Annotated in this window: 106 protein-coding genes and 1 tRNA gene (2 of these 107 running past the window's edge); 50 read left to right on the top strand and 57 right to left on the bottom strand. The window is 38.8% G+C overall.

All coding sequences use genetic code 11. The annotated features are described in order from the left end of the window. The 5 genes from A33Q_RS04950 to A33Q_RS22115 all read right to left on the bottom strand — a co-directional run. Positions 1 to 650: the beginning of a DUF5686 family protein gene (locus tag A33Q_RS04950; protein ID WP_009032406.1), read on the bottom strand. It extends 1,813 nt beyond the left edge of the window; 650 of the gene's 2,463 nt are visible here — the first part of the coding sequence; it begins with the start codon at positions 648 to 650; the stop codon falls past the left edge of the window. Positions 651 to 702: 52 nt separating this feature from the next. Next, the gene (locus A33Q_RS04955) at positions 703 to 4,236 is read right to left on the bottom strand and encodes a M1 family aminopeptidase (RefSeq protein ID WP_009032407.1); all 3,534 of its coding nucleotides are present in this window, start codon (positions 4,234 to 4,236) and stop codon (positions 703 to 705) included. Positions 4,237 to 4,300: 64 nt separating this feature from the next. Beyond that, positions 4,301 to 5,173, bottom strand: coding sequence for an ABC transporter ATP-binding protein (locus tag A33Q_RS04960; protein ID WP_009032408.1), 873 nt, complete (start codon positions 5,171 to 5,173; stop codon positions 4,301 to 4,303). 100 nt (positions 5,174 to 5,273) lie between these two features. Further along, positions 5,274 to 5,390: a TraB/GumN family protein gene (locus A33Q_RS22570; protein WP_016254696.1), complete on the bottom strand. Its 117-nt coding sequence runs from the start codon at positions 5,388 to 5,390 to the stop codon at positions 5,274 to 5,276. Between the two features lie 9 nt (positions 5,391 to 5,399). After that, the gene (locus tag A33Q_RS22115) at positions 5,400 to 5,543 is read right to left on the bottom strand and encodes a hypothetical protein (RefSeq protein ID WP_016254697.1); all 144 of its coding nucleotides are present in this window, start codon (positions 5,541 to 5,543) and stop codon (positions 5,400 to 5,402) included. Positions 5,544 to 5,869: 326 nt separating this feature from the next. Here A33Q_RS22115 and A33Q_RS04970 point away from each other — a divergent pair, with 326 nt between their 5' ends. The 4 genes from A33Q_RS04970 (at position 5,870) to A33Q_RS04985 (ending at position 11,125) form a co-directional block, all read left to right on the top strand. Further along, positions 5,870 to 6,166 (top strand): hypothetical protein, encoded by a 297-nt coding sequence (locus A33Q_RS04970; protein WP_009032409.1) that lies wholly within the window; start codon positions 5,870 to 5,872, stop codon positions 6,164 to 6,166. Positions 6,167 to 6,349: 183 nt separating this feature from the next. Continuing rightward, a complete protein-coding gene (locus A33Q_RS04975) occupies positions 6,350 to 8,617 on the top strand; it encodes an outer membrane protein assembly factor BamB family protein (protein ID WP_016254698.1) in 2,268 nt (755 codons plus the stop codon). Between the two features lie 76 nt (positions 8,618 to 8,693). Beyond that, positions 8,694 to 9,908, top strand: coding sequence for a cupin domain-containing protein (locus A33Q_RS04980; protein WP_009032411.1), 1,215 nt, complete (start codon positions 8,694 to 8,696; stop codon positions 9,906 to 9,908). Between the two features lie 44 nt (positions 9,909 to 9,952). Continuing rightward, positions 9,953 to 11,125, top strand: a complete 1,173-nt coding sequence (locus A33Q_RS04985; RefSeq protein WP_009032412.1) for an alpha/beta hydrolase-fold protein — start codon at positions 9,953 to 9,955, stop codon at positions 11,123 to 11,125. A 110-nt stretch (positions 11,126 to 11,235) separates the two neighbouring features. Here the strand turns inward: A33Q_RS04985 and A33Q_RS04990 are convergent, their stop codons facing one another. From A33Q_RS04990 to A33Q_RS05010, 5 genes are all read right to left on the bottom strand, one after another. After that, positions 11,236 to 12,129 carry a ThuA domain-containing protein gene (locus tag A33Q_RS04990; protein WP_160169336.1) on the bottom strand — a complete coding sequence of 298 codons (894 nt, stop codon included), beginning with the start codon at positions 12,127 to 12,129 and terminating at the stop codon, positions 11,236 to 11,238. A gap of 109 nt (positions 12,130 to 12,238) precedes the next feature. After that, a complete protein-coding gene (locus A33Q_RS04995) occupies positions 12,239 to 14,170 on the bottom strand; it encodes an SMP-30/gluconolactonase/LRE family protein (RefSeq protein WP_009032414.1) in 1,932 nt (643 codons plus the stop codon). A 111-nt stretch (positions 14,171 to 14,281) separates the two neighbouring features. Then, on the bottom strand, positions 14,282 to 15,391 hold the full coding sequence (locus tag A33Q_RS05000) for an alpha/beta hydrolase (protein ID WP_016254702.1): 1,110 nt from the start codon (positions 15,389 to 15,391) through the stop codon (positions 14,282 to 14,284). Positions 15,392 to 15,471: 80 nt separating this feature from the next. Continuing rightward, positions 15,472 to 16,935: an aldehyde dehydrogenase (NADP(+)) gene (locus A33Q_RS05005; protein ID WP_323749293.1), complete on the bottom strand. Its 1,464-nt coding sequence runs from the start codon at positions 16,933 to 16,935 to the stop codon at positions 15,472 to 15,474. A gap of 73 nt (positions 16,936 to 17,008) precedes the next feature. Then, positions 17,009 to 17,842, bottom strand: coding sequence for a fumarylacetoacetate hydrolase family protein (locus A33Q_RS05010; protein WP_009032417.1), 834 nt, complete (start codon positions 17,840 to 17,842; stop codon positions 17,009 to 17,011). Between the two features lie 177 nt (positions 17,843 to 18,019). On the opposite strand from A33Q_RS05010, the gene A33Q_RS22120 reads away from it, so the two are divergent. The 11 genes from A33Q_RS22120 to A33Q_RS05065 all read left to right on the top strand — a co-directional run bounded on the left by A33Q_RS22120 (position 18,020) and on the right by A33Q_RS05065 (position 32,105). After that, a complete protein-coding gene (locus A33Q_RS22120) occupies positions 18,020 to 18,214 on the top strand; it encodes a hypothetical protein (protein ID WP_009032418.1) in 195 nt (64 codons plus the stop codon). A gap of 198 nt (positions 18,215 to 18,412) precedes the next feature. Continuing rightward, positions 18,413 to 19,018 carry an RNA polymerase sigma factor gene (locus A33Q_RS05020; protein WP_009032419.1) on the top strand — a complete coding sequence of 202 codons (606 nt, stop codon included), beginning with the start codon at positions 18,413 to 18,415 and terminating at the stop codon, positions 19,016 to 19,018. Positions 19,019 to 19,203: 185 nt separating this feature from the next. Next, complete coding sequence (locus A33Q_RS05025; RefSeq protein ID WP_152527378.1) at positions 19,204 to 20,217, top strand: FecR family protein; 1,014 nt, start codon at positions 19,204 to 19,206, stop codon at positions 20,215 to 20,217. A 130-nt stretch (positions 20,218 to 20,347) separates the two neighbouring features. Beyond that, the gene (locus tag A33Q_RS05030) at positions 20,348 to 23,830 is read left to right on the top strand and encodes a SusC/RagA family TonB-linked outer membrane protein (protein WP_009032421.1); all 3,483 of its coding nucleotides are present in this window, start codon (positions 20,348 to 20,350) and stop codon (positions 23,828 to 23,830) included. Positions 23,831 to 23,842: 12 nt separating this feature from the next. After that, a complete protein-coding gene (locus A33Q_RS05035) occupies positions 23,843 to 25,369 on the top strand; it encodes a SusD/RagB family nutrient-binding outer membrane lipoprotein (protein WP_009032422.1) in 1,527 nt (508 codons plus the stop codon). A gap of 78 nt (positions 25,370 to 25,447) precedes the next feature. Continuing rightward, positions 25,448 to 26,380, top strand: coding sequence for an RraA family protein (locus tag A33Q_RS05040; protein ID WP_051394819.1), 933 nt, complete (start codon positions 25,448 to 25,450; stop codon positions 26,378 to 26,380). Positions 26,381 to 26,406: 26 nt separating this feature from the next. Further along, on the top strand, positions 26,407 to 27,687 hold the full coding sequence (locus tag A33Q_RS05045) for a mandelate racemase/muconate lactonizing enzyme family protein (protein ID WP_009032424.1): 1,281 nt from the start codon (positions 26,407 to 26,409) through the stop codon (positions 27,685 to 27,687). Between the two features lie 201 nt (positions 27,688 to 27,888). After that, a complete protein-coding gene (locus A33Q_RS05050) occupies positions 27,889 to 28,815 on the top strand; it encodes an RraA family protein (protein ID WP_051394820.1) in 927 nt (308 codons plus the stop codon). 55 nt (positions 28,816 to 28,870) lie between these two features. After that, positions 28,871 to 30,355, top strand: coding sequence for a mandelate racemase/muconate lactonizing enzyme family protein (locus A33Q_RS05055; RefSeq protein WP_009032426.1), 1,485 nt, complete (start codon positions 28,871 to 28,873; stop codon positions 30,353 to 30,355). 103 nt (positions 30,356 to 30,458) lie between these two features. Further along, a complete protein-coding gene (locus tag A33Q_RS05060; protein WP_009032427.1) occupies positions 30,459 to 31,568 on the top strand; it encodes a bile acid:sodium symporter family protein in 1,110 nt (369 codons plus the stop codon). 99 nt (positions 31,569 to 31,667) lie between these two features. Further along, entirely contained in the window at positions 31,668 to 32,105 is a 438-nt protein-coding gene (locus A33Q_RS05065; protein WP_009032428.1) for a nuclear transport factor 2 family protein, read from the top strand. A gap of 14 nt (positions 32,106 to 32,119) precedes the next feature. Here A33Q_RS05065 and A33Q_RS05070 read toward each other — a convergent pair whose 3' ends face one another. Then, on the bottom strand, positions 32,120 to 32,584 hold the full coding sequence (locus A33Q_RS05070) for a DUF1572 family protein (RefSeq protein WP_009032429.1): 465 nt from the start codon (positions 32,582 to 32,584) through the stop codon (positions 32,120 to 32,122). A gap of 186 nt (positions 32,585 to 32,770) precedes the next feature. On the opposite strand from A33Q_RS05070, the gene A33Q_RS05075 reads away from it, so the two are divergent. Continuing rightward, positions 32,771 to 34,924 (top strand): glycoside hydrolase family 20 zincin-like fold domain-containing protein, encoded by a 2,154-nt coding sequence (locus A33Q_RS05075; protein WP_009032430.1) that lies wholly within the window; start codon positions 32,771 to 32,773, stop codon positions 34,922 to 34,924. A gap of 242 nt (positions 34,925 to 35,166) precedes the next feature. On the opposite strand, the gene A33Q_RS05080 is transcribed toward A33Q_RS05075, so the two are convergent. Continuing rightward, positions 35,167 to 35,550: a hypothetical protein gene (locus tag A33Q_RS05080; protein ID WP_009032431.1), complete on the bottom strand. Its 384-nt coding sequence runs from the start codon at positions 35,548 to 35,550 to the stop codon at positions 35,167 to 35,169. A 380-nt stretch (positions 35,551 to 35,930) separates the two neighbouring features. Here A33Q_RS05080 and A33Q_RS05085 point away from each other — a divergent pair, with 380 nt between their 5' ends. Together A33Q_RS05085 and A33Q_RS05090 are read left to right on the top strand one after the other, a co-directional pair. Beyond that, positions 35,931 to 36,209, top strand: a complete 279-nt coding sequence (locus A33Q_RS05085) for a hypothetical protein (RefSeq protein WP_009032432.1) — start codon at positions 35,931 to 35,933, stop codon at positions 36,207 to 36,209. Between the two features lie 237 nt (positions 36,210 to 36,446). Then, on the top strand, positions 36,447 to 37,763 hold the full coding sequence (locus A33Q_RS05090) for a PAS domain-containing protein (RefSeq protein ID WP_040490057.1): 1,317 nt from the start codon (positions 36,447 to 36,449) through the stop codon (positions 37,761 to 37,763). Here the strand turns inward: A33Q_RS05090 and A33Q_RS21480 are convergent. Continuing rightward, positions 37,760 to 39,322 carry a hypothetical protein gene (locus tag A33Q_RS21480; RefSeq protein ID WP_009032434.1) on the bottom strand — a complete coding sequence of 521 codons (1,563 nt, stop codon included), beginning with the start codon at positions 39,320 to 39,322 and terminating at the stop codon, positions 37,760 to 37,762. The two genes, A33Q_RS05090 and A33Q_RS21480, sit on opposite strands and share 4 nt — an antisense overlap. Before the next feature lie 165 nt (positions 39,323 to 39,487). On the opposite strand from A33Q_RS21480, the gene A33Q_RS05100 reads away from it, so the two are divergent. After that, positions 39,488 to 39,907: a LytR/AlgR family response regulator transcription factor gene (locus A33Q_RS05100; RefSeq protein ID WP_009032435.1), complete on the top strand. Its 420-nt coding sequence runs from the start codon at positions 39,488 to 39,490 to the stop codon at positions 39,905 to 39,907. A 2-nt stretch (positions 39,908 to 39,909) separates the two neighbouring features. Here the strand turns inward: A33Q_RS05100 and A33Q_RS05105 are convergent, their stop codons facing one another. Further along, positions 39,910 to 41,130 carry an S-adenosylmethionine:tRNA ribosyltransferase-isomerase gene (locus A33Q_RS05105; protein ID WP_040489964.1) on the bottom strand — a complete coding sequence of 407 codons (1,221 nt, stop codon included), beginning with the start codon at positions 41,128 to 41,130 and terminating at the stop codon, positions 39,910 to 39,912. A 47-nt stretch (positions 41,131 to 41,177) separates the two neighbouring features. On the opposite strand from A33Q_RS05105, the gene menC reads away from it, so the two are divergent. Next, positions 41,178 to 42,287 carry an o-succinylbenzoate synthase gene (gene menC, locus A33Q_RS05110; protein WP_009032437.1) on the top strand — a complete coding sequence of 370 codons (1,110 nt, stop codon included), beginning with the start codon at positions 41,178 to 41,180 and terminating at the stop codon, positions 42,285 to 42,287. A 72-nt stretch (positions 42,288 to 42,359) separates the two neighbouring features. On the opposite strand, the gene A33Q_RS05115 is transcribed toward menC, so the two are convergent. The 9 genes from A33Q_RS05115 to mbhE form a co-directional block, all read right to left on the bottom strand. Continuing rightward, entirely contained in the window at positions 42,360 to 42,551 is a 192-nt protein-coding gene (locus A33Q_RS05115) for a cold-shock protein (protein WP_009032438.1), read from the bottom strand. Positions 42,552 to 42,708: 157 nt separating this feature from the next. Continuing rightward, positions 42,709 to 43,854: a lactonase family protein gene (locus A33Q_RS05120; RefSeq protein ID WP_009032439.1), complete on the bottom strand. Its 1,146-nt coding sequence runs from the start codon at positions 43,852 to 43,854 to the stop codon at positions 42,709 to 42,711. Positions 43,855 to 43,857: 3 nt separating this feature from the next. Beyond that, on the bottom strand, positions 43,858 to 44,253 hold the full coding sequence (mnhG, locus tag A33Q_RS05125) for a monovalent cation/H(+) antiporter subunit G (RefSeq protein WP_009032440.1): 396 nt from the start codon (positions 44,251 to 44,253) through the stop codon (positions 43,858 to 43,860). After that, the gene (locus tag A33Q_RS05130; RefSeq protein WP_009032441.1) at positions 44,246 to 44,524 is read right to left on the bottom strand and encodes a cation:proton antiporter; all 279 of its coding nucleotides are present in this window, start codon (positions 44,522 to 44,524) and stop codon (positions 44,246 to 44,248) included. The genes mnhG and A33Q_RS05130 overlap by 8 nt, the downstream gene beginning before the upstream one ends. Beyond that, the gene (locus tag A33Q_RS05135) at positions 44,521 to 45,000 is read right to left on the bottom strand and encodes a Na+/H+ antiporter subunit E (protein ID WP_009032442.1); all 480 of its coding nucleotides are present in this window, start codon (positions 44,998 to 45,000) and stop codon (positions 44,521 to 44,523) included. The genes A33Q_RS05130 and A33Q_RS05135 overlap by 4 nt, the downstream gene beginning before the upstream one ends. After that, positions 44,997 to 46,520 carry a proton-conducting transporter transmembrane domain-containing protein gene (locus tag A33Q_RS05140; protein WP_009032443.1) on the bottom strand — a complete coding sequence of 508 codons (1,524 nt, stop codon included), beginning with the start codon at positions 46,518 to 46,520 and terminating at the stop codon, positions 44,997 to 44,999. Before A33Q_RS05140 ends, A33Q_RS05135 begins: the two co-directional genes overlap by 4 nt. After that, positions 46,517 to 46,870 (bottom strand): Na+/H+ antiporter subunit C, encoded by a 354-nt coding sequence (locus A33Q_RS05145; protein ID WP_009032444.1) that lies wholly within the window; start codon positions 46,868 to 46,870, stop codon positions 46,517 to 46,519. Before A33Q_RS05145 ends, A33Q_RS05140 begins: the two co-directional genes overlap by 4 nt. A gap of 1 nt (position 46,871) precedes the next feature. Beyond that, positions 46,872 to 47,282, bottom strand: coding sequence for a Na+/H+ antiporter subunit B (locus tag A33Q_RS05150; RefSeq protein WP_009032445.1), 411 nt, complete (start codon positions 47,280 to 47,282; stop codon positions 46,872 to 46,874). A gap of 1 nt (position 47,283) precedes the next feature. Further along, a complete protein-coding gene (gene mbhE, locus A33Q_RS05155) occupies positions 47,284 to 49,587 on the bottom strand; it encodes a hydrogen gas-evolving membrane-bound hydrogenase subunit E (protein ID WP_009032446.1) in 2,304 nt (767 codons plus the stop codon). Positions 49,588 to 49,822: 235 nt separating this feature from the next. Between mbhE and A33Q_RS05160 the strand changes: the two genes are divergently transcribed. The 4 genes from A33Q_RS05160 (at position 49,823) to A33Q_RS21485 (ending at position 58,705) form a co-directional block, all read left to right on the top strand. Further along, positions 49,823 to 52,378 carry a phosphoenolpyruvate carboxylase gene (locus A33Q_RS05160; protein WP_009032447.1) on the top strand — a complete coding sequence of 852 codons (2,556 nt, stop codon included), beginning with the start codon at positions 49,823 to 49,825 and terminating at the stop codon, positions 52,376 to 52,378. Positions 52,379 to 52,511: 133 nt separating this feature from the next. After that, positions 52,512 to 53,327 carry a universal stress protein gene (locus tag A33Q_RS05165; protein ID WP_009032448.1) on the top strand — a complete coding sequence of 272 codons (816 nt, stop codon included), beginning with the start codon at positions 52,512 to 52,514 and terminating at the stop codon, positions 53,325 to 53,327. Further along, on the top strand, positions 53,324 to 54,988 hold the full coding sequence (locus A33Q_RS05170; protein WP_009032449.1) for a cation:proton antiporter: 1,665 nt from the start codon (positions 53,324 to 53,326) through the stop codon (positions 54,986 to 54,988). The genes A33Q_RS05165 and A33Q_RS05170 overlap by 4 nt, the downstream gene beginning before the upstream one ends. A gap of 243 nt (positions 54,989 to 55,231) precedes the next feature. Continuing rightward, entirely contained in the window at positions 55,232 to 58,705 is a 3,474-nt protein-coding gene (locus A33Q_RS21485) for a PAS domain S-box protein (RefSeq protein WP_009032450.1), read from the top strand. Positions 58,706 to 58,776: 71 nt separating this feature from the next. On the opposite strand, the gene A33Q_RS05180 is transcribed toward A33Q_RS21485, so the two are convergent. Together A33Q_RS05180 and A33Q_RS05185 are read right to left on the bottom strand one after the other, a co-directional pair. Further along, a complete protein-coding gene (locus A33Q_RS05180) occupies positions 58,777 to 59,190 on the bottom strand; it encodes an OsmC family protein (protein ID WP_009032451.1) in 414 nt (137 codons plus the stop codon). A gap of 114 nt (positions 59,191 to 59,304) precedes the next feature. Further along, positions 59,305 to 61,788 carry a S9 family peptidase gene (locus A33Q_RS05185; RefSeq protein WP_016254712.1) on the bottom strand — a complete coding sequence of 828 codons (2,484 nt, stop codon included), beginning with the start codon at positions 61,786 to 61,788 and terminating at the stop codon, positions 59,305 to 59,307. Positions 61,789 to 62,052: 264 nt separating this feature from the next. Here A33Q_RS05185 and A33Q_RS05190 point away from each other — a divergent pair, with 264 nt between their 5' ends. Further along, on the top strand, positions 62,053 to 63,537 hold the full coding sequence (locus A33Q_RS05190) for a S10 family peptidase (protein WP_009032454.1): 1,485 nt from the start codon (positions 62,053 to 62,055) through the stop codon (positions 63,535 to 63,537). Between the two features lie 71 nt (positions 63,538 to 63,608). Here A33Q_RS05190 and A33Q_RS05195 read toward each other — a convergent pair whose 3' ends face one another. Beyond that, on the bottom strand, positions 63,609 to 64,487 hold the full coding sequence (locus A33Q_RS05195) for a glutamate--tRNA ligase family protein (RefSeq protein WP_009032455.1): 879 nt from the start codon (positions 64,485 to 64,487) through the stop codon (positions 63,609 to 63,611). A 148-nt stretch (positions 64,488 to 64,635) separates the two neighbouring features. Between A33Q_RS05195 and A33Q_RS05200 the strand changes: the two genes are divergently transcribed. Next, complete coding sequence (locus A33Q_RS05200) at positions 64,636 to 65,442, top strand: hypothetical protein (RefSeq protein ID WP_009032456.1); 807 nt, start codon at positions 64,636 to 64,638, stop codon at positions 65,440 to 65,442. Here the strand turns inward: A33Q_RS05200 and A33Q_RS05205 are convergent. Further along, the gene (locus A33Q_RS05205; protein ID WP_009032457.1) at positions 65,439 to 65,918 is read right to left on the bottom strand and encodes a DUF4442 domain-containing protein; all 480 of its coding nucleotides are present in this window, start codon (positions 65,916 to 65,918) and stop codon (positions 65,439 to 65,441) included. The two genes, A33Q_RS05200 and A33Q_RS05205, sit on opposite strands and share 4 nt — an antisense overlap. A 99-nt stretch (positions 65,919 to 66,017) precedes the next feature. On the opposite strand from A33Q_RS05205, the gene A33Q_RS05210 reads away from it, so the two are divergent. Continuing rightward, complete coding sequence (locus A33Q_RS05210; RefSeq protein ID WP_040490065.1) at positions 66,018 to 66,824, top strand: M48 family metallopeptidase; 807 nt, start codon at positions 66,018 to 66,020, stop codon at positions 66,822 to 66,824. Between the two features lie 45 nt (positions 66,825 to 66,869). On the opposite strand, the gene A33Q_RS05215 is transcribed toward A33Q_RS05210, so the two are convergent. Both A33Q_RS05215 and A33Q_RS05220 read right to left on the bottom strand, forming a co-directional pair. After that, positions 66,870 to 67,676: a 3'-5' exonuclease gene (locus A33Q_RS05215; protein WP_016254713.1), complete on the bottom strand. Its 807-nt coding sequence runs from the start codon at positions 67,674 to 67,676 to the stop codon at positions 66,870 to 66,872. Then, on the bottom strand, positions 67,676 to 69,049 hold the full coding sequence (locus A33Q_RS05220; protein ID WP_009032459.1) for a UDP-N-acetylmuramate--L-alanine ligase: 1,374 nt from the start codon (positions 69,047 to 69,049) through the stop codon (positions 67,676 to 67,678). Before A33Q_RS05220 ends, A33Q_RS05215 begins: the two co-directional genes overlap by 1 nt. Before the next feature lie 246 nt (positions 69,050 to 69,295). Here A33Q_RS05220 and dnaB point away from each other — a divergent pair, with 246 nt between their 5' ends. Both dnaB and A33Q_RS05230 read left to right on the top strand, forming a co-directional pair. Further along, the gene (dnaB, locus tag A33Q_RS05225; protein WP_009032460.1) at positions 69,296 to 70,876 is read left to right on the top strand and encodes a replicative DNA helicase; all 1,581 of its coding nucleotides are present in this window, start codon (positions 69,296 to 69,298) and stop codon (positions 70,874 to 70,876) included. 119 nt (positions 70,877 to 70,995) lie between these two features. Further along, positions 70,996 to 71,997 (top strand): quinone oxidoreductase family protein, encoded by a 1,002-nt coding sequence (locus tag A33Q_RS05230; RefSeq protein ID WP_040490067.1) that lies wholly within the window; start codon positions 70,996 to 70,998, stop codon positions 71,995 to 71,997. Here A33Q_RS05230 and A33Q_RS05235 read toward each other — a convergent pair. Then, complete coding sequence (locus A33Q_RS05235; protein ID WP_316929404.1) at positions 71,994 to 72,320, bottom strand: tetratricopeptide repeat protein; 327 nt, start codon at positions 72,318 to 72,320, stop codon at positions 71,994 to 71,996. The genes A33Q_RS05230 and A33Q_RS05235 overlap by 4 nt on opposite strands. Positions 72,321 to 72,402: 82 nt before the next feature. Here A33Q_RS05235 and A33Q_RS05240 point away from each other — a divergent pair, with 82 nt between their 5' ends. From A33Q_RS05240 to A33Q_RS05255, 4 genes are all read left to right on the top strand, one after another. After that, complete coding sequence (locus A33Q_RS05240) at positions 72,403 to 73,140, top strand: electron transfer flavoprotein subunit beta/FixA family protein (protein WP_009032463.1); 738 nt, start codon at positions 72,403 to 72,405, stop codon at positions 73,138 to 73,140. 35 nt (positions 73,141 to 73,175) lie between these two features. Further along, entirely contained in the window at positions 73,176 to 74,144 is a 969-nt protein-coding gene (locus A33Q_RS05245) for an electron transfer flavoprotein subunit alpha/FixB family protein (RefSeq protein WP_009032464.1), read from the top strand. 5 nt (positions 74,145 to 74,149) lie between these two features. Then, the gene (locus A33Q_RS05250; protein WP_009032465.1) at positions 74,150 to 74,758 is read left to right on the top strand and encodes a bifunctional nuclease family protein; all 609 of its coding nucleotides are present in this window, start codon (positions 74,150 to 74,152) and stop codon (positions 74,756 to 74,758) included. A gap of 103 nt (positions 74,759 to 74,861) precedes the next feature. Beyond that, a complete protein-coding gene (locus A33Q_RS05255; protein WP_009032466.1) occupies positions 74,862 to 76,148 on the top strand; it encodes a NupC/NupG family nucleoside CNT transporter in 1,287 nt (428 codons plus the stop codon). Between the two features lie 59 nt (positions 76,149 to 76,207). On the opposite strand, the gene A33Q_RS05260 is transcribed toward A33Q_RS05255, so the two are convergent. Then, the gene (locus tag A33Q_RS05260; protein ID WP_009032467.1) at positions 76,208 to 76,645 is read right to left on the bottom strand and encodes a peptidylprolyl isomerase; all 438 of its coding nucleotides are present in this window, start codon (positions 76,643 to 76,645) and stop codon (positions 76,208 to 76,210) included. Between the two features lie 116 nt (positions 76,646 to 76,761). Continuing rightward, positions 76,762 to 78,369, bottom strand: a complete 1,608-nt coding sequence (gene pckA, locus A33Q_RS05265) for a phosphoenolpyruvate carboxykinase (ATP) (protein ID WP_009032468.1) — start codon at positions 78,367 to 78,369, stop codon at positions 76,762 to 76,764. A gap of 376 nt (positions 78,370 to 78,745) precedes the next feature. Between pckA and A33Q_RS05270 the strand changes: the two genes are divergently transcribed. Beyond that, positions 78,746 to 80,242 carry a peptide MFS transporter gene (locus tag A33Q_RS05270; protein WP_235062778.1) on the top strand — a complete coding sequence of 499 codons (1,497 nt, stop codon included), beginning with the start codon at positions 78,746 to 78,748 and terminating at the stop codon, positions 80,240 to 80,242. A gap of 83 nt (positions 80,243 to 80,325) precedes the next feature. On the opposite strand, the gene A33Q_RS22285 is transcribed toward A33Q_RS05270, so the two are convergent. The 6 genes from A33Q_RS22285 to A33Q_RS05300 all read right to left on the bottom strand — a co-directional run bounded on the left by A33Q_RS22285 (position 80,326) and on the right by A33Q_RS05300 (position 82,800). Beyond that, positions 80,326 to 80,466 carry a hypothetical protein gene (locus tag A33Q_RS22285; RefSeq protein ID WP_016254716.1) on the bottom strand — a complete coding sequence of 47 codons (141 nt, stop codon included), beginning with the start codon at positions 80,464 to 80,466 and terminating at the stop codon, positions 80,326 to 80,328. A 124-nt stretch (positions 80,467 to 80,590) separates the two neighbouring features. Further along, positions 80,591 to 80,794 (bottom strand): hypothetical protein, encoded by a 204-nt coding sequence (locus A33Q_RS22290; RefSeq protein WP_009032470.1) that lies wholly within the window; start codon positions 80,792 to 80,794, stop codon positions 80,591 to 80,593. 77 nt (positions 80,795 to 80,871) lie between these two features. Further along, a complete protein-coding gene (locus tag A33Q_RS05285) occupies positions 80,872 to 81,345 on the bottom strand; it encodes a hypothetical protein (protein WP_009032471.1) in 474 nt (157 codons plus the stop codon). A 92-nt stretch (positions 81,346 to 81,437) separates the two neighbouring features. Beyond that, positions 81,438 to 81,794 (bottom strand): response regulator, encoded by a 357-nt coding sequence (locus tag A33Q_RS05290; protein WP_009032472.1) that lies wholly within the window; start codon positions 81,792 to 81,794, stop codon positions 81,438 to 81,440. Between the two features lie 108 nt (positions 81,795 to 81,902). Further along, entirely contained in the window at positions 81,903 to 82,214 is a 312-nt protein-coding gene (locus tag A33Q_RS05295) for a DUF962 domain-containing protein (protein WP_009032473.1), read from the bottom strand. 13 nt (positions 82,215 to 82,227) lie between these two features. Continuing rightward, entirely contained in the window at positions 82,228 to 82,800 is a 573-nt protein-coding gene (locus tag A33Q_RS05300) for a DUF4136 domain-containing protein (RefSeq protein ID WP_009032474.1), read from the bottom strand. Positions 82,801 to 82,938: 138 nt separating this feature from the next. Here A33Q_RS05300 and A33Q_RS05305 point away from each other — a divergent pair, with 138 nt between their 5' ends. Continuing rightward, entirely contained in the window at positions 82,939 to 83,847 is a 909-nt protein-coding gene (locus A33Q_RS05305) for a DUF3078 domain-containing protein (protein ID WP_009032475.1), read from the top strand. A 197-nt stretch (positions 83,848 to 84,044) separates the two neighbouring features. Here A33Q_RS05305 and A33Q_RS05310 read toward each other — a convergent pair whose 3' ends face one another. The 3 genes from A33Q_RS05310 to sucC form a co-directional block, all read right to left on the bottom strand. Further along, on the bottom strand, positions 84,045 to 84,881 hold the full coding sequence (locus tag A33Q_RS05310) for a universal stress protein (RefSeq protein ID WP_009032476.1): 837 nt from the start codon (positions 84,879 to 84,881) through the stop codon (positions 84,045 to 84,047). A 134-nt stretch (positions 84,882 to 85,015) separates the two neighbouring features. Then, a tRNA-Arg gene (locus A33Q_RS05315) sits at positions 85,016 to 85,089 on the bottom strand. A gap of 31 nt (positions 85,090 to 85,120) precedes the next feature. Next, a complete protein-coding gene (sucC, locus tag A33Q_RS05320; protein ID WP_009032477.1) occupies positions 85,121 to 86,332 on the bottom strand; it encodes an ADP-forming succinate--CoA ligase subunit beta in 1,212 nt (403 codons plus the stop codon). A gap of 139 nt (positions 86,333 to 86,471) precedes the next feature. On the opposite strand from sucC, the gene A33Q_RS05325 reads away from it, so the two are divergent. Then, positions 86,472 to 87,149, top strand: coding sequence for an ABC transporter ATP-binding protein (locus A33Q_RS05325; RefSeq protein WP_009032478.1), 678 nt, complete (start codon positions 86,472 to 86,474; stop codon positions 87,147 to 87,149). A gap of 10 nt (positions 87,150 to 87,159) precedes the next feature. Here the strand turns inward: A33Q_RS05325 and A33Q_RS05330 are convergent, their stop codons facing one another. Beyond that, a complete protein-coding gene (locus A33Q_RS05330; protein WP_009032479.1) occupies positions 87,160 to 87,609 on the bottom strand; it encodes a DUF6252 family protein in 450 nt (149 codons plus the stop codon). A 93-nt stretch (positions 87,610 to 87,702) separates the two neighbouring features. Then, positions 87,703 to 88,149, bottom strand: a complete 447-nt coding sequence (locus A33Q_RS05335) for a peroxiredoxin (RefSeq protein ID WP_009032480.1) — start codon at positions 88,147 to 88,149, stop codon at positions 87,703 to 87,705. A gap of 141 nt (positions 88,150 to 88,290) precedes the next feature. Here A33Q_RS05335 and A33Q_RS05340 point away from each other — a divergent pair, with 141 nt between their 5' ends. The 5 genes from A33Q_RS05340 (at position 88,291) to A33Q_RS05360 (ending at position 93,026) form a co-directional block, all read left to right on the top strand. Beyond that, positions 88,291 to 89,115 carry a DMT family transporter gene (locus A33Q_RS05340; protein WP_016254720.1) on the top strand — a complete coding sequence of 275 codons (825 nt, stop codon included), beginning with the start codon at positions 88,291 to 88,293 and terminating at the stop codon, positions 89,113 to 89,115. Between the two features lie 44 nt (positions 89,116 to 89,159). Further along, on the top strand, positions 89,160 to 90,644 hold the full coding sequence (locus tag A33Q_RS05345; protein ID WP_009032482.1) for a nicotinate phosphoribosyltransferase: 1,485 nt from the start codon (positions 89,160 to 89,162) through the stop codon (positions 90,642 to 90,644). After that, positions 90,628 to 91,557, top strand: a complete 930-nt coding sequence (locus A33Q_RS05350; RefSeq protein ID WP_407635779.1) for a ribose-phosphate diphosphokinase — start codon at positions 90,628 to 90,630, stop codon at positions 91,555 to 91,557. Before A33Q_RS05345 ends, A33Q_RS05350 begins: the two co-directional genes overlap by 17 nt. A gap of 6 nt (positions 91,558 to 91,563) precedes the next feature. Then, positions 91,564 to 92,175, top strand: coding sequence for a bifunctional nicotinamidase/pyrazinamidase (gene pncA / locus A33Q_RS05355; RefSeq protein ID WP_009032484.1), 612 nt, complete (start codon positions 91,564 to 91,566; stop codon positions 92,173 to 92,175). Between the two features lie 89 nt (positions 92,176 to 92,264). Beyond that, the gene (locus A33Q_RS05360) at positions 92,265 to 93,026 is read left to right on the top strand and encodes a DUF2490 domain-containing protein (protein ID WP_009032485.1); all 762 of its coding nucleotides are present in this window, start codon (positions 92,265 to 92,267) and stop codon (positions 93,024 to 93,026) included. Positions 93,027 to 93,034: 8 nt separating this feature from the next. On the opposite strand, the gene A33Q_RS05365 is transcribed toward A33Q_RS05360, so the two are convergent. Together A33Q_RS05365 and A33Q_RS05370 are read right to left on the bottom strand one after the other, a co-directional pair. Further along, a complete protein-coding gene (locus A33Q_RS05365; protein ID WP_009032486.1) occupies positions 93,035 to 93,493 on the bottom strand; it encodes a hypothetical protein in 459 nt (152 codons plus the stop codon). A 49-nt stretch (positions 93,494 to 93,542) separates the two neighbouring features. Then, complete coding sequence (locus A33Q_RS05370; RefSeq protein ID WP_009032487.1) at positions 93,543 to 94,931, bottom strand: tagaturonate reductase; 1,389 nt, start codon at positions 94,929 to 94,931, stop codon at positions 93,543 to 93,545. 133 nt (positions 94,932 to 95,064) lie between these two features. Between A33Q_RS05370 and A33Q_RS05375 the strand changes: the two genes are divergently transcribed. Then, a complete protein-coding gene (locus A33Q_RS05375; RefSeq protein WP_009032488.1) occupies positions 95,065 to 95,352 on the top strand; it encodes a DUF1330 domain-containing protein in 288 nt (95 codons plus the stop codon). A 128-nt stretch (positions 95,353 to 95,480) separates the two neighbouring features. Here A33Q_RS05375 and A33Q_RS05380 read toward each other — a convergent pair whose 3' ends face one another. Next, positions 95,481 to 97,127 (bottom strand): UxaA family hydrolase, encoded by a 1,647-nt coding sequence (locus A33Q_RS05380; RefSeq protein ID WP_040489973.1) that lies wholly within the window; start codon positions 97,125 to 97,127, stop codon positions 95,481 to 95,483. Positions 97,128 to 97,232: 105 nt separating this feature from the next. Between A33Q_RS05380 and A33Q_RS05385 the strand changes: the two genes are divergently transcribed. Genes A33Q_RS05385 through A33Q_RS05405 form a run of 5 tightly spaced genes read left to right on the top strand, consistent with a single transcriptional unit; the run spans position 97,233 to position 101,701 of the window. Continuing rightward, positions 97,233 to 98,228, top strand: a complete 996-nt coding sequence (locus A33Q_RS05385; RefSeq protein WP_009032490.1) for a sugar kinase — start codon at positions 97,233 to 97,235, stop codon at positions 98,226 to 98,228. Positions 98,229 to 98,247: 19 nt separating this feature from the next. After that, complete coding sequence (locus A33Q_RS05390; RefSeq protein WP_009032491.1) at positions 98,248 to 98,904, top strand: beta/alpha barrel domain-containing protein; 657 nt, start codon at positions 98,248 to 98,250, stop codon at positions 98,902 to 98,904. Further along, on the top strand, positions 98,901 to 99,914 hold the full coding sequence (locus A33Q_RS05395) for a TRAP transporter substrate-binding protein (RefSeq protein ID WP_009032492.1): 1,014 nt from the start codon (positions 98,901 to 98,903) through the stop codon (positions 99,912 to 99,914). The genes A33Q_RS05390 and A33Q_RS05395 overlap by 4 nt, the downstream gene beginning before the upstream one ends. A 6-nt stretch (positions 99,915 to 99,920) precedes the next feature. Further along, complete coding sequence (locus tag A33Q_RS05400; RefSeq protein ID WP_009032493.1) at positions 99,921 to 100,406, top strand: TRAP transporter small permease; 486 nt, start codon at positions 99,921 to 99,923, stop codon at positions 100,404 to 100,406. After that, positions 100,406 to 101,701 (top strand): TRAP transporter large permease, encoded by a 1,296-nt coding sequence (locus A33Q_RS05405; RefSeq protein ID WP_009032494.1) that lies wholly within the window; start codon positions 100,406 to 100,408, stop codon positions 101,699 to 101,701. Before A33Q_RS05400 ends, A33Q_RS05405 begins: the two co-directional genes overlap by 1 nt. Positions 101,702 to 101,704: 3 nt before the next feature. Here the strand turns inward: A33Q_RS05405 and A33Q_RS05410 are convergent, their stop codons facing one another. Beyond that, positions 101,705 to 102,124, bottom strand: coding sequence for a hypothetical protein (locus A33Q_RS05410; RefSeq protein ID WP_152527379.1), 420 nt, complete (start codon positions 102,122 to 102,124; stop codon positions 101,705 to 101,707). A gap of 122 nt (positions 102,125 to 102,246) precedes the next feature. On the opposite strand from A33Q_RS05410, the gene A33Q_RS05415 reads away from it, so the two are divergent. Then, on the top strand, positions 102,247 to 102,999 hold the full coding sequence (locus tag A33Q_RS05415; RefSeq protein ID WP_009032496.1) for a DUF2490 domain-containing protein: 753 nt from the start codon (positions 102,247 to 102,249) through the stop codon (positions 102,997 to 102,999). Positions 103,000 to 103,017: 18 nt separating this feature from the next. Here A33Q_RS05415 and A33Q_RS05420 read toward each other — a convergent pair whose 3' ends face one another. Beyond that, positions 103,018 to 103,479 (bottom strand): copper resistance protein NlpE, encoded by a 462-nt coding sequence (locus A33Q_RS05420; protein ID WP_009032497.1) that lies wholly within the window; start codon positions 103,477 to 103,479, stop codon positions 103,018 to 103,020. Between the two features lie 193 nt (positions 103,480 to 103,672). Between A33Q_RS05420 and A33Q_RS05425 the strand changes: the two genes are divergently transcribed. Continuing rightward, positions 103,673 to 106,216, top strand: coding sequence for a glycogen/starch/alpha-glucan phosphorylase (locus A33Q_RS05425; protein ID WP_009032498.1), 2,544 nt, complete (start codon positions 103,673 to 103,675; stop codon positions 106,214 to 106,216). A 77-nt stretch (positions 106,217 to 106,293) separates the two neighbouring features. On the opposite strand, the gene A33Q_RS05430 is transcribed toward A33Q_RS05425, so the two are convergent. The 6 genes from A33Q_RS05430 to A33Q_RS05455 form a co-directional block, all read right to left on the bottom strand. Beyond that, positions 106,294 to 107,052 carry a hypothetical protein gene (locus A33Q_RS05430; RefSeq protein WP_009032499.1) on the bottom strand — a complete coding sequence of 253 codons (759 nt, stop codon included), beginning with the start codon at positions 107,050 to 107,052 and terminating at the stop codon, positions 106,294 to 106,296. Positions 107,053 to 107,124: 72 nt separating this feature from the next. Further along, entirely contained in the window at positions 107,125 to 108,183 is a 1,059-nt protein-coding gene (locus tag A33Q_RS05435; RefSeq protein WP_009032500.1) for a formylglycine-generating enzyme family protein, read from the bottom strand. Positions 108,184 to 108,239: 56 nt separating this feature from the next. Further along, positions 108,240 to 109,304, bottom strand: coding sequence for a helix-turn-helix domain-containing protein (locus A33Q_RS05440; RefSeq protein ID WP_009032501.1), 1,065 nt, complete (start codon positions 109,302 to 109,304; stop codon positions 108,240 to 108,242). A 194-nt stretch (positions 109,305 to 109,498) separates the two neighbouring features. Continuing rightward, a complete protein-coding gene (locus A33Q_RS05445; protein WP_009032502.1) occupies positions 109,499 to 110,128 on the bottom strand; it encodes a sterol desaturase family protein in 630 nt (209 codons plus the stop codon). Positions 110,129 to 110,467: 339 nt separating this feature from the next. After that, on the bottom strand, positions 110,468 to 110,872 hold the full coding sequence (locus tag A33Q_RS05450; protein WP_009032503.1) for a hypothetical protein: 405 nt from the start codon (positions 110,870 to 110,872) through the stop codon (positions 110,468 to 110,470). A gap of 88 nt (positions 110,873 to 110,960) precedes the next feature. Then, positions 110,961 to 111,506 (bottom strand): ferritin, encoded by a 546-nt coding sequence (locus A33Q_RS05455; protein WP_009032504.1) that lies wholly within the window; start codon positions 111,504 to 111,506, stop codon positions 110,961 to 110,963. Positions 111,507 to 111,732: 226 nt separating this feature from the next. On the opposite strand from A33Q_RS05455, the gene A33Q_RS05460 reads away from it, so the two are divergent. Continuing rightward, on the top strand, positions 111,733 to 113,073 hold the full coding sequence (locus A33Q_RS05460; protein WP_009032505.1) for a Gfo/Idh/MocA family protein: 1,341 nt from the start codon (positions 111,733 to 111,735) through the stop codon (positions 113,071 to 113,073). Here the strand turns inward: A33Q_RS05460 and A33Q_RS05465 are convergent. The 3 genes in view from A33Q_RS05465 to A33Q_RS05475 are tightly spaced (at most 4 nt apart) and all read right to left on the bottom strand, a layout consistent with a single transcriptional unit that may run on beyond the window. Further along, positions 113,070 to 113,717, bottom strand: coding sequence for a hypothetical protein (locus A33Q_RS05465; RefSeq protein ID WP_009032506.1), 648 nt, complete (start codon positions 113,715 to 113,717; stop codon positions 113,070 to 113,072). The two genes, A33Q_RS05460 and A33Q_RS05465, sit on opposite strands and share 4 nt — an antisense overlap. Next, a complete protein-coding gene (locus tag A33Q_RS05470; protein ID WP_009032507.1) occupies positions 113,692 to 114,252 on the bottom strand; it encodes a GNAT family N-acetyltransferase in 561 nt (186 codons plus the stop codon). The genes A33Q_RS05465 and A33Q_RS05470 overlap by 26 nt, the downstream gene beginning before the upstream one ends. A 4-nt stretch (positions 114,253 to 114,256) precedes the next feature. Continuing rightward, a protein-coding gene (locus tag A33Q_RS05475) for a pyridoxal phosphate-dependent aminotransferase (RefSeq protein WP_016254725.1) crosses the window boundary here: on the bottom strand, positions 114,257 to 115,343 show its 3' portion. The gene runs 38 nt beyond the window's last position; 1,087 of the gene's 1,125 nt are visible here — the last part of the coding sequence; the start codon falls outside the window, past its right edge; it ends in the stop codon at positions 114,257 to 114,259.

Below are 115,343 nucleotides of genomic sequence, written 5' to 3' on the forward strand. Positions count from 1 at the left end.
ATACCTGACATTTTAGATGATTTTATGGTTTCGTTTCGGTTACCGGGCTTTTTAAAAGTGATTTCAGAAAAACTTTCGGAGATAAAAATATGACCACCTTTAAGTGCAGAATCAATTTTTACTGAAAGGGTATCGCCTATTTCAGCTTCTTTTAATGTAAAAACCAGTTTATTATAAGCGTTGTATTGATAGGCATTGAGATTTTCAGGGTCATTTATTTTTCTATTGTCTATTGCGGATCTGATGATATTCAAAGCAGGATTTTCCCCGGCAAGAAATATCATTTCAGCCATTTCAATTTGCTTGGGAAAAAGGTATATACTGCCTGATGCATCAATGGAGCTGATTGGAAGCAGCTGGATTTTAAACCCTACATGGGAAATGACCAGGCTGTCAGTTTCTGAATTTGGAATTAACTTGAATTCACCTCTGATATCAGTTACAGTGCCTTGATTTTCAAAACCTTTGAAATATACATGGGCAAATGGTACAGGCTCTTTGGTTTCAGAATTCAAAACCCTTCCTTTGGCAAAATCTGTTCTCTCCTGAGCCAAAATTGGAGAAAGTAATCCAAAAAAGGCTTGAAAAAAGACTGCCAGAAAAATGGGCAGTCTTATATATGTACAGGAAGGATTTGGTTTGAGCACCATACGATTTATTTTCCTGATTTAGGAATCATTTCCCTTTAGGATGTTCAACAATTTAATTAAGGTTGACCTTCTTGATATTGTCACCTGGTACTCTGTCTATTAAGTAATTATAGGGGTCTATGCCTACTACTTGGGGTTTGGATTTGGTACGGAATGTAAAGCTGTTTTCTTCCTGATTGATTTTTAATCTTTCGTAAATCAAAGGCTCACCCAAAAGTTTTTTATTATCTGTATAACCAAATACACCTACATCAATATAGTCTGCAATGGGAACAGCACTTTCTTTACCCAATGAATCTGATCTGAACTTTTTAGATTCTGTGGTAAATTCAACTATATATTCTTCTCCTTCTTGGGTTATGTTAGCTTCAACTACCCGGTTGGAAAATAGTGTGATATTCAGGAACAAATCATCGATGACATATTGTAGACTGTCAGGTGTATTGGCCCGAAATGCCCTGACGGCATCCATGGAAGTGGGGTAGGGGGCTCCTTGATAACCAAACTCAGCTATCAGATTTTTCAATGCCGCATTGACCTGATCTTCTCCTATCATTTCTTTCAGGTAGTACATGGCCACAGAACCTTTTTCATAGTGAATATAGCCCTGCTGCTCAGTTTCAGCCAATGGTCGTTCTGCTTCATACTCACTTCCGCGGCCTCTTAGATAGCCATCCATTTCATATCTGAGGAATTTCCGCATTTTATCTCTGCCATATTCCTGTTCCATGACCATCAGGGCTGAATACTGCGTAATGGCCTCCATCAATAATTCCGCCCCACGCATCTTGGCAGCAATCACCTGATGCGCCCAATACTGATGGGCAGTTTCATGCGCAGTCACATAAAATACCAGATCAATATCGTCCTCTGTGACATTCCTGAGGTCTGTGATAAATCCCAGTCTTTCGCTGTATGGCATGGTTCCAGGAAATGATTGGGCAAAACCTGCATACCTAGGAAATTCAACAATCCTCAGCTGACTGTGGTGATATGGTCCAAAATGCTTTGTATAATAGTCCAAAGATTTTTTCATAGCATTGGCAAAGTTCGGAATGTTGTATTCATGACCCTTGGTGTAATATACTTCGATATCTACATCCTGCCATTGCTGACGTTCGACTTGGTAATCTGCCGAAAGGAAAGAAGTGAAATGAACGGATGGAGCTTCTTGCTGATACTCAAAATACCTTCTCCCATTTTCTTCCCATTCCCTGACAAGCTTGCCTGGACTTATGGCAATCTGACCAGCCTCAGTACCAATTATCGACTTCACCTCAATCCAATCACTGCTGTTGGTGATATAATGGTAATTTCTAGCCTCTAGGTTGTTTTCATCCAAAGAAGGCATACGTTTTCTTTCGGGTAGGTCTTTTTTTCTTCGCTTATTTCTATCCCTTAATTCATTATCAGGCTGGTATCCGATATCAGGAACCATTTCCATGGAATAAAAGAAGCTGCCATTCTCTACAATTCTGGTATTTGAGACCCTGTTTTCAAAGCCTTTTGTACGCTTTTCTCCTTTTATGAGAACCTCGAGTTGATCACCGGGAAGCATTGGGTTAGAAAGCTCATAAATTCTATAGCCCAATTCCATATCATTTTCTTTGATTTCTGCCCCCTCAATGATTAAGTTCAAAGGGTTCTTGGTGTCTGAAATGGAAAAATGCAGTTCTGTGATAGGCACAGCAGATTTATTCTCCAGGATACCTTTGACCTCAAATTCCAAATCCCTCTCAGATGGATAAAGCTCAATTTGGTAATTCATACTGATCCATTTGGGTTGCGGAATACCTTCATAGATCTTGTAAGTATTTTCATAATCCACCTGTTTCCTTTCTACCTGATCACTTGATTCATAGTCATTTAAGACCAGTGTATTGTAATATACATTGAGACCGACCAAAACGAATATGACTAAAATAGAGGTAATCAGAATTTTGCTACTTTTCAATCTGCTGGTAGCTTCTTTTAACCTGCTATTCTGGTCTAATGATTTTCCCCTGGAAAGAAAAAGGTAACTGACATAAATTAATATCATGGCAAATGCTGCCCAGTAGAGTTGAAACCAGAAAGTAGCAGTTTGCCAAGGGCCAAAACCATTTAGGTCAGAGTAAGTTCCTCTCGGTACTGATCCATAACTAACCATCAAGGTTTCTACTTCCAACGCCTGCCAAACAAAGTCTATGGCAATGATAAATACCACAAAAGCAAAATAGGCGATATATCGGTTATTGATCAGATAGTGGAAGAAAACAGCCAATATGGTCAAATAAGTAAAGAACAGAAACTCGTTGACCAAAAGTGATCTGAAATATACTCCAAGCTCAAAATTGAAGTAGCTATAGGAAGCCTGGGCAATCACACCAATCAATATCGTAATGACAAGGATCAGTTGCACACTAAGAAGGAGTGCAGTGATCTTGGAAGAAAGGAAAAGCCCGGTGGCAGTCGGGGTTGCATCTTTGATTTCATCCAGCTTGACATCCCTGTCCCGCCAGACCAATACACCAGAATAGAAAATAACAATACCTATCAGAAATAATGAAAAGGCTCCTTGAATGCTTTCAACTACATCATAGGTTAAAGGATAATTACTGCTCCCATACCTTCCTGTAAATAGTGTCAGGGAGGTGACTAAATTGATGATTCCAATGATCAAAATGATAATAAAAGTCTGGTTTTTGACAATGGCTTTCAGTTCAAAGGCCGTCAACTTTAAAAACACCCTCAAAGAAAATGTTGTGGCAGGTTTTTGTTGGATAGCTGGCATCCTAAGAGAGATAGGATTTTGCAATTCTGGTTGATCAACATTCTTTTTCTTCTTGGCTTTTTCCTTTTTCTGTTGAAAGGAAAACCTACTGTAAAGCACCAGAAGAAAAAGTGTGGCAATTCCCATCCAAAAAAGTCTGTTCCACAAGAAATCTCCCTGCAATCCCGCTGCTGTGGTATTCAATTCTTCTACAGTAGCATATTTGGTAGCCAGATTCAAAGGAGAAAAGCCGAATGGGTCAAGTAGATTTGCGAGCCATTCTTTTTCTATATCGGCAATAAACCTTCCAGATACAGCATACAATACAAGAAGCCCCATGGCTCCGATATAAGAAACCATATTGTTTCTGAAAGTAATTGCTAAAGCAAAAGTAAGAACGCCAATAATGAAAGTATTGGGAATACCAAAAGTCAACATTCCCTGGATATGGCCTTCCCAGTACAAAGGGCCGAAACGATTAGGATCTGCCCATGGCATCAAAGGCCCAATCAATGCACCAGCACTGATGCCCAACAAAGGAATCAGGGCGATCAAATAAGCACCTAAAAACTTCCCGAAGAAATAGGATGATTTTTTGATAGGGTATGAAAATAAAATACCTGAAAAGCCTGAGTCAATATCTCTATTGGCAGTAGCATTCATAAATGCTGTTGTCATTAATAATGCAATCAGGGACATCACCCCATAGTATTGCTGTATCACAGATGGGGCATTCTTCTTGACACTTGTTGTAGCTCCACCGATCTGTATTTCATCACTGCTGACAGCTCCAAATACCAAAAGACCAATGATCAGAAAAAATATCCAGAGCATGGGGCTTTTTAGCCAAGTCTTAATTTCTTTTTTTAGGAAAACGAACATAATCAGGAGTTTAGGATTAAATCAATTGGTTGATCTTAGCAAAAAATACATCTTCCAGATTGGCATCAGCTGGAGTAAAACCTTCCTCGGGTGCTTGCTGGGCAAAAACATGTATCAACGGTTTGCCACCTACTAACTTGTCACTGATCACATCATGCTTTTCTCTGTAATCCGGCAGGCTATTCTTTTCTACACTTTTTTCATAAACTTTCCCCTGGATCAGGTCAAGTGCATCATCCACTGTTCCATTATAGAGCATTTCACCTTGGTTCATAATGGCCATTTGGGTACACAGCTCCCTAACATCCTGTACAATATGGGTAGAAAGGATCAAAATGGCTTCTTCACCGATTTCACTGAGCAGGTTGTAAAAGCGGTTTCGTTCCCCTGGATCCAAACCTGCCGTAGGTTCATCCACAATAATCAACTTTGGATTTCCAATCAGGCATTGTGCAATGCCAAAGCGTTGACGCATACCGCCGGAATAGGATTTAACAGCTTTTTTCCTATGTTCATATAAATTAACTTTTTGTAAAAGGTACGCTACCAACTCTTTTCTCTCCTTACTTACTGTGACTCCTTTGAGTAAAGCTAGATGATCTAATAGCTCCACCGCTGAACTCCTTGGATATACCCCAAATTCCTGGGGAAGATAGCCTAAAATCCCCCTAACCTTATCTTTCTCTTTGAGAACATCTATTTCCCCCAACCTGACCTCACCACTATCGGCTTCTTGTAAGGTTGCCAGTGTTCGCATCAAAGAAGATTTTCCGGCACCATTGGGACCAAGTAGTCCAAACATTCCTTTTCCAATGGTGAGGCTTACATCCTTCAGGGCGTGCACTCCATTTGCATATTGTTTGTTAAGGTTGAGAATTTCAAGTTTCATAGATTGAAGTTTTTGGTTAATGGAAATGTGGAGCAACTTAGATCAAGTTTGATTGCTCACTGTAAAATAGTTGATTTAGTTAATTAAAATGCTAGTAGACTTAGAAAATAATTGGTTCTACCTTATAGCCCTGATCTTTGAGCAATTGAATGACACCTGTTTCGGTCGGAAGATGTGCAGCACCCACAGCTACAAATGTTGAGGCTCGATTGATCAATTCTTCTATCTAAACTATCCAACTCTTGTTTCTTTCAGCCAATAAAAGGTCGGCATACTCTTGAAATAGAGGAGAGTCCTTTCCAAGCCCATACATCCTGTCAATATTCTGGCTGGTGTAAGCATCCATTAATTCAAGGAATTCCTCCGTCATATTTTTTTCAGTAATGGACTTGACAATTTCTTCAAGCTTTATTTCTTCAGGAGATACCCAAAAAGGATATCGTGAATAGTAAAATGAAGAATCTTGATTGCGTTTTAATGATGTTATCTTTTACCACTAAGCAAATATGAAAAACGCTTCTTTCAAAATTAGAATAGACTACACCAATGAAGATATTGAAAGATAGGTGAAGAAAAATGTGAATAAGTATAATACTCTCCAAAATTGAGATCAAAGGTTAAGTAAAAAAACCGTTTAAATTAAACTTTGTGAATAAATAAAAAGACGTAAGATTTTCTCTGAATTCAAGACTCATTATGATTACTTCAGAAAACCTTGAGTTTGTTCTCCGTAAGCTGGATGGGGAGCAGATAAAACCAAGTCAAGACTCTGATAAAGAGTATGTCCTGGTCATCTTCAATAGCTGTAATGCATTTTTTACTATTACACCCCAGTTTACAGATGATTTTGAAGCCTTTGGAGATGAAAAAAAGGAAGGCGATCATTTTTTTAGGAACATATGCTTACTGGCAATTAATACAAGCTTGATTTGCGCTGAAAGTACAAGTTCGAAGTTTTGTAAGATTTTTCAATTAGTGTCAAAAAAACACTAAAAATTTATAAACGGTAGATTATTCATGTAATTACTTTTGCTAAATGGTCTGTTAGTCATAGATTTATAAATTCAAAATACTCTTTAGTTTTATCTTTTATTGTAGCTAAGTCGCAAGTATTGCAAAACCAGCATGCTTATAGGATGATTGAAAATTGGAGTTAAACTTTAACCATGATTGATAATGAACCCTCAAAAAATCAAATTCAAATTTTTCCCTTTTTTATTTTATTCAATTTGCCTTTCGATTCTGTTTTCCTGTGAGCAAAGTTCTCAAAAAAGGTCTCTTTCTAATTGGACGCATTATGGAGGAAGCCCAGAACAGTCGAAATATTTTAATGCAGAGCAGATCACCCCAGAAAATGTAAATAGGTTGGAAGTTTCATGGATCTACCCTACAGAAGATAATACGCCTTATTTTTTTAGTCCTATCATAGTAGACACTCTAATGTATGTCATGGGGAAAAACAATTCTTTGATTGCATTAAATGTGAAAAATGGTCAGGAAGTTTGGATTCACTCCAACCTAAATGGATTAACCAGACGGGGAATTAACTATTGGGAAAATGAGGATAAGAGCGATAGACGTTTGATTTTCACAATAAACAATACCATCCAGGCAATTGATGCCATGACTGGGCAATCCATTGTTAGTTTCGGGAATGATGGCTATGTGGACCTTAGAGCCGGCCTTGACAGGCCTCCTTCATCAATACGGAGGATACAACCCATGATGCCCGGAGTTTTGTATGATGATTTGCTAATCATTGGATCAGCAACAGGTGAGAATTATTTTTCCCCTCCAGGACATGTTCGTGCATATAATGTCATTACAGGTGAAATGGAATGGATTTTTCATACCATACCTTATCCAGGGGAGTTCGGCTATGAAACTTGGCCCAAAGACGCTTATAAATATGTAGGAGGTGTAAATGTCTGGAGCGAAATAACAGTTGATAGTGAAAAGGGAATCGCATTTCTGCCATTGGGATCACCAACCTATGATTATTATGGCGCTGATCGGATCGGAAGTAACCTATTTGGAAACTCACTGGTTGCATTGGATGCCAGGACGGGTAAAAGATTATGGCATTATCAGACAGTTCATCATGACCTTTGGGATTATGATTTATCCCCAGCTCCGCAATTGCTTACATTAAATCGAAATGGGAAAAGGATTGAGGCGATAGCTATTGCCACAAAACACGGTTTTGTTTTTGTTTTTGACAGGGTTACAGGAGAGCCTGTTTTTCCGATTGAAGAGAAACCATTTCCTCCCAGCGAAATGCCAGGAGAGGAAGCTTGGCCAACTCAGCCTATATCTTCTCTTCCAAAGTTTACGAGGAGTGAAGTAAGTCTTGAGACCCTGAATCCATATTTTCCGGATAGCATAAAAGAGGTATGGAATACACGTTTAAGTGAAGCAAAATCAGGTTTGTACATCCCACCATCTGACAAGTATGAAACTGTCATGATGCCAGGAGCACTCGGGGGCTCAAACTATGGAAATACTGCCGCAGATCCTGAAAAGGGCATCATGTACATTCTGACCCAAGAACATGCATCCATTTACAAACTGAATAAAGTAGAACCACCCAAACTGGACATGTCAGTTGGGCAAATCAACCGAGTAAAAACACTTTATAAGGCATCCTGCCAAACCTGCCACGGAGCAGAAATGGAAGGAGGTGTTGGACCACCATTACAGAATATTGGTGAACATCTTTTTTATGATGAATTTAGCAATACAGTGCTGAATGGAAAGGGACAAATGCCCGGTTTTGTTCACGTGGATGAGGAAACCTTAAAGGCATTGTACCGATACCTTGGAGGGAACCCCAGAACGTTTAACTTTAGGAGAAATCTTGAGACTAAGGAAGTAGAGGGGCCAGTAGTAGCTTCTGGTGGGGTGAAAATTTTACCGGATGAAAACCATAGTTTACCCATGGCGGATTATCCTGAAGATGTAGTTCATCCCGATGTCCGGTACACAACGGATTATGGTCTGGATTGGCCTGGCTTAGCAGCCCCACCCTGGTCATCGATCCTGGCATATGATCTGAACCAGGGTATCATCAAATGGAGAAGACCGGTTGGTCAGGACTCCCTATATGCTAAGGGAGACCAAAGTTTGGGTGCTCCAGGGGGAGTATTGAGAAAGGGAATGATTGTGACCTCCACTGGAGTGGTGTTCACCACAGCAAAAGGAGGTAAGCTGTATGCCTTAGATGCAGAAAATGGAGATGTTTTGTGGGAAGAAACGACTAGTCATGAAATAAATGCCCAACCCAGCATGTACACATTGGACGGCAATCAGTATTTGGTGATCAATGCAACCTCTAATTTTACCAAAGACAGTTATAACCATTCTAAGAAGCCAGATGCTATGCCTAGAGGATATGTAGTTTATTCACTTCCCAAAAAGCAGCCTGCCCCCAATGGATTAAGATAAATGGTCTGATTATGTTCTATTGACAAATTAATAATGATAACCATTACACCTTGTTAAACCTAAAACAACCTACCCTATGAAAAATGCAATTTGTCTCATTTTACTATTAATTTCTACGCATCTATCAGCTCAATCCCTGAAAGACAGAATTATCTCAAACGAATCGACAACTTATAGAGACCTTACAGCAGTTCATGAAGGAGCCGGCACAATGGGTTTTACCCAGTTGATAGGAAGGGACGATTTGTTTTCAAACTTCCTCTATTTGCATGCAGGAACTATTCATGCCAAATCAGGAATAGGACATCATTTCCATCATTCAATTGAAGAAATGTTTGTCATTTTGGATGGTGAAGCAGAGTTTACAGTAAATGGGAGAACCAGTACGATTAAAGCACCCGCTGTAGTGCCATGTAAAATGGGGGATTCCCATGCCATCTACAATGCAACAGATAAAAACCTTACCTGGCTTAATTTTGCAGTAAGCAGAGAAAAGGGTAAAACTGATGCATTTGATTTAGGTGATACCCGTGTGGGAGCCGCTAAAGATGATGTGCCTACCTTTGTAAACGGCAGATTGGAAAAGGACAAGCTCAGAGGGAGTCCTTCAACTTTCGATGGAGAAGGAGTCCTGTACCGAAGGATTTTTGGTCCTCAAATCTTTGCTACTGACTGGAATCATGTAGACCATGTTGTCATACAGCCCGGTAAAAAATCCATCAGTAGAAAATTGGACGGTATTGAGGAAGTCTACTATGTCACCAAAGGAACTGGAAGCGTGCAAATAGGTAGTGATTCAGGAGTAATTAAAATGCACGATGCTTTTCATGGGAGGATTGGTGAGACACTGTTGTTCTCAAATGAGGGTAATGAAGATTTAGAGTTGATGGTCATCGGGATCAATCCCTCTAAAAACAAAGCTTCAGCCCTGGGTAAAAACCCAAATGTACCTGCTGCCATGGAACTACAAATGGAATTTGAAGTGGAAAGCCAACACGCAAAAGCTTTTGAGGATATGTATCATTCTATCTATGTGCCCGCAATGACTGTCCAGGAAGGATATCTTAGCTCAAAACTTTTGAAAATATATCCAGAGGAAACTTCTAAGGAGATTGAAGCAGAGCAGACTTCTTACAATTATCAGATTATGATCGTTTTTGATACGGAAGCCAACCGAAGAAAATGGGTTGCCAGTAAGCAACATGATATTGCATGGCCAGCAGCTACTGCTCTTTCCAAAGGGTATAAATGGAAAGGATATGATGTGGTGGGAGATGATAACAGGCATTAAAGACCTCGAAAAAAATCTTTAACATAAAACCCAAACTTTCTGACATGCGCTTAACAAAACTTAGCTTTATATATGTGGTTTTCACATTGGCTTCATTCCAATGGGTCCAAGATTCGGTTGCCCAGGTTGCTGAAGGATCAATTCCGGCTCCAAGCAATATCAATCCCAATGATTGCCCCTGTATTTTTGAAGATTTGACCGTTTTGTTCAAGGTCAATGCACCCAATGCCGGAAAAATGCAAATAGATATCGCCGGAAAAATGTATGACATGCATAAAAATCAACAGGGCATTTGGGAAGTCAGAACAGGTCCATTGGATCCGGGATTCCATTATTATTCATTGGTCATTGAAGGATTAAAGGTTGCTGACCCTGCGAGTGAAACTTTCTATGGTATGGGAAGGATGGCAAGTGCAATAGAAATTCATGAAGCAGGTATTGACTTTTATGAACTGAAGGATATTCCGCATGGAGAGCTCAGATCGGTGAATTATTTCTCGAAAACCACAGGTTCCTGGAGGAAAATCAACATCTATACACCTCCAGGATATGATCAGGATCAAAGTGTCCACTATCCGGTATTGTATATCCAACATGGGGGAGGAGAAGATGAAAGGGGGTGGGCGGAACAGGGAAAAACCAACATTATCCTTGACAACCTGATTGCAGAAGGAAAAGCAAAGCCGATGATAGTTGCTATTCCTAATGGCAATGTCACCAAACCGGGAATGAATGCCATAGGATATACAGATGAAGCCATGGATGCATTCAAAGAGGAACTTTTTGAAAACATTGTCCCCTTTGTGGAACGCAATTACAGGGCAAAACCAAATCAGGAAAACAGGGCATTGGCAGGATTGTCGATGGGTGGGGGACAGGCTTTCTACACCGGTCTTCGAAATAGGGACCAATTTGACTATGTTGGAATATTCAGTACAGGATTGTTTGGAGGGATAAGGGAAGCTGAGGCTGATTTTGATCCTGAAACCATCATTCCGGGAATTCTTTCAGAATCACAGACATTCAATGCTGGCCTGAAGGTTTTTTACATTTCAGTGGGAGAGCAGGACATGAGAATTGCAGCCACAAAAAAACTGATCGACACCTTTCGAACCAAAGGGGTGAAGGTGGAGTTTGCTTCTTTTCCCGGTGACCATGAATGGCAGGTCTGGAGGAAATCCCTGCATGATTTTGCCCAGAAGATTTTTAAGGATTGATATTGGATTTTTGATTGGGTCATCTTCAATTTATCAAGTGTTCTTCCGTCAAGAACTCATCCATAAATTTGAATTTTAAAGCCCTCTGTGGACAAAAGTCATTTCATTGATTATTGAAAAGGAATGTTATTTTCTTGATTCAGAAACGCACGATCATTTCTAAGACTTACATTATCCTTAGTGGGAAAATTTCCAGGTAGTGGGTAGGTGGTTTCTCCCGTTGCCAGCCATTCCGTAACCCGGATGATGGTAGTCTGAAAGCCAATACACCGGAATGCCGGAGGATAGATCTCATCTTTCCAAAGATGGCCCATACTAGAGTTGTACACCCTGCCCTTTCCATAATTGACAACCCATTCCATGGGCCATTTCCTTTGGGTTCCGGTACTGTCATAGGCATAGGACAATACAGTAAGGTTTTCTGCCGGTCCCCGTGGAAAATAATAGACTTCTGTGTTGGCAGTCTTCCATTGATTGGGATAATCCCTGTTGATCGGATGACGGTTAATGATCTGGATCAGCGCATCAAATCTGTCACCATGCCCTGTGTCTTCACCCTCTCCGGGGGCATGACGGATGATTTCGCCATCATTGCTTATTTCCAAAGAGTAGCCATAGGATTTGTTTCTCCAGCCCATTCCGATCATTTGGTTGTAAGCAGGCCAATGGGAAAATGCATTGTTGGCAGAGTGGAGAATAAACAATCCACCTCCATTTTCAACGTAGTCTTCCAGATCCTTTTCCGCTTCCGGTGACCATTTGAGTTTAGGATCCCAGATATTGTTGCTGCTCTGGATAACAACTGCATATTTATCAAAATCAGCACGCCAGGCCAATCTTTGTACACTGTCTGTTGGGATCGTTGACACATCTACCAGGAACATTCCAGTCTCTTCCAAAATCCATTTGGTGACTTTAGTTGTCTGTTTCCAATCGTGATTGCTGAAGCCATCTACGATGAGGACGGGAATTTTATTTGTGTCCTGGACAACTAGGTTCCCCATGTAAGACCCAATTAAGATTCCAGTAATCAACAAGAGCTTTTTCATAGGGGGTGTAAAGTGAAAGTATCAGAATTAGAAAATCTCATTGGGTTTTAAGATATTTTCATGTTTATTCGGCGTAGTTGATGTATCCGCTCTTGTTTGTCTTGATTTTATAAACATTGCTGAAGCTGACTATATAAAGTGTTTGCATGTCTTCACCTCCAAAGCTAAGGCTGATCGGAAATGTGGGCAGATTGACCATCCCTATATATTGCCCAGCTGAATTGAATATTTGTACTCCGTAATAAGTGGCTACGTATAGGTTACCTTCTGTATCTATGGCCATCCCATCTGCTCCTGAAGACCTGCCTTTTCTTTCCAAAACATCTCCTACCAATAAAACTTTTGCAAATTGGCGTCCATTTTGAATGCTACCATCCTCGTTTACATCATAGGCCCATATGTAATTGTCCTTTTCACTCTGGACAGGATACCAGGATTCTTTGTCGTAGGTATTATTGATGTAAAGGGTTTTTCCATCAACAGAGAGCACTATGCCGTTGGGCATGGCAAATCCATTCGGTTCGGTAACACGGGAAATATCTCCCTCAGGGTTCACATAATATACAGCCCGGCCAGGTTGGAATTTCTCTTCCTCCATAGTGAATTGGGGGTCTGTAAAATAAAAGCCTCCCTTACTGTCAGTAACAATGTCATTTGGTCCATCAAGAGGCTTTCCATCATAGGAATCAGCCAAGACCTTGACCACCTGACCGGAAGTGGTCATTTCCACCACACGATGTCCCATCATATCACAAACAATCAGATTGCTGTTTTTATAGGGGTAAAGTCCATTTGCCTGCATTTTCCCCTCGGTAATATTTCTGTAGTTACCGTCTTCATCCATTTCTACGATAGAACTTTTTTTTGGGTCAGCATTGAAATCCTCATCAAAAAACATGTTTGAAAAGTAAAGTTTACCATTCATCCATTTTGGTCCCTCGGTGAAAAACAATTCCGGTTGGGTGGATTTACCGTCAATAACCAAAGTTGGTTCTGACCCTTCTGGAATAATAGATTCAAACAATCCTTTTTGTTCTTTTTCCATTGTCAGGTAATCAGCCCTGGAGGGCCAAAAAACATCCAATCCATCAAAGCCCCTTTCTCCGGCTGAAACTCCGTGAACAAAATTGCCGGGAATCCGGACAAGATCGTTTTCCTCCATGAAGTGCTCTTCGTCCAAAAGCAATTCAGTAGCTGAACCCCGAAGGGCAATTTGAATTTGCTCTTCGGGATGAATATGGTTTTCAAATTCTGAATCCGGATCAAGGTAGATAAAACTTAACAGGACATTTTTTCCTGAAATCAATCTGGAAAATGCTCCAGAGGCCAGCTTGGTCAATTGGATAGAATAAAGATCGTACACTTTGTTTGGTCTGATATTCGGCTCGGCTTGAGCATTTACAGGATTTGCAGAACCGCCTTTGAACTCCTTTCCGGACAGTTTGATATAGTCGGCCCTCTGTGGGCTGTAGACTTCCAGTATTTTAGCCCCCTTGGAGCCAGCCTGAATTGCCTGTTTACTGTCTTTCTCGAGATAAATAAAGTCAACCCTAGGCGTACCCCCATGTATTCCAGTCGGCGCTTCCCTTTCCAATGCCTGCATGGTATGTACTTCTCCATCAGCCAGGAATTCTACATCTCCTTCCAATAGAAAAACAAATTTTTCAGTTGAAACCACTTCATCAGGAATTTCAGCCAGAGGCTCCAATTCAAGAAGCACTACCATTGCCCCGGTTCCCCAAAAAACCTTCGCCTGAACACCCTGTTGTAGCTGATGGTTATCAAGGCTTTTCAGGTTGACAACTGATCCTGCTTCCAAACTGGAATGCGTATCAGCGCCAAGGTTATTTTCAATTGTTCTTTTTTCCAATCCATACTTTTCTATCAATGCTTCATTTTTTTGATGCCAGTGATTGGAAGAAGGGGTACATTTCGAAAAGCAAATCAATGTACAGGAAACGAGTACCGAAAAGACTGTTTTTTGATAGGGTTTCATAATCGAAGGTTGTAGAATTAGGATTAGGGAATAATATCAGATATTTTGGAAACTGCTAGACGCTATCGGTTGTCATAGAGCCTTTCTACCGCTGATTAATCATTTACAAAACTATTGGAAGAGTAAAGGCGCAAGTTGATAAAGGCTTCTTCTCCAGGTATGAAACTCATGAGCAGTGTTTTCCGAGATATATGAAACTGCATTGAAGTTGGCCTCCTGAAGTTTTTGTACCGATTCTTTTACTCTATCAGGACTCTCAGAACTCCCACAGCTGATAAACACCAGTTTTAGGTTATCATGATCTTTCAGCTCCTCAGGTTCATAAATTCCTCCGCTAAATAGCGCATAGTGTGAAAAGACTTCAGGTTTATTCAGGGTAATCAATTTTGTTTCAAAACCACCCATGGACAAACCTGCCATTGCCCGGGATTCCTGGTTGGCTTTGGTTCTGAAATTTGAATCTATATAGGGAATTAGCTCATCCACTAAAACAGTCTGGAAAGGGGTGATGTCAAAATCCCTCAAGCCACCGAATTTTGTTTCATTGGTCATTCCATATGTCATCACAATGATGAAGGGATTGATTTTACCCTCTGCGATTAAATTATCCATGATGAGATTTGCATGACCCTGATTAGTCCAGGCCGTTTCATCTTCACCCCAACCATGTTGCAGGTAAAGCACAGGGTAAGATTTGTCCAACTCATTATGGTACCCTGGAGGGGTATAGACGAAGGCCCTTCTGGAAGTATCCGTAGATTTGGAAGGAAACAGGATCTGGTGGACATGGCCATGGGGCACATCTTTCAGGGCATAAAATTCTTTGTCATGTGCTGGAATTTCAATACCGCTTTCCCATCGGGTGGAGCCAAAGAAATTCAACGCTCCCGGGTCATTAAACTTTCCTCCATCCACAGTGATATTATAGTAATGGAAACCTTCATCCAAAGGCCCTTCTGTAGTCCCCTCCCAAAACCCATCTTCAGTTTTGGAAAGGGTAGTGCCTCCTCTTCCGCCCAATCCCAGGCTGACTTTGACATTTTGGGCTTCAGGAGCTTCTATGCGAAATCTGGCATATCCCTGTGAATTGACTTGAGGATACTCTTTGCCAGGTTGATTGAGACTTGAAGGTCTAAAGTCCTCAATAACTTCCCCGGATTGGGCATAACACAGGTATGCGGCCGAGAAAAAAAAAAGGGTAAAAACAAGGTGCTTTTTCATGGTTATCTTAGGTATAGGTTTAAAGGATAGATTTATTTCTTGCTAATTTCAAATTCTCCAAATCATTATTTATCAGGATTTCATTTTTTAATCTCCCCGTTCACCATCCTCCAAATTCCCAGAGGATTGGAGTCAGCCAAAGCTTCCGGGATCAGACTCTGGGGCATGTCCTGGAAAGAAATAGGTCTGGCAAACCGTTTGATTGCGTATGACCCTACGGAGGTACTCCTGCTGTCTGTGGTAGAAGGGAATGGCCCTCCGTGATGCATCGCGTGGCCTACTTCTACACCTGTTGGCACACCTTTAAAAAGCAATCTCCCGCATTTTTCTTCCAGAAGACTGATCAGGTTAAGTTTGTCCTGAAGTTCTTTTTCTTCTGCCCAAATCGAAATTGTTAATTGGCCATGGAGTTTTTTTGCTATTTGGAAAAGCTCATGCTCATCATTGTAGACGACCATTAAAGCAAATGGCCCAAAGACCTCTTCTTGGAATTTTTTGTCCTTTAGCCAGTCTTTGGCCTTGATTTTGGCCATGGCTGGTTGACTATTTATCAAATCTTTTTTCTCTGAGACTTTAATCCAATCTAATTCCTGTCTTTGCTGGAATTGATCCAAAGCAGCATAATAGCTTTTAGCAATTCCTTCATGTAACATTGGGGCTTCAACAACCTCATTCAATTCTGATTGAACAGCTTGGGAAAATTGTTTTGCATAAGTTTCAGGTATAAAAATAAGTCCTGGATTTGTGCAGAACTGACCTGCTCCCAAAGTCAATGAAGCGGCATAGGATCTGGCAAGGTTGTCCAATTCTATTTCAAGCTTATTTTTGAAAGCAAAAACTGGATTGACTGAGCCCATCTCAGCATATACAGGTATAGGCTCCTCCCTTTGAGATGCCAGTTCAAAGAGGGCCATTCCTCCATAGTAAGAACCTGTAAAGGCAACAGCTTTGGCAGTTGGATGCTTTACCAATTCCTGACCTTCCGGAATTCCACCTTCAACATGTATGAAAATTCCTTCAGGCAAACTTGATACAGATAAAGCCTCTTTGATAACCTCTGCGACTAATTTAGATGTTTTGGGATGGGCGGGATGTGCTTTGTAAATTACTGGACATCCAGCTGCCAAGGCTGAAATTGTATCTCCTCCTGCTGTAGAAAATGCTAAGGGAAAATTACTTGCCCCAAATACAACTACAGGACCTAAAGGGAATAGCATCCTTCTAATATCAGGTTTTGGTGCAGGAGTTCTTTTAGGATTGCCATCGTCTATGGTGGCTTCCACCCAGCTACCCTCTTCAATAAGTTTCTCGAAAAGCCTGATCTGACCTACAGTACGTCCAAGTTCACCTGTAATTCTTCCTTCAGGAAGGTTTGATTCCGAAGATGCCAATGGGATCAACTTGGTTTTGATTCTTTCCAGACCATTGGCAATCTCATTTAAGAATCCAGCTTTTTTCTTTCCCGATAGGTGTTTATAGCTTAAAAAAGCATCTTGAGCCTGTTCAAAAATAGCGTCAAAAGTATTTTTCATGGTGTATTCAATTTTAAAGAAGTAATATATTTATATTTTGATTGATACACTTTATTAAGTGTTGTAATAACAGATAATGCCAGATTTATTTGCGCATCATAGCTACGGTATTAGTCAACTCTCCGATTTCAGGGATTTTGATTTTAACCTGATCATCAACTTGTAAGCTGAAAGTGTCATCAGGGACCAAGCAAGTTCCTGTCATTAAGTAAACTCCATTTGGGAAGTGCATTTCTCTAAATAGGAATTCTATTAATTCGGTATGCTTTCTTTTCATTTGATTGATCGATATTTGCCCCTGAAAAACCTCTTTCTCCTTTCGAATGATCGTCATTGTGATGGTTGTATCTGGGGCTATGGGGGATTCCGGTACATAAAGACATGGGCCTATTGCTGCAGCTCTTTCATAACACTTTGCCTGTGGAAGATAAAGGGGGTTTTCTCCTTCAATGTCTCTGCTGCTCATGTCGTTACCTATGGTGTAACCTACGATTTTACCTGAAGTGCTTGCAAAAAGAGTCAGCTCAGGCTCAGGAACGTTCCACTGGGAGTCTTTTCTTATATAAACAGGTTCGTCAGGACCGGAAGCTCTGAAATAGCTGGATTTGAAAAATAGTTCTGGGCGCTCGGCCTCATATACATGAGAATAAAAGACTGCCGCTCCACTATCTTTGGATTCTTCCATCCTTGCCTCCCTGCTTCTCATATATGTAACCCCTGAGGCCCAAATTTCTTGTGTACCAATTGGAGTTAGAATTTCTTCCCCGAATTCAATTTCATTAAGCTGTGGGATTTCTGCTTTAATTTGTTGATAGAGATTGTCCTTATTTACAAAATTGTCCCAATCTAGGCTGCTTTTGAAATAATATTTCTCATTGAATTCGATTATAATTCCTTTTGCGATTTTGTAAAGTTTCATGGATAAATAAACAGGTTAATAGGTTTGGCTTTTGTTTTATTTTGGAAATCAAATCATAAACTTAATTTTTTTCGGGAATAAAAGTGGCTTTTTTTTAAAAAAAGTGTAATATTCACACTTTATGAAAGTACAAAGCTTTGGAGGAACAACCTAGAATACTATAGATTCTTAAAAGTTATGGCCAACTGTAATTTCCTTACATATTGGCATCAGAAATTTACTTTGAAAGAAATTGAAACAGCTGGGATGCAGACAATATTCAAAGGGGTGTTCTGGATCGGATGGACTGTGAAGCAGTTGTATATGGAGGACGATTGGGAGCGATTTTGTTCATTAATTAAATGGGCATTTATTTGGGAAAGTCTCAGTTAAAATTCAAGAGATCCATGTTTGTTGAATATAGAATGGGTAAATCCAATATAGACATTTAAGTATTTGTAAAAACTAGTTTATGAAACCAAGAAACAGTGTCAGTCTGATTTTGGGTCCAATGATATTTAGTTTCATGGTGAATCAATAATACCTATTAAAAGTCAATGACTTAATTATTAATTTACTTTCATAAAACCTATGAAAAACCTCGACTCCCAAAATATTTCCAAACTTGTTTTCCAGACCAAAACCGGAGACCGAAAGGCCTTTTCAGCTTTGTATGATTTTTTCTCCCCAAAATTGATCCATACCGCCAGACGAATGTTTGTGTCCAAAGAAGATGCTGAAGGTATGGCTCAGGATATTTTTATTTTCATTTGGGAAAAACGTGAAAATCTCAACCCCGAATTGTCCTTTAATGCTTACTTGCTCACGATTTTGAAATCAAAGCTGTATAAAAAAGGGAAAGCAGAAGCTAGAAAAACGGCCTATCAAAAATACGCTATTAAATTTCAGGAATACGAAAACAGTGCCACTGAAAGTGAGGTGATGTATGAAGAGTTAAAAATGTTATCTTCAAAGGCGATCGAGAATTTGCCCAAGCAACAAAAGCAGATTTTTTTATGGAAGGGTTTGGAGAATCTTACATCCGATGAAATAGCCTCTAAGCTGGGGCTTTCAAAAAGAACAGTGGAAAATCATTTTTACCAGGCCAAAAAGAAGCTTCAAACTGAAATTAATAAAGAGTATGCAGTTCCGGTGAAAAAGCTTTCGGTACTTTTTTTGGCATTCATATTAAAATAGAGGGGAAGAATTGTACCTGATTTATTGCTCATTCAGGATGTTCCAATGAAAATTACTTTTAGCCCAAGAACCACATTGATCTATGCTACCAATTACCGTTTAGAACCCATTTTAAAACTGTTTCAGATTAATTTTTCAAAATTTAATTAAATTTTCTTCGATCTACACTGAGTAAATATGCTGGGTTGAGGCTATATACAATAGAACATAGCAGAAGAAATATGCAATTTGATTATCGGGATTATGAAAAGTTCCATAACGGAATGATGGACAGGGCAGAGGCTGCAAAGTTTTTGGAATGGCTAGAATCTCCTGCCGGTGAAAAATCTTTTCAGAAATGGGTTGAAGATAATTGGAATGAACCTTCATCTGTAATTCGTCAAAACTTCTGCTCTACAAAAGGCCGGGAAACCGTGAAGAAAATCCATTTCAGCCTTAATCTGCAAAATGTTGCAGCAGCCCTGCTTTTACTTCTTACAGCTGTTTTTGTCTTTTATTTCAATAAAGACAGCGTTCCGCCTGCCGAATATCAGACAAGTATTCAACCTACAGATATCATCAAATCTGCTCCAAAAGGCAAAAAAACTACAGTGACTCTTTCTGATGGAAGTAAAGTCTACCTTAATTCTGAAAGTGAAATTCAATATCAGTCTAATTTTAAGGATGACAGGACACTAAAATTGACAGGAGAGGCATTTTTTGAAGTGGTTTCTGACAGTCTCAGACCATTTACTGTCATCACCAATGAAATTTCCACCCAGGCATTGGGTACAAGCTTCAATATAAATGCCTATCGAGAGAAGAAAGAGATTTTCATAGGCTTGGTCAGTGGTAAAATTGTGGTAGAATCATCCAAAAACACAAATGATAAATTCTTTGTCCAGCCGGGTGAGGGGATAGGGTACGGATTAGAAAATGAGATGCTTTACAAAAAAGAAATTGATGTAAAAAAAATTGGCCAATGGAAATCCGGAATCATAGAATTTGAAAATATGCCTTTGGATGAAGTGCTCCATTTATTGGAGAGGTGGTATGATGTGGAGATTCATATTGAAAATGGGATGCGTGTTCCAAAGGAACTATGTACAGGAAAGTTTAAGCCTCACGAGTATTTAACCAATGTATTAGAGTCCTTATCTCATGCCATTGATTTTGACTACTCAATCGAAAATAAGAAAGTCATACTGAATTTTAAATAATCAAGCCTATGAAAAAAATCCTTTAAATCAAATATTTTAATCCATTACTCTGTACCCTAAGTTGTCTTAAACAGGCATCTATGGATCAGTACCATAATTATTAGTTTGTAAACCAACAAAAACCCAAGATATGTTACCAAACCTTTACAAAAGAATGATTATGGTCTTCAAATTGGTCATTTCAGTGACCCTTTTCCTGACCATAACCTCCCCCGCTTTATTTGCTGAAAGCAAAATGGACCAGGTCAAAAGTATTGATGAAGTTTTCATCACTCTTGAGATCGAGGAAGGCAATCTAGAAGAAATTCTGAATGCGATAGAAAACAAAACGGAGTATAGTTTTTTTTACACCCAGAAGAATCTTAAAAATAAAAAACTGATCAGCCTTTCTGCAAGGGAAGGCAAAGTCTCGGATTTTTTAATGGACATAGCCAGCCAAAGACGCCTGCATTTTAAACAGGTAAACAACGTGATTAGCGTACGCTCCTTGCCTGAGCCGTCTGATTCCAGGCAGATTGAAATCGAGATCAACAATCTGGAGGTCGAGGTGACCGGAACAGTAACCAATCAGGAAGGAGAATCTCTTCCCGGTGTTGCTATTTCTGTGATGGGAACAACTACAGGTGCGATTACTGATATAGACGGAAAATATCAAATTCTGGCTCCTGATGGTGCTACCCTGGTGTTCTCCTATATTGGCTACAGTACCCAGTTCATTGAAATTGGCAACAGGTCAGTAATTGATGTTGTCATGGAAGAAGATACACAGGGGCTTGAAGAGGTAGTGGTTACTGCTTTAGGTATTCAAAGGTCAGCACGAAGCCTGGGCTATGCAACCTCCAGTGTGAAGTCAGAAGAACTAACTGTCAACCGTACCCCAAATATGATGAATGCCCTGGTTGGGAAAGTGGCTGGAGTCAATATTTCTCCAATGGGCACAGGTCCTGGTGGAACTTCAAAAATCAGGATTCGTGGTCAATCCTCCCTATCAGGCCAGAACAATCCACTTATTGTTATCAATGGTATTCCAATTGATAATACGAATTTTGGTACGAACCCAGGTAATCAGGGTGCTGATGGTGCTATTGGAAATAGAGGAGGGGGTATGACCTCAGATGGTGGAGACGGACTCTCAAGCATTAATCCTGACGATATTGAAGACATGACTGTTTTGAAAGGTGCTGCTGCATCAGCTCTATATGGGAGCAGGGCAAAGGACGGAGTCATTATGATCACCACAAAAAGCGGTGCAAAAACGAAGGGAATTGGTGTTACATACAATGTAAACTACACCAACGAACAACCTCTGGATTTTACAGATTATCAATATGAATATGGACAGGGTGAAGGTGGAATAAGACCGACAAGCCCAAATCCAACTTCAGGACAGTGGTCTTTTGGAGAAAGGTTTCAATCAGGCATGACTCAGGTTTTGTTCGATGGTGTCACTGTTCCCTACGTGCCAAACCGCGGTATGATTAATCAGTTTTTCAGAAACGGACAAAACCTGACCAATACGATTTCTATTTCGGCAGGAGGAGATAATGGAGGACTTACATTTTCTTTTGCAGATATGAATAGCAAGGGGATTGTACCCAATAACTCTTTTAACAGAAAAACTGTCTATCTAGGATTCAACTATGACATAACTCCAAAATTAACTATAAGAGGTAACGTCAATTATTCAGTTGAAGAAAACAGAAATCCACCAAACGTAGCAGAACAGGATAATTCAATTCCAACAGCGCTTTATAACATGGCGAATTCCATGCCTCTCGATGTGCTTAGAGACAATTATTTGGACGCTGATGGTAATGAAGCTGTTTATTCGAGGTTTAGGAATCGTACAAACCCCTATTTTACCCTCAATGAACAATTTCAAAATATCAAACGTGATAGGATCTTCGGAAATGTGTCTTTGAAATATGACATCTTACCATGGCTTTATGTTCAAGGAAGAATCGGACAGGATTTTTGGTCTCGTGATCAGGATTATAACAATTTTCCTCATGGACAAGCTTCACGAGCACCTGCACCTGCGGGTTTTGTAAATGGGATTTACACTCAGGAGTCCAGAAGGTTTAGAGAGGTTAATGCTGATTTTATAGTATCAGCCCAACAGGCCTTTGGCGACTTTGAGGCAAGCCTCAATGTAGGAGGTAATCATATGTATAGATCTTCAGATCGAAACAGTGTTCAAGTTACGGACTTTATTATCAGGGATTTATATACTGTACAAAATGGTAGGGTTAAAGATCCCATTTATAATTTCTCCGAAAGGTCTGTTAACTCCCTATTTGCATTTGCGGAGTTCTCCTATAACAAAACACTATACCTAAACGGTACATTAAGAAATGACTGGTTCTCTACTTTATCGGAAGAAAATCGAAGTATCATGTACCCCTCAGTCGCATTGAGTTATGTGTTCACTGAGAACCTGGTCCCTAACCGGTTTTTAAATTTTGGTAAATTCAGACTCGCTTATGCAGAAGTGGGAAGTGATTCTGATGTGGCTCCCTATTCTGACGTTTTATTTTATGGTGTAAATGCAAATCTTTTTAATGGCCAGCCTGTAGGTTTTCCTCTTGGTTCCACTTTGCCCAATCCCAACCTGCGACCGATGCGGATTTCTGAAGTAGAAGCTGGATTCGAATTGGCGTTTTTGGATGGACGAGTAAACTTGGATATCGCAGCATATAATAAAGTGACTACTGATCAGATTGTAAGTGCTCAAATCTCCGATGCCTCCGGTTTTCAGACAACTGCAATCAACAGTGGTCAAAGTAGAAATAGAGGAGTTGAAGGATTGTTAAGGATTATTCCAATTGAGACAGATAACTTCCTCTGGGAAACATCCATAAACGGAGCCTACAATAAAACCAAGGTTCTGAGCTTGCTTACTGATATTCCAGGTGAAAGGATTACAGTTGGAAACCATGTTTTTAACGGTGAATTGAGACAGATAGTAGGGGAAGAAATGGGTCAGGTTGCAGGTTTTGGATATAGAAGAGATGAAGCCGGTAATATCATCTTTGGTGGAAACGGCTTACCATTAAGGACTGAGGACTTGGTCAATTTTGGTAGTGCACTTCCCAGATGGGTTGGTGGTATCAACAACTCCTTCAACTACAATGGAATATCCTTTTCCTTCTTGGTGGATTTCCGCCTTGGGGGTACCATGCTATCAGGTACTAATTTTAATGCTGTAAGACATGGCCTTCATAAAATGACTTTAGAAGGAAGAGAAGGTGGAGTTGTAGGCCAAGGGGTTACGGAGAGCGGGGAAGTAAATACTGTGGCTGCCCCTGTACAGACCTATTGGGAAGTGGTCAGATCCCAGGGCCTTGTGGAACCTGTGATTTATGACTCGGGCTTCTGGAGGTTACGTCAAATTACACTCGGCTATGATTTGGCCCGCGTATTCCCGCAAAACCGTTATTTCAGTTCAATGCAGTTAAGTTTGGTTGCTAACAATGTATTCCTTCTCAAGAAATGGGTAGATAATATAGACCCTGAATCTTTTGGATACACCTCAGATAACGTTGTAGGGCTGGAATCTACTGGGTTGCCCAGCACCAGAGGGTTAGGCTTCAATCTTAATGTTAAATTTTAAACTGACACTATCATGAAAAAGCGATTATATCATTTAATTATTGCGTTAGTGTTGCTTGTTGTTTCATCATGTGACCAGAACTTTGATGAGTGGAACACCAACAGGGTTGATGCAACAAATATCAATCCGGCATATCAGCTGAATCAGGCTATTATCAATTCGTCAGCATCTTCATTTGGAACGATGGTATACGAACTTGGAATTGTCCAGCAGTTGATTTCACCTAACTCTGGTGTTTTGACTGGAGCTAATTACAATCAGGATAACAGGGCTTCAACTCAAAATAACTGGCAAGTTTATTACAGAGAGGTTGTCAAAAACACCAAAGATATCATTCGGAGAATACAGGATGATCCTACCAGGCAGGATCTTTATCATATGACCCGTATTCTTCAGGCCAATGCCTTTATGGTACTGACAGATACTTATGGTTGGGTACCATATTCCCAGGCAGGTTTGGGATTTTCCGAACAACAGATATTTTTTCCGGAATATGATTCTCCTGAGTTCATATACGGAGAAATTATCAGGGAATTGACTGAAGCATCCACTGCCTTAGGTGCAGCGGGGAGTAACGTAGAGTCAGGAGAAATTTTATATGGTGGAAATGTTGACCAGTGGAGAAGGTTTGCCAATTCCCTATTATTGCGCGCTGGGATGCGTCTGAGCCGAGTTGACCCCTCTAGGGCCAGTCAGGTCGTCCAGACTGCATTTGCTGGAGGTGTCATTTTAAACAATGAGGACAATGCACTGGTCAGGCATGACAATAACTTCCTTAATCCAATAGGAAATACACTGAACGCTACTGAAGCGGCAAATGTGTATATGGCTGAACCTTTTGTCAATTACCTCAAGGAGAATAATGATCCCAGGTTGCAGGCAATTGCAGTAAGGTATGTGGGAGCAACATCAGGAACAGAGCACACTGTAGACCGACAAAACTTTGCTCCAGAAGTCCAGATTGGCATGCCCATGGGATTGGACAATGTAACTGCTGTTGAAAGAGCTGAAAGTCTGGGTTTGGCCAGTTTTTATGACTTTACCCAAATTGACAGAAGAAGAATCACCAAACTCAATGCCCCAAACTTTATTGTCACTGCATCCCAGACAAACCTTCTTTTGGCTGAAGCTGTAATCAGAGGTTGGATAGCTGGCGATGCGGCTAGTTATTATTCTGAAGGAATCCGTCTGCACATGGAACAGATAGGTACCTATGATGAAGATTCTGTTATCCCAGAAGAAGAGATTGCTGCTTATTTGGCAGCCAACCCTTTAGATGATAGTGCTGCTTTGGAATTGATCAATACGCAATACTGGGTTTCTTCCTTATTGAATGGACCAGAGGCTTTTGCAAATTTCAGAAGAAGTGGTTTTCCAGCCCTTGATCCAAACCCTTATCCTGGTAGAGAAGTAGAATTTATCAACAGGCTGACTTATCCTAATTCAGAAATTTCAGTGAATGAAGAAAATGTAAGACAAGCCATAAGTCAGCAAGGGCCTGACAACCTTGAAACAAGAGTATGGTGGCATACACCCTAATTGATTTGCTCGGGCTTGAATCTTCAAGCCCGGGTTCTTTAAAACTATTAATCCAATAACCTGCAAAATATGATTTTAATGTACCGATTATCAATTTTGACTTTGATGTGTCTGTCAATGACATTTCAAAGCTTTTGCCAACAGATTTCTCGTGAAGAAATGATATTCCTAACCCCTCTTTGGGAGGGAGAAAGATATACCGACGGTAGGCCAAAAGTTTCAGATGGTATTTTGGAACGAATGAAAGATGTGACCCATGAAGAAGCATGGGCGGTTATGAAAAATGCCGGATACAAATACCAATATGCAGACGGTTGGGAACTGATCAATCCTGATAGTGTACTGGTAGGTAGGGCCGTAACAGCAACGTTTATGCCCGGAAGGCCAGATATCCATGATGCTATTGATGAGCGAGGGAAAAAGGAAGGTAAACGTGGTCAGAATTCATGGCCTGTGGATATCTTAATAAAGGATGATGTATATGTGGTGGATCATTTCGGAATACACCTGGATGGACCTACTATAGGTGATAATGTTGGTAATGCAATATTTGCCAAAACTGGTAAAGGAATTGTCTATGATGGATCTATCAGGGACATTGTTGGCCTAAGGGAAATTGGAGGATTCACCTCGTTTTTCACCAGCTATCATCCTTCCCATCATAATCAAAAAGATAATCTGAATACTATGTTGATAGGTATCAATAAGCCCACCAAAATAAGACAGGTAACTGTCATGGCAGGCGATGTAGTCCTTGGTCGAGATGGAGCAGTTTCATTTATACCTCCTCATTTGGCAGAAAGAGTTGTAGTAACTTCTGAAGTAGTACGTTTAAGGGACATGTTTGGTCACGAGCGCCTACGTGCCGGAGTCTATACTGCAGGCCAGATTGATACTCGGTGGTCGGATGAAATTGAAAGGGATTTTTCAGCTTGGTTGAATGAGCATATCGATGAGCTTCCTGTTCCTAAAGAACAAATTCAAGAAATTCTTAAAAACCGGACTTGGTAAGTCTATAAACCATAAAAAAAACATCTATGAAAGAAGCAAAAAACGGGAGAAGATCTTTTCTACAGAAAAGCCTTGTTGCAGGCCTTACAGGTGGTGCTATGCTAGGAAGTATGAGTGATAGCTTAGCTAATGCAGTTCAAAGGCAAAATAACTATTCAAACCCTGCTGATCTCAAAATCACAGACTTAAAATGTGGTTATGTTAGAGGTGCACTCTATGTTAAAATCTATACCAATCAGGATATTTGGGGCTGCGGAGAGGCAGTGGATGCCATTCATGGAACATACCATTTGGTAAAACGAATGGGGGCCATGATCAAAGGTCAAAGCCCTTTAAACCCAAACCGTATCGCTGAACAATTGCGTAAGGCAGCATTTTTCGGAGGAGCCCAATCTGGGGTATATGTGGCTGTTTTGACAGCTGTTGAAACAGCCCTATGGGATCTGACTGGTAAGGTTTATGGAGTTCCTGTTTACCAGTTGCTCGGTGGAAAGTTTAGAGATAAAATCAGAGTCTATTGTGATACAGCATTGTATACATCAACAAATCCCCAACCGTCAGATTATGCGGAAGCTGCAAGGGATGCTGTAGCTCTTGGTTATAATGCTGTTAAATTTGACGTAGATGATGGCCGGGACCCAAATAAATACGATAGGTTCAACTGGACTGCAAGTCCAGCCGAAATCGAAAGAATGTATAATGCAATTGCAGCAGTGAGGGAGGAAGTCGGTCCACATATAGATATTTGTGTTGATATGCATGGCCGCTATGATGCTGTCACTGGATTGAAAATGGCTAAACTCTATGAGGACCTTAATTTAATGTGGCTTGAAGAACCAATTCCTGCTGACAATCCCGAAGTTTATAAATCCATTACAAGCCAGACTACAACGCCTATTTGCACTGGAGAAAATATTTACCTTGCTTATGGATTCACCAGATTACTTTCCGAGAGTGCAGTCGATATCATCATGCCAGATCTCCAAAAAGCTGGCGGGCTTGGGGAAGGCCAGAGAATTGCCAACCTTGCGAATCTTTACTATGTTCCTTTTTCTCCTCACATGGTTGCATCTTTTCTAGGGGCAATGGCTTCCTGTCATGTTTGCGCTTCAGTACCCAACTTCCAGATTATGGAATGGCAGATTTACATGGACAAAGATGAGATGTGGAAGGATATAGTTACCTATGATGGACCCCGTACCGAAAACAGTTTTATCACTCTTTCAGAAAAGCCGGGAATTGGAGTGGAAATTAACGAAGAAGGCATGCGGAAGTATGCAGTCAAAGATGTTCCCTTCTTTGAATAACAATTTCTATGATTGATAATTTCAATTCACTTTTGCTTAAATCTAAGCAGGATAGACTGCCCATTTCAGACTGATTGTGAATACTCTCCATTCAAAAAATTAGACAAATATGGGATGAATCATTTTGTCATTATTTCCCAATTGAATGGGAGTCAGGTATGCAGTATTCCAAGTGATCCTAATAACTCAAATGATAAACAAATGAAACATTTCTATTTCACAGGCCTTGCAATTTGTCTTTCATGGCTTGTTCAGGCACAGCAAATTACCCCGACGGAAGGTCAATTGAAAAGTCTATCACCCGAATTTAAGGGAGAACGTTTCCCTGACGGACGGCCCAAGGTTTCCGATGAATTGCTGATGAGACTTGAAAAGGTATCTGTGGAAGAAGCATGGGGTTATTTGAGAAATAAAGGATATCAAAATCAATTTGAAAATGATTGGATAATCATCGATGATGATAGGGTTATGACTGGTCGAGCTGTCACTGCCCAGTATATGCCATTGAGAAACGATTTCAACGATCTGGTCAAAAAGATTGGTAAAGAAGAAGGAAGAGTCCAGACTGGAGGGACCAATTCATGGCCTATCGACATCCTTCAGGAAGGGGATATTTACGTGGCTGACAGCTATGGGAAGATAGTGGATGGAACCCTCATCGGTGATAATTTGGGTAATGCCATTTATGCCAAGTCCAAAAGAGGTGTCGTGTTCTATGGTTCTGTCAGAGATATGGCAGGTCTTTCGGAAATAGAAGGTTTCAACGGATGGATAAAGGGCCACGATCCTTCATATATCCAGCAAATGATGCTGACCACGATCAATTACCCCATCAGAATAGGAAGGGCTACAGTTCTTCCTGGTGATGCCGTTTTGGCAAATCGATACGGTGTAGTATTTATCCCGGCTCACCTATTAGCTGATCTTGTTATCAATGCAGAGTTTATTATGCTCAGAGACCAATTTGGAATACAGAGACTGAAAGAAGGGAAGTATTCAGCAGGAGAAATTGACAGCAAATGGAGTGAGCCTATTGTGAAGGATTTCCTGGAATGGGTAAACAAAAAAGAAGACCTGCCGATGAGAAGAGCTGACCTGGATGAATTCCTGAAAGAAAGAAATTGGTAAACTGTGAAGTCTAACTAATTTATTACAAACCATTAACCCTCAAATTTATAGCATCATGAAAAATAGTCTTCAACAACTCATATCTGACAACAGAAAAAGGGAAAAAGCATATGTGCTCCAGCGCCAAGCTGAGATTGATAATCCCAGCACACTAAACAAAAGAAGAGATTTTTTGAAAAAAACTGCCCTTGGCGGTGTCAGCCTGAGCGCTCTGATGGGCTTGTCTCTAGGTGATACACTTGCCGAGACCTCCCGCGATGTCAACCGGTTTTCCAGTCCTACGGATTTGAAAATTACCGATATGCGCTATTGTGTCACCTCGGTTTTGGGTAGGACTGCAATCATCCGAATAGACACCAACCAGGGAATTTATGGTTTAGGTGAAGTTCGGGACGGTGCAGATCCTCGTTACGCATTAATGCTGAAAAGTCGGATATTGGGAGAGAATCCATGTAATGTTGAAAGGATTTTTAAAATTGTTAAGCAATTTGGGGGGCCTGCCAGACAAGCAGGAGGGGTATGTGCTGTTGAAATGGCTATGTGGGATCTTTGTGGGAAAGCTTACAATATCCCTGCATGGCAACTTCTAGGTGGCCGTTATAGAGATACTGTGAGATTATATGCTGATACCCCCGAAGGTAAAGATTCGGAAGATCAACAGCAAAAAATAAAGTTCAGGACAGAAGATCAAGGATACACTTGGTTGAAAATGGATGTATCCATCAATGAAATTAAAGATATTCCTGGGTGTCTAGTAAACCCAGAAATCTTAAAATCAGGCTCTAGTCAGTGGCAGGGAGGTTACATGTCTTATGCCAACACCATGCATCCTTTTACAGGGATTCAGATTACAGAAAAAGGCTTGGATGAACTTGCGAAAATAGTGGATAACATCCGGAATATGGTTGGCTATGAAATCCCGATTTCCACAGACCATTACGGTCATATTGATTACAATAACTGTATCAGGCTTGGAAAGGCTCTGGAAAAGTACCGGTTAGCATGGTTAGAGGATATGGTGCCATGGCAACATTGGGAAAAACATAAGATGATTACTGATACCCTTCAGACACCGACCACTACAGGTGAAGACATTTATCTTTTGGAAAACTTTAAAAATTTAATAGATAACCAAGCAGTTGATATTGTGCACCCTGACCTGGCATCTTCAGGAGGTTTATTGGAGACCAAAAAAATTGGTGATTATGCAGAAGAAAAAGGAATAGCAATGGCCATGCACCAAGCTGGCACCCCTGTTTCATTTATGGCAAACGTTCATTGTGCGGCAGCAACACAGAATTTTCTAGCATTGGAACACCATTCGGTTGATCTGTCATGGTGGGAAGATATGGTTCATACTGTAGGAGGTTTTAAAATGATAGAAAATGGCTATGCCAATGTTCCCCTAACAGCCCCAGGATTGGGTATAGAGCTCAATGATGAGGTTGTAAAACAACATCTCAATAAATCAGATTCAAGCTATTTTGAGCCTACTCCGGACTGGGATGAGAAGCGATCACACGACCGGACTTACAGTTGATGTTTTTAAATTAAACGCTTGGAATCCTAGGTTAAAGTAGTGTTCCAGCAAGGATTTTGAAAATTTGGAGTTTTAAGCTCTGTTTATTTAAAATGATTTAAGTTTGAAAAAGAAATTATATCAGTTAGCAAGTATTATTACAATTATTTCTTTCGTATTGGGTATTGGTGTTTGGGCTTTAAATAGCTTGGCTGATTCAGGTTATTTTTGGATAATTTCTTTGATGGCCTTGAGTATTGCCATCAGGCAAAAAAGACAATTTAAAGGATACACCTACACGATAATGATATTTGCTTCAGTGACTGCAGCAATGTTTTATCCTGCCATTTTTGTTGAAATCAACGGCTTTCAGATGGGCGGTTTGATTGTTCCTTTATTACAGATCATTATGTTTGGGATGGGAACATCTATGAGTTTTAATGATTTTAAAGGTGTTGTCAAAATGCCAAAAGGAGTCATAATAGGAATTTTATGCCAATTTACAATTATGCCATTTGTTGGTTACGCCCTTGCTAAAAGCAGTGGCTTCCCTCCTGAAATAGCTGCGGGAATAATTCTCATAGGCTGCTCTCCAAGTGGTATGGCATCTAATGTCATGAGTTATTTGGCTAAGGCAAATTTGGCACTTTCCATTACAATTACCGCAGTGACTACATTGCTTGCTCCATTTATAACGCCTGCCCTAATGGGGTTGTTGGCTGGAGAGTTTGTGGAAGTCGAAGTGTGGAAGATGATGATGGATATTATCAAAATAGTGATGATACCAATAGGTTTTGGTTTATTGTTCAATAAATTTTTTCAAGGCAAAGCCAAATGGCTTGATGATGCCATGCCAGTTGTTTCCATGGTCGGGATAGCCTTGATTTTGGTTGTAATCACAGCTGCGGGAAGAGACAGTCTCCTTGATATAGGGCCTCTTTTAATTATATTGGTCACAATTCATAATCTCAGTGGCTATTCATTAGGCTACTGGGCAGGCAGACTGTTCCGAATGGATGAACAGGATTGCAGAACTATTGCACTTGAAGTCGGTATGCAGAACGGCGGACTTGCTTCCGGTATTGCTAAAGAAATGGGTAAAATTGCAACCGTTGGTCTGGGGCCTGCTGTTTTCGGACCACTGATGAATGTTACTGGCTCGATTTTGGCGTCTTATTGGCATAGAAAACCTGTAGAAATACCTGCCAAAAAGGTTGGAAAAACAGTCAGCTGATTTGTTCCAATGTCCACTTGCCTGTAGTTGAATTGGTGTTTTACCTTTCCTTAAAAATTTGGACGCATTATAAATCCTAAACAAATTAAAAACCAAAATATGAAAATATTCATCTCATTATTATTTTTCTTTTTTACAGCAAGCCAAGCTTATTCTCAATCAGTTTTACCTGCCAATGATGTTAAGAAAGCTGTAAATAAACTGTTTGAGGTAATGGAGTCCGGTGATAGGGAAACCTTAAGTCGCTTGCTTTCTGAAGATTTAAGTTACGGGCATTCTTCCGGATTGATCCAGAGTAAGGAAGCATTTGTGGATGAGATTATAAAACGCGAACCCATTCACCTAAAAAATATAAAAGGCCGCGAACAAACTGTTTCCATTGTAGCCAATACAGCAATTGTCCGGCATATTTTTGTAGCAGACGGTGTGATGCCAAACGGAGAAATTGTGCCTGTAAGAATTGGGAATTGTATGGTTTGGATCAATAAAGAAGGTGCTTGGCAACTTTTGGTTCGTCAAGCTTTTAAATTGAATTGATAGGTCTCATTCCGCTATTTCTTTATCAACTTCTTAATCAGAGAGATTTGACCTAAATGGTAATATGCATGTTCAATTTGAGCTTCGATATTTCTTAGATAGCTCCCGTATTCCTCTTTGACAAAAACTTTGTGCAGGAAATCATCATCCATTTTTGACACATGAGAAATGAATTTTTCCGAATTACTTACAAATTCGTCCACCATGCTTTTCCAATCTTCCTCAGACTTGATTTCAGGCATATCAAAACTGTATTTATCCTTGATTTCAAGAGCACCACCTTCAAATACATTCACCAGGCCTTTTAAATAATAGGTGACATGAAATGTTAATTGTGCTATGGTGTTCAGGTTTTCCACCTTTTCAATTGCCTGTACCCAACTTGTCCTCGTTATCTGATCTTTTAAATTGGTATTTGCAACCCATTTCCCATTGAGTAAGACTTCATCTAATCGATTGGCTAAGGTTTGGTTCATCATTATTTTTTATCTGTTAATTCAGTTTTGATTTCATCTCTAAACGCATGTCCTGTTAAAATTTGTCACTCAAAAACCCCCTATCAAAGTAATGCAAGTTCATCAAATTACCTTGTTTTTATTTAAGCAAATAGTTTGCTATACATTTTTTTATTATTATAAATGACCTAAACCTATTACTAGATTCTTATGAGAATATCTTTGATTGTCTTTTTATTTTCCATCCTCTTCGTATCAGAAACCTATTGTCAGTCTGTCTATCTTTTTTTTGATCAAGCGTCCCCGGAGACAAAATATGCCGTAAGCAAATTAAAGCCTGCTTTAATATCACAGGGTTATACCCTGAATACCAGTGGGAAAGATTATCAGTACCTAATTAATTTGGATATAGCATCTTCGCAGGTAGGAGCGGAATCCTACATAATAAAAAAGGAGGACAATAAAATTTCAATATTGGGTGGAGATGAAAGGGGGCTTATCTATGGAGCTATGTCTTTGGTGGAGTCATTGAAAAATGGAGTCACTTTGGAGGAGGTCTCCTACAAAACTGAACGTCCGCATTATCCTTTAAGAGCCATTAAACATAACACATCTTGGTATTCCTACAGGCCAAGTTCGGCCCTTGATCTCCATGAAGAGACCTTAAAGGATGTAAAGTATTGGGAGGCTTTTTTGGACATGATGGTGGAAAACAGGTTCAACTCCCTCTCGATCTGGAACCTGCATCCTTTTGTGTTTATGATCAAGCCCAAGAATTTTCCGGAGGCAAGCCCATTCAATGATAGGGAAATGGAGAAATGGAAAAAGCTCCATCAATCCATTTTCAAGATGGCAAAAGAAAGGGCTATTGACACCTACCTTATTCCTTTTAATATTTTTGTCAGTCATGAGTTTGCCGAAGCACATCAGGTAGCGAAGGAAAATGTATACCCTCATTATTATGTGCCTGGTGACACCTCTGAGATTGTCAAAAGGTACACGAGAGAAAGTATTACCCAAGTGCTTCAGGAATATCCGGAATTGACAGGGTTTGGGTTGACACTTGGAGAAGGTATGGCAGGCATGACTCCGCAACAAAGAGAAAATTGGATCTTTGATACTTACATTGAGGGGATGAGATTGGCGGGAAGACCTTCCAAACTAGTACATAGAATTCCTTTTTCCAGCACTACTGAGTCCCTTGGTGCCACAAGTGTGGAATTGGAAAGGCTGACCAGACAGGCCATAGAAAGGGAAGCAAAGATGGGTTTTATAGATGGTCCCATATATGCGGACCTGAAGTACAACTGGTCGCATGCTCATTCTACACCAAAGTTGGTCAAGGTACATGGCGGAGAGATGTTCGATACCTTTTACAATCCCCTTCCGGAAGGATACAAAATCACCTATACGGCCAGAAATGAGGATTTCTTTGCCCTGAGGTGGGGTGTACCCGATTTTATCAGAGAACATATTGCTGAAAATAGCCAGTCCTATGTTGGAGGTTATTTTATAGGTTCTGAAACCTATATCCCTGCCAAAGACTATTTCACCGCGATCGAAGGATCAGTGGATTGGGATTTTGCATTCGAAAGACAGTGGCTGTTTTACAAACTTTGGGGAAGATTGTTGTATAATCCAGAGACACCGAATGAGGTTTTCAAAGCTTTCTATAAAAGAAAGTATGGTGCTGAAGGCGAGAGTTTGTTGGAGGCTATGTCACTGGCATCCTCCACCCAATTGAAAATCGGTTCTCTTTATGATTCCAGGTGGGATTTTACATTGTATGGGGAAGGCTTTATGGCTTTGATAGGGGATGAAACCCAGTACATTTCTGCCAATAATTTGATCAATCAGCCGACTTTGGATCCCGACTATATTTCAGTCAAAGATTATGTTGACGGTATCAAAGCGAATGAAAGTTTTGGGTCGGGAAAAATTACCCCTCCAATTCTGATAGGATCATTGGAAGAGGACTGCCAAAAGGCCATGGAGTTGGTAAGAGGAATTGCTTTTGAAAACAACCTGTCCTTGCAATATGAAGTGGCGGACATTCAAATCTGGGCCAATTTAGGCCTGCATCTAGCGGAAAAATTAAAGGGTTCCATTGCCCTTCAATCGTACAGAAAAGGTCTGGGAGACAAGCATAAAGCAGAAGCTATTACCTCCTTTACCAAAGCTCTTCACTATTGGGATGAAATCATTACCATTTCCCGACCGCTATACAAAGACATGCCACTAACCCATTCCAATGGCAGCAGCCATGATAGAAATGACGATAACCTATTTCATTGGGCACTTATCAGAGATCAGGTAGCGGAGGACATTGAAATAGCTAAATCAGCGACAATAGGTGCTCTTTAAGAACATGCGATTTTCTGACTTTTGGTAGACTAAAGAAGGGGAGGGGCGATAATGATACGCTTAGGTTCTACGGAATATTACCTTCCAAAATAAGTTTGTCCTTTTCCCCTTTTTTCGCTTTCGGAATTAGGTAAAGAGACTTCGACAAAAACACTTTAGATTTGTATTTTACTTTATTCGATGAAAATGTTCATTTAACTACTGCAATCGCTCGTCGCAAAACTTCTAAATATTAAATGTAATTAAAAAATTGATTCACCCTTCAAGGCCTTGGTTTCCATATTGGAATCAGAAAATTTTACCTCAAGGGAATAATGAATATTACCTTCCCCTTTTTTGTAAAATGATTTTTGGGATTCATAAACAATAGTTTTTCCCGGTTTAATTTCTGATGTAGATTTATCAAAACTTATAGTCTTGCCATTTACTTTAAAAAAGACTTTATAACTGTTTGGAGGGATTGTAGTAGCTCCCACATTTTTTATTGTGTAACTGTAATAAACTCCATTATTCTCGGTTCTTTTTTCAATTACCTCAAATTCTACTAAATCGGGATTTTTAGACTCACCATTCAAACTGTTCATTAGGCAAGAAACCCCAAAAACGAAGATTGCTAACAGATTCATGATTTTAAACTTTAGTAGTGAATAATTGATTTCATTTTAATGCTTCCCACTATTGAGAAAAGCGTGGTATTTAGTTCGTTTTTTCAAAAAAAAAATTATGAAAATATTTTAAGAAAAACAGAATATATAAATGAATCCCTAATGGAGATATCCAAAGATGGAGTTAGCCACGCACTCAGGGTTGCTTTGAAATATCTCTAGAAATTGCTGTGGGGTAATTAAAATGCGTTCGTATTTTCAGGGCTTAAATTGTTTCTATCCCGTACTATGTCAAAAATACCCTGTACAGGGTATTTTTTTTAAACTTTGATATTGATACATTTGGTGTTAAGAATCTGAATAAAAACATTTCTTCTATAGATTATACTATAAATTACATTATGCAGATTATATCCATACATGGTGCATTTTTGATCAATCTGGATCGTACCAATCCTGATAAACTCGTAGTGAAATCTACCTTAAAATCTCCTTTGCAGAGAATTTTTGATGAAAAACGTATTTATCCTTTGGACCAAGAAAAGTTCAAATACGCTGTTTCAGTTTGTAAACAGGAATTGGCTCATGTGCTTATCATGATGATTAAAGAAATAGATTATGCAGATTTTGAACAATTTGTCTCAGAATTAAACCTTAGTTCGGATCAGGCCTTTGCTTGATTTCATTATTATTATTTGCTAGTGCGTCTATATTTTTTTGATAAAATCCATTTATTCAGATTTAAAAGATAAAATACCGTATACAATTTTTTTTAGTCTAAATTTATTTATTAAAAGAATATTATTTCATCGTTTTTTATTCTTCAAAACTTTATTTTAAAGCTCAATTAAGCTAAATTTACATCAGATTTAGGTGTGAATTTGGTTTTGAGATTGAAATTCATAATCCCTTTGGATATGTTAAAAATAGAAGAATTAGATGCTATGATCCCTTCCTTCCTCAAGGAATCGAATTTACTTTACCTATGTGTATTGGATATAGAGGGTCAGATTTATTTTGCAGGTAAAAAATTTCAAAAACTATTTGCTTCAGACCAAATAAAAAATTTTGAAGCCAATTTTACTGATTGCCTCGATAAAGACATTGAGTTTGATCTCCATACTTTTTTGGTAGAAGTCACAGAAAAACCCAATCAGGCTACAAACATAGAGCTCAGTCATAATGGGCAATCAGCTAATTGGGAGTTCACTTCATTGGTAAATGATGAAGGAGATTTTTCCGGTATTTTGGGTATTGGACATCCTAGACAAATGGTAGTGAGTACTGTACCAACTGATTATACCTTCCCCAAAGACGTTAACCCTGCTACTGATATCTTTTTCCAATTGAATTCTTCTTGGCAGATTTTGAATGTCAATGAGCTAGCTGAAAAGTTTTTCACCAAAAAAAGAGAGTTGCTATTAGGCAACACTATTTGGCAGATTTATCCGGACAAGGATATTTACAGGTATGCTCTGGAATTCAAAAAAGCCAAAGAATCCAAAACCCTTAGGGTGTTTGAGGATTTCAGTACAATCAATGGAAGATGGTATAAAGTCTATATTATCCCTAGAAAATCCGGTCTTGATGTGATTTTCAAAGACATTTCTCAAATTCAGAACCTTTCTGAAGAAATCAAACAGCTACAACTCACCTTGCAGTCAGTTCTTGAGAATACTGATGAAAATGTATTTTTGGTAGGTAAAGACCTGAAAATAATTGGCTACAATTCAGCAGCTGAGAAATTGGTCAAAACTAATTTTAAAAGGGATTTGAAGGATGGTGATAAATTTACAAATTTCCTTTTTGATGGTGTTGATGAGGTGTTTCTCAAAGATGTGGAATCAATCATGAGTGGGAACTTCAAGTCATTTGAAATGCCTATAATTCTGAAAAGGCTAAATGAATCCAGAATATACGCCCATAAGTTTTTTCCTTTGATAGATACTTATGAAAATGTAGTGGGATTTGGGTATGCATGTCAGGACATTAATGATGACACATTAAACAGGAAGAAACTCAAAGATCAGAATAAAGTGATGCGGGATATTCTTCACAATCAAAACACCTTGATGAGGTCTCCTTTGTCATCTATTCTAGGTCTGTTGGAATTGATTGACCCAAGCAAGCTTGATGATGAAAATAAAAAGTACCTTTCTTATTTGAGACCTTTGGCGATGGAGTTGGATAAATTGATCAGAAATAACTCTAAAAAAGTATCATCATTGGATTAAAAAAATGACTTGTAGTCAAATGAGAAAAGTTTTCCAGGAACTGTAAAACCTCCCGCAGAAATTTGCTCAGAAGAAATCCAACCTGAATTATCCGGCTTCAGGTAAATGGCTTCTGTCTGTCCCAATACAGCGGGGCTTCCTAAAACAATGCGGTTTCTTTTTCCCTCGAATATATCAAAATCAGAATAGCCTGAAAAAAGCCAAACGAAACACTGAGTTGACAAACCGGCATTTGTGTACCCAACCATGACTATATCTCCTGTAACTTGATTGATGTCTGCCCCGGTGATCAAACCCTGTGTATCAAAATCAGTAACTAACTGAGCTTCATAATTTCCCGGGTCTGAAGGTAGTATATAATATTTAGTTTTGTTATCAAGCCAATTTTTGCTGAAGAGGTGCAAGTTGCCATTGGCAAAAAAAAAGGCTTCACAATCAAAATTGTTATTGTTAATCGCAGATGAAAAGTTGCTCTGATCCGAATAAGTAAAAGTGATTTTCTCAGCTTCGACTTCTTCTTGGTTAAGGATTTTCGTTTTTTCAACCCTGTATATTGTCAAGTCAGTTCTATTTCCGGAGTTGTTACCAAAGTCTCCAATGAAAAGGTATTTGTCATTTTGAGCCAAACTTTCCCAATCTACATTGCTGGCATTGGTAACCCTAACCCTTTTAAGCGTATTGCCTGTATTGATGTCCACCTGATACACCATGTTTTCATTTCCACTGTCATTGATGGTCCAGAGTTGATTATTGAAGTATGCCAGTCCAGAGCTTTCTCTCAATTCAGTATTCAAGTTGGTCACCAAAGTAGGCATCTGAGATGTCGGGACAGCTTCTACATTGACCAACAATTCCTCTTCGATCAATTCAAAATCTTTCATCTGGAGATCTATGACTTCTCCGGTGCCGTCTGAAATCTTGACAATGTAATTGTAATGCTTGTAAGCTTCTACTCGGACCGTTCTCCTGATCGTATTCTGGAATACGTTTTCCACTATTTCCAAAACAGGCTCTCTTCCCGAACGCACATATTTGAAATAATGATTTCCAAGAAAGTTCATACTGACATTTCCTTCATCAACAAGAATTGGTGCGCTTTCAAGGTTATTGTTTTCCACCGTAATGAGTCCATACTCTGTTTCTGCTTGAAGTTTGATATCAAAACTGGAACTGTTTAGCCGAAACTCACCCTCTGCTGAAAATGGGAGAAAGTTTTCATAATTTCCGCCTGACACTTCTGTGTGGTAGATGTAATCTGCGTATGGAAGGGTAATGGAAGCATTTCCGAAATTATTGGGGTCAAAAACCAGTTCAAACTCCTCATTTGATTGTTTGTTTTTGAAAACAATCTTGGCAGAAGAAGGGTAGACGTGGGTCCAAGAAGAACCAGAAGATAATCTAGCTCCCGGATTACCTTGCAAATAAGCCTGGACTTCAATAGAAGTTAGTCTGACCTGACCCTCTTGGAGGGGGATTGGGCTCTCTTTTTTTTCGCAGCTTACAATCAAGACCAGAAAAACCAGATACAGTGTCCTCGAAGATTTGATAAAATTCAACATGGTGAATGATAAGATCAGTTTTTCAAATCTAAAATATTGAAATCATAGTAGCAATCTTTTATTTTTTTCATAAACAGGCTGAATGGTATATGTGGGGGAATTTAGAAGATGAACAAACATTTCCATAAACAAAAAGTTACCAAGACATAAACCAAAAATAGAGTCATGAAAGAGGTCTTGAAAGATTATTCAACAAAGTCCAATGGAAACAATAACGGTAAGAGGACTCTTCAAAAAGAAAACAAATTATTAGTTAAAGATGCCCTTTTTGTCAGAAATAAAGGGAACTTGGTAAAAGTGAAATTTAAAGACATCATGTGGATGAAAGGGGATGGGAATTATACTACCCTTGTAACTAGAGATAGTGTTTACTCTTTAAGAAACATTTTAAAAGAATTTGAATCAGTTTTGCCAGAAGAGGAATTTATCAGAATTCATAAAAGCTATATTGTAAGAATTGAGGAAATTCTGACAATCAATCCGAAAGAATTGACTGTGGGAAAAGATTCAGTTCCTGTGGGACGTACGTATTACCAGAACCTTATCAACGGCATCAATAAACTGGGTTCAGGAGGAGGTGAGTAATATCATTTCCAATACAAATTGCTGTCGCCGTAACTTAGAAACCTATAATCCTTTTCTAGAGCTTCAGTATAGATATCCCTCCAACTTCCATTTGTAAAAGCAGCAATAAGAAGGATCAATGTGGATGAAGGTTGGTGAAAGTTGGTCACTAAGCCTTCGCATACTTTAAAATCGTATCCTGGCATGATAAAAATCTCAGTGGAACCGGTTATTTCGCTGAGATTGTTTTTTTTCATATACTCGCTTATAGCCTGAAAACTTTCTTTTCTTGATGGCAGTGAATCAAATTCCTGATAAGCAAAAAGTTTATCAATAAAGAAAGTATTTCCTAAATTATTGAAAAGCTTCACGCCAAACCAATACAAGCTTTCCAAGGTGCGCATGGAGGTAGTGCCTACAGCGATTATCTTTTCAGACTGAGTTTTGATATTTTCTATGCTTTCGAAGCTCACCACCATCTGCTCGCTATGCATGTTGTGCTCTGTGATCACTTCAGCTTTAATCGGTTGAAATGTTCCTGCACTTACATGAAGTGTTAGAAATTCTTCTTTTACTCCTTTTGCTTTCAGCTTTTCCAAAACCTCATTTGTAAAATGAAGGCCTGCTGTTGGAGCGGCAACAGCTCCTTCTTTTTTGGAATAGACAGTCTGATACCTAGGTTTGTCTTCCTCTGTTGCTTTTCTATTAAGATAGGGTGGGAGTGGGACCTCCCCTGATGCTTCTACAATGGAAACAAAAGGCATATTTTGATCAGACCACAAGAACTTGACACTTCTGGATTCCCTGTTTTCCAGTTCTGCCTGAATTACAACCTCTCTTCCTTGAATCTCTACAAAACCTTTTAAGGTTTCTCCTTCTTTCCACTTCTTCAAGTTACCGATCATGCATTCCCAAGTGACTGATGTTGTGCTGATCATTATTTCATTGATTACAGTGCTAGGAAGTATAGGCTTGAGGAGAAAGATCTCAATTTTAGCTCCTGTTTCTCTTTGAAAGATCAACCTGGCCGGAATTACTTTTGTATTGTTAAAAACCATCAAACTTCCGGATGGAATGAGTTGATCCAGTTCTTTGAAGCTATGATGGCTTATTCCTTTTGGGCCATATTGCAATAGTTTTGACTCATCTCTTTTTTCTAAAGGAAATTTGGCAATTCTGGACTCAGGCAATGTATATTCGTATTCAGTCAAGCGAATATTCTCGATAGATTTCAACAAACTCATCCTTTTCTTGTTCTGTGTATTCAATTTAGCCTGCAAATATAGCCTTAATGACAGAAGTTTTAAATAATATTCAATTCTCCTATTTTCCGCATATTTTAAAATTCAAGTTTGATGCAGGTACTTCCCGCGGAGTACTTCGCTCAAAAAAAACCTATTTTCTAAAAGCCAAGACTAATTCAGCCAAAATAGTTGAGGGCTGGGGTGAAGCTGCACCACTTCCTAAATTAAGCATTGACCATAGATTAGACTTTGAGGATTTTCTAGCCCAGCTTTGTAGCAACCTTTCTGGAGCGAATGTGCCTTCATCAGAAAATGAAGTTCTAAGTTGGGTTCAGGAAAATATCCCTGAAGAATTCCCCAGTATCCGTTTTGCATTTGAAGTTGCACTTTTGGATCTCTTCAACGGCGGCAAAAAAATGATCTTTGACACAGACTTTTACCAAAGTCAAAAAGCTATTCCAATCAACGGTCTTATCTGGATGGGAGAGAAGGATTTTATGCTAAAACAAATCAATGAAAAGCTTGAAGCTGGATTTGATTGTATCAAAATGAAAATTGGAGCGATAGATTTCGATCAGGAATGTGAGCTTTTGGCTTACATCAGAGAAAGATTCGATGACAAAACCATTACCCTTAGAGTGGATGCCAATGGTGCTTTTTCTCCAGATGAGGCTTTGAATAAACTGGAGCGCTTGTCTGCTTATGATTTGCATAGTATAGAACAGCCAATTAGACAGGGGCAATTGGAAGCTATGGCTGAATTATGTAAGTACACCCCAGTTCCAATTGCCTTAGATGAGGAATTGATCGGTAAACACTCTGCTGAAAACATGAAATTTTTATTGCAACATGTAAAGCCTCAATACATAATTTTGAAACCTACCTTGGTAGGAGGGATATTTCAGTCGAATGCTTGGATCAAAACTGCTGAAGAGCAAAATATATCCTGGTGGATGACATCAGCACTTGAAAGTAATATCGGTCTCAACGCAATAGCACAGTTTACCTGCACCTTTGACAATTCTCTGCCTCAAGGCTTGGGTACAGGCCAGTTGTATCACAATAATATCCCATCGCCTTTGGACATTTATAATGGAACACTTAGATATAAAGGAGGAGAAGATTTATGGGACTTGGACGAGATAGGAAAAAATTAGAAGAACCTTAAAAATAGAAAAGCCCCGAAATATTCGGGGCTTATCCATTTTTGATGTCAATGTGTATATAGCTTAGACTACTTTTACATTCACAGCATTTAGGCCTTTTCTTCCTTCTTTAAGGTCGAAAGTAACTTCGTCATCTTCTCTGATTTCGTCGATCAAGCCTGTGATGTGAACGAAATACTCTTTTGATGATTCGTTGTCTACGATAAAACCGAATCCTTTGGACTCATTAAAAAATTTTACTTTTCCTGTGTTCATGATAATGTAATTGAATTTATAATATGCTCAAAGGTACGGATACTTTTCACATTTAAAACCAATACTCTAAAATATTTTAAAAGTATTTGTATTCATTGACCAAAAAAAATTTTCCAGGCATTCCGATTCTACACACATTTTAGATAAAAATTTCATATTAATTCAAACCAAAAAAGTAAACCGGTTTGTGGCTTGAGGTAGAAAGAGATGTTTGCTTCAATTTCCCAGACCTTTGATCCCTTTCAAATACAAAGATATCTGATGACTCCTGATGGGCTGCTAAAAGATATTTTCCATCTCCAGTAATGATGAAATTTCTAGGCATAACTCCACCACTATCTACTCGTTCCTGCAATCTGATTTTTCCGTCTTTTTCAATTTCAAAAACTGAAATCGAATTGGCATCACCTCTGTTTGAAGCATATAGGAATTTTCCGTCCGGAGAAATTCTAATTTCTGCAGCTCCAACTGTCCCAAAAAAATCAGGATCTGTAAGTCCAAGCACCTGCACTTTTGCCATTTGTCCATTTTCATAACTGTACACCCCAACATCTGCGGAGAGTTCATGAATCAAGTAGACCATTTTTCCATTGGGGTGAATTGCCAGGTGTCTTGGACCTGAACCTGCATCTACCTCTAGGTAGGGTTTTTCTGCATGCTGAAAAGGAACTGCATAATTTGGATTGAAATCATACAAATGGATCTTATCAGTCCCAAGATCAGCCACCAAAAGTTGTTTTCCATTGGGATGAAATACAGCCGAATGTACATGAGCTTTTTCCTGCCTGGAGGGATTGATGCTCTGACCTTCGTGTGCTATGGTTTGGATATGTTTCATTTTTCCATTTTCAAGATTGTAAACAGAAAAATTGCCTCCTGAATAATTTCCCACAACAAGAAATTTTTCACTTGGGTCTAGGCTCATGTAGCAAGGGTGGTCACCGTATGTGTCTTGGGTATCCAATAATTTTAAGGATGCATTATCACGATCAAATTCAAAGGATTTGACTTTTCCTCCATTTTCTCCAGAAGTTTCCTCCACGGCAAAAACAAGGTTTTGAGCTTTGTTCGAAATAACAAAAGAAGGATTTTTAATACCTTCAGAGATAACTTTGGAAGTGAGAATTTGATATTCAGGATCAAATTGTAACAAGCCGACTCCTTGGTCTTCACTATCGGTATATGCTCCTAATAAAAATGTGTATGCCGGTTCTATCATTTCTTCTTCTGGTTCATAATCACATGCAAAGTATATCAATGTTGAGATCAACAGGGTTAGGAAAAGGCCTCTATTTTTTATCATTTTTTAGTCTTTTTCGGTTGTTTCAGGAGCAAAACCAGTATTTCTTTTTTCACTGTATAATTTCTTCGTTTTCGGATCATACTGACCTTCCAAATCATCCACCTTCATTCCTTCCCATTTTTTGGTTTTAGTCAGATAGGCTGAGCGCATCAGCATATGCCCACCGATAGGTGCTGTCAAAAAGATAAACAGAATGATAGCAATCACACGTGTGGTGACTGAATAATCCCAAAAATAGATAGCTGAGGACAATAATATAAGCCCCAAGCCAAGTGTAGCCGTTTTGGTGGTAATATTTATTCTCAGGTAGACATCAGGTTTTCTCAACATGGCCACAGCGGTAGACAATATAAAAAGCGAACCTAGGGTCAACATGATCATAATGATTATTTCATTCATCGTTTTGACTTCTTTGGATTAGAAAATAAGCAAATGCAACTGTACCCAAAAAGGCAATCAGGGCAAATAACATGGCAATGTCCAAAAAGGTACTTTGGTCATTTTGCATACTGTAAACGGCTATAATCCCAATGGCAATCAGAATCAACATATCCAGTGCGATTACCCGGTCAGGAATGCTTGGTCCTTTCAAAAACCGGATAAAGACCAGAATAATAGAAAGGCCCAGTATAGGTAATATGACATAATTGTAATATTCTGCTAAGCTCATCGCATCAGATCTAGTAAACGTTGTTCAAATTCAGTCTTTATCTCTTTGATAAATGTATCCCTGTCCTCACAGTGCAAGGAGTGTACGTACATGGCCTTTTTGTCATCAGAAACATCCAATACCATTGTTCCTGGAGTGAGGCAAATCAAATTGGCCAGAAAAGTGATCTCAAGATCGCTTTTTGCGGCCAGTGGAACTTTGATGATGGCAGGGGATAAATCATCTTTTTTGTAGAGGGATTCTTTGACAGTCTGTAGATTAGCTGCAATAATCTTACTCAATACAAAGAGAAAGAACCATAATATTTTAGGAACGAAAGAGAAATATTTGATTTCGGTTCTATTGATTGTAATGAGCCAAAGTATACCGAAGGCGATCAAAAACCCGAATAAAAAGTTTTCTTGAGTGAGCGTACCCGTGGCAAAAACCCAGACCAAGGCCAATAAGATATTGCTTAAGAATAAGGATTTAATCATGGCTCTATTGTTTTTTGGCTTAATACAGTTTCAATATACGAAGCAGGATTCATTAATTCAGATGCGATACGCTGGGAAAGGCTTACGATATGCTCAGCACCAAAACCTATATAAAGGGAAATGATGCTTAGGAAAATGACCGGTAAGACCAAGACCCATTTTCCTGTAGAGCTTAGTTCATGGAAAAAGATTCCTTTGGATTTTTTGGGCAAGTTGACAGCATCCTTCCAGAAAACTTCCGACCAAACTTTCGCAATTACCCAAAGTGTAAGAAATGAACCCAAGATAATAAAGGCTATCAGAAAATATTCCTTGCTTTCCAACCCTCCTTTTATAAAGAAAAGCTTGGCCCAAAAACCTGAAAGGGGAGGTATTCCAACCAAAGAAAACAAAGGTATCGCCATCAACAATGACAAAAGAGGCTTAGACTTGTACATTCCTCCCAACTCCTTGATATCTTGAGTGCCATTGATTTTTAAAATCAATCCGGATACCATAAAGAGGTTTGTCTTTACTATGATATCATGGACCAAATAGAAAACAGTTCCCACTATAGCAAGCTCGGTCATCATACCCACACCAGCCATCATAAAACCGATATGGCAAATGATAAGGTACCCGAATATTTTCCCTAGGTGTCTATGATACATGGCTCCAAGTGCTCCCGAAAGTATAGTCAAAGCTGCCATAACTGATAAAATCAGACTGAGAAAAACATCTCCCGCAAAAATTAAGGTAAAGGTTCTGACCATGGCATACACCCCAACCTTGGTCAGCAACCCCCCAAAAATGGCACCCACCGCCGCAGGAGGGGTGTGATAGGAGGCCGGCAGCCAGAAATAAAGCGGAAAAACTGCTGACTTGATACCAAAAGCAACTAAGAATAAGCTGGCTGTCACGTTGATCAAACCCTTGTTGTCTATTTCCTGAACTTTGGTGGCAAGATCTGCCATGTTCAAGGAGCCTGTTAGCCCATAAAGAAAAGCAATGCCTATGAGGAAGAAAATTGAAGCCAGAAGGTTGAGCGCCACATATTTGATAGCTCCTTCTAATTGTGCTTTTTTACCCCCGATGGTTATAAGCACAAAGGAGGAAATAATGATGACTTCGAACCAAACATACAAGTTGAAAATATCACCTGTAAGAAAAGCTCCTTGCAAGCCCATGATCAAGAAGTGTAACAAAGGGAAAAATCCAAAGCGCAACCTTGCCCGGCTCATACTGCCTGCAGCAAAAATGGAAACAGAAAAACCTGCGATTGATGCTAGGAGCACCATGGTAGAACCAAAGGTGTCCGCTACAAATGTAATCCCAAATGGTGCCGGCCAATTTCCCGACTGAGTGACTTGAATTCCATGGTTATATATCAAAAGAAAAAGCCAAATACCTATACCCAAGCCAATTGCTGAAAGGAGTATACTGACTATTTTTTGAATTTTGATGTTGCCCCATGTAAGTAAAAGTACTACTGCCGAGACCAGTTGAAATAAAATGGGAAGAACTATCCAGCTGTTATTCATATTTCCTCGTCAGTTGAATTTAAATCGTCCAAATCATCCGTTTCGAGCACCTTATATACTCTTTTGATCAAAATAATAGCAAATGATTGTAGTCCAAAGCCAATCACAATAGCGGTCAATATCAAAGCCTGCGGCACAGGGTCAGCATAGATTTCAGTAAATACTTTTGAAGCTTCATCGATAACAGGTGGCTTTCCTTTGACAAGCCTTCCAAGAAGGAAAATCAAAAGATTGACCCCATTGCCAAGCAAAATAAGTCCTATGATCATTTTAAACATACTTCTCCTCAACAGCATGTAAATACCTGCTGCATGCAAGAGACCTATGATGAAAATCAATAATAACTCCATATCAGATAGTTTCGGAAATAGAAAACATGATAGTCAAGGTGGAACCGATTACAACCAGATAAACCCCAATGTCAAAAAAAAGAGAAGAACCTACCATCCCGATGAGTTTTAGCGGCTCATCATACCAAAGTCCTGTCATCACTGGTAAATTCACCAGCCATGGACTGACCGCTGCGAGTATTGAAACTGCTAATCCTACAGGCATCAGGTACCTTGGGTTTAGTTTTACAATCGATTTGGTTTCCTTAAGCCCGAAAGCAAAAGAATATAGGATAAATGCTATAGCTGCCATGAGTCCTCCTACAAAGCCTCCTCCCGGTAAATAATGTCCTCTTAAGAGGATAAAAACCGAAAAGAGTAACAATAAAGGAAGTAGGTATTTAGATGCTGTTTGGAATATTATCGATTTCATATTATTCTTTATTGAAAGGGTTGAGATTAAGTTTGAGCAGACTGAAAACCCCCATCGCAGCAATTACAAGTACCACTGTTTCTACCAGAGTGTCTATGCCTCTAAAATCTACCAAAATCACGTTCACAACATTTTTGCCCTTGGCAAGTAAGTAGGCATTTTCTGCATAGTATTCAGAGACCTCTGTATAGGAAGGGGCTTCAAAAACCTCCAAAGCGAGGATGGATATCAGTACGCCAAACATCAAGGAGAGTGCCCCGTCTCTGACCCTCAATTTTCGGGTTGAAAATGACCTGTTCTTGGGAAGCTGGAACAATACCAACATAAACAGTAAGACTGTCAAGGTATCTATTGAAAATTGGGTCATTGCAAGGTCGGGGGCTGAGTAATAGAGGAAAAACAGACAATTTGCCAATCCGATTATCCCTAAGGCAACGATGACTCCGGTCCTTGTTTTGGTTATCAAGGCAAAGAAAATAGATGTTACCATTAAGACTACTACCAAGAATTCAGAAGGTGTAATATCAGAAATTTGACTCCAATCCAAGTGTATATCCACGCCGTCATAGAGTCTATACCCAGCCAATACGGTAAGGAAAATTAAAATGGAAATTACATAATTCCTCAAATACCCATTTTGAAAAAAGCCTGTCCATGAACCTGCAAAAGACTGGAAAGTTATTCCAATTCTTTCCATCAACTCAATAGGGGCAAACTTGTCGAAAGGTGCAAGTTTACCTTTTAAAGACTGAGAGGGTTTTAAAAATTTGTAAAGTGCAAATCCAAGACCTAAGGTCAATAAACTAAGAACTAAAACCCAATTGAGGCCATGCCAAAGAGCCAGATGAATTACTTCACCCTCAGGACTCATGCTGTTAAAAACAGTTTGCATAAAAGCATCCAAAATACCTGGAAATACACCAAATAAAACACAGAGTCCTGCTAGAAAAACAGGGGGAATCCAAAGTAAGGGGCTTGGCATTTTTGCCTTTGCATGCTCCTGAGGTAAATTACCGGTAAACGGCTTGATACCCACCCAAAATCCGGCTACAAATAGGAAAACTTTGGTTAAGACTATGGAGGCAGTAAGAATGATTGCCCAATTTGAAAAGTGGAAAGTTGATTCATACATGATCTCTTTGCTGATAAAACCTAAAAATAACGGAACCCCTGCACTTGAAAGGGCAGCAAGGTATCCGGCAAGCGCCACAGGTTTCATGACTTTTTGAAGTCCTCCTAGCGAAGTTACTTCACGGGTTCCTGTTTCATGATCTATTATGCCTGTGATCAGGAATAATGTAGCTTTATATAAAGCATGGGTAAGTATGAAAATCCCTGCTGCCAAAAGTGCATCTTCGGTGCCAACTCCAAGAAGAAATACCAATATTCCCAAAGCAGAAATGGTTGAATATGCCAATATACTTTTGAGATCTGTTCTGAAAAGGGAATGGGCAGCAGCATAGAGCATGGTAATTCCACCTACAAGAATCAATGTCCAATTCCAAGAGTCAGTTCCACCCAAAACAGGGGTGAATCTTGCCAAAAGATAAATGCCAGCCTTGACCATAGTCGCTGAGTGGAGATAGGTACTCACAGGAGTGGGCGCTTTCATAGCTCCAGGTAACCAAAAATGAAAAGGAAATTGGGCAGATTTTGTAAATGCACCGATAAACAAAAGACCAATTATCCAAGGGTAAGCTTCATGGCTTTTGATTAATTCAGAAGAATTCACCAGTTCGATAATTGAATAGCTTCCACCAACAAAACCGATCCAGATCAAGCCTGCCAAAAGTACCAGACCACCAAAACCTGTAATTCCCAAAGCCATCAATGCAGATTTGCGGGACGAAGGGTCGTCGTTTTTGTACCCTATCAGAAAAAATGAACTGATACTGGTCAGTTCCCAAAATACAAATAGGCTGATGAGATTGTCTGAAAGCACCAAGCCAAGCATAGCGGCCATAAACATGGAAAGGTAGCCATAAAACCTATCCAGATATTTGTCTTCTTTAAGGTAATAGGAAGAGTAGAAGAATACCAATGTTCCTATTCCTGTGATCAGCATTCCAAAAAGCAAGGCCAGCCCATCCAGCCTGAAATCCAGGTTAACCCCAAAACTTGGTACCCAGTTGTATGACCAATGCATTGGTGCATTTTGGGTAACCTGAGAAAAACAGGTGCCCAAATAAATGAAGATACCCAACGGAAGAAAGGGGTAGATTTTTGGAATCAGGTTTCTGGCAAAGGAAGAAAAAAGAGGTACTAAAGCAGCTAAGATAAACCCTGATATTACTGCAAAAATCATAGACGTTGGTTTGTTTTCTTTTTTAACTATCGGTTGCTAAAATACGAATATAATCTTTAGCCAAAACAAATAAGCATTTGTAAAGAACCAAGCTTTTTGATGATGCATTTCTATTAAAAGAGTCATTTTCTTGAAAAAAATTTAATAGTAAGTTCTTTTTATTGCTAAAGTATAAGAGATTTTAATGATTTATTTATTTTTTACTAAATTCACATTCTTAACCATTAAACCTACTATGTCAATAAACAATTACCAAACCGAAGTAGCCAAAAGGTTTACGATTTACAACAGTCTTTTTTTAGACTTACCATTTAGTGACATTCACCGCACAGGTACACTTTTGCCGATTTTGTCAAGCAAATGTCAGGAAGGATTTCAAAAGGAAAAAACACCTAAAGAAATCATTCAGGGTTTTTTTGAAGAAATGATGCAACAGAACAGTGAAAAGGAGCGGCATGATCTTTTGTTCAAAATGGTGCAGTATGTGGAAAGACAGGTTGTACTCTTTGATTCAATAGAAGATGCGGCTTTTGAAAAAATCCACGACCTAAAGGGCAAAGGAAGTATTTCAGCCTTGATCGCCCGTGCTGACAACGATAGGAAAAGAGAGGCTTTGATTGAAAAGCTGAAAACTTTTTCTGTCAGACTGACACTAACAGCTCATCCTACACAATTTTATCCCGGCAATGTGCTTGGAATCATTACTGATCTGGAAGCGGCTATTAGAGACAATGACTTGGGCAATATCAACCTACTGTTGCAGCAATTGGGGAAAACCGGTTTTATCAACAAGGAAAAGCCAAGCCCTCTGGATGAAGCTGTCAGTTTAATTTGGTTTTTGGTCAATGTGTTTTATAAGAGTATCCCGGATATACTTTCCAAGCTGCTAAAAAACCTCAACATTCCATCCCATGAATGGGATAATCCAGGCTTACTGAAAGTAGGTTTCTGGCCAGGAGGAGATAGAGATGGAAATCCGTTTGTCACTCATGACATTACCGTCAAAGTGGCCGAAAGACTTCAAAAATGGATTCTGCGATGCTATTATAGAGATGTAAGAAAACTGCGTAGAAGACTTACATTCAAAAATGTAGAGCCGATTATGCAGAAAGTGGAAAATGGTCTCTTTAATTCCCTTTTTGAAAATCAAGCACATTATACCAGCAAGGAGTCATTGCTTGAAGACCTCTACGAGGCAAGAAAAGGACTGATTGATTATCATGATGGACTGTTTTTGGATCAGCTGGATGAATTTATCCTTAAAGTGAAAATTTTCGGATTTCACTTTGCCAATATGGATGTAAGACAGGATAGCAGAAAACACGATGGGCTTTGGGATGAACTGATCGAAGTGAAGTCAGGCAAAAAAGAATTGGAAAAGTATCATGCCCTCAATGAAGAAGGAAAAATCAATTACCTTCTTGGCTTAGAGTGTATACCAGAGGCAGAGGATCTATCAGATGAGTTTCATCAGGAAATGATGAAAAGCTTTGATGCAGTACAATCTGTTCAAAAAACCAATGGGGAAGAAGGTCTTCACAGATATATTATTTCTAATTGTCAATCAAGACTACACATCTTAGAGGTCTACCAATTGGCCAAATTGAGATTTGGTAAAGACCAAAATAACCTTCCTTTGGATATAGTTCCGCTATTCGAAACAATCGACGATTTGGCTGAAGCCCCGGGAATCATGAGGAAGCTTTATGAAAACAAGGCTTATTCCCAACATCTCAAGCAGCGTAAGTCAAAACAGACTATCATGCTAGGTTTCTCTGATGGCACCAAAGATGGAGGTTATATACGGGCCAATTGGTCAATTCTCCGTGCTAAGGAAGAACTCACCAAGGTATCTAGGGAGTATGAAGTGGATGTGGTATTCTTTGATGGCAGGGGAGGGCCTCCGGCAAGAGGAGGAGGTAATATGAATAACTTCTATGCCTCCTTGGGAGAACAAGTAGAAAACGAGGAAATACAAGTGACCATTCAGGGGCAGACGATTTCTGCAAATTATGGTAAGCCTGTTTCCTGTACATACAACCTCGAACAACTTCTTAGTGCGGGTCTGGAAAATGAACTTTACCCTTCTTCTGAAAAGAATCTGAATGAAGAGCAAAGAGAACTGATTGAAAGGTTAGCGGAGACTTCTTATCAGTTCTATAAAGACTTCAAAAACCATCCAAAATTTGTCCCCTACTTGGAACATGTCACTCCTCTGAAGTTTTTCGGTCAGGTAAATATAGGTTCCAGACCTTTGAAAAGAGGAAAGTCTTCAGGTTTAAAATTTGAAGACCTCAGAGCTATACCTTTTGTGGGCTCTTGGGCGCAAATGAAACAGAACATTCCAGGTTTTTTTGGTGTAGGAGCAGCTTTAGCCAAGCTCAAGGAAGAGGGGGATTTTGATAAAGCCAAAAAACTTTATCAAGACTCTCTGTTTTTCAGATCTCTTTTGGGAAATTCCATGCAATCATTGGCCAAATCATTTTATCAAGCTACTGCCTATCTGAAAGACAATAAGGAGTATGGTGATTTTTGGAATTTGATGTTTGATGAATATCAAAGAACGATTCAATTACTCTTGGAAGTTTCCGGTATGGATACATTGCTTCAGGATAATTTGACCTCCAAGGAGTCCATAGCCATCAGAGAAAAAATCGTACTGCCGGTCATTACCATTCAGCAATATGCAATTCAGACGATGCTGGAAACAGGCAAAGAGGACAGGAATCTCCAAATGTTGATACTCAGAACAATGTTTGCTATCATCAATGCTGCCAGAAATGCCGCTTAAACAAAGTTTCTAATGATTTGAAAAAGAGGTCTTCAACTTGAAGGCCTCTTTTTATTTGTGCAGGAATTGATGAGGCATTGAAGTATTTTGGAAAAAATGAATTATTTTCAATCGTTTTTCAATAATTTGATTTATGTCTTTAAAACTTATCGTACCCATTGATTTTTCTAAATATTCATTGCAACAGCTCCGCTTAGCGGCTGCATGGAAAGAGAAGTATGGAATAGAAATCATGATTCTTCACAAGGTAGACCTTGTCTTTCCTTCACTTGCCAATGCAGACCTTAGGCTTAAGATGGAGTATAATCTCAAAAGGGAAGCGAAGAATAACATCAATGAATTATTGGAAGAGGTAGGCTTGGATATCAATAACGAAACCCAAATCATCAGTGGAAGCTTGATTGAATTTTTTAAAAATTCTCCAAAGGTATCAAAGGATGATATTATTGTTTTAGGCATCAAAGGATTAGATACATTTTCACGGATATTGATAGGAAGTACTGCAACACAGTTGATCGATAATCTTGAACATGTAATTATAGGAATACCTTTAGACCTGAAAGAGCTTGTTCCTGAAAAATTGATGATAGGAACTCACTACAGAAAAAAAATAGAGCCCCAAGTATTAAGGAAGTTGTTGTCATTATTTGGTTCTACTTTGTCATATGTAGAGTTAGTTTCTATTATCAAATCAGAGGATGATGCAAAAGAGGGGGGGCATTATTTATCAGGTATTAAGAGTCTCATCGAGGACATAGTTCCTTCGCACTTTAAATTGATCGAGGATAAAAACCCTTTAGAAGGTTTGAAAAAAGTATATGAAGAAATGGAACATTCCATGCTTGTCGTTCAGAGAGGTTCCCGATCTTTTTCTGATCAGGTTTCCCGAAAATTCCTGATCAATGAATTGGTTTACAATAGTTTTGCCCCAATAATTATACTTCCATGATTGAGTTTCTCCAAGATCTTGCGGACAATCCATTTATGGAGTTTGCTTTGATATTTCTTTTTGCTGCTATACTAGGTGGTGTTGGTCAGTTTTTGAAGCAGCCTTTGATCGTAATGTTTATATTTTTAGGTATCATATTAGGCCCTTCTTTTTTGGATATAGTTCAATCCAAAGAAAATATCCACCTTTTGGCTGAAATTGGTATTGCAATCCTGCTTTTTATAGTTGGCTTAAAGTTGGATTTGAGATTGATACAATCCACCGGAAAAATCGCATTACTGACTGGACTTGGACAGGTCTTATTTACTTCCCTATTTGGCTATTTGATAGGCTTAGCCTTGGGTTTTGGTAACTTGGAAAGCTTTTATATAGCTGTTGCCCTTACATTTTCGAGTACCATTATAATCGTAAAACTCCTTTCCGACAAAAAAGAAATTGACTCTCTGCACGGTCAGATTGCTATAGGTTTTCTAATAGTCCAGGACCTGGTAGTTATTTTGGTGATGATTGTACTTGCTACTATAGGTAGGGAAGGTGACGGGTCGGTGATAGAGGAAGTAGGAAAAACATTGCTCTACAGTGTTATTTTTGTTGGTTTTACCTTTCTGATGATGCGCTATCTCATCCCAAGGGTGAGTCATTTTCTAGCCAGGTCTCCTGAACTATTAACTTTATTCGCTATTGCTTGGGCAGTGGCATTAGCAGCTGTTGGAGAATTGATAGGATTTAGTGGTGAGGTCGGAGCCTTTTTGGCAGGGGTAAGTTTAGCCTCTTCCCCATTCAAGGACCTAGTCAGCGGAAGACTGACAAGCTTAAGGGATTTTCTTCTGCTCTTCTTTTTTGTAAACCTTGGTTCCGACCTTGACTTTTCAGTGATCGGCGAACAAGTACCAAGTGCATTAATCTTTTCCTTTTTTGTCTTGATAGGCAATCCAATCATAGTTTTAATTATTATGGGATTTATGGGATACAAAAAGCGAACTGGCTTTTTGGCTGGCCTGACTGTAGCCCAAATTTCTGAGTTTTCATTGATTTTTGCAGGGTTAGGTCTTAGTGTAGGACATATCAATGATGAAATTTTAGGCCTTATCACACTTGTAGGCCTAATAACCATTGCTCTTTCTACCTACTTGATTTTGTATTCCCACCAGATATACAATCTCATTGCTCCTGCTTTATCAATATTTGAAAGGGAAAAGCTCAATGCTAATGAAAACCAAGACGTCAAAAAAGGCAAAGAGTACCACACCATTGTGATAGGGCTTGGAAGATTGGGGTCAGAAATCACAAAAAGAATTGAAAATGAGCGTGAAAACTGCAATTATTTCGGAGTAGATTTTGATCCGAATGTTGTCAAGAAGTATAAAGAAAATGGCAGGGATGTGATTTATGCCGATATCGAAGATCCTGACTTGTTGAGCCAGATTCCTTTTGAAAATGCCAAATGTATCATCAACACCGTCCCTGTTCCGGAGTCTGCCAAGCATCTTTTATTAAAACTCCAAAGGTCAGATTACAAAGGAAAACTTTACTTGACTGCAATCAACTCTATTGACAAAAGCTATTTGAAGGATTTGGGTGCAGAAACTGTCTTGATGCCTCATCAATTAGCAGCTGCTAATTTTTATAATGAATATCTTAAACCAGAACTTGATGATTAGGAAGGTACATTTTAGTGAATAACCTTTATTCTTCTCCATTAAATGTATCTCGAATATACCTTTAATTTCATTTTTTTATATTTTCATTTACGTTTTTAGACATCTTGAATAATATATAGATAAAAAATGTAAGACTTAAATTCTTTATTTTACCAAGTTTTCTTTAAAATGCAATTGCATTTTTAAAAGTAAGTTCTTCAATAAAGTCTTTTTTTTGGAGATCGAAATGTACCATAAACCACTATGACAACTAAAGCAAACCCAAAATCACATAGCAGAAATCAAGTACTTAAGGATCTGGAATTATTAAAAAATATATCACATGAAGATTTTGACGCAATAACTGAACTTGCCAGCTATGTCTGTAATACCCCGATAAGTTTTATTTCTTTTATAGGAGAGGAAGAAGAATTTTTTATATCTCAACAAGGAATTCAATTTCCAAAGACCTCTTTATCAAATAGTATTGGAGCCAAAGTTTTGGATTCACCCCGCTATCCTTTTGTCATCAAAGATCTCAGAAAGGATGAGCGGTTTAAGTTGTTGGATCTGAAAAGTAACAGCCAAGAAATAATTTTTTATGCGGCTATTCCATTGGCCATGGAAGATGAGCTCCCTGTCGGTATTTTGGGGGTGATGGATTACATTCCCAGAGATTTGGATAAGGGACAGCCTGAGGCACTTAAAAATCTTGGTAAGCAGGTGGTCAAACTACTTGAATTAAGAAGAAGTGAAAAGGCAAGGCAATTAAAGGAACGGAGGTACAGAGCTTTGATCGAAGAAGGGACCGACCTTCTTTTCATGTTGGATAAAGATGCAAATTTCCTTGAAATTGGTCCAACCGTTCCTTCTAAGCTTGGTTATCAAATTGAGGAATTGAAGGGTAAAAATGGTTTTGATTTTTTTCACCCCGACGATAGAGCAAGAGTCCAATCCGAATATGCTGAGCTTCAATTTAAAAAGAAAGTAAAATCCACACCTTACAGATTTAGGCATAAGGAGGGAAATTACATTTGGTTTCAAAGTACTGGGGTTAACCTTTATGATGATGAAGCTGTACAGGCAATCATTGTGAATTCCACTGATATTTCTGAAATCATGGAGCATGAAAGCAGGTTCAGGTCTTTGGTGCAGGATGGAAATGACTTGATTACCGTCCACGACCTGGAAGGTAATTATCTCTATGTAAGTCCAACTGCTAAGAGTATTTTGGGAGTAGAACCTGAGATGATAACCAATCAAAATGTTTTTGACTTTATACACGAAGATGATAAAGAAAGAGTAAAACAAAATTTTGAAAGGCTTTTTGATTCAAAAAGAATAGAGATTGAACCTTTTAGATATCAGAATGGGCAAGGTGATTGGCGATGGCTGGAAACTATTGCGACCAATCTTTTGGAAGATAAAAATATCAATGGGATTGTTGCCAACTCTAGGGACATTACTGAAAAGTATATTGCCCTTCAAAAGTTGGCGAAAAGTGAAGCCAGATATCGTGTGTTTTTTGAATCACAGACCAACTATGTGATCAGGACAGATCTGGAAGGCAAGTACACTTATATTAACAAGAAATTCCAAGAAGAATTTGCATGGATGTACAAAAATAGCCCAATAGGTCAGGCAAGTATTTGTAGCATTTGTGAACATCACCATCAACGGGTGAACGATATCGTGGCAAAATGTATAGAAAACCCTGAAAAGGTATTTAAAGTAGAAATCGACAAACCTGCCCGTAATGGTGGGATTTTAACTACATTATGGGACTTTGTGTGTTTACTAGATGAAGAAGGAAACCCTTCTGAAATTCAATGCTCAGGAATTGATATTACAGAGAGAATCAAAGCAGAAAAAGAGCTTAAGAGAGTCAATGAAATGTTTGAATTACTCAATGAAGCAAGTTCTGAGTGTTTGTATGAATATCTTCCACAAGATAAATTGCTCTATATGGGCAAAAACTTTGAAAGAATATTTTTACATAAAAGGAAACCAATCGAAGAATGCCTGGAGTTTATCCATACTTTAAGACATCCGGAAGAGAATGAAAAGATGAGTAAAATCTTCTATAAAACTGTCCATGAGAGCAAAGAAACAGCCTTGAACATAAGATACAGATTGCTCAATGGTAAAGGGGAGTACAGGTGGGTAGAAGATTCGGCAGTAATTCTGAGAGACCAAGATGGAAAAGCTATAAGAGTTATTGGGACCATAAAAGACATCACTGAATTTTATAAAATCCAATTACTTCTGGATGTTGCCACGGGAATTTCAAAACTAGGAGCTTGGGAAATCGATGTTAAAAATATGGATATCAGTTGGACAACTACTACTTGTGATATTCATGAAGTACCGCATGGGTTTAAACCTGATTTTAAAACGGCCTTGACTTTTTTCAGACAGGATTTTAAAAAAACTGCCAAAGACAATGTGAAAAAAACTATAGAGGAAGGTATCCCCTTTGATTTTGAAGCAGTGATCATAACAGCAAATGGCATTGAAAAATGGGTCAGGGTTATTGGAACACCTGAACTGGTCTCCAATAAATGTATGCGTGTCTATGGGAGTTTTCAGGATATACATGAGAGAAAGACAGCTGAAGAAAGGATAAAACAATCAAATGAGCGGTTTGAAATCATCACCAGGGCCACGCAGGATGCGATCTGGGATTATGACATCGCCAGTGATGAAGTGTTTTGGGGTATTGGCTTCAAAAATCTCTTTGGGTATGATGTCCAAGAGCTTAAACCCAGTTTTCAGTTTTTTGCAAGCCTCATCCATCCACAGGACAGAAAAAAGGTCATGCGAAAAATCTTTAGAATCATGTCCGGAAAAGAAAAAAAGAATTCTTGGTATGGAGAGTTCAGGCTATTGAAGCAAGATGGTACTTACGCCCATGTCAGTGACCAAGCTATTTTTGTGAGAGATTCATCAGGGGTAGTGACAAGAGCTCTGGGGGCTATTTCTGACATAAGTCCCAGAAAGGAGTACGAAAAATCACTTAAACAGCTTAACACAAAGCTTGAAAAAAGTATACAGGAGTTAAGGTTTTCAAACCAAGAATTAGAACAATTTGCTTATGTGGTGTCGCATGATTTGCAGGAACCATTACGCATGGTCAAAAGCTTTATGGAATTACTTGAAAAGCGATATGGTAACCTATTGGATGACAAAGCAAAACAGTATATCCATTACGCCATTGACGGGTCTTCCAGAATGAAAAACATCATCCTGGATTTACTTGAATTTTCGCGTGTAGGCAGGCACCAGGAATACAAAAAAGATATTTGTATCAGAATGATCATTGACGATGTTCTTGAAATGTACAAGAGGAAAATATCAAACTCAAAGGCAAAAATCATGATAGGAGAAATGCCGGAAATTTATTCTTATAAAACTCCGGTCATGCAGATTTTCCAAAATCTTATAGGAAATTCAATCAAGTACTCTAAACAAGGTATTCCACCAGTAATTGAAATCACTGCTCTATCCAAAAAGAACTTCTGGGAATTTAGTGTAAAAGACAATGGAATCGGGATAGATGAGGGTGATCAAGAAAAGATTTTCAATGTTTTTCAACGTCTTCACGGACGAAATGAATACTCCGGTACGGGTATAGGCCTTGCAATTGTCAAAAAGAATGTGGAATCCTTGGGTGGAAAAATAAATGTAGTTTCAGTAAAAGGAGAGGGGAGTACTTTCAGTTTTACCATTAAGAAATAAAAAAGGAAAGACCAGGTTAAGGTCTTTCCTTTTTTGGTTTTGATAAAAAGCTACAGAAAGCAACTTAGATTTTATTTACTTAAAGAGTATTCTACTACAATTTCAGTATCCAGGAGTACGGAAATTGGACAGTTTTCTTCGGCGTCTTTTACAGCTTTAGAAAATTCATCTTCAGAAATGTCAGGTACTTTTGCATCAAGGTCAATTTTGGATTTTGTTATTTTGCCATCAGCCAATGTTATTGTGCATTTGGCATTCAATTCATCGGCGGTAAAACCGGCCTCACCTAAGCTAAAACTCAATTTCATGGCAAAACAGCCTGCATGGGCAGCTGCAATTAATTCTTCAGGATTGGTACCTTTACCATCCTCAAATCTGGAAGAAAAAGAATACTGAGTGTTTTCCAACACCCCCGTTTGGGTTGAAAGCTTGCCTTTTCCTTCTTTTCCTGAACCTTGCCAAACGGCAGTTGCATGTCTTTTCATTGGTTTTGTTTTTTTAAATGTTAAAAGTGAATTTGTAATTTCTTATAAGTTAAAAATAATAAAGACCGTCTCAAAACCGAGACGGCCATTTAAATCAGAAAATTGATTTTACACTTATTTGGTAAGCGCCTTTTCCCTTTGTATTTCCAACATGTCAACGGGAGGAGGAGTATAATCCCCCAAAAGGTGTTGGACATAATAATCAGCCATCCTCCAGAAGAAATACTCCGTCATATCACCGAATCCATGTCTTTGTCCAGGCAGAATGATGAAATCAAACCTTTTATTGGCTTTGATCAGTGCATTGGCCATTCTGATGGTATTGGCAGGGTGTACATTATTATCGACGTCTCCTGTTACAAGAAGTAACCTGCCTTTCAGGTTTTTCGCCAAATCAGGATTCTTTTCTATCTGATAGACGAAAGTAGTATCTCCTTTAGGTGTAATTACTTCTTTTACCCCATGATGTTTTTCTGACCACCATCTGTTATAAATATTGTTTTCATGATTTCCGGCTGAAGACACTGCTACCTTAAAAAAGTCCGGATAAACCAACATGGCTGCAGTAGACATAAAACCACCTCCGGAGTGACCATGAATACCTACTCTTGATTTATCTATAAAGGTATGTCTGTCTGCTAATTGTTCTACAGCAGCTTTTTTATCTGCCAATCCATAGTCTCTTAGGTTTCCATAACCGTAATTATGATACCATTTTGATCTGGCCGGGTGACCACCTCTGTTTCCTACAGTGACAACTACAAAGCCCAATTGGGCCAATCGATCAATCCTGTCCATTGACCTTCCAAAGGATTTGTTTACAGCCTCCGTTTGTGGCCCTGGGTACACATACTCTATAATGGGATAGAAACGGGTACTGTCAAAGTCAAAAGGCTTATACATCACCCCATAAAGGTCTGTGATGCCATCATCTGCTTTTACTTTAAATGGTTCCGGAAATTTATATCCTGCTGCAAAAAGAGAGGACAGGTCTGCTTCCTCCAAGTCCATGATTTTCCTTCCTTGATTATCGTGTAATGCCGAAGCTGGTGTAGTATTTACCCTTGAATAGTTGTTGACAAAGAAACTTGCAGCGTCATTGATAGCAATCTTATGATCATAATTACCTGGGTTAAGCAGTGTGATGTTTCCACCGTTAAGACTTACTCGATAAAGATGTAGGTAATAAGGATCTTCCCCTTTTTCTCTGGCATTGGCAGTGAAGTACAGCAGTCGGTTTTTTTCATCCACCCTCTCTATACTTTCGGCATGAAAAGGTCCAGATGTCAACTGCCGGATCATATTGCCCTGCATGTCATACAAGTAATAGTGGCCCCAACCATCTCTCTCTGACCAATGAATCATCTCTCTTCCGTTGTTGATGATTTCAGGTTTTTGGATTTCTATGTATGTATTGCTTCTTTCCTCTACAAGCAACTCCTTGCTGCTGTCAGCAATATTCCACCTGTAGACATCTATTTTTTTCAGATCCCTTGAGGTGATGGAAAAATAAAAGAAGTTGTTATTTCCCAGCCACTTGACAGGTTTAAAATCATCATCGCGATTCCGGGCGGGGATATTGGCAGACCATAAACCTACACTTTGGTCTTTAAATGTTGCGATGTCCAAATCAGTCATTGACTCAGATTCAAAAGAGTAATGTTTCAATTCTGTCACTGGCTGTACTTTTTCCCCTGGCATTGCATATTTGTAGGTTTCCAAGGTAGGTCTTGGGTTGCGCACATTGTGAAGGACCCAAAGATCCTTGACCTGTCTGGAATCAGTTCTTGTTAGGATAAACTGTTTGGAATCTGGGGACCAAAGCACAGAAGCTCTTTTTCTGTCGTCTTTTTTCTTTTCTTCTTCTACATTATCATCACCTCTACCAGAACTTCCATAAGAATAATCCTTTTCACCATCCTCGGTCAGTTGATGCTCTACAATAGTACTGTCCTTTTCATCTTTTACCGCCTTTAGGAAGTTTTCCTTATCCATCCAAAAAAGATTTTCATTCTTGGAAAACACCACCTTTGAAGAATCTGGAGATATATTTGCCCAAGAAAGTCGTTTTTTATCCTCATCAGGATCTTCAATTTCTGTAAGGGTCTGATTGTTGAGATTATATCTGAATGAAAATGTCTTTTTCTCTAAGGAATCCTTAGCGCTGCGATTCTTTTCTTTAATTTCCTCCCAGTCTTTTTTGAGTACTTCTTCTGTACTTTTCACTTTAAACTGGATCACATTTTCATCTTCGACAAATTTGAGATCATTCAAATCCAAATGTTGTCCATCGAAGGGGTCTTTTACTGCAAGCGTTAATTTTGCAGCAAGAGCATCTTTATCAAAAAGTTCAGTCTTGGACCTGTTGGCAGGATTCACAATGTACCAGCTCTTTCCATCAGTGGTTTCAAATTCATACCAGAACCTGTCTGAGTTTTTGAGCCAATGAGGCCTAACTTCTGTGGAGAAAATGAGTTTTTTTAACTTTTCCGGAGAAAACCGGGCTGCCAGCTCGTAATTACCTTGAGATGGATTTTGCTGTGCAAAACCTAAACCCACGACAAAGAATAAGCTCAACCCCAAAATTGCATTTTTCATCTATAATTTAATTTTTTAACTATTGAAACTAATTGAATATGTGGATCAGAATAAATCATGTTTTGCAGAGCGATCTAATTTATCCATGGACGGTATCCTCAAAACAAAATACACCAAGTGACCATCAAATCTAATCGTATCTCTTCAGGGTATCGCTTGCTTTATCTTTTTTCCATTCATCCTAAAAGGAATAGACTCAAAATAATATTCGGTTGGTTAAGAATCCCATTCTTTATCTTAGTGTATCTCAAAATCATGCTTACTATGAAAAAACAATTATTGACACTAGCCTTAGTGCTGCTGACCATGAGTTGGTCTGTCGCACAGGAAAAAAGAGAAATTAAAATTGAATCTAGCTCTGTGACCAACGGGGAAGTGACCATTAAGGGCCAACGCGTTCCTTATAAAGCAACTGCTGGAACCATGCCTGTATGGAATGAATCCGGTGAGCCGATTGCTTCTTTATTTTTCACCTATTATGAAAGAACTGATGTGACGGATAAGGCTAAAAGGCCTTTGGTTTATTCATTTAATGGAGGTCCAGGTTCTGGTTCTCTGTGGATGCATTTGGCCTATACCGGCCCTTACAAGCTTAATATTGATGAAGAAGGGTATCCATTACAGCCTTATGGGGTGAGCAAAAATCCGCACTCTATATTGGATGTAGCAGATATTGTTTACATTGACCCTGTCAATACCGGATATTCCAGAATAGTAGATAAAGAAACACCAAGATCCACATTTTTTGGTATCAATGCTGACATCAAATATTTGTCTGATTGGGTCAAAACCTTCACTACCAGACAGAACAGATGGCAATCTCCAAAATATCTTATCGGAGAAAGTTATGGTACAACCAGAGTAGCTGGAATGGCTCATGAATTGCAAAATTCACACTGGATGTATCTGAATGGTGTGATTCTGGTTTCACCGACCGGAATGGGATTGGATAGGAGTGGACCAGTCATGAAGGCCAATTATCTTCCGTATTACGCAGCTACTTCCTGGTATCATGAGGTACTGCCTTCTGATCTTCAGGCAAAAGATCTTGATGAAATTCTTCCTGAAGTTGAGGCTTATACCCTTGATGTATTGATCCCTGCCCTTTCAAAAGGAGGCATGCTGGATCCGGAAGAAAGGAAGCAAATTGCCAAGAAAATGGCTTATTATACTGGACTTAGCGAAAAAGTAATCCTAGAACATGCCTTGGCAGTACCTACCAGCTATTATTGGAAGGAACTTATGAGAGATAAAGGCCTGACAGTAGGAAGGCTTGACAGTAGATACAGGGGGATAGACCAGACTGATGCCGGTGAAAGGTACGATTATGATCCTGCACTGACTGCTTGGAACCATGCTTTTTCACCAGCGATGAATTATTATGCGAAAAATGTATTAAAATTCGATACTGATTTGACCTATAATCTTTTTGGTCCGGTTCATCCTTGGGATAGAAGCAATGAAAACACAGGAAATCAATTGGCACAGGCCATGCTTCAAAATCCATACATGCATGTAATGACCCAATCAGGATATTATGATGGCGGTACAGATTACTTCAATGCAAAATACAACATGTGGCAAATGGATCCTTCCGGAAAAATGCAGGATAGATTACACTTCAGAGGATATAGATCCGGTCACATGATGTACCTTCGTGCTGAAGATTTGGCGACTTCGAATGAAGATATCAGAGAATTTATCAAAAACTCTCTTCCAGCGGAAGGGGTTCCTGCTAAATATTGGTAAAATTTTTTTTCTATAAAAGTTTAAGCTTGGGCTGGTCTTCAAAGATCAGCCCTTTTCATTTTATTTATTAGCTATTTCAAAAGGATGTCAAAATCTCCCAATTTAGAAAAGCTCCCTTTTAAACCCAGAATTTGGGACAAAAGCTGAAAAATTGCAGATTTGCTTTTACCCTCCCTGCGTAAAAACTGAATTGAGGTACTTCCGGAAGATTTTGATAGTTTTTGGTCATTTTCATCTTTGACAATGGGGTGATGCAGGAAAACATTCTCAGAAAAATCATTTGCTTCCAGATGCTTAGAAAGAAATACCTGTGCCAGACTTGATCCATACAGATCTCTACCTCTGACAATAAGGTTCACCCCAAAATAAATGTCATCTACCAAAGAAGATAGTTGGTAAGCCGGTAATCCATCTTTTTTTCGAACAACAAAATCCGTCAGAATACCGGGCAATTTTCCAGAGACAATTTTTCCCGAATGATCCTTCAAATGAAATTGTGTAGTAGGCTCTGTACGAATTCTCCAAGAGCTATCTTTTTTGTCAAAGGGAAGCTTCCTGTTTCTACAAAACCCTGTATAAAATCCCCTAGAGTTCATTTTAAGGATTTTGTTACGGCTACAATCACAGGAAAACAGCAGGTTTTTATCTTTTAGTTCTATCAGTGCTTCCTGATATTTCGGTAACCTGATTGATTGGGAATATTCAGTTTGAAATTCTTTAAGGTTTTTTGGTCCAAGGTCATAAGGGATTTCCAGGAAATCCAAGGTTTCAAAAATATCCTTGACGAACTTCTTTTTGGTTCTCTCCCTATCCATGTCATCAATCCTGAGCAGTACTTTAGCGCCTTCTTTTTTGGCAAGATGGTGAGTCAACACAAAAGAATAAATATTGCCTAAATGTAAATATCCACTTGGGGTAGGAGCGAATCGGGTGATTTTTTCAGAGCTCATTATGGAAATGTTAGTGAATTTAAAATGGTGATTTTAATTTAGTTCATTCCTAAAGCTTGTCAATATTATTCCCGTTTTTTTGTGGATCATCCTTAATATATTTTAACCAAGTAAATTTTTTCTGTTTCAAGCTTGTTGATATTTTTGAATGTTGAAAGGAACAATCCAAATATTGATCACCCTAGGACTTCTAAGCCTGAAGTTTTCTGTAAATGCTCAGGTGGTTACAGGAAATGTTGTAGAAGGAATGGACCGCAATTTCCTGGATAAGGTTTGGGTAATCAATCTGCAAAATCAGGACAGTAGCATGACCAACGAGCGGGGCTACTTCAGGGTTAAAGGTAAAGAAGGAGACAGCCTTTTAATTCGAAGAGATTATTATATACCAAAGAAACTTATTGTTGGTAAAGACACGCATATTTTTACGGATATCTATCTGGATGCGCGTACGCTTCCTATGTTTGATTTATATGGGGAGCGCATGGTGATTCCTTTTAAAGCCGGAAATCAATCTACCATGCGTTCTTTAGGTGACCGGCCTACCGGGCCTGGTAAAGTCTATGCAGGTCTAAGTAACAATGAGAATCTTCAACCAGGGCTTACCTTAGACGGTCCAATCTCGTATTTTATGAAAAGTGAAAGGCAGAAAAGACAGTATGCCAGAAAACTTGCCATCTTGGCAAGGCAAAAAGATTACCTTGAACTGATACAATCTGACTCCGTCATGCAAGCTCTTAAACTAGAGTATAACCTGACCGATAGAGACATGGATGACCTCATTATCGAGTTCAATATAGCAAATCTGGATCATCAGTTTTTGGACATGGATTGGGAAAGGGTGGAACAATTGCTAACCAATTTTTTGGATCAAAGAACAAGAAACCGAAGGGAAGATTTACCGGAGTTGAACCGAAGAAACCCCATTGACAACAGAAGTAGAAGATTTCAGGATTAACTTTTCTTTTTAAAAGACCAAGTAACAAAAAACTTGGCCACTACCTCGCCTTTAGGGTTAGTACCTGTAGATACCATTGTCAATTGGTCTGTATTTCCCACCTCAAGTTGGGCAATTTTCTGATTCAACTCTTCCCCTTGATTGCAGGTGAAAGCAATTTTCTGATTGGCTTTCTTAAAATATTCAGCTTTGAAATCAACCACCAACATACTGAATTGACCTTTTCCTGCCATTGCCAACTGGCAAAGAGCTCCAGTGCTCAATTCAGCAGCTCCAGCCATAGCTGCAAAGTAAATGGAATTGAATGGATTTTGGCTTCTCCAGAAAAAAGGAATACTTACAGTACACTCAGCCAAGGTTAAGGATTTGATTCTCAGTCTCCAGAAAATCGCTGAGGGTAATTTGAAAAACATAGCCCACCAGAAAATAAATGGATTTGTCATTCGCTTCAGATAAGTTTTGGCTTCTTGGTTCATGGAGTCTTCAATTTTGAGTTTTTCAAATTACTTAAAAAATGAAAAGCATTATTTGAAATGGCATCTTTTTTGGACAATTTCACAAAAAATATTACCAATATGCTGAAGAAAGTAGTTTTATTGTTTGTGCTGGGACTTTTTATTTATTCCTGTGCAAGAGTACCCTTGACCGGCCGAAATCAATTATCCCTTGTCAGTAATGAAGAGCTTCTACCGCTTGCTTATGAGCAATATGAGCAAGTAATGGCTGAAAGCAATGTAGTGACCAATACTTCTGATGGGCAAATGGTTCTTAGGGTAGGCCGAAGAATTGCAGACGCAGTAGAGGCATACATGAAAGAACAGGGATATGAAAAGGAACTTCAGGGTTTTGCCTGGGAATTCAACTTGATTCAGGAAGATATAGTTAATGCTTGGTGTATGCCAGGAGGAAAAGTAGCTTTCTATACGGGGATCATTCCAATTTGCCAAAATGAAACAGGCGTAGCAGTGGTGATGGGGCACGAGGTAGCCCATGCCATTGCCAATCATGGTAGAGAAAGAATGTCCAACGGACTCATGCTTAACGGACTTCTTGGAGGTGTCCAAGTCGCTATGGGTCAAAACCCTACATTAACACAAAACTTGTTTCTTCAGGCTTTTGGAATCGGGGGACAACTGGGCATGCTAAAATTTTCAAGAAAGCATGAATTGGAAGCCGATCAATTAGGTTTGAATTTTATGGCTTTGGCTGGATATGATCCAAGAGAGGCTCCGGAATTCTGGACTAGGATGAGTGAAGGTAGTTCTGGTGGAGCCCCACCGGAATTTCTATCCACACACCCAGGCCCAAACAGAAGGATTGAACAATTGAACAATCAAATGCCAACAGCCTTGGAATATTACGAAAGAAGTAGAAATAGATAAAAAAAAGCAGCTCTCCAGCTGCTTTTTTTATGCTTTAGATTAAATCTACCTTTGATTGAAAGCTCTTAATTTGACTTGCGTGAACTTTCTTTTGGTATCCAGTGGAAAATCACCTTTCATCATCCAATCATAATATCCGGGCTCTTCTTTAAGTACTTGTGTGATGGGCTTTCCTTTATGCTTTCCAAAATTAAAGCATTCTATTCCATCTTCATTAAAGATAAACCTTCCGGCTAAATCCACCATTTTTTCATTTAAGATGGAGTGGATTTTTTTCATATCATTTTCGAAAATCCCCAATTTATTGCCTTGGAGATCCTCCGCTTCTTTTCCTTGGTAGCGTTTGATCTGTGCTTCAAAAACCTCAAAGGAAGCAATGGTATCTGCTTCGGCGCTATGGGCGTTTTCAAGGGATTTACCACAGTAAAATTTATACGCAGCAGTGAGATTCCTTTTTTCCATCATATGGAAGATTTTCTGAGAATCCAGAATATTTCTTTTTTCAATATCGAAATCAATTCCTGCTCTGAGAAACTCCTCAACCAATAAAGGAATATCAAATTTCAATACATTGAAGCCTGAAAGGTCCGCTCCTGCTAAAAATTGATGAAGATCTCTGGCCAAATCCTTGAAAGTAGGAGCATCTTTGACATCTTCATCATAAATTCCGTGAATAAGGGATACCTCTTTTGGAATTGGAATAGTAGGGTTTACCAGGTGCGTTTTTATTTCCTTTGTCCCATCAGGATATAACTTGAGGATTGAAACTTCCACTATTCTATCAGTGGAAATGTTTGTCCCTGTTGATTCCAGATCAAAAAATGCAATGGGAGTTCTTAAGTTTAAGTTCATTAGTGAGTTTTTTGATTGATTTTAATTTTTAAAATATTCAGGTCCATATCGTCATAATTTCCCGAACTCATCAGTAAAAGATTTGTATGCTGATAATCTTGAGCTTCAAGAAAATTTTTCAATTGAGAAATATCTGTAAATACCTTCAGATCATTTCTTTGGAATGCATTGCGCAGTGTTGCCTCATCCATGAGTTCCAGCTTTTTCAAAGATACAGCTTTTGGATTCAAATAGACAATTGCAATATCTGCAGCATCAAAAGTATGGGCATAATTATCCACGAAATCCTTATTTAAAGAACTGTAAGTATGCAATTCCTGAACTGCTATTAACCTTCTTTCAGGAAATTGTTTCTTCACAGCTTCTGCTGTGGCTTTTAGTTTGGAAGGTGCATGAGCAAAGTCTCTAAAAAGAATGCTATAGTCAGATTGGGCAAGTATCTCTTGCCTTTTAGCTGCTCCTTTAAACTCCTGTATGGCTTCGTAAAACTGACTCTTGCTCAGCCCCAATTCCAAACAGACATGAAGTGCACCTTGAAGGTTTTGGAGGTTATGTTCGCCAAAAATATGAATCGGAATTTCTAAAGTCTCGTGTACCAGATAGGTTTTGCCCTCACGGATTACATGGGGGTGGATACCGTATGGGGAAACATTGAAATTTTTACCTGATTGGGATTCCCCAATTTTCCTGACCTCTTCATCCTCCTTACAGTAAATAAATGATCCTCCTTCAGGAGTCATTTCAACCAGTTTTTCGAATTGTACTCTGTAATTTTCAAAAGTCGGAAAGACATTGAAATGGTCCCAGGCAATCCCACTCATCAAAAGAATATGATGGTAATAGTGGAAAAATTTAGGCCGTCTATCCAATGGAGAAGTCAGGTATTCATCACCTTCAATGATGATAATTGGGGCTTCAGACAAGCCAACCATCAAGTCAAAGCCAGCAATCTGAGCACCTACCAAAAAATCAAAATTCAATTCATGATATTGTAGCACATGGAGAATCATTGAGGTAATGGTGGTCTTGCCATGACTACCTGATATCACTACCCTCTTTTTATCCTTGCTCTGCTCGTAAATAAACTCAGGAAAGGAATATATATTCAATCCAAGTTCCCTTGCCCTTTGAAGTTCTGGATTGTCAATTCTTGCATGCATTCCCAAAATGATACCATCCAGCTTATCGTGGATTTTTTCCGGAAACCAACCTTTTTCTTTCGGAAGAATACCTGCATTTCCAAGTCTGGTTCTCGAAGGTTCATAGATTTCATCATCAGACCCTGTTACTTCAGCGCCTTTTTCCAACAGGGCCAAAGCCAGATTGTGCATCACAGCACCGCCAATAGCTATAAAATGAAATTTTTTACTCATGCGAATTAAAAATATTTAACCAAAAGTAGTAAATGAAGACACAGGGTAAAGGCTTTTTTTGAGTAAAATTTAAAATCACCGATTTTCTAAACATTTTTTTGGAATATATAGCCTTTGAGGCGTGAAAAATCTTTTTTCATCGTTTTGATTTTAGTAAACTGGCTCTCAGCATATTTGAAGGAGTTGTGGATATCTCGTTAATAAATTGTTCAAAAAGTCTTGTATAAAGACTTTACATTTGTTTCTATGGCAGAAAATAATCCAAACCGAATTAGCGGAAGAAGAAAACCTGATTTGAACTTAAGCACAGGCGTAGGAAAGCTTCCACCGCAGGCAATAGACCTGGAAGAAGCAGTACTTGGAGCATTGATGCTCGAGAAAGATGCACTTACGGCCGTAGTGGATATTCTAAAACCGGAAAGCTTCTACAAAGAAGCCCATAAAGCTATTTATGGGGCCATTTTGGATTTATTTAGTGAAAGTCAACCTATCGATTTGTTAACTGTCACGAATCAACTCAGAAAGAAGGGTGAACTGGAACTTGCTGGAGGGGCATATTTTATTACCGAGCTAACCTCCAAGGTTTCTTCTGCTGCCAATATTGAATTTCACGCCCGTATCATTACGGAACAATCCATGAAACGGGAGATGATAAAAATAGCTTCAGAAATCCAAAAAGACGCTTACGAAGATACAACTGATGTATTTGAACTTTTGGATAAAATGGAGCAGTCTCTTTTTGAGATCTCAGAAAAAAACATCCGGAAGAACTATTCCAACATGCGTGATATCATGAAGGAAGCTATTTTGGAATTGGAAGCCAAAAAAGGTCAAAAGGACGGTCTTACAGGTGTTCCAAGTGGATTCACAGCTCTTGACAGGGTCACGTCAGGCTGGCAAAAATCAGATTTGGTAATTATAGCGGCAAGACCAGCTATGGGTAAGACAGCCTTTGTTTTGTCTGTACTGAGAAATGCTGCAGTAGATCATAACAGACCTGTGGCTATATTTTCATTGGAAATGTCATCTGTTCAGTTGGTCAATCGTCTGATTTCTTCAGAAGCAGAGTTGGATTCCGAAAAAATCAAAAAAGGAAACCTTGCAGACTATGAATGGGAACAATTGGTGCACAAAACAGGAAAATTATCCAAAGCTCCTTTGTTTGTGGATGATACGCCTGCTTTATCCATTTTGGAATTAAGAGCAAAATGTAGAAAACTTAAAGCACAGCATGACATCCAAATGGTGGTCATCGATTACCTTCAATTGATGTCCGGAGATTCAAAATCAGGTGGACAAGGTGGAAACAGGGAACAGGAAATTGCCAGTATATCCAGAGCCCTTAAAAAAATCGCAAAAGAATTGAGTATTCCGGTTATAGCCCTTTCTCAGCTTTCAAGAGCTGTAGAAACAAGAGGGGGCGATAAAAGGCCGCAGCTTTCAGATTTGAGGGAGTCCGGAGCCATCGAGCAGGATGCGGATATGGTTATGTTCCTGTATAGGCCTGAATACTATGGAATCACAGAAGATGAGGATAACAATTCTACTTTAGGTGTGGGTGAAGTGATCATTGCCAAGCACAGAAACGGTTCTTTGGAAAATGTTAAGTTGAGATTTATTGGCAAATACACCAAATTTACGGACCTTGAAATGAATGTTCCCTATCAGCCACAGGAACCTCTATATGGAAGTAAATTCCCTTCCTCAGCAAGTGGAAAAGATTTTGATTCTAAGAATACCATAACTATGTCCAGTAAAGCAAATGGTTCCGATGGTGATGACCCTTTTCCAGGCGGAATGGGGAGTAATGATCCTGCTCCCTTTTAATAAGGTTTAATTTTTTGGTTCTTTCCAAACTTTTACATTTACCATTATGTTTGAATATTGTAGTTTTAAAGAAGCTCTCTGCACTGGCAGAGCAATTTTCAACCTTTTATAAATATGTTTTGAAAGCAATAGTTTTAGATCGCAGCCACTCCGATAAAATAACCCTAAGTGATATCGAAGTCCCCTCCATTTCTGAAAATCAGGTTTTAGTACAGATCAAATCAGCAGCATTAAATCACAGAGATGAGTGGTGCAGGCAGGGACTCTATCCCAATTTAAAGGATGGTGTTGTATTAGGTTCAGATGGTGCCGGAATTGTCAAAGAAGTAGGTTCGAAAGTAGATAGCAAATGGATTGGACAAGAAGTTATCATTAATCCAGCAATTCATTGGGGGAGTCAGGAAAAAGTTCAGAATAAAGACTTCCGTATTTTGGGAATGCCGGACAATGGTACGTTTGCCGAATATCTAATAGTCTCCTCTGACCGCCTATATCATAAACCTTTACATTTGTCTTGGGAGGAAGCTGCTGCGCTGCCCCTAGCTGGATTGACTGCATTCAGGGCTTTGATGGTCCAAGGGAAAGCCAAGTCAAGCAAAAAAGTGCTTGTTACAGGATTTGGCGGGGGAGTAGCCCAGCTTGCTGTTCAATTTGCTTTAGCCATAGGAGCAGAGGTTTACACCAGCAGTAGCAGTGAAGAGAAATTGGATAAATCCAAAGCAATGGGTGTGAAAAATGGATTCAATTACAAAGATGAAAATTGGACCAAATTGGCTTTGGAAGAAACCAGCGGTTTTGATTTGATAATTGACAGTGCAATGGGTGACACGCTTAATCAATTAATTGATGTCAGTAATCCTGGAGCGAGAATAGTGTTCTACGGAGCTACCAAAGGGAATCCGGATGGCTTTAATGCAAGAAAGGTGTTTTGGAATCAGCTAAGACTTATCGGAAGTACTATGGGGTCGGATGAGGATTTCAAGGAAATGCTACGGTTTGTAAAGAAGCACCAGATCAAACCCATAGTCGATGAAGTTTTTTCTATGGAAAAAGCTGTTCAGGCTTTTGAAAAAATGAAAGCAGGAAAACAGCTTGGAAAGCTTGTGCTTAAAGTCTCTTAGTCATCCAGATCATTTTCGAATTGAAAATTCTGATATGCATTTTTCAATTCCCTTAAGGCATGGTTGTTTTGTTGGCTTTGGGCTAACTTTATGCCATTGATATAAATCCCATTGGCTTCGGAAATTTTACCCAAATCGGCAAAAACTTCTGCAGCTTGATAGTAAGTGGGGAGATAAGCAGGAAACTGCTTCAGTAATTTTGAAAAAAGTTCAATACTTTGATCAAGGTCAAGTTCTTTATATTCCAGGGCCAAAGCGTACCAATTGAAAGGGTTTTCGGGTTCTTGTTCAGTAAACGATTTTAGCATTTCTAATCGGGACATTTTGCTCATGAAATCTTTTTTAAATTATGGCCTTATTACTAAATTCACGCAATTTAAAAATAAATAACCTAAATATTTATAAATGAAAATTCTTGTTTGTATTACTCATGTACCGGATACCACATCCAAAATACAGTTTACGGATAATAACACCAAGTTTGACAAAAACGGTGTTCAGTTTATCATCGGACCCTATGATGATTATGCCCTTGCGAGAGCCGTGGAGCTAAAAGAATCCTTGGGTGCCAGCCTTACTGTATTGAATGTAGGTGAAGCCGAAACAGAGCCCACTCTTCGAAAAGCCTTGGCTATAGGTGCAGACGATGCTATCCGTATCAATGCTTTTCCAACAGATGCACTTTTTGTAGCAAAGCAAATTGCTTCAATTGCCAAAGAGAATAATTATGATTTGATTCTTATGGGCAGGGAATCTATAGATTTCAATGGAGGAATGGTTCATGGAATGGTAGGTGAATTATTGGGGATGCCATCAATTTCTCCGGTAATGAAATTGGATATTGAAGGAGATACTGTGAAGATGGCCCGTGAAATTGAAGGTGGTAAAGAATTTCTGGAAGCAAAATTACCCTTGATAGCAGGTTGCCAGGAACCAATTGCTGAATGGAAAATTCCAAATATGAGAGGAATCATGTCAGCCAGAACCAAGCCATTAAATGTGGTAGATCCTGTTGACAGTGAGATCGCCACTGATGTCACTACTTTCCAACTCCCACCTGCAAAAGGTTCTGTAACCTTAGTAGACAAAGACAATGTAGAAGAGCTGGTCAAACTTCTGAAAAACGAAGCAAAAGTTCTTTAATCAAATCATTTTAAATATCTCAAAATAAGATAATTATGTCAATTTTAGTATATATAGAACATGCTGATGGTTCAGTTAAAAAAACCAGCTTAGAAGCTGTATCATACGGCAAAGCATTATCAGAAAGAACCTCTGCAGGTGAAGTAATCGCTTTGGCATTGGGTACTATATCTGATGAAGAGCTTGCTAGAGTAGGAAGCGCAGGTGCTTCAAAAGTGTTGCATGTTGCAGATGAAAAATTGAATGCAGGAGTAATCCAAGCTCATGCTGATGCGGTAGGGCAAGTGTATAAGCAAATAGGAGCAGAGACCTTAGTTTTGGCAAAATCATCTCTTGGAGACGCAGTAGCAGCAAGACTTGCTGTCAAATTGGATGCCGGGTTGGTTTCCAATGTTGCAGAACTTCCTGAAACAGCTGATGGCTATAAAGTCAAAAGAAGTATTTACACAGGAAAAGCATTTGCAGAGACTACCGTCTCTAAAAATCATAAGATTTTAGCAATCAAAAAGAATGCTGTTGACCTGAAAACTGATGGTGCTGATGCTTCAGTTGAGAAAGTGGATATCAGCATAGATGCATCAAATTTTGCTGCAAAAATCACTTCTACAGATAAGGCTGAAGGCGAAATTCTTCTTCCAGAGGCTGACATTGTGGTGTCAGGAGGTCGTGGAATGAAGGGACCTGAAAATTGGGGAATGATTGAAAATCTTGCAAAAGAACTTGGAGCTGCCACAGGTTGTTCAAAGCCTGTTTCTGATATTGGATGGAGACCTCATCATGAGCACGTTGGGCAGACTGGAGTAAAAGTTGCACCTACTTTATACGTAGCAGTTGGAATTTCGGGGGCTATTCAACATCTTGCGGGAGTAAATTCCTCAAAGTGTATCGTTGTGATCAACAAAGATCCTGAGGCACCCTTTTTCAAAGCCGCTGATTATGGTATAGTAGGAGATGCATTTGAGGTACTACCAAAATTAACTGAAGCTGTAAAAGCAATAAAATAAAACCTGTGGATCAGACTATAGAACTTGAGATTCTTGGATTATCTTCCAATCATTCCCAATCCGGATCTTTTACCCTTGTAATGGGTGAGGTAGGAGGAATACGGAGATTGCCTATAGTCATAGGAATGTTCGAAGCTCAGGCCATTGCTATTGAAATCGAAAAGATCATACCCAATAGACCAATGACCCATGATCTTTTTAAATCATTTGCATCAAACTTCAATTACTCAATTGACCATATTTTGATTTCTGACATGAGAGAAGGTGTCTTTTATGCAAAGATCATCTGTAAGAGCGCCGGAAAAGTGATAGAAATCGATGCAAGGCCTTCCGATGCCATAGCAATAGCAGTCAGATTTGACGCTGCTATTTTCTGTGCCAAGAAAGTGATGGAAGAGGCCGGTATTGAGTTCAATGAAGAAGATGAAAGAAAAGAACATCAAAAAAGCGGGAGAACTAAGAAAGCGACAACAGCTAGTCCCAGTTCAAGGAGCTCTGACTCTTTGAAGGACTTTAGTCTTGATAAACTGAATCAACTCTTGGATAAAGCGATCAATAATGAAGATTATGAAAAAGCCGCAAGAATCCGGGATGAGATCAACAGGAGAAATTAGGAAGCCTGGTCAAATCCAGGCTTTCTTTTTTTATGGTAATCTTCCTATAATTGTTAAAAACTAATCGCTTCAATGTCCCCAATACTATTCCGCATCACTCCTTATGGATTATATTAGAGGTTTAATCGGTATCATAGTCATCCTGGCTTTTGCCTTGTTATTTTCTGCAAATAAGAAAGCAGTTGATTGGAGACTAGTAGGCATTGGGGTGATATTGCAAGCTATTTTTGGTTTTTTGATAACCAAAGTAGATTTTGTAGCAAGGATTTTTGCGGTAGTTAGCCGTGTTTTTGTCAAATTTCTAAGCTTTTCGGAAGATGGGGCTCTATTTATATTTGGAGACTTAGCAACAGATACTTTCGGATTTATCTTCGCATTCAAAGTACTTCCTACTATTATTTTCTTTTCTACCGTATCAGCAGGTTTATATTATTTGGGAGTGCTCCAAAAAGTAGTTTTTGCCATTGCTTGGGTAATGTCAAGAACCATGCGGCTCTCAGGCCCGGAAAGTTTGTCGGCTGCAGGTAATATATTTTTAGGGCAAACAGAAGCACCTTTATTGGTAAGACCTTTTATCCCCACCATGTCCAGGTCAGAGTTGATGTGTTTGATGACGGGAGGTATGGCCACCATTGCTGGGGGGGTATTGGCTGGTTATGTTGCCTTTCTTGGTGGAGATAGTCTGGAAGAGCAAAGCAGATTTGCTGCTTACCTTTTAGGCGCAAGTATCATGAATGCCCCTGCGGCAATAGTAATTTCCAAAATTATCATACCGGAAACAGATAAGGAAGTAGTCAATGAAAAGCTGGAAGTAAGTGGTGAGAATATGGGGGTTAACCTGATTGATGCTATGTCAATAGGTGCTTCCGAGGGCTTGAAACTTGCCTTAAATGTAGGAGGGATGCTTTTGGCCTTTATTGCAGTGATTGCTGCCTTGAATTACATACTTTCAGGAATCATTGGCGAGTACACTGGCTTGAATGCTCTGGTTGTTTCATCTACCAATGGACAGTTTTCGGGCTTTTCACTGGAATATATTCTTGGCCAGATTTTTCGGGTGTTTGCTTGGGTTATAGGTGTAGAATGGTCAGAAACACTGCAGGTAGGCTCTTTACTCGGTCAAAAAACAGTAATCAATGAATTTGTAGCTTATTTAAGTCTTGCAGATATGAAAAGTGCCGGTTCATTGTCTCCAAAATCCATCGTCATTGCCACTTATGCGCTTTGTGGCTTTTCAAATTTCAGTTCAATTGCAATTCAGGTAGGAGGAATTGGAAGTATAGCTCCCAATCAACAGGGGAATCTTTCTAAATTGGGGATGCATGCGCTTTTAGCGGCTACCCTTGCCTGCTTGATGACTGCGACTATTGCAGGCGCGCTTTTTGGCTGAAAATAAAAATGCCTCCACGAAGATTTAACTTCAATGGAGGCAAAACATCTTGGGAATTCTTAATCTTCCATGATGGTGATTTTCTCAATTTTGTCTCCTTGGCGGATATCATCTATTACATCGAGTCCTTCTACCACTTTCCCAAAGCAGGTGTGATTCCTGTCCAAATGGCTCGTATTATCTCTACTGTGACAAATGAAAAACTGTGAGCCACCTGTATTTCTGCCTGCATGTGCCATGGAAAGAACACCACGCTCATGGTATTGATTGTCTCCGTCGAGTTCACAATCAATTTTGTAACCTGGCCCACCTGTTCCGTTTCCGTTTGGACAGCCACCCTGAATGACAAAGTTTGGAATAACACGATGGAAAGTTAGGCCATCGTAAAAGCCCTTTTTGGAAAGGCTTATAAAATTATCGACTGCCTTTGGAGCATCTTTCTCATAGAACTCCACTAGCATAGTGCCTTTTTCAGTTAATATTTCTGCTTTTTTCATTTTATTTTAATTGTGTTTTCAAAAGTAATGATTCCGATCTTTTCGAAAAACCAATTGTATAAAAAAGGAGTGCCGAAGCACTCCAGTTATTTGGGTTTATACAAAGGGTCAATTGACTAAAATTTTGGCGCTCCAGCCAAAATATCCTCAGTGGCAAAGTCTCTGTATTTTTCAAAGTTCTTAATGAATTCAGCTCCAAGTTCTCTTGCTTTCTTGTCATAGGCTTCTTTATCAGCCCAGGTAGCTCTTGGACTCAAGACCTCATCAGGCACATTTGGGCAGCTTTCAGGAATAGCGACTCCAAACACACTGTGCTTACGGTAAGATACATTATCCAATTCACCATTCAGTGCCGCAGTTATCATTGCTCTCGTATATTTCAGCTTCATTCTTGATCCGACACCATAGGGGCCACCTGTCCAGCCTGTGTTGATCAGCCAAACATTCACTTGATGTTTTTCCATTTTCTCGCCAAAAAGTTCAGCATATTTTGTTGGATGTAATGGAAGAAATGCTGCCCCAAAACAAGCGGAAAATGTTGTCTTCGGTTCGGTAACCCCAACCTCTGTTCCAGCCACTTTTGCTGTGTAGCCGGATATAAAGTGGTACATCGCCTGACTTTTATTCAATTTGGAAATAGGAGGGATCACACCAAATGCATCAGCTGTTAGAAAGAATATATTTTTTGGAATATCAGCTTTTGAAGGTATAATAGCATTTTCAATGTGTTCAATAGGATAGGAGGTTCTTGTATTTTCAGTTACCTCTTTATTACCATAATCAACAGTTCTTGTAAGCGGATAAAATCTGGTGTTTTCCACAATTGCACCAAACTTTATAGCGTCCCAGATTTCAGGTTCTTTTTCGCGACTTAGGTCAATTACTTTTGCATAGCATCCACCTTCAAAGTTAAATACTGAAGTTTCGTTCCAGCCATGTTCATCATCTCCTATAAGTCCTCTATTAGGGTCTGCTGAAAGTGTGGTTTTTCCTGTCCCCGAAAGACCAAAAAATATTGCTGTATCTCCTTTTTTCCCAACATTTGCAGAGCAATGCATAGATAATACTCCATGCTGATGTGGAAGCAAGAAATTCAGAACAGAAAATATCCCCTTTTTCATTTCTCCCGCATAAGCAGTACCTCCGATCAAAAGAATCTTTTTGCTGAGGTTGATTATGGCAAAATTTTCCTGCCTGGTTCCGTCCACGGCAGGGTCTGCCTTGAAGTTAGGAGCACAGATTATTGTAAATTCGTTTTCAAAAGTTTCAATTTCATTAGCAGTTGGCCTCAAAAACATGTTATAGCAAAACATGTTGTGCCACGCCAAAGTATTGATCACTCTAATATTCAATCGATACTTATCATCTGCTCCAGCATAAGCTTCACGTATATATAGCTGCTTATCTTTTAAAAAGTTGATCATTTTTCCATACAGCTTATCAAAATTGTCTTCGGAAAAAGGAATGTTGATGTCTCCCCACCAAACGGAATTTTCAGTAAGACTGTCTTGGACTACAAATCGGTCCTTGGGAGACCTGCCAGTGAAAGTACCAGTATCTGCCATCAATGCTCCAGTATCAGTAAGATATCCTTCCTGATTTTGAAGGGCATGTTCTACAAGTTGAGCGGGATGAAGATTCCAAAACACTTGTTTTGAAGTTTCAATCCCTAAATCTGACAAGCCTTTGGGCATAGCTTGGATTTCGAGTTCTTGTGTACTCATGAGGTTGATTTTAATGTCTAAAGTTATGCCATCAAAGATAGCTGATTAATTTTTAGATAAAATAAAAAAAAGCCTTTTTTGGCCTTTTCAATCGATTACGGACGCATATTTTGCTAAATTTATATAGAAAAACATCAATTACATATTTTGTTGGAATATTCTTTTTGTACTCTAGGTTTTAGCAGGTTAAATCAGTTGGAATTCGACATCTTTTTAAAATAGTACATCTCAAAAATTTAACTTATCATTGTGGTTTCAGAAAAATGATTCTTCACTAAATCAATTGAAATTGGAAAATAAATTTGGAAAGGTACCAAGCGATGGAAATCTGGAGTTATTTCCAGGACCAACCGTTTTTGGACACCCAAAAGGCTTGATGACTTTATTTTTCACAGAAATGTGGGAAAGGTTCAGTTATTATGGGATGAGAGCACTGCTCATCTTGTTTATGACTACGGCGATTCTTGATGGAGGCTTAGGATTTGACGACAGGACTTCAGGTGCTATCTATGGTCTTTACACTATGGGCGTGTATTTGCTCTCTCTACCAGGTGGATGGTTTGCCGATAGGATATTTGGATTGAAAAAATCAGTCTGGTACGGTGGAATAATCATAGCCTTGGGTCACTTTACCATGGCACTGCCAGGTATTTTAAATTTATTCAATCCATCAGAAGTGCAGGCTGAATTAAAAAGTCTTGACATCAACTCCTTTTTTTTAGGGCTCATTCTTATTGTGGTGGGTACTGGACTTTTAAAACCTAACATTAGCTCAATTGTCGGTCAACTTTATCCTGAGGGCAGCTCAAAGCGGGATGCGGGCTTTTCAATATTTTACATGGGAATCAATTTGGGTGCATTTATTGCCCCAATTGCCTGTGCTACAATGGCAGTTTATGACTGGCATTTAGGCTTTGGTCTTGCAGGCTTAGGAATGGTTATAGGCTTGATCCAATACAAAGTGTCCCTGGGAACATTAGAGGGCAAAGGTGAGCTGCAACAACCTGAATCTGATGCCGATATCAGGCAGATGAAAAAACTCAAAATGGGCGGTCTGGTATTTGTTTTGGTATTGATCCTCTTGGTTACGGTCGCTTTTACAGGTCTAATAGAAATCAATGCTTTTGGCATAGCCAGTTTGTCCTATAAAATCATCGGAGTTATTACCGTACTTTACTTTGGTTATGTGTTTCTATTTGGTGGCCTCAATCAGGATGAAAAGAAAAAGACAGCTGCTTTGGTAGTGGTCATCCTTTTCTCTGCTTTGTTTTGGTCGGGTTTTGAACAGGCAGGTTCTACCTTAAATTTATTTGCAGAGCGTTTTACAGATAGGTCATTTTTAAGATTGGAGATACCAACAGGGTATTTTCAATCTATCAATTCCATGTTTATCATCATTTTCGCTCCATTCTTCGGAGCTTTGTGGGTTTGGCTTGGTAGAAGGAATTTAGAACCAAGTTCTCCGGCAAAATTCGCCTTTGGACTTCTTTTATTGGGAATGGGATTCTTAGTGATGTATTTCGCTGCAAAAATAGCCGCTTCGGGTGATTTGGCTGCACCGACATGGCTTATCTTTACCTATATGCTGCATACTTTTGGTGAATTAAGTCTTAGCCCTGTAGGACTCAGCTTAACGACCAAGCTTGCTCCTAAAAAATTCCAAGGTCAAATGATGGGCATGTGGTTTATTTCTGTGGCATTGGGAAATCTCTTCGCTGGATTGATTGCGGGTGAAGTTAGTGGTGGTTCTCAGGACGCCCTGAGTGAAATGCCAAGTCAATATCTCCTTATTGTGTCCATTGCTCTGGGTGCAGGACTACTCTTATTGCTTCTGAGTAAACAGATCAGAAAATTAATGGGTAATGTACATTGATAAGTCAAACAGATAGACATAAAAAAAGCATGGTTTTGAGCCATGCTTTTTTTAAATATTCAAAATGTCCAAAAGGACAGCTTTTATTTTTCTTTTGGTTCGCTGGTATTTTTTACATCTATGAGACTGATACCAGCACCCAAACCTATAAGAATACATACAATCAAAATGAAGGTTTGAGCTCCAGAGGCAATTGGTGCACTGAAAATTTCTAATAAAGTCATATAATTAAGTTTTGGTTGTCTAATTTTTCCGAAATATACAGGAGAAGAGTTTCCATTCAAAATGAAAATAAAAAAAGCAGGTCAATTACTTCACCCGCTTTTCAAAATGTACAATTAATTGAAGTTAATCATCCAGATCTTCTTCGAAATCGTCGTCGTCAAAATCATCATCGTCGAAATCGTCATCCAGATCATCTTCGTCAAAGTCCATGATGTTGTCATCAAGAAATTCAGAGTCTTCGTCTAAATCATAAACTTCATCCTGAAATTCTTCAGCAAACTCATCATCATCTTCCATGTCATCGAAATCATCTTCGAAATCTTCCATAGCGTGAATAGGTTAATTGCTCAAATATATCAAAAGGTTTAATTTGCACGAATAAAGGAAAATTTATTTTTAGAAAACTAAGCAAATATTTTTTTCTTACTGTTTTCAGGAATGTGGATTTCTAAGTGATCGATGTATTCTGTCTCCAACAATTCAAGCCAAGTCTCCATGTAAAGAATTACATCTTCCCTTCTATTTTTCTTGATTTTCTCTCTTTTTTCAAAAGGGATGTGCTGTAAGACCTTTGGGTCTGAAAGTCTTTCCAAATGCTTTAATTCATCTATGCTCAAGCCAGCTTCTATCATTCTTTGAATCATCAAATCCATGGGGTAGCCACTTGTTGGACAAAAATCGATTAGTTGGTCGTTCCAATCACCGGATTTCTGCATAGCGAACTGATGGATCTCTGCTTTACTCAATTTAGTCAACTGCTGCGCAAGATTTCCACAGTTACAGGCACCCATATGGCCCCATTGATAGGGTGCATCATTTTTCAATTTTTGAATTGTCTTTCTAAAAGCCTCTAATAAATGTTCACTAGGATTTGCCATAATCTAAATATAATCATTTACTACTAAAAATATAACCTCTGAATGGCAGGCTTGTTTGTAAAAATTAGAAATATCAGGTAAAAAAAAGACCATCAATTAAAGATGGTCTTAATGTATTTTTTTATCAGTGGTTTTGAGAGATATTTTTTGACTAAAGAGTAGTTTCTGGCTTTGTCAATATCCCTTTCGTCTACTGAGCTACTTAAGATATAAACTTCAGGTGTTGATTTATGGGGGTCAAATTCTTCTAAAAAATCCCACCCAGTCATTTCAGGCATATTCAGATCCAAAAACAGATAATTGGGCTGAATAGAATCAATTTCTTTCAATGCATGAATGGCATTATCATACTTATAGATTTCGTGTGGAATCCGAATGTTTTTAGAAATAAGCTTCTCTGTAACAAAGGTGCTTATTGGATCATCATCTATGAGAACTATTCTTACCATCAAAATGCATATTTTTTGGTTTCAAATGCAATATTATAAATGCAAAATTAATCAAATGTCTCTCACAAACAACATTTCACAGGTCTTTTTTTGCATTTTATCAAAAATTTATGGGTGAAACCTCTCTTTGCCTCTCAAAAGGTCAAAAAACAAGATAAAGTCTGATGCAAGGCTGTAAAATGGATGTTTAAATGTTGCAGGTTTGTTTTTTTCGTAGAAGAAATGACCAACCCAAGCAAATCCATACCCCACTACTGGGATCAACCATAAATAGACCGGTTTTCCACTGAAAATGGCATAAAAAAGAATTATAAAAATGAGGAAAGTTCCGATAAAGTGAAGCTTCCTACAAGTAGGATCCTGATGCTCTGAAAGGTAATAGGGATAAAATTCCCTTAATGAGTTAAATCTGTTTTCCATAAGTATTCAAGGTTTATCGGGTTTTACTTTGCATATGGGTCTGGTAAGTGTCAGCAACTTTCTCTACAGATTTGATGACTTTTTTTCGTTTATCTTTTTCTGAGGTCACCTCTGACACAGCTGTTAATCTCATTAACATTTTATCATTTTTGGGGTCTATGAAATCCACTATGAGCTGAAGGAGTTCATAATTTTTTGTACTCACAGGAGACCTGTTAGAAAACCTCGGGTCATAGAACCATGGGTCCCAAATTCTATATCCCCACATCGGATACATATTGTTTACTATTTCTTTTTGCCTTGGATCTTCATTGGAATTGAACCTAAGAATAATTTCCGGCTCAACAGGGTCATAAACCAACCCTTGAGCTGTAAGTAACTTCTGCAAGCCATCTTCAACAATTGCATCTAAATAGGGGTCTACAAATCCTTTCTGACCTGTTTCTTTATTGAGGATTGCAAAGGTGCTATAGGATTTATAAGGAGTAAATTCGGTTTTTTCCTTGAACATTTCAATAGAACTACAACCATTCAAAAGGACTAAAAGCAGGATTAAACTGAAATATGGAGTTCTTTTTTCCGACATAGAGGGCGATTTATCAGAGAATTCACAAATATCTTCTCTAAATATAATAGGATTAAACATATCATTATATCCAAACGCTTTTTACTTTGTTTGGATTAATTATTTACTTTGAATTATTCTTCACTAAAATTATTTACGATGAAAAAGCTTTTACTAGTATGTTTTTACCTTGGATTTGTATTTTCTGTATTTGCTCAGGACGAAGAGCTTATTGATACACTAGAGGAGGGACTGGAACCTCAGGATACCACTTATTGGGATGCAGGATTTAGCATTGGTTTAAATTTCAATCAAGCTGCTTTTAGTGGCAACTGGAAGGCTGGAGGTGTTAACTCTGTAGCGTTTGGATCAATAGCCACAGGAAAAGCAAATTATGCCAAAGGAAAATGGTCATGGGACAATCAAATGGAAATGATATATGGTGTTGTCAAAAATGAAGGACAGGAAATGAGGAAGTCAAATGACAGGATTTTCCTGGATTCCAAAGTTGGGTACCAAGTGTCTGACCATTGGAGTTATTTTGGATCACTTAATTTTATCACACAATTTGCTGATGGTTTCGATTTTGGAGGCGACGAACCTGTATTGATTTCAGGTTTCTTTGCACCCGCATTTATCATGGCAGGCGTAGGTATGGAATATAAACCCAATGATAATTTTGCTTTGCGGATAGCGCCTATCTCTCCAAGATTGACTGTAGTCAACAGGCCGGAAATTGCCGATAATGTTCCTGAAAATTATGGTGTTCCTATTGGCAGTAGGGTAAGAACTGAATGGCTTGCTGCTCAGATTTTCATGACTTACAACAAGGACATAACAGAAAACCTATCCATCAATACCAGGTATCAGTTGTTTGCAAATTATGAAACCCTTGCTTTCAATACCATTGACCATAGATTGGACATTACGGTGATTGCCAAAATCACAGAATGGGTAGATGTTACTTTTACAAGTATCAATGTTTATGATATAGATATGGATCCAGGAATACAGTATAGCCAAGCTTTGGCATTAGGTATTCTGTATAAAGTAGGTAACAAAAAGTAGGTGCTTATTTACCTTTTTGTTAAAATATTTTGAAATTTATATTTATGTAGTATTTTTGTTTCAATTGTGGTAGTTAAATAATAGTTGGTTTAGTTTTCATATAAAGGGCAGGAGACATTCTCCTGCTTTTTTACTTAAAAAAAAAGCAACCTTTAAACAGGTTGCTTTATTAATATGAAATCTAGCTTTTATCTAAACTATTTTTTTGTTTTTCTAATACTGATCACTGGCAGATCAGTCATTGAAATCAGATTTTCAGTGATACTGGGGGAGAAGTATTGCATCAGGTCAGACTTTCCAAAGGTAATCACTGCGATTCCATCCGCTTTGAGTTTATCTGCAAATTGAAGAATTCCTCTTTCTTCTTTAAAGGCATCGATGATGTTGATATCATAATTGTAATTGCCAAACTCATCCATAAAGGACTTTCCTATTGCCTCAATATCATTTGTTTCCATAAAATATGTAGGCGTATTGACGAAGAGCACATGTAATTTGGCTCCTAATTCTTCAGCTAACTTTTCTATTACCCCAAAAGATGCTCCGGTTTCCTCTTTGAAGTTAGTAGCAAAGATCAGGTTCTGAACTTCCCGCTTTTCATTTTCCTCTTTGACCACCACCACAGGGATTTCGGATCTTCGCAATACGCTGTAAGTATTTGTGCCCAGCATGTGCTCTTTGAAGCCGTAGCTTCCATGGGAACCCATGACTACCATGTCTATTTTTTCTGTTTCAATAAAGGTATGAATCCTTTCATTGCCATAATTGTACACGAGTATCTTAGATGCTTTTACTCCTGATTTTTCAGCTTCCATAACCAAGTTGCTGAGTTCTTTTTTGGCCTTACCAATCAATTTTTTGGTTTCAGGAAAGAGGTTCTCCTGATCGTTGGTCAGCTTGGACCAATTGACTGGTGTGATGATGATGTGCAGATAAACCAATTCCGCATTGGTTTTCTTGGCTAATACCAGTCCATAATTTTCTGCAGCTTTTGCACAGGCGGAAAAATCGGTGGGGATAAGAATCTTTTTCATGGTTTCTATATTTGTGGTTCTACTTTTCACTTTTAAAGGTACCTTGAAAACCTTTCCTATTACATGCTAAAAATCATTGGCAAATATGATAAAAGTCAAAAAAAAGACCACCTGAATTTCAGGTGGTCTTTTTGTGCACTCGGAAGGATTCGAACCCTCAACCCTCGGAGCCGAAATCCGATATTCTATCCAGTTGAACTACGAGTGCTAAAACTAAGGACTTTGTCCTTAGCAAATATTTATGATATTGCAGCTCTTACTTTTTCAGCAGCTTCTTTCAAAGTGATCGCAGAAGAAACTTTCAAGCCGGATTCATCTATGATTTTGGCTCCTTCTTCAGCATTTGTGCCTTGAAGTCTTACAATAATAGGAACTGGAATGTCTCCAATAGACTTATACGCCTCTACCACACCGTTTGCTATTCTGTCGCATCTTACAATACCACCGAAAACATTAATCAATATGGCTTTAACATTAGGGTCTTGAAGTATAATTCTAAAACCTGCCTCAACTGTAGTGGCATTTGCACCGCCTCCAACATCAAGGAAGTTGGCCGGCTCTCCACCAGAAAGCTTGATCATATCCATGGTAGCCATGGCCAAACCAGCACCGTTTACCATGCAACCAACGTTTCCGTCAAGCTTAACATAGTTTAGGTCAGACTTTCCTGCCTCAACTTCCAAAGGATCTTCTTCTGCCAAATCTCTTAATTCTGCCAAATCTTTATGTCTGTATAGTGCATTGTCGTCAAGATTTACCTTGGCATCAACTGCCAGGATTTTATCATCAGAAGTTTTCAACACAGGGTTGATTTCAAACTGAGAAGCATCGGATCCAATGTATGCATTGTATAGCGCGCTGATGAATTTTACCATTTCTTTAAAGGCATTACCTTCCAAACCAAGTTTGAAAGCTACTTTTCTAGCCTGGAAACCTTGAAGCCCCACTTTTGGATCTACCCATTCTTTGATGATTTTTTCGGGAGTTTTTTCTGCAACTTCTTCGATGTCCATTCCACCTTCAGTAGATGCCATGATTACATTGCAGCCTTTTGCCCTGTCCAAAAGTATCGATAGATAATATTCTTTAGGTTCGGAATCACCAGGATAATATACATCCTCAGCTACCAATATTTTATTTACTTTTTTACCTTCTTCACCGGTTTGTATGGTTACCAAAGTTCCTCCAAGGATGTTTTTGGCTTTTTCAGGTACATCCTCAAGCTTTTTGGCAAGGACCACCCCGTTAGAGCCAGTTTCTTTTACCTTGCCTTTTCCTCTTCCACCTGCGTGGATTTGGGCCTTGATCACGTACCAGGAAGTACCTGTTTCTGCACTTAGTTTTTTGGCTGCTTTGAGTGCCCCCTCAGGACTGTCAGTAACGACTCCTTCCTGAATGCGTACACCGTAGCTCTTCAAAAGTTCTTTTGCTTGATATTCGTGTATATTCATCCTTGTGAAAATTTTTGCCCGAAGTTAAGCCCTTCATATTGATTTTTCAAGCTAACCTTTCCTCTTTTTGGGAAATAAATGGCATTTTTGGCTCTACATACCTATGTTTATATTTTAAAATTTTTCACCAAAATAAATTATGCTCAAGGCAAAAGGGGTTCAAAAACACTACGGCGACTTACATGTATTGAAAGGTGTGGATGTAGAAATATCTGATAATGAAGTTGTTTCCATAGTGGGAGCTTCAGGTGCAGGTAAAAGCACACTTTTGCACATTCTGGGAACATTAGATAAGGCTGACCAAGGAGAGGTCTGGATTGGAAATACCTTAATTACAAAATTAAAAGGGGATAAGCTCGCCGAATTCAGGAATACACAGATTGGCTTTATTTTTCAGTTTCATAACCTTCTTCCTGAATTTACGGCTGAAGAGAATATGTTAATACCTGGCCTGATAGCGGGAAAAGGCGAAAAGGAGTTGAGAACTAGAGCTGCAGATTTGGCTAAGCTATTGGGCTTTCATGGCCGCTTAGACCATAAGCCTTCGGAGCTATCCGGTGGAGAACAGCAACGTGTGGCTGTGGCAAGAGCTTTGATCAACAATCCTAAAATTATCTTTGCAGACGAGCCAAGTGGAAATCTTGACTCCAAAAATGCAGAAGCACTACATAAGTTGTTTTTTACCCTAAGAGAGAATTTTGGGCAATCTTTTGTAATCGTCACTCACAATCAGGAGTTGGCGCAAATGGCGGACAGAACCCTAACCATGCAGGATGGTAAAATCCTGTCCGATATCAAAAAGGGCATCCCTACATAATTGGGATATTTTACCTGGAGACATTTACATCCGTAAATTTCCCCTCTGTGATGCTGATATTGTTCCCCGAACCCAAGGCAGGCCTGGCTGTAAAGCTAAATGTTCCTGAAATCTTATTTCCTTCAAATTTGCTGATTGTCAAGGTTCCGGAGTTTGCCATGTAAACAGTTTGGTTTTGGTCTGTGTAGGAAGCTACATTTGCCAGATCATAAGTACCTGCTTTGTCATCCATAATGGTAATAGAAATTGCAGATCTGTTTGTTGCCCCCGCAGCAATACTGGTAGTAGTGATACCAGCTACTCCTACAACTTGGGAATTTCCGGAGCCTTTCCAATCAGTACCGTCGATTTTGGCTTCCACATTCATTGCCCCATTGGGTGTGTCATCATTTTCACAGGAAACAAACAAAAAGGAACCTGCAAAAAGAGCTAAGAGGATTAAAGATTTTAGTTTTTTCATTGGTAGAATTTTTTTTGATAAAATTCCACATTCAAACCTTCTAATAGTATACCTCGCAAAACGGATTTTTATATCCGTGCTACTGGGTATTCCTTATTGAATTTGTTTCATCATACTTTCCACATGAGACTTGGATTCAAACATATCTGAATGGACTGCTGCTATTCTGTGTTCTTTATCCAGGAAATAAGTGATCCTCTTCGGCATTCTCACAATTGGTATCAGGGCATCGTAAGCCTTACAAACCCTGCCATCCAAATCACTCAATAAGTCGAAAGGAAGATCGTATTCTGCTTTGAAGCTCAAGTGGGTTTTGATATCATCTCTACTGATACCAAAAACAGGAATATCCAACTCCCTGAAAGCAGAGAACTGATCCCTGAAATCACAGGCTTCTTTGCTACAAACCCTGGTAAAATCTTTGGGATAAAAATATATGATGCAAGCCTTTCCCTTACAGTCCTGACTTAGTGTAAACTTTTCACCATTGGTTGAGGGAAGTGTAAAATCCGGTGCTTTTGATCCTTTTTTTAATGCCATAGTTTCAAATGTTTTCAAGTATATCAGACTTAACAAGGGAATTGTCGGTAAGTTTGTTTCATTAGATGAAAAAAAGCAACAGTATTGAACCCATTCAGAGTATTTTTCCTTAACCTTTAGATATTTAAAAAAACAGAAGTTTTGATCAATAAAAGTGTTCAGCACATGTTACTGGCGGGATTTTTATTTTCCCTGATGAATGTTGCCGTCAAACTCGTCCCTCATATACCAGCAATTGAAATAATTCTTTTCCGATCTTTATTCAGCCTTGTCTTTACTTACCTCTTACTGAGAAAAAAGGAAGTTCCTGTTTTGGGTAATAACAAGAAACTTTTGATCATGAGAGGTATAGTAGGTTCAATTGGACTTATAGCTTTTTTTTATACCCTTCAAAGAATCCCTCTAGCCAGTGCAGTTACTTTAAATTATTTAGCACCTGTTTTCACAACCATACTGGGAATATTTATTGTAAAGGAAAAAGTGAGAGCGCGTCAGTTTTTATATTTTGCAATCTCATTTGTTGGGGTATTGATTATTGAAGGTTTTGATCCCAGAATTTCTCTGGTTGACCTTTCAATTGCCCTCATTGCTTCTTTGGCTATGGGCTTGGCCTATAACATCATCCGAAAGCTCAACACAAGTGAGCACCCATTGGTCATCATGATCTATTTTCCTATGATTACCTTACCCATTGCTACGGGAATCAGTGCACTTATTTGGGTACAGCCGATCGGATGGGACTGGGTTATTTTACTCGCAATTGGGGTTTTGACCCAATTTGCCCAATATTTCCTTACCCTTGCATATCAAAATGCCAAAGTTGCAAAAATATCCAGCCTGAGCTATCTGAGTATAGTCTACGCACTTGTTTTCGGATTTATAATTTTTGGAGAGACCTTCAATCTGGTTACTTATTTGGGAATGGCCTTGGTACTTTCGGGTGTTATTTTAAATATTAGGAAGTAAGTTTGTTGCAAAACCTTATTTTTGACTTACACTTATATCAGCGCATGAAAATCACCAAAGATCTTTATCAAAGCTCCCTGGCACTCTTAACAGATTTTTACCAATTGACTATGGCTTATGCCTATTGGAAATCCGGAAAAGCTGAACAAGAGGCTGTCTTCAATTTATTTTTCCGAAAGAATCCATTTCAGGGGGGCTATACCATTGCTGCAGGCCTAGATTACATCATTGATTATTGTAGAAATTTCCGTTTTGATGATGCCGATTTGCATTATTTGGCAGAGATGAAAAATGCTGATGGCCAGCTTACATTTGAAGCTGAATTTATCGAATACCTAAGAGATCTTGATTTTTCCTGTGATATAGATGCTGTTGAAGAAGGAACGGTTGTTTTTCCAAACATCCCTATCATCCGGGTAAAAGGGCCATTGATACAATGTCAGCTTCTTGAAACACCACTTCTGAACATTGTGAACTTTCAGACTTTAATTGCCACCAAGGCATCAAGAATTACATTGGCTGCCAAAGGAGATTCAGTACTTGAGTTTGGATTGAGAAGGGCACAGGGAATTGACGGTGCCTTAGCAGCAAGCAGAGCATCTTATATAGGTGGCTGTTCCGCAACCAGTAACGTGATGGCCGGGAAGCTATTTGGAATTCCTGTTTCAGGTACACATGCACATAGTTGGATCATGTCCTTTGATTCCGAACTGGAAGCATTTCATGCTTATGCAGATGCTTTTCCTGATAAGTGTGTCTTTTTGGTGGATACTTATGATACAGTAAATGGAATCAAAAATGCCATAGAAGTGGGGAAATCTTTGCGTGAAAAAGGAAAGGAAATGCTGGGGATAAGGATAGATTCAGGAGACTTGGCCTATTACAGTAATATTGCCCGGGAAATGTTAGACGAAGCCGGCTTTAGAAATGCCAAAATCGTTGCTTCCAATGACCTGGATGAACAAATCATTACTTCGCTCAAGGTCCAAGAAGCCTCAATAGATGTTTGGGGAGTAGGGACCAAATTGGTTACGGCTTACGACCAACCTGCTTTGGGCGCAGTATACAAGCTTGCGGCTGTAAAACTGGAGTCCGGAGTGTGGGAGCCCAAAGTAAAAGTATCCCAGCAATCCATTAAGATCAATATCCCAGGAAAACATGGCGTAGTAAGATTTATCAAAAATGGGAAGGCATTAGCAGATATGATTTTTCTGGATGAGGCTCATGAAGAAAGAAATGCTTATGTAATCATTGACCCCAATGATCCTACCAAACGAAAGAAAATTAATGTCAATGGTTTGGAAAGGGAATTACTTCTAAAACCTATCTTTAGGGCAGGAGAGAAAATTTATAATAGACCCGGAATCAAGCAAATCAGGGAAAATGCACAAAAAAATCTTTTACTTTTTGATAAGGCGCACAAGAGGTTTGTCAATCCCCATATCTATCCTGTTGGTCTTGAAGAAAACCTATATCAAATGAGAACAGAGTTGGTTTTGAAGATGAAAAATTATGACAATGAGCAATAAGATCATTTTCAGTACAAGAAAATACAGATACCTACAAGAGGAGGTCATTCAAAGGGGTGGTTTTCAAAAAGGAAAGATTGATGTCAAAACCTTTCCTGATGGAGAAAGGTATCAAAGAATACTAAGTCCTGTCAACGGCCAGGATGTGGTATTGATCGGGGGGACTGTTTCTGACACGGATACCCTGGAAATATATGATCTGGCTTACGCTTTAATCAAATATGGAGCACGGTCAATCCAATTGTTTTTTCCATATTTTGGTTATTCTACCATGGAAAGAGCGATCAAAGCAGGTGAGGTTGTCACTGCAAAATCCAGGGCCGTTATGTTTTCTTCCCTTCCAAGGACGAGCTTAGGCAATCATTTTATTTTTTTTGACTTACATTCAGAAGGAATTCCTCATTATTTCGAAGGGCAAGCCTTGATCAATCATGTCTACTGCAAGCAAATTATAGTAGATGCTGCCAAAGATCTGGCAGACAACAGTTTTGTCATGGCTTGTACAGATGCGGGGAGGGCTAAGTGGGTAGAGTCATTGGCCAATGAAATGGGAGTCAATGCAGCATTCATTTTCAAAAGAAGAATTTCCGGTGAAAAAACCGAGGTTACAAGCATTTCAGCTGATGTAGAAGGAATGGATGTGGTCATTTACGATGACATGATCAGGACAGGTGGTTCATTGATCAATGCTGCTAAAGCCTATAAAAATGCCGGTGCAAAGAAAATTTTCACCATTACTACTCACGGTTTGTTTACAGATGAAGCTTTGGAAAAAATCAAAGGATCAGGTGTTATTGAAAAGGTTGTAGCAACCAATTCCCATCCCAATTCATTTTTGGCCAAGCATCCAATCCTTAGGGTAGAAAGTTTGGCTCCACTGATCGTTGAACAAATTTTAGAAGAAAAAAAATAAAAAAATATGAAAGCACTGCTAATAGTGGACGTTCAAAATGATTTTACACCAGGAGGAGCTTTGGCTGTCAATGAAGGTGATCAAATCATTCCTATCATAAATAAAATTCAGGGGAAATTTGACTTGATAGTTGCTACGCAAGACTGGCACCCGGAGAATCATGGTAGTTTTGCGGCTAACCACACTGATAAAAAAGTCGGAGATTTTATCCAACTCAATGGAGTAATGCAGATATTGTGGCCGGTACATTGTGTACAGGAAAGTTCCGGAGCTGAATTTCATAAAGACCTAAATACTTCCCAAGTTGCTAAAGTATTTCAAAAAGGGACAAACCCTCTGGTAGATTCTTATTCAGGTTTTTTTGACAATAATAAGAATGGGGATACGGGACTAAGTGATTACTTAAAATCTGAAGGAGTAAGAGAAATCTATGTCTGTGGACTTGCCGCTGATTATTGTGTGAAGTTCACGGTGCTCGATGGAATAGATGAGGGTTTTAAAACCTATCTGATTCAAGATGCTACCAGAGCAGTGAATGTAAAGGAAGGAGATTTTGAAAAGGCTCTCGAAGAAATGGAGGACCACGGCGCTTTTTTGATCAACTCCAAGGAGCTTTGAACTTGAATTGTAACTTTAGCTACATTTAAAGTTAAACTGGGATAGTAATTTTGAAAAAAATCATCTAAATCACAGCAGCTCAAACAGGCATGAAGCTTATCATATCGGTTTTTATTATCCTGATAATATTATCAAGCAGTATTGTTGTAGCTCAACAAACCCGACTCAATGATTACAATACAATCTCTTGGAATGCAGTTTTCCTTAATTTTTCTATTGATGAAAAATTAAGCGTCCATGGAGAGTTTCAATTGAGAAGGTCTGATTTTTTGGTAAATCCTCAGCAGAACCTTTACCGATTCGGAATAAATTATAAGTTACATGAACAGGTGGTTTTCAGATTGGGAGGGGCTTTTGCCGACACTTATCCATATGGTAAAGTCCCCATTCAGGCAAGTGCCCGTCTTTTCCCTGAATACCGGTCTTTTCAAATGCTTCAACTGTCCAATCCTTTGGGGAAAATCAATCTTACCCATAGATTTATGTTGGAACAAAGATGGGTTGGAAGGTTTACCAAACAAGGAGTCAGTAAAGCTGATGATTATGTATTTTTAAACAGGGTGCGGTATATGGCAAGAATTGATATACCAGTGAATTTTAATGAAAATCAAAAATCTAAACCCTATTTAGCAGCTTATGATGAGATTTTTATAGGCTTTGGGAAAAATGTGCAGCAAAATGTATTTGATCAAAATAGGTTTGGCATTTTAGCTGGATTAAAATTCAATCCAAAATTCAGAATAGAGGGAGGATACGTAGATCAGACCCTTCAATTTGGTAGGCTTATTGATGCCAAGCCTGTTTTTCAATATAACAGAGGACTGATCATCAATTCATATATCAGCCTCTAAAGCCCGTATTATTGTAATGCTTCAATTTTGAGCTGCTTGTCTCGAAAGTTTCCTGAACCGCCTTCTTCAAGACCCCATAAAGCTTGGATCAAAGGTGAATCAGGAGAAACCATTTGATAGGATTGATCATCCAAGACAATTTTACCAAATGCAACGGAAACCCAAATATTGCCCATCGGTAATTTGATCAGACTGCCTTCCTGAACTGTTTTAGTGGCTTTTACAGGAACAGCATTCAATTGTCTCAACATCATTCTGACTCCTGAAAGACGTTTTTCCAATAAGGTTCTGTGTTGGTTGATCATTTCCTGATGAGTTTCAAATTTATCCCCGGCAGAGCTTTTTTCTTCCACTTCAGAAGATTCCTGAACTTCTTTTAACTCCTTTTCCAGGTTATGAACCTGTTCTTGAAGAGATTTTTTTGCTGTACTCAACAGCCTTTCCTTGGTTTCTGTTTGCCATTCCATGTTGCAAAGGAAAAATATTTCCTTGGATTTATTCCAATCTTGGTACTGTCTATTTCAAAAGTATTTTTTTATGTGATTCAAAATCAAGGTGATGACTAAGCGATTCAAATAGCCCTGATTCGTTGATTAGGTTTTGGCCCCATAAGGCCTCATTTTTCAATATATCCTTCAAAAAAGTGGATTTATCATCATTTAGCCAAGCTTCTTTAAACATACCAAGTACTTGAGGATCATCTTTCAGGGGAATAGTTTCTCCCTGAGCATCTTTACCAGAATAGAATACCAAGAGACTCGCAAAGGCTTTTGTGAGAAGGGGAGGCCATTCACCAGCTATACGATTGTATTCTAAAATACTTGGCAAAACACGAACCCGGAATTTTGGAATAGAATTCAGTGAAATAGAAAGCAGTTCATGCCTGATAAAAGGATTTCTAAAGCGATCCAATACATCATTGGCAAATTGGTGAAGTTCTGCCTGGGGAAGGTCCAATAAGGGAATGATTTCTTTGAATATCATTTGCTTAATAACCTCCTCCATTTCAGTATCCTCAACAGTCTCTCTTACCGTTTTGAATCCTTTCAAATAGGCAATAGGAACCATGGCAGTATGGGCTCCATTCAATATCCTTACTTTCCTTTTTCTATAAGGAGAGAGATCTTTAACAAACTTCACCTCCAGATTTGCCTTCTGAGCAGGAAATTCATTTTTAAGCTTCTCAGGTCCTTCAATGGCCCAAAAATAAAAAGGCTCTACTTTGACGAGAAGCTTGTCATCAAAAGAAAGTTTAGCCTCGACATCATCAAGTCCGTTTTTTGGGAATCCAGGAACAATCCTATCAACCAAGGTATTGCAGAAATAATTGTGCTCTTTAATCCAATTTTTGAATCCCTGAGCCAGGTTCCAGGAATCAATGTATTTCAAAATACAATTCTTTAATTCCTCACCATTATTTTCTATGAGCTCACAAGGTATATGGAAAAGGCCTTTTTCCGAATCTCCATTGAATGCATTATAGCGCTCGAATAAAAATGCGGTAAGTTTTCCCGGAAAAGTTTTTGGCAGTTGCTCCGGATTATAAAGATCCTCTTCTTCGAAAACAATTCCAGCCTCTGTGGTATTGGAAATCATAAATCTCAAATTAGGGTTTGCTGCCAATTTAAGGATTTCACCCATGTGTTGACCAGTATTCAAAACCTCCTTGATACAATTGATTTTACTAATTGTAGAAACTTGTTTTTGATTAAAAATTCCTTGTTCAAGCACGTGATACTGATTGTTCTGAGTTTTATAGGCTTCTGGTATTTTATTGCCGTGAGATTGTATCATGTGAATATCCCCTTCAAATAACTCAAGGTCAATCAGTTTTTGGAAAACCCAGCAACTAAACCCTCTCAAAAAATTTCCTGTCCCAAATTGTATGATGTCTTTTTTTTGCATTTTTATTCCTTTTAAAATTTTCGATTTATGATTTAAGAGTGCAACTCTTTGCTAATCCCCATTCCTTTTTGATTAGATTTGGAGATAGAAGGCAGTTTGCCTTTATAATCTGTTGACAATAAATATAGAAGAAATGCCGGCATTGGTTTTAGTAGAAGTAAGCATTCACAACCCTGAATTGTACGAGGAGTACAAGAAACATACCTTAGCGACCATTGAGAAATTTAAAGGCAGGTTCGTGGTTAGGGGAGTGAAAACCGAATCTTTGGAAGGAGATTGGAATCCCGAAAGATTGGTCATTTTGGAGTTCCCTTCTGTGGAAACTGCCAAAAAATGGTGGGCTTCCCCTGAATACAGTCAAGCCAAACAAATCCGTTACCAAGCTGCAAACTCCAAGATGCTTGTCGTAGAGAGTCATTGATCTTCTATTTAAAGCAGTGGACGATAGCATTCTTTGATGGCTTTTTCACTGGAGATATTGAATAGATTTTATTTTTCAATGACACCTGGGCAAGTATTCAGGCATTTTCTTGTCAAACCTCAATTAACTTAGAGTGATACCCCTCTTTTCCATGGTATAAAGTCATCCTGTCCCAAAATAACTGCTTTGGGTTGAACCTCTCCTGAAGCCACCTTGATAATCATTTCCATCAGCTGTTCTCCAGATTCTTCTATACTCTTTTCTCCAGTGATGATTTTTCCGGTATCAAAATCAATGATATCGGGCATTTTAGCGGCCAGTTCAGAATTAGAAGAAACTTTGATCACGGGTGTAATTGGGTTTCCGGTAGGAGTGCCCAGACCAGTAGTAAACAAGATAATATTAGCCCCTGATCCGGCCAAGCCCGTTGTGCTTTCTACATCATTTCCAGGAGTACAAAGCAAGTTTAATCCAGGTTTTTGAACATATTCTCCATAATCAAGAACATCCATAATGGGTGAAGAACCACCTTTTTTGGCTGCTCCTGCAGATTTGATGGCATCGGTAATTAATCCATCCTTTATATTTCCCGGTGAGGGATTCATGTCAAATCCTGAACCCACTTTCTCAGCAACACCTGCATAAGCTTTCATCAGTCCTGCAAATTTTTCGGCTGAAGATTCTTGCTCGCACCTGTTGATTAATTCCTGCTCTACACCGCATAATTCAGGAAACTCAGCAAGAATTGTTTTTCCTCCTAAAGCACTTAAGATATCTGATACATGGCCCAAAGTTGGATTTGCAGAAATTCCTGAGAACCCATCAGACCCACCACATTCAAGGCCTATGCAAAGTTTGCTCAACGGTGCAGGCTTTCTTTGCTCTAAATTTGCTTCAGCCATTCCCAAGAAAGTTTTTGTGATCGCTTTGGTCAATAGAGCTGTTTCAGTCCCTTCTTTTTGTTGTTCTAAGATGACCAAAGGCTTTGAAAACTGGGGGTTGATTTGATTTAATCTTTTTTCGAGCAAAGCCACCTGCGCATTCTGACAACCAAGGCTTAAGATAGTTCCTCCAGCAACATTCGGGTTATTCAAATAACCTGCAATCAATGCACAAAGCATTTCAGCATCCTGTCTTGTTCCCCCGCATCCTCCTTGATGCGTCAAGAACTTGATCCCGTCTACATTGTCAAAAAACCTTGAATCACCAGTGTTAGCAGCATTTTCAAAACTCAAGGACTCTATTTTATCAGGACCTGATATGGTTATGGTTTCTTTCATTTGTTTGACGAGATTCTTAAAAGGGTTGGGTTTTGCAAAGCCCAACTCCTCTAAAAATGCATGCTTGATAATATCTACATTCCTGTTTTCGCAGAAAACCAAAGGAATGACTAACCAATAATTTCCTGTCCCAACCTGTCCGTCTTTCCTATGATAACCATTAAAAGTTCTGTTGGTGAATTTTGAAACATCCGGAGCCTTCCAAGAATAGGAACCTCGCTTGGCGTCAAAAGTATTGGTAGCATGCTCGATGTTTTCGGTCGTAATTGCAGCACCTGCGGGTAAATTTTTCAGTGCTTTTCCTACAACAGTGCCGTACATAAGAATATGTTCTCCAATATCAATTTCTTGAATCGTAAACTTATGTTTGGCTTTAATTTCATTGATCAAGGTAATTGATTTATCTTCATGCTCAATAGTCTCGCCGGACTTCAAATCTTTCAAAGCGACTAGTACATTATCTAAGGAGTTAATTTGGATGACCTTTTTCAAAATGGGTGTTGAATTTTAATAAATAGAAAACGTTTGCGTAAAGCCTGTCTTAAAACAAGTATTTGAAAATTTAAGGTTTTATTTTAAGGTTTTATATCAAAAATCGATATGGGCAAAAAAATTATTACCATAGGAGAAATAATGATGAGGATGAATACGCCTGAGCACTTGCGTTTCTCTCAAGCGGACACGTACCATGTGACCTACGGAGGGGCGGAGGCTAATGTGGCTATTTCGCTGGCTCAGTTTGGCTTGGAAACAAGTCATGTTACAGCATTTCCGGACAATGATTTGGGAACCAAAGCAAGTTCATATTTGAGGCAAAATGGACTTGACACCCAATTTGTTTATTTTAGAGAAGGCAGAATGGGTCTTTATTTTTTGGAAAACGGCTCTATGCAAAGAGCTTCTAGAATAATCTATGACAGATTTGATTCTGCATTTGCCAATTTTGATGGAAATGAGATAGATTGGGATTTGGTATTCGAAGGAGCAAGCTGGTTTCACTGGACCGGAATTACTCCTGCAATATCCCAAAAGGCAGCAGATCTACTATTAAAGGCGCTTAAAGTAGCTAGCAGTAAGGGTTTGACTATCAGCGCTGATATCAATTACAGGAGAAATCTTTGGCAATATGGAAAAGGCCCTTTGGATATCATGCCGGAATTGATCAGGTATTCACATGTCATAGTCGCAGGAAGTTCGGATTTTGAAAATTGTATGGATATCAAAGTCAACGACTGGGCTGATGCATGTTTCCAGGCCAAAAGTGATTTTCCTAACATCAGGTACATTACCAAAACAAAAAGAGAATCTATATCGGCATCACACAACAGGCTTAAAGGTATACTCTGGAACGGTAAAGAAGTATTAAAATCCAAAACTTATGAAATTACCCATATTGTAGACCGGGTAGGAGGTGGCGACGCATTTATAGCAGGACTGATTTATGGCTTGTTACATACAGATGATCAGGTAGCTCTTGAGTTTGCAACAGCAGCATCTGTACTCAAGCATAGTATTCCTGGAGATGCCAACCTGGTCAAAGTAGAAGAGGTATTTGATTTGGTCCACGACAAAAATGTGGGCAAACTTTTACGATAAACAACAAACCTGTTAAACCATGATTGAAGAAGATGTATTAAAAAAAATAGGGAAAGCTGGTCTTGTTCCTTTGTTTACACATAAAGATCTTGATGTAGCTAAAAAAACAATTGATACCTGCTATGAGGCCGGTATCAGGGTTTTTGAATACACCAACCGATTACCCAATTCCTTCGAAATATTCAAAAGTTTGCAAAGCCATGTGGATCAATATCCAGATCTATTATTTGGAATTGGGACTATTTTCACAGTAAAAGATGCAGAAAAATACCTTCTTGCAGGTGCTGATTTCATCATTTCTCCTGCCATGATTACAGAAGTAGCCAAGTTTTGCTATTCAAGAGGAATCATGTATATCCCGGGTTGTGCTACCATTACTGAGGTTTACCAAGCCATTACAACTGGTTCGTCTTTGGTTAAGATTTTTCCCGGTAATGTCTTGGGACCAGCTTTTGTCAAATCAGTGATGTCTGTTTTGCCAGATGTAAAATTGATGGCCACAGGAGGAGTTGAACCTAATGAGCAAAACCTTAAAGCTTGGTTTGATTCGGGCGTATTTTGTGTGGGAATGGGTTCTCAGCTTTTTGATGTAAAAGCGATGGAAAATGGAGATTTCTCAGGCCTGAAACAAAAGTTGGAAGACTCATTGAATATCATTCAAAAGATTAAAAAATGAGGTCTAAATACCTTTTTAAAGCATTTTCAATAAAGCTGTACTTGCCACTTTTATGCCTGGGAAGTATTATTCTTTTGTCTACCTGCAAAGGGCCGGGCGGTGTCCGCGTAATCAAGTTAGGACATGGCTTAGGAGTGACTCATCCTGTCCATGAAGCAATGGAATACATGGCCGAAGTCCTAGCAGAAAAATCAGGTGGGGAAATGGAAATTAAAATCTACCCCAATCAGCAATTGGGCACTGAAAGAGAATTGGTGGAACTTCTTCAAATAGGAAGTCTTGGGATGACCAAAGTTTCATCAGCTGCAATGGAAAATTTTGCTCCAAAAATTCAGGTTCTTTCCATGCCATATTTGTTTAAGGACGATGAACACAGGGACAGGATATTGAAAGGAGAAATAGGGAAAGAACTTCTTTTGGAAGGAGAAAAATTCTGGCTTCGAGGACTTTGTTATTATGATGCCGGTAAAAGGAGTTTTTATACAAAGAATAAGCCTATAAGTGAGCCTCAGGACCTCAGAGGGATGAAAATGAGGGTAATGGAAAGTAACACAGCCATCAATATGATCAAGGCTTTTGGTGGTTCTCCTACTCCTGTTTCCTATGGAGAGTTGTACACTGCATTACAACAGGGCATCGTAGATGGAGCTGAAAATAATCCACCAAGCCTTTTTACATCAAAGCATTATGAAGTATGTAAGCATTACACCATCAACGAACATTCGGCTGTACCTGACATGGTAATCATCAGCACCAAAGTCTGGAATTTACTCAGTGAACAGGAAAGAGTTTGGCTTCAGGAAGCTGCTGATGAGTCAGCAAACTATCAGTACAAGCTATGGGCTGAATCTGTAGAGTATTCATTATCGGAACTTCAAAAAGCTGGTGTTGAAATCACCTATCCTGAACAGGACGCTTTCAGAACTGCGGTGGAATCCATGTATGATCAATTGCAGACGACGGACCCGGAGATGTTTGAAATTATTGAAAAAATCAGAAATCAAGAATAAGTCAAAATGACCCACCCAAAAACCAAAATTCTTGTAGATAAGATAGTGTCCGTTTTCCTTATGTTTTTGATGGGAACAATGGTCTTAAATGTGACATGGCAGGTTCTTTCAAGGTATGTGGTACAAAATCCCGCCTCCTTTACAGATGAATTATCCAGATACATGTTGATTTGGCTTGGTATGCTTGGAGCTGCTTATGTGGCGGGTAAGGACCAACATTTGGCCATTGATATTTTACCTCAAAAACTCGAAGGGAAAGCTAAAATCAGGTTAGTTGTTTTGATTAATTTGATTGTGATGCTCTTTGCATTTTTAGCTATGGTTCTTGGAGGTAGCAATCTGGTCTACATTACTTTTATTTTGGAACAAAAATCAGCTACTCTTCAACTTCCATTGGCCTACATCTACTCTGTTATTCCAATGAGTGGTTTGTTAGTGATGTATTACAATTTTTACCAGATCTCTACACAACTCAAAACCCAAAAGCAGTAATGGAATATATCAGCATCATTATTCTGGTTTTGACATTTGTTTTCCTGATGGGAATTGGGGTTCCAGTAGCCTGGAGTTTAGGGATTTCAAGTTTTTTAACCTTATTGGTATCTGTAGCCGCTGTACCATCAGCGACTACCATAGCGCAGCGGATGGCGACAGGTTTGGATAGTTTTGCCTTGTTGGCAATCCCGTTCTTTATTTTGGCTGGAGAAATAATGAATAGAGGTGGAATTGCCAATAGATTGATAGAATTGGCCAAAGCGGTGACAGGTCGCTTGCCTGGAGGATTACTCTATGTAAATGTAATTGCAGCCATGCTTTTTGGTGCCATTGCTGGATCGGCGGCAGCAGCTGTATCAGCTATTGGAAGTATTCTTGGAAAGAGAATGAATGATGAAGGTTATCCCAAAGGTTTAGGGGCTGCCGTTAATATCACCTCATCTACTACAGGATTGATCATACCTCCTTCCAATATCCTGATAGTTTATTCACTGGCTTCAGGAGGTGTTTCCATAGCAGCATTGTTTGTTGCAGGGTATCTACCTGGCCTATTTATTGGGTTGCTTTTGATGTTGACAGCTGCATTTTTTATCAAAAAGCATAATCTGCCTGAAGGTGAAAGAACCAGTTCTAAGGAGGTGATCAATAAAACCGGTAGAGCATTTCCTTCATTAATGCTTCTGGTGATTGTAATAGGAGGAATTGTCGGAGGGATTTTTACTGCTACTGAAGCTTCAGCTATCGCAGTGGTTTACACTTTAGCTTTATCTTTTTTTTACCGAGAATTGAATTGGAAGGAAATTCCCGCAATCTTGCTCAAGTCCAGTGAAACAACAGCCATTGTCATGTTGCTGATAGCAACTTCCATGAGCATGTCTTGGGTCATGTCTGCTGAAGATATTCCCCAAGGAATCAGTGAGGCACTACTTTCTCTCAGTGATAATATTATTGTGATTCTGATCATTATCAATCTTCTTTTGCTTTTTGTAGGAATATTCATGGACATGACGCCCGCGGTTTTAATATTTACACCTATTTTCCTTCCTGTGGTGACTGAGTTAGGTGTTGACCCTGTGCATTTTGGAATTATTATGATTCTTAATCTTTGTATAGGATTGTGTACGCCCCCAGTAGGATCTGTTTTATTTCTTGGTGTTCAAGTGGCCGGTATGAATATTCAAAATGTAGTCAAACCTTTGCTCCCGTTTTTTCTAGCGATGATCATTGGATTGGTGGTTGTCACCCTTTGGCCTGGACTTACACTTTGGTTACCAAACTTGTTTGGGCTTTGACTTTTACCGTTGTACCAATAAAGGTTCGTCCCAGCCCCTTAAAATAATTTGATAGTTTTCTGATAAAGAAATATTTAAATCTCTAATATCAAAAATAACCTCCTTAGTGAAAAATGCGGCACATGCACTAATTGGACTGTAGGTGATTTTGGCCTTCAACGTAGGGGGCTGGGAATCAAAAACTCTTTCAGAAAATACCAAAGTAAAGTCCTTGTCGTCATCGCATCCGCTAAATCCAACGTTTAGATGTAACCTTTGATCGATTATCTCAGCCTCAGCAACAAATACGATAACAGGAAAGTCTTCATCAAAAAATTGGGTGTTCACTATGACATTTTCACTTTGAATTTGATTGATGTCCTGGTTTTCCTGACACGAAAATAGAAAAATTCCACAGCTTATCAGAATTAGAAGATGATTCAAGATTTTATGCATTGCGTCTAAACTGAAGTTTACTCTAGTTGTTAAGGTAAGGATAAATTGTAAGGTTTTGTCCTGAATCTTAAGAATCTTATTTTTAAAGAAATTCAACTAGACAGTCTTAAATGAAAAAGCTCCTTATTTTTATTTCATTGTTTTTCTTTTCACTGGTTGTCAGAGCCCAAAGAGAAATTCGAGTGAATCCTGAGATGTGGTGGGGTTTGATGAGTTCAGGCCAGATTGCCCCTAATTGGTCTCTTTGGCTTGATACACATCATGTTCCTGATTTATTTCTGATTGTAAGAAGTGGTTTGACTTTGCATACCCAGGATCAAAGAATTGCATTGACCGCAGGGTATGCAAGACTTGGTTTGACCACTCCATTTTCAGAAGGAAGGTTGATAAGACCGGAAAACAGGCCTTGGGGACAAATAGTCTACAGGCTGCCATCAACCTCAAAATTTTCCACCAGTCTAAGATACAGACATGATATGCGCTACAGGGCCAATTTTGACAATGATGAAATTATAGATGGCTTTGGGTTAAATCACAGGATGCGCTTTAATGTTAGTTTCAGGTATAATTGGGGAGAGGTCTTGGATCAAAAATTCAATTTTGCAACTACTTTATTCAATGAATCTTTGGTGACTGTAGGCCCGTCAATTGCTGACAACCCATTTGAGCACAGAGTTTTTGCCCTCTTTAGTTTTAGCAGAAGGGCAGTTACAGTTTCCCCTGGTTATCATTTACGATTGGCTACCCCGAACCCCGAAACACTTAGAATCAATCATGGACCATTTCTTTGGGTAACGATCAATTACAGATTAAAGAACTTTAGACGTCATCTGCTCAGGGAATTCCCTGGTGACCATATCTAAGTATATTTGCCGAAAATATCAATCCATATTTTTGCGAAGGGCATAATTTTCAGCTAATTGGCCTGTAATTCTATTTCCATCCATATCTAAGTGAAAAAGTACATTTTCTCCTACAAAATACTGATTAGGTCTTTCTTCATTTTCCAAGGTGATTGTATTCCCTGCATCATTCCAGGAATATGTACCTGTTGATTCATAAATTGAATCATTGTTTTTACCCAAATAAACTGATTTTTTGACATAAGAAAAGGAGGGGCCAATTTCAATTTTTGTTTCAATACCCTCACAATCGGCGCAAGGTAAAACTCCCTCATACAATCCTTCATAATCCAAAGCGAGTTGGGAGGTATGTTCATCTGGCGGGAATATTTCATCAGTACTGCTCATTTCTTCTGAATTATCTTTTTTAGTGCCTTCACAAGCACCTATTATGGCAGAAACAAAAATTATCAGGAAGAAGAAGAGTGTATTGAATTTCATAGGATTATAAAATAAAGGTGGAAAATATATGACAATATACAGTTTGATCCTACTTGCTACAAATATGGGCTTTCATTTTCAATAAATTTATGAGAAGAGTCTGATAGCTTGTTTTTGGGGTTCTAAGGTGAAGACTTTTATTAAGCGCTGTATTTGGTTAACTTTCGAGCCTTAAGAATTAAATTCTGAAAAAATGAAAAAAAATAAAACAGCTTCTGATGTCAGGTCTAAACTTGAAGAAAAAGGCTTGGACAAGCAGGAAATACAAAATATTTTGATTGAAGATGCTAGGACAGGACTTAGCGTAGAAGCTCTCAAGAGAGCTATTTCCAATAATCTTTTTTATGCTCAGGGAAAATTCCCCGAAATAGCTACCAGACATGATTATTACATGGCTGTTTCCTATGCTGTCAGAGACAGAATTCTAAATCGCTGGGTTGGTTCAGTTAAGCAATATCTTAACAGTAAAAATAGAGTAGTTTCTTACTTGTCAGCCGAGTACCTCTTGGGGCCCCACCTGGCCAATAACTTGATCAATTTGGGAATTTACAAACAAGTAGAACAAGCAGTCAAAGAACTGGGCAAGGATCTGGATTGGTTGATAGAAAAAGAAATAGAACCTGGATTAGGAAATGGGGGATTAGGTAGATTGGCTGCCTGTTACATGGACTCTTTGGCTACTTTGGAAGTGCCTGCAATTGGATATGGGATCAGATACCAATTTGGGATTTTTGAACAGGATATCAAAGATGGATGGCAGGTCGAAGATACCGACAATTGGCTTAGAAGGGGCAACCCATGGGAAATCGAAAGAAGAGAACTCAACTATGAAGTCAAATTTGGAGGGCATGTACAACATTACACAGACAATAATGGTAAGTTTTGCAGTAACTGGATTCCTGACCTGGTAGTAAAGGGAGTCGCATACGATACCCCGATTTTGGGATATAAGGTCAATACCACCAATACTTTAAGGCTTTGGAAATCTGAAGCACCAAAATCCTTTGATTTTCAGGTCTTTAATGCTGGAGGTTACAATGAGGCAGTAAGGCAAAAAATTGTCTGCGAAAACATATCTAAGGTCCTTTATCCAAATGACGAACAAGAGGAAGGCAAAATACTAAGATTACAGCAGCAATATTTCTTTGTATCATGTTCCTTGCAGGATATGATCAATATCCACCTCAGACAGGGAGATAAGATTCATGACTTCCATCAAAAGTTTGTTGTGCAGCTCAACGACACCCACCCAGCTGTAGGTGTGGCAGAAATGATGCGATTGCTTTTGGATAAATATATGCTGGATTGGGATGATGCATGGGATATAACAACAAAAACCTTTGCCTATACCAACCACACCTTATTACCTGAGGCATTGGAAAAGTGGGATTTGGAACTATTTGGTAAGGTACTCCCGAGACACCTGGAGTTGATTTATGAAATCAACAGAAGATTTATAGACAAGGTAACTGTGCGGTTTTATGGTGACCACCAGAAAATTGCCAGTCTTTCTTTGATCGGTGAGGGCCCAAGGAAATATATTAAAATGGCCAATTTAGCAGCACTCGGAAGCCAAGCGATCAATGGAGTAGCAGCTTTACACACTGATCTGCTCAAGAAAACGGTCATGAAAGATTGGTTTGAACTATCTCCTGAAAAGTTCAGTAACAAAACCAATGGAGTAACTCCAAGAAGGTGGATGGTCTTAAGCAATCCACAACTGACAGAATTGATAAGTAGTAAAATAGGGGAGGGATGGATAAAAAATCTGGATGAATTAAAAGATCTTGAGCAATTTGCAAAGGATAAAGCATTCCAGAAGGCATGGATGGAGGTCAAGCATGACCAGAAAATCAACCTAAGCAAAAAGATCTTTCAAAGAATGAGGCTGACGGTTGACCCTGATTCACTTTTTGATGTACAGGTGAAGAGAATCCACGAATACAAAAGGCAGTTGTTGAATGCTTTACATGTCATTACACTTTACAACAGAATCAAGCAAAAACCTGAAGCCGATATAGTTCCAAGGACGGTAATTTTTGCGGGTAAAGCAGCACCCGGTTATAAAATGGCAAAACTGATTATCAAACTGATAACTTCCATCGGTGATGTGGTCAATAATGATTCAGATGTCAATAAAAAATTAAAGGTGGTCTTTTTCCCGAATTATAATGTGACCAATGCGCAGAAGATTTATCCTGCAGCAGACCTTTCTGAACAGATTTCTACTTCAGGAAAAGAAGCTTCCGGTACTGGAAATATGAAACTTTCCTTAAATGGAGCTTTGACTATTGGAACTTTGGATGGTGCAAATGTGGAAATCAGAGAATGTGTAGGAGAGGAGAATTTCTTCCTTTTTGGCTTGACTGCCGATGAGGTGGAAAATACCAAAGCTAATGGTTATGACCCTTACGACTATTATAAAAATAATCCTGAACTGAAACTGGCTATTGATCAAATCAATGAAGGGTATTTCTCCCATTTAGATCCTGATACCTTCAAGGGCTTGGTAAGATCATTGATGTTTGATGATCAGTACTTGATACTTGCAGACTATCAAGCCTATGTAGATGCTCAGGAAAAGGTAGCAGAGACATTCAAGAATAAATCAAAGTGGGCCGAAATGTCAATATTAAATGTGGCAAGGATGGGCAAGTTCTCAAGTGACAGAAGTATAAGAGATTATTGCAAAGAAATCTGGAAAGTAGAACCTGTCCCAGTAAAACTTGAAAACTGATTAATTCACTTATAAACTACTTTTAATACTAGCAAATAATCCCTTGGTCTGTAGCTAAGGGATTTTTGTTTTGAATATTATTCAAAATTTAAGGCCATAAAAATCCCCACATGAAATATCATCCTATCAGTAATGGAAGACCATTGTCTGACACTCTCTGAATAAAACATTCTGAACCCTGGGTTTTCAAATCCCAGTCCATCATATTCTCTTGTTTGGTAACTGGAGCGCTCATACCTGGCCATATTCAGCATCACCTGTATCCCCATGGAGTCATTGATCAAATAACCAATTCCAAAATCACCACTGTATGTCAGTAGTACATCTTTGAAAGAGGATTGCCCCAACCTTTGTGGGAGCTCATCTATAACTCCTTCTGAAGAGCAATTGGGACAGTTGACATTTACCAAGTCATATTTAAAGGCTCCAACACCCTTTTCCAAGCCAATAAAACCAGAAGCAATTAGGTAAAATTTTGGACTCATTTCAAAGTAATAATTGAAAAATGGTCCAAAACCAATCATTGTATTTTGAAGGTTTGATTCTATAGTCGAACTGATTCCTGAAGAGCCCTGTCCATTCAATGCCAATCTTTCATTATATGCTCTTAGACTTCCTTGAACTCCTACAAATAACTCACCGAATGTCCTTACACCGATTCTATTCCTCCATTCCAAGCTTGAGTAATCATCGGCATTTTCTACTATTCTATTTTTTGCTGTCGGAAACGAAGGGGAAATCTCAGAGGTAAACAACCACCTGGAATAAAAATCCTGTGCCCAAAGCAGTTGAGCTGAACAAAAGAAAAATACTATGCTGAATAAAAATTTCTTCATACAGGACTTATATACGAAATCAAGCACAAATATATTTGATTGAAGCACTGTTTCAACTAAAAAATTTTAAATCTACTCCACATCCCGAACGCAGCGGAAGCCAATATTGCTTGTACCGCTTTCATAATCCTGTCCCTGACGGGCTGAGGGTCTGTAATTGATACAATAATCATCGGCACATAAAAAGGAACCTCCTTTGATGACTTTTTCCAAGGCATAAGGGTTGGTTGGATTATAACATTGGGAAATACTGGAGTCTAAAGCAGGAGCATTGCCGGCCAATCTTCGAAATTTGATGGCATCATACCAATCAGAAGTCATTTCCCAAACATTACCGATCATGTCATAAAGGCCATAATCATTTGGAGGGAAACTTTTTACAGGTGCTGTACCTTCAAACCCATCCTCAGCTAAGTTATTATTTGGAAATTCACCTTGAAAAGTATTGGCCATGAAACTCATTTGAGGCTTGTAGGTATCTCCCCAAGCATAGCGTTGATGCTCCCTGCCTGACTTGGCTGCATATTCCCATTCTGTTTCGGTGGGAAGCCTTTTTCCGGCCCATTTGGCATAAGCCTCCGCATCTTCGTAGGCGATATGTACAACAGGATGATTTTCCAGACCTTCAATATCAGAGCCAGGTCCTTCAGGGTGTTTCCAAGATGCTCCAAGAACCCATTTCCACCAAAGACTTATGTCATGAAGAGGAACTCTCGAAGAGGGAGCGGAGAAGACCATTGAACCCGGTTGCATGTTTTCCTCGGGCGGCTTAGGAGTACCAGGAGGCAACTGCTTTTTCATTTCTTCCCAATCAGGTGTCTTTTCTGCCATGGTAACATAGCCCGTCTCAGCTACAAACTCAGCAAACTGAGCATTAGTGACTTCAGTTTCATCCATCCAAAAGGCCTTCACTTTGCGCTTGACTGCTGGTCTTTCTACAGGGTAAGATTCAGGATCGTTTGTCCCCATGAAAAACTCACCCTCAGGAATAAAAACCATTCCATCTTTTGACCTGACGATTTCTATTTGCTTAGAAGTATCATAAAAAGTTGAATTTGAGCTTGATTTTTCCTTGCAAGAAAAAGTAACAAAAAGAAGCATTGGGACAACTACAGCTAATATAAATCTCATGGGTGAACAAATATTGAAATTTAAACTTAATAGCTCCTTTGCTAAAAACCTAAAATTCAAACCAAAGCCTCCATTCTCAAAAGGATTTTTTTCCTCAGCTTATTGAAAAACTGATTTCTTTCTTTTTCACCGATACTGCTGATCATTGTTGACTTTTTGACCAGATTTTCCAAACTGACAAACATAGAATCATTGAATTTTGGATCTCTGGAACCTAGAAAATATAAAACACTATGGTTCAAATAAGTAATTCTCACGCTATCCACTTCCGCCATAAAGGTATTATCTCCAATAATGAATTCATTGACAAACATCCTGAACTCAAGACTGTCTTCAGAAGGTTCCTGATTTATTCCAAATTTCTTACCTTTTTCGGCCATTTTTTCCAAGTGATCCACTATTTCCAACATGCATTGGTAGAGTTTTTTCGAAACATCAACAGATTGAATGATACCCATTTCTGTATATAAGTCTATCTGGCGCAAAGTGGTATTGATTCCTTCGACATTCCAAATTTCAGTGCTAGGAATTTTATTGTACAATCTGGTAATTTTGGAGCAGGCTTCTTTATATTTTTGGGTAAAGCCCTCTTCCAAAGAAAACTTTATGCCTTTAAGATTATCATAATGAAGAATTGATTTTTTCCAAAAAAAGAATTTGAAGTTGGCCAGCTCCTCTTGATAGAAATGATAAAAGGGCGGCATATCTTTCACCAAGAAATAAATATGTTTGTTTTTGTGGCTATTCACCATTTCCAATTGTGCCTGCATATCATCCAGCCAAGCATCAAAACTTAAATTGTCATATTTGTTGAGTTTGCCCTGAAAAACTATGGCGTCGGTTTGAAGATTAAATAATTGATCCAGAGAGACATTGAAATATTGACTGATTTTTTTGATTTCATCCAAATCGATGAACTTTTCTCCTCTGATTCTTCTGTAAGCAGAATCATTGCTAATATCCAACAGGTCTGAGATTTCATCCACGAGTGATTTGTAAGGAGGCAACAAACTTTTCAAATATTGAAAAAATTGTACCTGAATGTCTGAAGATACCATAGGCTGAGTCTTAAAATTGTTGTTCTGGATAAAAGACAAGACAGTGAGTTTGGAAAACAACATAATTCATAAATTTGATATCAGAATTTAATTCTGTCAATTAATTATTTATGTTTCCATTAATACAATTTAAGAATATATATCAAAATTAAATTAAGAGAAACATGCAATTTTTTGAATATTTTAAATAATATGATTTTTACCTGAAATTGTTATTCAATGGACATAGAATAGTGTAAGAATAGCCTTTAACCTTATCAATATTGTTTGTCATTTTTTGCTTTCCCATCAAAATAGTACGCTTTCATTTTTTCGGATATGGTAGATTCTTTTGGAGGCAGTGTTCCAAAAAGCCAATCCCACAAAGTAGTACTGAAGCTAAAACCTTTATCAGGATGCTTACCATGGTGGTGCATATGTACCCTCTGAACATTTGGAAACAAGAATTTGCCCCATCTTTGATGTAGGATGTAGTGGACCATACTGTAAATCAAAAATCCATTAAGAAATCCCGCAAACAAGGTGAAGTAATTGTTCCAGTATACTGCTAAAGCACTTATTGCGATGGCGGATACTATTGAAAATGTGCGCTGTCTACCCGTTATTCTAATTTCAGTTGGATGCTTATGATGATTCATATGCATATGATAGGGGGTATTGTCCAGCTTTCGGTAAGTACTATGCATCCAAAATCTATGCATAAAATACTCAGTAAAAGTCCATGCTAAATATCCAATAGCCATCAATGCCATAAAGAAGATGGAAGGATTAGCCGTTATCGCTGCAATACTGAATAGCAGGCTGATGATTGCAATAAAGATTAAGAGGCATTTGATAGCTTCTTTTACCTCCTGTTGTTTTTTGTTGATAATGAGTGCAGTTTTCATGGTCCTAAAATTTTTGGTTGATAGTCAAATTGAGTTTCAAATAAAACTCTGATTGATGTTATCGAAATTAGGAAGTAGACCAGGCTTGCACGAATTGATTTTCAAGCTTGAAAAGTTGACTCACCTGATTTTTGAATAAAAAAGCTCAGAAATGAATAGCCCAAGAATGAGAATTAGCAACATTCAAAAAAATGCCTAAAAGCAATTGCATATTCTGCTTAATTAAACAAGGTGAAGACAAATCAGGAGCAAAAAATAGTATCTGTAATTTTTCTATTACTAGAATTAAATTTTTTAAACACTGATAAATACAAAAGAAGGAATTTTCAATAAAGCAGATTATGCTTTTGGGAAAGGTTGCGTCAGTTTGTCTCGGACAATTTCCTTGAGTGATTCACCTATCAATACAATAGAAGCAAACATCAAAAGAATATCTTTTACCAGGTGAAGATAAATTAGCTGCCAGACGGCATTCACCTGCAAGTCAGAGGAAAGAATTACAATTCCTGAAATAAGAAAAAAAAGAAAAGTTGCTATTCCCCCAATCACACCTGTTTTTGGACTTTTGAAATGTAAAAGTAAAAGTCCTGGAATAATGACTAAAACTACCCAGATTCCAGCCATCCAAAGTTTGCCCTTGTCAAACTGAAAAGAGAGCAGTACAACAGACCAAATATAGATTGCGATTCCAATTCTTAGGAGAGCTTTACCGACTTGTTCGATTTTAAGGAGATTTGTGACCATGCTGGATATTATTAGTTCAGTAATAAATATAGGCAAAAAAATTACGGCCTGTTTAGGCCGTAAGAATTTTCAGTGATGTATAACAAATTTAAGCTCCTCCCTCAGCGACAGTTGCATGGAGTTTACCCAATTCCTGATCAATGGTCCATAGCCCAACACCTTCTTCTCCGATAATTTCAAAAAGCTCCAAGGCTCTTCTTGCTATGGTTTCTTCTTCCCGCTGTTCAGTTACATACCATTGCATAAAGCTGAATGTGGCAAAATCTTTTACACTGAAGGCATGATCTACAATGGCATTGATAGATTTTGTAACTTTGATTTCATGCTCGAGAATCAATTCAAATACCTCTCTTAAAGAATTGAAATTATGTCTGATCCCATTGATTTCCGGCTGAATGGCATGACCTCCAGCTTCATTGATATAATGGAAAAGTTTCATCATGTGCATGCGCTCTTCATCCGCATGTGTATAAAGATATTTTGCAGCATTTTCATAACCCATCATCTGGCACCAAGATGCCATTGACAAATAATAGGCTGAGGATCTGCCCTCCATTTCAATCTGCTGGTTAAGTAATTTCTCTGTATCGTGCAACAAGGAGCGTTGCAAAGTAACAATTTCACGTGCTTTCATAAGTATGAGTCTTTTAAACAAATTTAACCAATTTAGTCTGTTTTGCCTGATTTACAACTTTTCGAATTGAAATTTGGAATTAGTATAAGTTAAATTCTAAAGAAGCTCAGGCAAGGTTACCATTTACCATGGTTCATGTCTTTATTGGTATGAATCATCTTTTTACTTATCACAGAATATTTTAACTTGAAGACCTTCAATAAACCTTTAACCTAATTAAACCAAAATGAACTCAAGAAGAAAGTTCCTTCAAACTAGTCTCCTGGCAGGTGCAGGTCTAAGCATACCCTCATATGTGGACGCTGAAAGCCTGAGAGCGCTGGCCAATAAAATTTCTCCCTCTGACAGATTGAATTTCGCTGTGATAGGATGCAAGGGAATGGGTTGGTCTGATATGAATGCCCATCTCAAAATTCCAAATGTACATTGTGTAGGCTTGGCCGATGTTGATGAATCAGTTCTTGAACAAAGGTCAAAGGACGTAGAAGACCAAAGAGGTAAAAAGCCCAAAGTGTACAGAGACTACAGAAAAATGCTTGAAGACAAAGATATTGATGCAGTCATTGTAGGTACACCGGATCATTGGCATTGTTTGAATCTAATTGATAGTCTTTCTGCCGGAAAGCATGTCTATGTAGAAAAACCAATTGCCAATACGATTGAAGAATGTAACCTGATGGTAAAAGCTCAACAGCGATATGGTAAGCTGGTTCAGGTAGGGCAGTGGCAAAGAAGCGGTTCCCAATATGCTGAAGCGATTGATTATGTCAAATCAGGAAAATTGGGCCAGATAAGGCTTGTGAAAACCTGGGCCTATCAAGGCTGGATGAAACCTGTACCTGTTTTACCGGATGGCCCGGTTCCTCAAGGTGTAGATTATGATATGTGGTTAGGCCCTGCCCCAAAAAGGCCCTTTAATGAAAATAGGTTTCACTTTAATTTTAGGTGGTTTTGGGATTATGCTGGTGGATTAATGACAGATTGGGGAGTACATGAAATAGACATTGCACTCCATGCAATGGGCGTCAAAGCACCGAAGTCGGTGATGGCGTCAGGTGGCAAGTTTGCCTACCCTAATGATGCATCAGAGACTCCTGATACATTGCAGACGGTTTATGAATACGATGGATTCAATATGCTGTGGGAGCATGCTACAGGAATTGATGGAGGAAATTACGGAACTACCGAGGGTATTGCATTTATAGGCAACAATGCTACCTTGGTGGTCAATAGAGGAGGGTGGAAAGTAATCCCTGAAACTGAAAATAAAGATGGGCAGAGAGTAAATAAAGTGGAAGAAGTTCCCCATTCCCGACCAAGTGGAAATGCTTTGGAAATTCATGCCCAAGGTTTTGTGGATGCTATCACCGGTAATGATGCCTCAAAGCTCACTTGTGGTATTGAAACGGGCAGTATTGCTGCTATCAATGCCCAGATGGGAAATATAGCTTATAAAACAGGTAAAAAGATATATTGGGATGATCAAAAAGGACAGTTTTCTGATCCTGAATCCAATGACCTGATGAAAGCGAATTATCAAAATGGCTGGGAATTACCCAAAATTTAAAATTGTCTAAAACTACTTAAATCCAAAGGAAGGGCAACGGCTCCACTGACCTGTTGCCCTTCTTTTGTTTCATAAGTATTGGAAATTCTCACCAAGTTATTAGTTAAATCAAATTGTAATTGAATTGTTCCTGATACTCCTTCTATAACATCGGTCCAGCTCCCCGAATTATTGGCCGAAAGAAAAATTTTGATTGGGGTACTGAAATTTTTCCCATCCAATTCGTCCTGATCAGCTCCCTCAAGAATTTCTTCAGATACGACTTCAAATGTCCCATTTTGAATAGGAAATTCGGGCAGATTGATACCTTGATTGACAGCGTAGATTGGAATTGCATAAAGACTGCTGCCCGTTGGAGGCTCATCTTCAAATTCCTCTGAAGTAGAAAGTTCAAGTAAAGCTAATACATGTGAATTTTCATTACTTATAGAAACCGGTCCAGTCAAAGAAAATTTTACTGAACGGAATTCAATTCTCTGACCATTCACTAAAATATTGTTGATCAATTGTAATGGAGGTCTTTCAACATCCTGAATTTCACAACCTGATACCACCAACAAGTGGAAAAGTGCTATAATTTTGAATGATGTTTTAATCTTGGATAAAAACCTTTTGAAGTTACCAGCCATTTTCTCTTTTGACATAAGGCCATTCATTTTTCAGTATACTGAAATAAATGGTATCTCTTCTTCGCCCATTAGTCATTACGGTATGACTCCGAAGCACACCCTCTTCGATTGCATGGATATTGCTCATGGATCGTCTTGCTTGCGTATTGAGGACATCTGTCTTGAATTCAACTCTCTCCAAATCCAAGACTTCAAAACAATAAGTCAGTAACAAGCCTTTTACTTTTCCATTGATTCCTACACCTTGAAATTCTTTTCCAAGCCAAGTCCAACCTATTTCCAACCTTTTGTCCCGCTCTGAAATATTTCCAAATGCTGTTGACCCTATAATTAAACCTGTTTTTTTGTCAATTACCGTAAACTGAACCCTTTCCCCGTTAAATGCGGGAGATGCCCACGACTGTAGCCCTGCCAAGCTAGAAAGGTCATGCGTGTACAACCTCCACATATCAGGTTCTACAGTTAACTTCAAAAAGTCCTTTAAATCAGACTCTTCAAGGGGCCTGAGGAGAATCTCTTTATTTTCTAATATTAATCCTTTTTCGATCATGCTATTAGGCCAAAACTTCTTTCAGTGCCTTATTAAAGATTTCAACTTCCTCTACTGTACCTGTGCTTATCCTACACCAATCATTCATAGGAGGGAATGGCCTACCTATGATAACACCCTTTGCCAACATTTTTTCAGCGAGCTTGCTTACATCCTGTTTGGCATGGAAGAACACAAAATTCGCCTGCGAAGGAATATATTCTAAGCCTAAGTCATCTAATGTATTCTCGATCAAGTTTCTGCACTCTAGGTTTTTGGCCAATGAGAATTTGTAAAACTCATTGTCTTTTAATGCCGCTTTCCCAGCTTCAATGGCCATAATATTAGTATTGGCTACTACTCGCTTTCTCAGATTTTCTGCTATTTCAGGCTTGGCAATAAGATATCCCAAGCGTATACCTGCAAGTCCATAAACTTTTGATAAAGTCTTGGAAACAATAACATTTTCACCTTTTTTGACCAATTCGATCATAGAGGGATACTCAGGGTCTTCTATATAGTCATAATAGGCCTCGTCGCTGAAAATAACTGTTTTCTTACATGCACTTTGACAAAAATCCATCACAGCCTTTTTATCCAATAGCTTTCCTGTTGGATTATTAGGATTACATAAAAACACCAGTTTGGTTTTAGTAGAAATTCTTTTTTCAATTTCTTCCAGATCATAGTTCATGTCCTTGTCTAACGGTACCCAATTGATGTCAGCACCCCAGACTTTCGCATAATCCATCATAGAAAGGAATGTGGGGAGACCTGATATTATTTCATCACCCTGTCCCGCATAGGTTATTCCTGTGATCTTTAAACCCTCAGTAGAACCTGCTACCAAAACCACATGGTCACTTGGAACACCTTCTTTCTGGGCTATCATTTCCTGCAAATCTGCATTGTAGGACCAAGGATACCTGCAACCCTTATCAAATCCCTCCACCATGGCTTTTCTCATGCTTTCGGATGGGCCATAGGGATTTTCATTAGAGCCCAATCTCACAGGAAGGTCAAAGGGCCGTGGATTGAATTTTTTTACTTCTTCTGCTGAAAGTTTAGAAATAACAGCTCCTCCGGTTAACATGGTCAGCCCACTTAGCAAA

It is taken from the genome of Indibacter alkaliphilus LW1 (assembly GCF_000295935.2).
GTDB classification, from domain to species: Bacteria; Bacteroidota; Bacteroidia; order Cytophagales; family Cyclobacteriaceae; genus Indibacter; species Indibacter alkaliphilus.

Bases quoted from the DNA above. Each gene is read 5' to 3' on its own strand.
- A33Q_RS04955 (WP_009032407.1), bottom strand. From the start codon at position 4,236: ATGCTCTGGATATTTTTTCTGATCATTGGTCTTTTGGTATTTGGAGCT.
- A33Q_RS04960 (WP_009032408.1), bottom strand. From the start codon at position 5,173: ATGAAACTTGAAATTCTCAACCTTAACAAACAATATGCAAATGGAGTG.
- A33Q_RS22115 (WP_016254697.1), bottom strand. From the start codon at position 5,543: ATGACGGAGGAATTCCTTGAATTAATGGATGCTTACACCAGCCAGAAT.
- A33Q_RS04970 (WP_009032409.1), top strand. From the start codon at position 5,870: ATGATTACTTCAGAAAACCTTGAGTTTGTTCTCCGTAAGCTGGATGGG.
- A33Q_RS04975 (WP_016254698.1), top strand. From the start codon at position 6,350: ATGAACCCTCAAAAAATCAAATTCAAATTTTTCCCTTTTTTATTTTAT.
- A33Q_RS04980 (WP_009032411.1), top strand. From the start codon at position 8,694: ATGAAAAATGCAATTTGTCTCATTTTACTATTAATTTCTACGCATCTA.
- A33Q_RS04985 (WP_009032412.1), top strand. From the start codon at position 9,953: ATGCGCTTAACAAAACTTAGCTTTATATATGTGGTTTTCACATTGGCT.
- A33Q_RS04990 (WP_160169336.1), bottom strand. From the start codon at position 12,129: ATGGGGAACCTAGTTGTCCAGGACACAAATAAAATTCCCGTCCTCATC.
- A33Q_RS04995 (WP_009032414.1), bottom strand. From the start codon at position 14,170: ATGAAACCCTATCAAAAAACAGTCTTTTCGGTACTCGTTTCCTGTACA.
- A33Q_RS05000 (WP_016254702.1), bottom strand. From the start codon at position 15,391: ATGAAAAAGCACCTTGTTTTTACCCTTTTTTTTTTCTCGGCCGCATAC.
- A33Q_RS05010 (WP_009032417.1), bottom strand. From the start codon at position 17,842: ATGAAACTTTACAAAATCGCAAAAGGAATTATAATCGAATTCAATGAG.
- A33Q_RS22120 (WP_009032418.1), top strand. From the start codon at position 18,020: ATGGCCAACTGTAATTTCCTTACATATTGGCATCAGAAATTTACTTTG.
- A33Q_RS05020 (WP_009032419.1), top strand. From the start codon at position 18,413: ATGAAAAACCTCGACTCCCAAAATATTTCCAAACTTGTTTTCCAGACC.
- A33Q_RS05030 (WP_009032421.1), top strand. From the start codon at position 20,348: ATGTTACCAAACCTTTACAAAAGAATGATTATGGTCTTCAAATTGGTC.
- A33Q_RS05035 (WP_009032422.1), top strand. From the start codon at position 23,843: ATGAAAAAGCGATTATATCATTTAATTATTGCGTTAGTGTTGCTTGTT.
- A33Q_RS05040 (WP_051394819.1), top strand. From the start codon at position 25,448: ATGTACCGATTATCAATTTTGACTTTGATGTGTCTGTCAATGACATTT.
- A33Q_RS05045 (WP_009032424.1), top strand. From the start codon at position 26,407: ATGAAAGAAGCAAAAAACGGGAGAAGATCTTTTCTACAGAAAAGCCTT.
- A33Q_RS05050 (WP_051394820.1), top strand. From the start codon at position 27,889: ATGAAACATTTCTATTTCACAGGCCTTGCAATTTGTCTTTCATGGCTT.
- A33Q_RS05055 (WP_009032426.1), top strand. From the start codon at position 28,871: ATGAAAAATAGTCTTCAACAACTCATATCTGACAACAGAAAAAGGGAA.
- A33Q_RS05065 (WP_009032428.1), top strand. From the start codon at position 31,668: ATGAAAATATTCATCTCATTATTATTTTTCTTTTTTACAGCAAGCCAA.
- A33Q_RS05070 (WP_009032429.1), bottom strand. From the start codon at position 32,584: ATGATGAACCAAACCTTAGCCAATCGATTAGATGAAGTCTTACTCAAT.
- A33Q_RS05075 (WP_009032430.1), top strand. From the start codon at position 32,771: ATGAGAATATCTTTGATTGTCTTTTTATTTTCCATCCTCTTCGTATCA.
- A33Q_RS05080 (WP_009032431.1), bottom strand. From the start codon at position 35,550: ATGAATCTGTTAGCAATCTTCGTTTTTGGGGTTTCTTGCCTAATGAAC.
- A33Q_RS05085 (WP_009032432.1), top strand. From the start codon at position 35,931: ATGCAGATTATATCCATACATGGTGCATTTTTGATCAATCTGGATCGT.
- A33Q_RS05090 (WP_040490057.1), top strand. From the start codon at position 36,447: ATGTTAAAAATAGAAGAATTAGATGCTATGATCCCTTCCTTCCTCAAG.
- A33Q_RS21480 (WP_009032434.1), bottom strand. From the start codon at position 39,322: ATGTTGAATTTTATCAAATCTTCGAGGACACTGTATCTGGTTTTTCTG.
- A33Q_RS05100 (WP_009032435.1), top strand. From the start codon at position 39,488: ATGAAAGAGGTCTTGAAAGATTATTCAACAAAGTCCAATGGAAACAAT.
- A33Q_RS05105 (WP_040489964.1), bottom strand. From the start codon at position 41,130: ATGAGTTTGTTGAAATCTATCGAGAATATTCGCTTGACTGAATACGAA.
- menC (WP_009032437.1), top strand. From the start codon at position 41,178: ATGACAGAAGTTTTAAATAATATTCAATTCTCCTATTTTCCGCATATT.
- A33Q_RS05115 (WP_009032438.1), bottom strand. From the start codon at position 42,551: ATGAACACAGGAAAAGTAAAATTTTTTAATGAGTCCAAAGGATTCGGT.
- A33Q_RS05120 (WP_009032439.1), bottom strand. From the start codon at position 43,854: ATGATAAAAAATAGAGGCCTTTTCCTAACCCTGTTGATCTCAACATTG.
- mnhG (WP_009032440.1), bottom strand. From the start codon at position 44,253: ATGAATGAAATAATCATTATGATCATGTTGACCCTAGGTTCGCTTTTT.
- A33Q_RS05130 (WP_009032441.1), bottom strand. From the start codon at position 44,524: ATGAGCTTAGCAGAATATTACAATTATGTCATATTACCTATACTGGGC.
- A33Q_RS05135 (WP_009032442.1), bottom strand. From the start codon at position 45,000: ATGATTAAATCCTTATTCTTAAGCAATATCTTATTGGCCTTGGTCTGG.
- A33Q_RS05140 (WP_009032443.1), bottom strand. From the start codon at position 46,520: ATGAATAACAGCTGGATAGTTCTTCCCATTTTATTTCAACTGGTCTCG.
- A33Q_RS05145 (WP_009032444.1), bottom strand. From the start codon at position 46,870: ATGGAGTTATTATTGATTTTCATCATAGGTCTCTTGCATGCAGCAGGT.
- A33Q_RS05150 (WP_009032445.1), bottom strand. From the start codon at position 47,282: ATGAAATCGATAATATTCCAAACAGCATCTAAATACCTACTTCCTTTA.
- mbhE (WP_009032446.1), bottom strand. From the start codon at position 49,587: ATGATTTTTGCAGTAATATCAGGGTTTATCTTAGCTGCTTTAGTACCT.
- A33Q_RS05160 (WP_009032447.1), top strand. From the start codon at position 49,823: ATGTCAATAAACAATTACCAAACCGAAGTAGCCAAAAGGTTTACGATT.
- A33Q_RS05165 (WP_009032448.1), top strand. From the start codon at position 52,512: ATGTCTTTAAAACTTATCGTACCCATTGATTTTTCTAAATATTCATTG.
- A33Q_RS05170 (WP_009032449.1), top strand. From the start codon at position 53,324: ATGATTGAGTTTCTCCAAGATCTTGCGGACAATCCATTTATGGAGTTT.
- A33Q_RS21485 (WP_009032450.1), top strand. From the start codon at position 55,232: ATGACAACTAAAGCAAACCCAAAATCACATAGCAGAAATCAAGTACTT.
- A33Q_RS05180 (WP_009032451.1), bottom strand. From the start codon at position 59,190: ATGAAAAGACATGCAACTGCCGTTTGGCAAGGTTCAGGAAAAGAAGGA.
- A33Q_RS05185 (WP_016254712.1), bottom strand. From the start codon at position 61,788: ATGAAAAATGCAATTTTGGGGTTGAGCTTATTCTTTGTCGTGGGTTTA.
- A33Q_RS05190 (WP_009032454.1), top strand. From the start codon at position 62,053: ATGAAAAAACAATTATTGACACTAGCCTTAGTGCTGCTGACCATGAGT.
- A33Q_RS05195 (WP_009032455.1), bottom strand. From the start codon at position 64,487: ATGAGCTCTGAAAAAATCACCCGATTCGCTCCTACCCCAAGTGGATAT.
- A33Q_RS05200 (WP_009032456.1), top strand. From the start codon at position 64,636: ATGTTGAAAGGAACAATCCAAATATTGATCACCCTAGGACTTCTAAGC.
- A33Q_RS05205 (WP_009032457.1), bottom strand. From the start codon at position 65,918: ATGAACCAAGAAGCCAAAACTTATCTGAAGCGAATGACAAATCCATTT.
- A33Q_RS05210 (WP_040490065.1), top strand. From the start codon at position 66,018: ATGCTGAAGAAAGTAGTTTTATTGTTTGTGCTGGGACTTTTTATTTAT.
- A33Q_RS05215 (WP_016254713.1), bottom strand. From the start codon at position 67,676: ATGAACTTAAACTTAAGAACTCCCATTGCATTTTTTGATCTGGAATCA.
- A33Q_RS05220 (WP_009032459.1), bottom strand. From the start codon at position 69,049: ATGAGTAAAAAATTTCATTTTATAGCTATTGGCGGTGCTGTGATGCAC.
- dnaB (WP_009032460.1), top strand. From the start codon at position 69,296: ATGGCAGAAAATAATCCAAACCGAATTAGCGGAAGAAGAAAACCTGAT.
- A33Q_RS05235 (WP_316929404.1), bottom strand. From the start codon at position 72,320: ATGTCCCGATTAGAAATGCTAAAATCGTTTACTGAACAAGAACCCGAA.
- A33Q_RS05240 (WP_009032463.1), top strand. From the start codon at position 72,403: ATGAAAATTCTTGTTTGTATTACTCATGTACCGGATACCACATCCAAA.
- A33Q_RS05245 (WP_009032464.1), top strand. From the start codon at position 73,176: ATGTCAATTTTAGTATATATAGAACATGCTGATGGTTCAGTTAAAAAA.
- A33Q_RS05255 (WP_009032466.1), top strand. From the start codon at position 74,862: ATGGATTATATTAGAGGTTTAATCGGTATCATAGTCATCCTGGCTTTT.
- A33Q_RS05260 (WP_009032467.1), bottom strand. From the start codon at position 76,645: ATGAAAAAAGCAGAAATATTAACTGAAAAAGGCACTATGCTAGTGGAG.
- pckA (WP_009032468.1), bottom strand. From the start codon at position 78,369: ATGAGTACACAAGAACTCGAAATCCAAGCTATGCCCAAAGGCTTGTCA.
- A33Q_RS05270 (WP_235062778.1), top strand. From the start codon at position 78,746: ATGACTTTATTTTTCACAGAAATGTGGGAAAGGTTCAGTTATTATGGG.
- A33Q_RS22285 (WP_016254716.1), bottom strand. From the start codon at position 80,466: ATGACTTTATTAGAAATTTTCAGTGCACCAATTGCCTCTGGAGCTCAA.
- A33Q_RS22290 (WP_009032470.1), bottom strand. From the start codon at position 80,794: ATGGAAGATTTCGAAGATGATTTCGATGACATGGAAGATGATGATGAG.
- A33Q_RS05285 (WP_009032471.1), bottom strand. From the start codon at position 81,345: ATGGCAAATCCTAGTGAACATTTATTAGAGGCTTTTAGAAAGACAATT.
- A33Q_RS05290 (WP_009032472.1), bottom strand. From the start codon at position 81,794: ATGGTAAGAATAGTTCTCATAGATGATGATCCAATAAGCACCTTTGTT.
- A33Q_RS05295 (WP_009032473.1), bottom strand. From the start codon at position 82,214: ATGGAAAACAGATTTAACTCATTAAGGGAATTTTATCCCTATTACCTT.
- A33Q_RS05300 (WP_009032474.1), bottom strand. From the start codon at position 82,800: ATGTCGGAAAAAAGAACTCCATATTTCAGTTTAATCCTGCTTTTAGTC.
- A33Q_RS05305 (WP_009032475.1), top strand. From the start codon at position 82,939: ATGAAAAAGCTTTTACTAGTATGTTTTTACCTTGGATTTGTATTTTCT.
- A33Q_RS05310 (WP_009032476.1), bottom strand. From the start codon at position 84,881: ATGAAAAAGATTCTTATCCCCACCGATTTTTCCGCCTGTGCAAAAGCT.
- sucC (WP_009032477.1), bottom strand. From the start codon at position 86,332: ATGAATATACACGAATATCAAGCAAAAGAACTTTTGAAGAGCTACGGT.
- A33Q_RS05325 (WP_009032478.1), top strand. From the start codon at position 86,472: ATGCTCAAGGCAAAAGGGGTTCAAAAACACTACGGCGACTTACATGTA.
- A33Q_RS05330 (WP_009032479.1), bottom strand. From the start codon at position 87,609: ATGAAAAAACTAAAATCTTTAATCCTCTTAGCTCTTTTTGCAGGTTCC.
- A33Q_RS05335 (WP_009032480.1), bottom strand. From the start codon at position 88,149: ATGGCATTAAAAAAAGGATCAAAAGCACCGGATTTTACACTTCCCTCA.
- A33Q_RS05345 (WP_009032482.1), top strand. From the start codon at position 89,160: ATGAAAATCACCAAAGATCTTTATCAAAGCTCCCTGGCACTCTTAACA.
- A33Q_RS05350 (WP_407635779.1), top strand. From the start codon at position 90,628: ATGACAATGAGCAATAAGATCATTTTCAGTACAAGAAAATACAGATAC.
- pncA (WP_009032484.1), top strand. From the start codon at position 91,564: ATGAAAGCACTGCTAATAGTGGACGTTCAAAATGATTTTACACCAGGA.
- A33Q_RS05360 (WP_009032485.1), top strand. From the start codon at position 92,265: ATGAAGCTTATCATATCGGTTTTTATTATCCTGATAATATTATCAAGC.
- A33Q_RS05365 (WP_009032486.1), bottom strand. From the start codon at position 93,493: ATGGAATGGCAAACAGAAACCAAGGAAAGGCTGTTGAGTACAGCAAAA.
- A33Q_RS05370 (WP_009032487.1), bottom strand. From the start codon at position 94,931: ATGCAAAAAAAAGACATCATACAATTTGGGACAGGAAATTTTTTGAGA.
- A33Q_RS05375 (WP_009032488.1), top strand. From the start codon at position 95,065: ATGCCGGCATTGGTTTTAGTAGAAGTAAGCATTCACAACCCTGAATTG.
- A33Q_RS05385 (WP_009032490.1), top strand. From the start codon at position 97,233: ATGGGCAAAAAAATTATTACCATAGGAGAAATAATGATGAGGATGAAT.
- A33Q_RS05390 (WP_009032491.1), top strand. From the start codon at position 98,248: ATGATTGAAGAAGATGTATTAAAAAAAATAGGGAAAGCTGGTCTTGTT.
- A33Q_RS05395 (WP_009032492.1), top strand. From the start codon at position 98,901: ATGAGGTCTAAATACCTTTTTAAAGCATTTTCAATAAAGCTGTACTTG.
- A33Q_RS05400 (WP_009032493.1), top strand. From the start codon at position 99,921: ATGACCCACCCAAAAACCAAAATTCTTGTAGATAAGATAGTGTCCGTT.
- A33Q_RS05405 (WP_009032494.1), top strand. From the start codon at position 100,406: ATGGAATATATCAGCATCATTATTCTGGTTTTGACATTTGTTTTCCTG.
- A33Q_RS05415 (WP_009032496.1), top strand. From the start codon at position 102,247: ATGAAAAAGCTCCTTATTTTTATTTCATTGTTTTTCTTTTCACTGGTT.
- A33Q_RS05420 (WP_009032497.1), bottom strand. From the start codon at position 103,479: ATGAAATTCAATACACTCTTCTTCTTCCTGATAATTTTTGTTTCTGCC.
- A33Q_RS05425 (WP_009032498.1), top strand. From the start codon at position 103,673: ATGAAAAAAAATAAAACAGCTTCTGATGTCAGGTCTAAACTTGAAGAA.
- A33Q_RS05430 (WP_009032499.1), bottom strand. From the start codon at position 107,052: ATGAAGAAATTTTTATTCAGCATAGTATTTTTCTTTTGTTCAGCTCAA.
- A33Q_RS05435 (WP_009032500.1), bottom strand. From the start codon at position 108,183: ATGAGATTTATATTAGCTGTAGTTGTCCCAATGCTTCTTTTTGTTACT.
- A33Q_RS05440 (WP_009032501.1), bottom strand. From the start codon at position 109,304: ATGTTGTTTTCCAAACTCACTGTCTTGTCTTTTATCCAGAACAACAAT.
- A33Q_RS05445 (WP_009032502.1), bottom strand. From the start codon at position 110,128: ATGAAAACTGCACTCATTATCAACAAAAAACAACAGGAGGTAAAAGAA.
- A33Q_RS05450 (WP_009032503.1), bottom strand. From the start codon at position 110,872: ATGGTCACAAATCTCCTTAAAATCGAACAAGTCGGTAAAGCTCTCCTA.
- A33Q_RS05455 (WP_009032504.1), bottom strand. From the start codon at position 111,506: ATGAAAGCACGTGAAATTGTTACTTTGCAACGCTCCTTGTTGCACGAT.
- A33Q_RS05460 (WP_009032505.1), top strand. From the start codon at position 111,733: ATGAACTCAAGAAGAAAGTTCCTTCAAACTAGTCTCCTGGCAGGTGCA.
- A33Q_RS05465 (WP_009032506.1), bottom strand. From the start codon at position 113,717: ATGTCAAAAGAGAAAATGGCTGGTAACTTCAAAAGGTTTTTATCCAAG.
- A33Q_RS05470 (WP_009032507.1), bottom strand. From the start codon at position 114,252: ATGATCGAAAAAGGATTAATATTAGAAAATAAAGAGATTCTCCTCAGG.